This window comes from Shinella sp., from assembly GCF_035998705.1.
GTDB lineage: Bacteria > Pseudomonadota > Alphaproteobacteria > Rhizobiales > Rhizobiaceae > Shinella.
This window is the reverse complement of sequence record NZ_DASYHH010000022.1, coordinates 726306-812500: the sequence shown is the minus strand read 5'-3', so window position 1 is coordinate 812500 and position 86195 is coordinate 726306. Positions and strand designations below refer to the sequence as shown.

General features: G+C 64.2%; 81 protein-coding genes and 1 riboswitch (2 of these 82 cut by a window edge). Of the genes, 45 read left to right on the top strand and 36 right to left on the bottom strand.

Annotation, left to right across the window (positions count from 1 at the left end; genetic code table 11):
- The 9 genes from VGN93_RS20555 to VGN93_RS20515 form a co-directional block, all read right to left on the bottom strand.
- Nucleotides 1–784, bottom strand: the 5' end (the start) of a protein-coding gene (locus tag VGN93_RS20555) for a 3-hydroxyacyl-CoA dehydrogenase NAD-binding domain-containing protein (RefSeq protein ID WP_327508892.1). It extends 1184 nt beyond the left edge of the window; 784 of the gene's 1968 nt are visible here — the first part of the coding sequence; its start codon is at nt 782–784; its stop codon lies off the left edge, out of view.
- Between the two features lie 11 nt (nt 785–795).
- A complete protein-coding gene (locus tag VGN93_RS20550; RefSeq protein ID WP_327508891.1) occupies nt 796–1191 on the bottom strand; it encodes a RidA family protein in 396 nt (131 codons plus the stop codon).
- Complete coding sequence (locus VGN93_RS20545) at nt 1169–1597, bottom strand: thioesterase family protein (protein WP_327508890.1); 429 nt, start codon at nt 1595–1597, stop codon at nt 1169–1171. The genes VGN93_RS20550 and VGN93_RS20545 overlap by 23 nt, the downstream gene beginning before the upstream one ends.
- A gap of 10 nt (nt 1598–1607) precedes the next feature.
- On the bottom strand, nt 1608–2783 hold the full coding sequence (locus VGN93_RS20540) for an acyl-CoA dehydrogenase family protein (RefSeq protein WP_327508889.1): 1176 nt from the start codon (nt 2781–2783) through the stop codon (nt 1608–1610).
- A 2-nt stretch (nt 2784–2785) separates the two neighbouring features.
- Nucleotides 2786–3628 (bottom strand): enoyl-CoA hydratase family protein, encoded by an 843-nt coding sequence (locus VGN93_RS20535; RefSeq protein ID WP_327508888.1) that lies wholly within the window; start codon nt 3626–3628, stop codon nt 2786–2788.
- Between the two features lie 11 nt (nt 3629–3639).
- The gene (locus VGN93_RS20530) at nt 3640–4410 is read right to left on the bottom strand and encodes an SDR family NAD(P)-dependent oxidoreductase (RefSeq protein ID WP_327508887.1); all 771 of its coding nucleotides are present in this window, start codon (nt 4408–4410) and stop codon (nt 3640–3642) included.
- Nucleotides 4407–6728: a bifunctional salicylyl-CoA 5-hydroxylase/oxidoreductase gene (locus VGN93_RS20525; protein WP_327508886.1), complete on the bottom strand. Its 2322-nt coding sequence runs from the start codon at nt 6726–6728 to the stop codon at nt 4407–4409. Before VGN93_RS20525 ends, VGN93_RS20530 begins: the two co-directional genes overlap by 4 nt.
- 203 nt (nt 6729–6931) lie before the next feature.
- Complete coding sequence (locus VGN93_RS20520; RefSeq protein WP_327508885.1) at nt 6932–7456, bottom strand: MarR family winged helix-turn-helix transcriptional regulator; 525 nt, start codon at nt 7454–7456, stop codon at nt 6932–6934.
- 74 nt (nt 7457–7530) lie between these two features.
- Nucleotides 7531–8247, bottom strand: coding sequence for a GntR family transcriptional regulator (locus VGN93_RS20515; protein WP_327508884.1), 717 nt, complete (start codon nt 8245–8247; stop codon nt 7531–7533).
- Nucleotides 8248–8406: 159 nt separating this feature from the next.
- On the opposite strand from VGN93_RS20515, the gene VGN93_RS20510 reads away from it, so the two are divergent.
- Genes VGN93_RS20510 through VGN93_RS20490 form a run of 5 tightly spaced genes read left to right on the top strand, consistent with a single transcriptional unit; the run spans nt 8407 to nt 13403 of the window.
- Nucleotides 8407–9393, top strand: a complete 987-nt coding sequence (locus VGN93_RS20510; RefSeq protein WP_327508883.1) for an ABC transporter substrate-binding protein — start codon at nt 8407–8409, stop codon at nt 9391–9393.
- Nucleotides 9394–9453: 60 nt separating this feature from the next.
- Nucleotides 9454–10233, top strand: a complete 780-nt coding sequence (locus VGN93_RS20505; RefSeq protein WP_327508882.1) for an ABC transporter ATP-binding protein — start codon at nt 9454–9456, stop codon at nt 10231–10233.
- 5 nt (nt 10234–10238) lie between these two features.
- The gene (locus VGN93_RS20500; protein ID WP_327508881.1) at nt 10239–11162 is read left to right on the top strand and encodes an ABC transporter permease; all 924 of its coding nucleotides are present in this window, start codon (nt 10239–10241) and stop codon (nt 11160–11162) included.
- Nucleotides 11163–11171: 9 nt separating this feature from the next.
- Complete coding sequence (gene kynU, locus VGN93_RS20495; RefSeq protein ID WP_327508880.1) at nt 11172–12419, top strand: kynureninase; 1248 nt, start codon at nt 11172–11174, stop codon at nt 12417–12419.
- Between the two features lie 15 nt (nt 12420–12434).
- The gene (locus VGN93_RS20490) at nt 12435–13403 is read left to right on the top strand and encodes a pyridoxal-phosphate dependent enzyme (RefSeq protein WP_327508879.1); all 969 of its coding nucleotides are present in this window, start codon (nt 12435–12437) and stop codon (nt 13401–13403) included.
- 3 nt (nt 13404–13406) lie between these two features.
- Here VGN93_RS20490 and VGN93_RS20485 read toward each other — a convergent pair whose 3' ends face one another.
- The 7 genes from VGN93_RS20485 to VGN93_RS20455 all read right to left on the bottom strand — a co-directional run bounded on the left by VGN93_RS20485 (nt 13407) and on the right by VGN93_RS20455 (nt 20459).
- The gene (locus tag VGN93_RS20485; protein ID WP_327508878.1) at nt 13407–14093 is read right to left on the bottom strand and encodes an ABC transporter ATP-binding protein; all 687 of its coding nucleotides are present in this window, start codon (nt 14091–14093) and stop codon (nt 13407–13409) included.
- Nucleotides 14090–14839 carry an ABC transporter ATP-binding protein gene (locus tag VGN93_RS20480; RefSeq protein WP_327508877.1) on the bottom strand — a complete coding sequence of 250 codons (750 nt, stop codon included), beginning with the start codon at nt 14837–14839 and terminating at the stop codon, nt 14090–14092. Before VGN93_RS20480 ends, VGN93_RS20485 begins: the two co-directional genes overlap by 4 nt.
- On the bottom strand, nt 14832–15803 hold the full coding sequence (locus VGN93_RS20475; protein WP_327508876.1) for a branched-chain amino acid ABC transporter permease: 972 nt from the start codon (nt 15801–15803) through the stop codon (nt 14832–14834). The genes VGN93_RS20480 and VGN93_RS20475 overlap by 8 nt, the downstream gene beginning before the upstream one ends.
- 7 nt (nt 15804–15810) lie before the next feature.
- A complete protein-coding gene (locus tag VGN93_RS20470; RefSeq protein ID WP_327508875.1) occupies nt 15811–16731 on the bottom strand; it encodes a branched-chain amino acid ABC transporter permease in 921 nt (306 codons plus the stop codon).
- 93 nt (nt 16732–16824) lie between these two features.
- Nucleotides 16825–17961, bottom strand: a complete 1137-nt coding sequence (locus tag VGN93_RS20465; protein WP_327508874.1) for an ABC transporter substrate-binding protein — start codon at nt 17959–17961, stop codon at nt 16825–16827.
- A gap of 40 nt (nt 17962–18001) precedes the next feature.
- The gene (gene kynA, locus VGN93_RS20460) at nt 18002–18838 is read right to left on the bottom strand and encodes a tryptophan 2,3-dioxygenase (protein ID WP_327508873.1); all 837 of its coding nucleotides are present in this window, start codon (nt 18836–18838) and stop codon (nt 18002–18004) included.
- Between the two features lies 1 nt (nt 18839).
- On the bottom strand, nt 18840–20459 hold the full coding sequence (locus VGN93_RS20455) for a benzoate-CoA ligase family protein (protein WP_327508872.1): 1620 nt from the start codon (nt 20457–20459) through the stop codon (nt 18840–18842).
- A 309-nt stretch (nt 20460–20768) separates the two neighbouring features.
- Between VGN93_RS20455 and VGN93_RS20450 the strand changes: the two genes are divergently transcribed.
- The 5 genes from VGN93_RS20450 to VGN93_RS20430 all read left to right on the top strand — a co-directional run bounded on the left by VGN93_RS20450 (nt 20769) and on the right by VGN93_RS20430 (nt 25630).
- Entirely contained in the window at nt 20769–21599 is an 831-nt protein-coding gene (locus tag VGN93_RS20450; protein WP_327508871.1) for an alpha/beta hydrolase, read from the top strand.
- A 172-nt stretch (nt 21600–21771) separates the two neighbouring features.
- Nucleotides 21772–22668: a fructose bisphosphate aldolase gene (locus VGN93_RS20445; RefSeq protein WP_327508870.1), complete on the top strand. Its 897-nt coding sequence runs from the start codon at nt 21772–21774 to the stop codon at nt 22666–22668.
- Nucleotides 22669–22939: 271 nt separating this feature from the next.
- The gene (locus VGN93_RS20440; RefSeq protein WP_327508869.1) at nt 22940–23338 is read left to right on the top strand and encodes a VOC family protein; all 399 of its coding nucleotides are present in this window, start codon (nt 22940–22942) and stop codon (nt 23336–23338) included.
- A 131-nt stretch (nt 23339–23469) separates the two neighbouring features.
- On the top strand, nt 23470–24684 hold the full coding sequence (locus tag VGN93_RS20435) for a M24 family metallopeptidase (protein WP_327508922.1): 1215 nt from the start codon (nt 23470–23472) through the stop codon (nt 24682–24684).
- A 70-nt stretch (nt 24685–24754) separates the two neighbouring features.
- Nucleotides 24755–25630 carry a LysR family transcriptional regulator gene (locus tag VGN93_RS20430; RefSeq protein WP_327508868.1) on the top strand — a complete coding sequence of 292 codons (876 nt, stop codon included), beginning with the start codon at nt 24755–24757 and terminating at the stop codon, nt 25628–25630.
- Here VGN93_RS20430 and VGN93_RS20425 read toward each other — a convergent pair whose 3' ends face one another.
- From VGN93_RS20425 to VGN93_RS20405, 5 genes are all read right to left on the bottom strand, one after another.
- Nucleotides 25631–26440 (bottom strand): ABC transporter permease, encoded by an 810-nt coding sequence (locus VGN93_RS20425; RefSeq protein WP_327508867.1) that lies wholly within the window; start codon nt 26438–26440, stop codon nt 25631–25633.
- 5 nt (nt 26441–26445) lie between these two features.
- Nucleotides 26446–27693: an ABC transporter permease gene (locus VGN93_RS20420; RefSeq protein ID WP_327508866.1), complete on the bottom strand. Its 1248-nt coding sequence runs from the start codon at nt 27691–27693 to the stop codon at nt 26446–26448.
- 2 nt (nt 27694–27695) lie between these two features.
- A complete protein-coding gene (locus VGN93_RS20415) occupies nt 27696–28829 on the bottom strand; it encodes an ABC transporter ATP-binding protein (protein ID WP_327508865.1) in 1134 nt (377 codons plus the stop codon).
- Nucleotides 28830–28840: 11 nt separating this feature from the next.
- On the bottom strand, nt 28841–29884 hold the full coding sequence (locus tag VGN93_RS20410; RefSeq protein ID WP_327508864.1) for an ABC transporter substrate-binding protein: 1044 nt from the start codon (nt 29882–29884) through the stop codon (nt 28841–28843).
- Nucleotides 29885–30015: 131 nt separating this feature from the next.
- Nucleotides 30016–30909 carry a LysR family transcriptional regulator gene (locus VGN93_RS20405; protein WP_327508863.1) on the bottom strand — a complete coding sequence of 298 codons (894 nt, stop codon included), beginning with the start codon at nt 30907–30909 and terminating at the stop codon, nt 30016–30018.
- 93 nt (nt 30910–31002) lie between these two features.
- Between VGN93_RS20405 and VGN93_RS20400 the strand changes: the two genes are divergently transcribed.
- Nucleotides 31003–31443 carry a PACE efflux transporter gene (locus VGN93_RS20400; protein ID WP_319320107.1) on the top strand — a complete coding sequence of 147 codons (441 nt, stop codon included), beginning with the start codon at nt 31003–31005 and terminating at the stop codon, nt 31441–31443.
- 4 nt (nt 31444–31447) lie between these two features.
- Here the strand turns inward: VGN93_RS20400 and VGN93_RS20395 are convergent, their stop codons facing one another.
- Nucleotides 31448–31921 (bottom strand): Lrp/AsnC family transcriptional regulator, encoded by a 474-nt coding sequence (locus VGN93_RS20395; protein WP_327508862.1) that lies wholly within the window; start codon nt 31919–31921, stop codon nt 31448–31450.
- A gap of 178 nt (nt 31922–32099) precedes the next feature.
- Here VGN93_RS20395 and putA point away from each other — a divergent pair, with 178 nt between their 5' ends.
- Entirely contained in the window at nt 32100–35786 is a 3687-nt protein-coding gene (gene putA / locus VGN93_RS20390; protein ID WP_327508861.1) for a trifunctional transcriptional regulator/proline dehydrogenase/L-glutamate gamma-semialdehyde dehydrogenase, read from the top strand.
- A 50-nt stretch (nt 35787–35836) separates the two neighbouring features.
- Here the strand turns inward: putA and VGN93_RS20385 are convergent, their stop codons facing one another.
- Nucleotides 35837–36310 carry a hypothetical protein gene (locus tag VGN93_RS20385; protein WP_327508860.1) on the bottom strand — a complete coding sequence of 158 codons (474 nt, stop codon included), beginning with the start codon at nt 36308–36310 and terminating at the stop codon, nt 35837–35839.
- Nucleotides 36311–36532: 222 nt separating this feature from the next.
- On the opposite strand from VGN93_RS20385, the gene VGN93_RS20380 reads away from it, so the two are divergent.
- The 5 genes from VGN93_RS20380 (at nt 36533) to nrdF (ending at nt 42121) form a co-directional block, all read left to right on the top strand.
- A complete protein-coding gene (locus VGN93_RS20380) occupies nt 36533–37774 on the top strand; it encodes an aromatic ring-hydroxylating dioxygenase subunit alpha (RefSeq protein ID WP_327508859.1) in 1242 nt (413 codons plus the stop codon).
- A 98-nt stretch (nt 37775–37872) separates the two neighbouring features.
- Nucleotides 37873–38089: riboswitch (cobalamin riboswitch) on the top strand.
- A gap of 247 nt (nt 38090–38336) precedes the next feature.
- The gene (gene nrdH, locus VGN93_RS20375) at nt 38337–38558 is read left to right on the top strand and encodes a glutaredoxin-like protein NrdH (protein WP_327508858.1); all 222 of its coding nucleotides are present in this window, start codon (nt 38337–38339) and stop codon (nt 38556–38558) included.
- Between the two features lie 22 nt (nt 38559–38580).
- Complete coding sequence (gene nrdI / locus VGN93_RS20370) at nt 38581–38976, top strand: class Ib ribonucleoside-diphosphate reductase assembly flavoprotein NrdI (RefSeq protein WP_327508857.1); 396 nt, start codon at nt 38581–38583, stop codon at nt 38974–38976.
- A complete protein-coding gene (nrdE, locus tag VGN93_RS20365; protein WP_327508921.1) occupies nt 38973–41120 on the top strand; it encodes a class 1b ribonucleoside-diphosphate reductase subunit alpha in 2148 nt (715 codons plus the stop codon). The genes nrdI and nrdE overlap by 4 nt, the downstream gene beginning before the upstream one ends.
- A gap of 14 nt (nt 41121–41134) precedes the next feature.
- Nucleotides 41135–42121, top strand: coding sequence for a class 1b ribonucleoside-diphosphate reductase subunit beta (gene nrdF, locus VGN93_RS20360; RefSeq protein WP_327508856.1), 987 nt, complete (start codon nt 41135–41137; stop codon nt 42119–42121).
- A 3-nt stretch (nt 42122–42124) separates the two neighbouring features.
- Here nrdF and VGN93_RS20355 read toward each other — a convergent pair whose 3' ends face one another.
- The gene (locus VGN93_RS20355; protein WP_327508855.1) at nt 42125–45175 is read right to left on the bottom strand and encodes an aminotransferase class III-fold pyridoxal phosphate-dependent enzyme; all 3051 of its coding nucleotides are present in this window, start codon (nt 45173–45175) and stop codon (nt 42125–42127) included.
- A gap of 126 nt (nt 45176–45301) precedes the next feature.
- On the opposite strand from VGN93_RS20355, the gene VGN93_RS20350 reads away from it, so the two are divergent.
- Nucleotides 45302–45736 carry an Lrp/AsnC family transcriptional regulator gene (locus VGN93_RS20350; protein ID WP_319320085.1) on the top strand — a complete coding sequence of 145 codons (435 nt, stop codon included), beginning with the start codon at nt 45302–45304 and terminating at the stop codon, nt 45734–45736.
- Between the two features lie 3 nt (nt 45737–45739).
- On the opposite strand, the gene VGN93_RS20345 is transcribed toward VGN93_RS20350, so the two are convergent.
- Complete coding sequence (locus tag VGN93_RS20345) at nt 45740–46654, bottom strand: hydrogen peroxide-inducible genes activator (RefSeq protein WP_327508854.1); 915 nt, start codon at nt 46652–46654, stop codon at nt 45740–45742.
- A 151-nt stretch (nt 46655–46805) separates the two neighbouring features.
- Here VGN93_RS20345 and katG point away from each other — a divergent pair, with 151 nt between their 5' ends.
- The 10 genes from katG (at nt 46806) to VGN93_RS20295 (ending at nt 58029) form a co-directional block, all read left to right on the top strand.
- The gene (gene katG / locus VGN93_RS20340) at nt 46806–48989 is read left to right on the top strand and encodes a catalase/peroxidase HPI (protein ID WP_327508853.1); all 2184 of its coding nucleotides are present in this window, start codon (nt 46806–46808) and stop codon (nt 48987–48989) included.
- 131 nt (nt 48990–49120) lie between these two features.
- Complete coding sequence (locus VGN93_RS20335) at nt 49121–49960, top strand: MurR/RpiR family transcriptional regulator (RefSeq protein WP_327508852.1); 840 nt, start codon at nt 49121–49123, stop codon at nt 49958–49960.
- A gap of 96 nt (nt 49961–50056) precedes the next feature.
- The gene (locus VGN93_RS20330) at nt 50057–50731 is read left to right on the top strand and encodes an N-acetylmannosamine-6-phosphate 2-epimerase (protein WP_327508851.1); all 675 of its coding nucleotides are present in this window, start codon (nt 50057–50059) and stop codon (nt 50729–50731) included.
- A gap of 16 nt (nt 50732–50747) precedes the next feature.
- The gene (locus VGN93_RS20325; RefSeq protein WP_327508850.1) at nt 50748–51761 is read left to right on the top strand and encodes a Gfo/Idh/MocA family oxidoreductase; all 1014 of its coding nucleotides are present in this window, start codon (nt 50748–50750) and stop codon (nt 51759–51761) included.
- Between the two features lie 95 nt (nt 51762–51856).
- On the top strand, nt 51857–53149 hold the full coding sequence (locus VGN93_RS20320; protein ID WP_327508849.1) for a sugar ABC transporter substrate-binding protein: 1293 nt from the start codon (nt 51857–51859) through the stop codon (nt 53147–53149).
- A gap of 29 nt (nt 53150–53178) precedes the next feature.
- Nucleotides 53179–54075: a sugar ABC transporter permease gene (locus VGN93_RS20315; protein WP_327508848.1), complete on the top strand. Its 897-nt coding sequence runs from the start codon at nt 53179–53181 to the stop codon at nt 54073–54075.
- Nucleotides 54075–54884: a carbohydrate ABC transporter permease gene (locus tag VGN93_RS20310; protein ID WP_327508847.1), complete on the top strand. Its 810-nt coding sequence runs from the start codon at nt 54075–54077 to the stop codon at nt 54882–54884. The genes VGN93_RS20315 and VGN93_RS20310 overlap by 1 nt, the downstream gene beginning before the upstream one ends.
- A 22-nt stretch (nt 54885–54906) precedes the next feature.
- A complete protein-coding gene (locus tag VGN93_RS20305; RefSeq protein WP_327508846.1) occupies nt 54907–55983 on the top strand; it encodes an ABC transporter ATP-binding protein in 1077 nt (358 codons plus the stop codon).
- Between the two features lie 10 nt (nt 55984–55993).
- A complete protein-coding gene (locus tag VGN93_RS20300) occupies nt 55994–56857 on the top strand; it encodes an ROK family protein (protein WP_327508845.1) in 864 nt (287 codons plus the stop codon).
- Nucleotides 56858–56892: 35 nt separating this feature from the next.
- A complete protein-coding gene (locus VGN93_RS20295) occupies nt 56893–58029 on the top strand; it encodes a GNAT family N-acetyltransferase (protein ID WP_327508844.1) in 1137 nt (378 codons plus the stop codon).
- 1 nt (nt 58030) lies between these two features.
- On the opposite strand, the gene VGN93_RS20290 is transcribed toward VGN93_RS20295, so the two are convergent.
- Nucleotides 58031–59065 carry an AraC family transcriptional regulator gene (locus VGN93_RS20290; protein WP_327508843.1) on the bottom strand — a complete coding sequence of 345 codons (1035 nt, stop codon included), beginning with the start codon at nt 59063–59065 and terminating at the stop codon, nt 58031–58033.
- A gap of 161 nt (nt 59066–59226) precedes the next feature.
- Here VGN93_RS20290 and VGN93_RS20285 point away from each other — a divergent pair, with 161 nt between their 5' ends.
- From VGN93_RS20285 to VGN93_RS20260, 6 genes are all read left to right on the top strand, one after another.
- Entirely contained in the window at nt 59227–60093 is an 867-nt protein-coding gene (locus VGN93_RS20285; RefSeq protein WP_327508842.1) for a sugar phosphate isomerase/epimerase, read from the top strand.
- A 7-nt stretch (nt 60094–60100) separates the two neighbouring features.
- Nucleotides 60101–60949 carry a sugar phosphate isomerase/epimerase family protein gene (locus tag VGN93_RS20280; protein ID WP_327508841.1) on the top strand — a complete coding sequence of 283 codons (849 nt, stop codon included), beginning with the start codon at nt 60101–60103 and terminating at the stop codon, nt 60947–60949.
- Nucleotides 60946–62454: a sugar ABC transporter ATP-binding protein gene (locus VGN93_RS20275; protein WP_327508840.1), complete on the top strand. Its 1509-nt coding sequence runs from the start codon at nt 60946–60948 to the stop codon at nt 62452–62454. Before VGN93_RS20280 ends, VGN93_RS20275 begins: the two co-directional genes overlap by 4 nt.
- Nucleotides 62451–63431 (top strand): ABC transporter permease, encoded by a 981-nt coding sequence (locus VGN93_RS20270; protein ID WP_327508839.1) that lies wholly within the window; start codon nt 62451–62453, stop codon nt 63429–63431. The genes VGN93_RS20275 and VGN93_RS20270 overlap by 4 nt, the downstream gene beginning before the upstream one ends.
- Nucleotides 63428–64426, top strand: a complete 999-nt coding sequence (locus tag VGN93_RS20265; protein ID WP_327508838.1) for an ABC transporter permease — start codon at nt 63428–63430, stop codon at nt 64424–64426. The genes VGN93_RS20270 and VGN93_RS20265 overlap by 4 nt, the downstream gene beginning before the upstream one ends.
- A gap of 63 nt (nt 64427–64489) precedes the next feature.
- The gene (locus tag VGN93_RS20260; protein ID WP_327508837.1) at nt 64490–65614 is read left to right on the top strand and encodes a substrate-binding domain-containing protein; all 1125 of its coding nucleotides are present in this window, start codon (nt 64490–64492) and stop codon (nt 65612–65614) included.
- A gap of 51 nt (nt 65615–65665) precedes the next feature.
- On the opposite strand, the gene VGN93_RS20255 is transcribed toward VGN93_RS20260, so the two are convergent.
- Both VGN93_RS20255 and VGN93_RS20250 read right to left on the bottom strand, forming a co-directional pair.
- Nucleotides 65666–65869 (bottom strand): hypothetical protein, encoded by a 204-nt coding sequence (locus tag VGN93_RS20255; protein WP_327508836.1) that lies wholly within the window; start codon nt 65867–65869, stop codon nt 65666–65668.
- A gap of 68 nt (nt 65870–65937) precedes the next feature.
- Nucleotides 65938–67878 carry a methyl-accepting chemotaxis protein gene (locus VGN93_RS20250; protein ID WP_327508835.1) on the bottom strand — a complete coding sequence of 647 codons (1941 nt, stop codon included), beginning with the start codon at nt 67876–67878 and terminating at the stop codon, nt 65938–65940.
- Between the two features lie 419 nt (nt 67879–68297).
- On the opposite strand from VGN93_RS20250, the gene VGN93_RS20245 reads away from it, so the two are divergent.
- Both VGN93_RS20245 and VGN93_RS20240 read left to right on the top strand, forming a co-directional pair.
- Nucleotides 68298–68492 carry a hypothetical protein gene (locus VGN93_RS20245; RefSeq protein ID WP_319320024.1) on the top strand — a complete coding sequence of 65 codons (195 nt, stop codon included), beginning with the start codon at nt 68298–68300 and terminating at the stop codon, nt 68490–68492.
- Between the two features lie 22 nt (nt 68493–68514).
- Entirely contained in the window at nt 68515–68703 is a 189-nt protein-coding gene (locus VGN93_RS20240) for a DUF6894 family protein (RefSeq protein ID WP_319320021.1), read from the top strand.
- A 10-nt stretch (nt 68704–68713) separates the two neighbouring features.
- On the opposite strand, the gene VGN93_RS20235 is transcribed toward VGN93_RS20240, so the two are convergent.
- A complete protein-coding gene (locus tag VGN93_RS20235; RefSeq protein WP_256119667.1) occupies nt 68714–69418 on the bottom strand; it encodes a GntR family transcriptional regulator in 705 nt (234 codons plus the stop codon).
- Between the two features lie 234 nt (nt 69419–69652).
- Between VGN93_RS20235 and VGN93_RS20230 the strand changes: the two genes are divergently transcribed.
- The 6 genes from VGN93_RS20230 to VGN93_RS20205 all read left to right on the top strand — a co-directional run bounded on the left by VGN93_RS20230 (nt 69653) and on the right by VGN93_RS20205 (nt 75002).
- Nucleotides 69653–70840, top strand: coding sequence for an ABC transporter substrate-binding protein (locus VGN93_RS20230; protein ID WP_414714120.1), 1188 nt, complete (start codon nt 69653–69655; stop codon nt 70838–70840).
- A 96-nt stretch (nt 70841–70936) separates the two neighbouring features.
- On the top strand, nt 70937–71806 hold the full coding sequence (locus VGN93_RS20225; protein ID WP_256119668.1) for a branched-chain amino acid ABC transporter permease: 870 nt from the start codon (nt 70937–70939) through the stop codon (nt 71804–71806).
- Between the two features lie 4 nt (nt 71807–71810).
- On the top strand, nt 71811–72782 hold the full coding sequence (locus VGN93_RS20220) for a branched-chain amino acid ABC transporter permease (RefSeq protein WP_327508834.1): 972 nt from the start codon (nt 71811–71813) through the stop codon (nt 72780–72782).
- Nucleotides 72779–73561, top strand: a complete 783-nt coding sequence (locus tag VGN93_RS20215; protein ID WP_256119670.1) for an ABC transporter ATP-binding protein — start codon at nt 72779–72781, stop codon at nt 73559–73561. Before VGN93_RS20220 ends, VGN93_RS20215 begins: the two co-directional genes overlap by 4 nt.
- Before the next feature lie 12 nt (nt 73562–73573).
- Nucleotides 73574–74287 (top strand): ABC transporter ATP-binding protein, encoded by a 714-nt coding sequence (locus VGN93_RS20210; protein ID WP_422663660.1) that lies wholly within the window; start codon nt 73574–73576, stop codon nt 74285–74287.
- Nucleotide 74288: 1 nt separating this feature from the next.
- Nucleotides 74289–75002: an aspartate/glutamate racemase family protein gene (locus tag VGN93_RS20205; RefSeq protein ID WP_319320007.1), complete on the top strand. Its 714-nt coding sequence runs from the start codon at nt 74289–74291 to the stop codon at nt 75000–75002.
- 63 nt (nt 75003–75065) lie between these two features.
- Here the strand turns inward: VGN93_RS20205 and VGN93_RS20200 are convergent, their stop codons facing one another.
- The 7 genes from VGN93_RS20200 to VGN93_RS20170 all read right to left on the bottom strand — a co-directional run bounded on the left by VGN93_RS20200 (nt 75066) and on the right by VGN93_RS20170 (nt 82223).
- Nucleotides 75066–75524 (bottom strand): RpiB/LacA/LacB family sugar-phosphate isomerase, encoded by a 459-nt coding sequence (locus VGN93_RS20200; RefSeq protein ID WP_256119673.1) that lies wholly within the window; start codon nt 75522–75524, stop codon nt 75066–75068.
- Nucleotides 75525–75537: 13 nt separating this feature from the next.
- A complete protein-coding gene (locus VGN93_RS20195; RefSeq protein ID WP_327508833.1) occupies nt 75538–76296 on the bottom strand; it encodes a triose-phosphate isomerase in 759 nt (252 codons plus the stop codon).
- A complete protein-coding gene (locus tag VGN93_RS20190; protein WP_327508832.1) occupies nt 76293–77066 on the bottom strand; it encodes a DeoR/GlpR family DNA-binding transcription regulator in 774 nt (257 codons plus the stop codon). The genes VGN93_RS20195 and VGN93_RS20190 overlap by 4 nt, the downstream gene beginning before the upstream one ends.
- A gap of 86 nt (nt 77067–77152) precedes the next feature.
- Nucleotides 77153–78097 carry a sugar-binding transcriptional regulator gene (locus VGN93_RS20185; protein ID WP_327508831.1) on the bottom strand — a complete coding sequence of 315 codons (945 nt, stop codon included), beginning with the start codon at nt 78095–78097 and terminating at the stop codon, nt 77153–77155.
- A 72-nt stretch (nt 78098–78169) separates the two neighbouring features.
- Entirely contained in the window at nt 78170–79105 is a 936-nt protein-coding gene (locus VGN93_RS20180) for a sugar phosphate isomerase/epimerase family protein (protein ID WP_327508830.1), read from the bottom strand.
- Nucleotides 79106–79113: 8 nt separating this feature from the next.
- Entirely contained in the window at nt 79114–80625 is a 1512-nt protein-coding gene (locus tag VGN93_RS20175) for a glycerol-3-phosphate dehydrogenase (protein ID WP_327508829.1), read from the bottom strand.
- Nucleotides 80626–80672: 47 nt separating this feature from the next.
- Complete coding sequence (locus VGN93_RS20170) at nt 80673–82223, bottom strand: FGGY-family carbohydrate kinase (protein ID WP_327508828.1); 1551 nt, start codon at nt 82221–82223, stop codon at nt 80673–80675.
- A gap of 789 nt (nt 82224–83012) precedes the next feature.
- On the opposite strand from VGN93_RS20170, the gene VGN93_RS20165 reads away from it, so the two are divergent.
- The 3 genes in view from VGN93_RS20165 to VGN93_RS20155 are tightly spaced (at most 13 nt apart) and all read left to right on the top strand, a layout consistent with a single transcriptional unit that may run on beyond the window.
- A complete protein-coding gene (locus tag VGN93_RS20165) occupies nt 83013–83666 on the top strand; it encodes a DUF2291 domain-containing protein (RefSeq protein ID WP_327508827.1) in 654 nt (217 codons plus the stop codon).
- The gene (locus VGN93_RS20160) at nt 83663–85204 is read left to right on the top strand and encodes a sugar ABC transporter ATP-binding protein (protein WP_327508826.1); all 1542 of its coding nucleotides are present in this window, start codon (nt 83663–83665) and stop codon (nt 85202–85204) included. Before VGN93_RS20165 ends, VGN93_RS20160 begins: the two co-directional genes overlap by 4 nt.
- 13 nt (nt 85205–85217) lie before the next feature.
- Nucleotides 85218–86195: the 5' portion of an ABC transporter permease gene (locus tag VGN93_RS20155; RefSeq protein WP_327508825.1), read on the top strand. It continues 63 nt past the right edge of the window; the window shows 978 of its 1041 coding nt (coding positions 1–978); it begins with the start codon at nt 85218–85220; its stop codon lies off the right edge, out of view.

The following is an 86195-nucleotide window of genomic DNA, read 5'->3' as shown; positions in this document are numbered from 1 at the left end:
CGCGCAAACGCAGGAACGTGGCGCGCTCTTCCGCCAAACCCTGTTCAAGGTCGAGCTGGTTTGCCGACTTGACGAGGCGGACGGCCTCCGCGGGGGCCAGCTGGCCTCGGCTCCTGGCAAGCACCTTTGCCTCAGCTGCGCTGACGGCGGCGGCATCGGCTGCGGGCATCTCGATGCTGCCGGTCCGGCGAAGTGGCCGTCGCGCATTTTCACGCACCGCCGCGATCGCTGCGGCGAGGGGGTCGGCGGCGGCGACATCGACAAGACCCAGCGCGACGGCTTCGCCCGCCTTCACCGCGCGTCCCGTCCCGATGAGGTCGATGGCGGCGATGGGACCGATCAGGCGCGGCAGGCGTTGCGTCCCGCCGGCGCCCGGAACGATGCCGAGTTTCACCTCCGGCAGGCCGAACGAGGCGGTCTCGCCGGCAATGCGGCCATGGCAGGCAAGTGCGACTTCGCAGCCGCCGCCCAGTGCAGCGCCGTTCACGGCACAGATAATTGGTTTTTCGAAGCTTTCGATGCGGTCGATTACCTGCGGAAGCGTCGGCTCGACCATCGGCTGGCCGAACTCCTTGATATCCGCCCCGCCGATGAAGGTGCGGCCGGCGCCAGAAATGACGAGGCCGGCGATCTCCGCCGCAACCGTGGCATGATCCAGCGCTGCGATGAGGCCGGACCGGACATGCGCCGACAGGGCGTTGACGGGCGGATTGTCGATGGCGACGACGAGCACGCCGTCATCAAGACGGGCGGAAACGCTCTCGGAAAAACGCATCTCGGGCATTTCGCAAAGCCTCACGCGGGGATGACGGCCGTGGCCTGAATCTCGATCTTGGCGCGGTCCTCGACAAGGGCCACCACCTGCATGGCCGCCATGGCAGGGTAGTGCCTGCCGATGGTGTCGCGATAGGCCTGGCCGATGCCGCGCAGATTGCCGAGATATTCCTGCTTGTCGGTGAAGTACCAGGTCATCGTCGTGATGTGGTGCGGTTCGGCGCCGCCCGCGGCGAGCACGGTGACGACGTTCTTCAGCGTCTGGTGCACCTGCTCGACGAAATCGTCGGTGTCGAATTCGCAGCGTTCGTTCCAGCCGATCTGGCCGCCGACGAAGAGCGTGCGGCCCGTCGCCGCCACGCCGTTCGCGTAGCCGATGGGCTTTGCCCAGCCTTCAGGTTGCAGGATGGTGTGCATGGGGCATCTCCAGCTGTTGTGTCAGCGCGGCGCGGATATCGTCCGGCCAGGCAAGTGAGGCATTGGTGTCGATCGAGGCGGCGACGATGCGGTGCCTGGCCGTCCACAGCACGGTGTCCCGCGCCGAAACCGTGTGTTCCAGATCGAGCGAGGCGCGGCCGATGGCGCGGACCGCGAGCGCGAAATCCAGCGCGTCGCCCTGAAAGCCGGGACTTACGAAGGTGAGGTCGAGGCGCACTGTCGGCACGCTCATCCGCCGCTCGTCGTTCATCGCCCGCCAGGGGAAGCCGAGCGAGGCGAAGAAGTCCTCCAGCACGCCGACGAGGATGTTGAGGTAGGACGGGAAATAGGCGATCCCCGAAGGGTCGCAATCTCCGAACCGCAGCGGCTTCGTGATCGTGAACATGGGGCCCCCATTATCGTGTAGCGTCCTTCATCAGCTCGCGGCCGATGATGAGCTTTTGAACCTCCGTCGCGCCCTCGTAGATGCGTAGCGCCCGGATCTCGCGATAGAGCCGCTCCGTGATCTCGCCGGTGCGCACGCCGCGGCCGCCGAAAAGCTGGAGCGCCTGGTCGATGACCCATTGTGCATTTTCCGTTGCGGTCATCTTCGCCATCGCGGCTTCGCGCGTCGTCGGCAGCTTCTGCACGTCGCGCTTCCAGGCGGTGCGGCAGGTGAGAAGCGCTGCGGCGTCGATGGCGGTCGCCATTTCACCGAGCGTGCTTTGCGCCGTCGGCAGATCGGAAAGTGTCGCGCCGAACATCTTCCGGCTTTTGGCATGCGCCACCGCCTCATCGAGCGCGCGGCGGGCAAAGCCGGTCGCGGCGGCGGCGACGGAGGGGCGGAAAATGTCGAGCGTGCGCATGGCGATCTTGAAGCCTTCGCCCGGGCTGCCGAGAAGCTGCGTGGCGGGGATGCGGCAGTTTTCGAAGCGGATGCGCGCGAGGGGGTGCGGCGCGATTGTCTCGATGCGCTCGGCAATGGTAAAGCCGGGCGTATCGGCGAAGACGACGAAGGCGGAGATGCCGCGCGTGCCGGGCGCCTCGCCGGTGCGGGCAAAGACCGTGTAGACATCGGCGATGCCGCCGTTGGAAATCCAGGTCTTTTCGCCGTCGAGCACGAAATCGTCGCCGTCGCGCCGGGCGGCGCAGGCCATGGCGGCGACGTCCGATCCCGCATCGGGTTCGGACAGCGCGAAGGCGGATATCCATTCGCCGGCCGCGACCTTGGGCAGGATGTTTTCCTTCAGCGCTTGCGAACCGGACAGGCTGATCGCACCCGTGCCGAGGCCCTGCATGGCGAAGGCGAAGTCGGCGAGCCCGTCGGCATAGGCCAGCGTTTCGCGGACGAGGCAGAGCGCCCGGCTGTCGATCGCCTCGCTCGCACCGCCGAACGTTTTTGGCACGCAGTGGCGCAGGAAGCCTGCGGCGCCGAGCGCCGCGACCAGATGCCGGCAGGCATTGTCGACATTGCCGTGATCGACGCCGTCGAGACCGCCTTCAGCGACGAAGCTGTCGAGGTCTTTCGCAAGCGCGCGGTGGCTCTCGTCGAAGAACGGCCAGTCGAGATGGTCGCGGTTGGGCGCGCGCATGATCAGCTTCCCTGGAAGACGGGCTTCGCCTTGGCGGCAAAGGCTTCGAAGGCCCGCTGGAAGTCGCCCGTCGCCATGCAGATCGCCTGGGCCTGCGCTTCCGCCTCGATCATCTGGTCGATGCCCATTGCCCATTCCTGGTCGAGCATCTTTTTCGTCATCGCATGGGCGAACCAGGGGCCGTCGGCGACGGTGCGGCCGAAGTGCTGTGCTTCGGCCAGCAGCGCGGGACGCTCGTGCAGGGCGTTATAAAAACCCCAGTTCAAGCCCTCCGCCGCGCTCATGACGCGGCCGGTGAAGAGCAGTTCGGCGGCACGGCCCTGGCCGATGATGCGCGGAAGAATGCCACAGGCGCCCATGTCCGCGCCGGCAAGCCCGACGCGGGTGAACAGGAAGGCGGTCTTGGCTTCCGGCGTCGCGACGCGGAAATCGGCGGCCATGGCCAGGATGGCGCCGGCGCCGGCGCAGATGCCGTCGACGGCGGCGATGATCGGTTGCGGGCAGGCGCGCATCTGGCGCACCAGCTCGCCTGTCATGCGGGTGAAGTCGAGAAGGTCCGGCATTTCCATGCGCGTCAGCGGCTCGATGATCTCGAACACGTCCCCGCCGGAGGAAAAGTTGTCCTTCGCGCCGGTCAGCACCACGGCGCGCACGTCGCTGGCGCGCGTCAGCGAGCGGAAGAGATCGCCAAGCTCCTCATAGCTTTCGAAGGTCAGCGGGTTCTTCTTGTCCGGGCGGTTGAGCGTGATCGTCGCGACGCGGCCGCCGGCATCCGTTTCGAACAGGAAGTGTTTTGCCGCGTGGTCCTTGAAGGGGCGCTTCTTGGCCTGCATGGGGTTCGTCATGTCCGATATCCCTAGAGAATTTCGCCGCCGGCGACCGCGATGGCCTGGCCGGTGATTGCGGTGGCCTTTTCCGAGACGAGCCAGGAGACGGTGTGGGCCACCTCGCCGGGCGTCACCAGCCGGCCCTGCGGATTGGCGCGGGCAAGGCTGGCGCGCGCATCCTCGCGCGTGCGGCCGGTCTTCTGGCTGATCGTGTCGAGCGCGCCGTCGATAAGCGGCGTGTCGGTGAAACCGGGGCAGACGGCATTGACGGTGACGTCGGTGCGCGCAAGCTCGAGCGCCAGCGCACGCGTCAGGCCGATGACGCCATGTTTTGACGCGCAATAGGCGGACACATAGGCATAGCCGGTGAGGCCCGCCGTGCTCGCGACATTGACGATCCGGCCGTTTCCGGCCCGTCGTACGGAGGCGAGTGCGGCATGCGTCACCAGATAGACGCCGGTCAGGTTGATGGAAAGGACCCGCTGCCAGAGCGCGAGGTCGGTCTTTTCGAAGGGGGCCGAGGGCGCTTCGCCGGCGCAATTGACGAGGACGGCGATGTCGCCGGCTTCCGCGATGGCGGCCGCGATGCCGCGCTCGGCGGAGGCAGCGTCGCTGACGTCGAATCCGTCGTGGATGAAGGCTTCTCCGCCCGCCGCGCGAATATCGTCCCGCACGGCCTCCAGCGGTGCCCGCCGCCGCCCGGCGAGGCTTACAACATGACCGTCGGCCGCCAAGGCGAGCGCGATCGCCTTGCCGATGCCGCTTCCGGCACCCGTGACGAGAGCGTGCCGCTTGCTCATGGCTTGCCCGCCGTCGTTGCCGCGCGGGCGAGGTTGTTGACATATTGCGCCCGGGCGGAGTGGTATTGTTTCGGCCAGGGCTGCCCCTCGTAACCGATCCTTGCCGCCTCGTGCAGGACGAAGGACGGGTCCGCGAGATGCGGGCGGGCGACGGCGCAGAGGTCCGCCCGGCCGGCCGCAATGATCGAATTGGCATGGTCGGCCTCGGAAATTGCGCCGACGGCGATGGTCGGCACCTGGATTTCGTTGCGGATCTTGTCGGAGAAAGGCGTCTGGAACAGGCGGCCGTAGACCGGCTTTTCCTCCTTCACCACCTGTCCGGAGGAGCAGTCGATCAGGTCGGCGCCGGCCTGCTTGAACAGGCCGGCGAAAATGGCCGCATCCTCCGGCGTGTTGCCGCCCTCGTGCCAGTCATGCGTCGACAGGCGCACCGAGATCGGCTTGTCTTGCGGCCAGACCCTGCGGATGGCGTGGAACACTTCGAGCGGGAAGCGGGCGCGGGCCGCGTGGTCGCCGCCGTAGTCGTCGGTGCGCCGGTTGGTCAGCGGCGACAGGAAGCTCGACAGCAGGTAGCCGTGCGCGGCATGCAGTTCGATGATGTCGAAACCGATGTCGCGGGCCCGTTCCGTGGCCTGCACGAAGTCCCGGATGACACGGTCCATGTCCGCGCGGGTCATTTCGCGCGGCGTTTGCGAATGCGCGAGATAGGGCAGGGCGGAGGCGGAGATCAGCGGCCAGCCTCCTTCGGCAAGCGGCTGGTCGATGCCCTCCCAGGCGAGTTTCGTGGCGCCCTTGCGCCCGGCATGGCCAAGCTGGAGGCCGATCTTGGCCGGCGTCTGGTGGTGGACGAAATCGACGATGCGCTTGAACGCCTGCGCCTGTTCGTCGTTCCACAGGCCGAGGCAGCCGGGCGTGATGCGGGCGTCGGCCGACACGCAGGTCATTTCCGGAAACACGAGCGCGGCACCCCCCATGGCGCGCGCGCCGAGATGCACCATGTGAAAATCGCCCGGCAGCCCGTCCGTCGCCGAATACATCGCCATGGGCGAGACCACGATGCGGTTTCGAAGCGTCAGGCCGCGGATCCTGAAGGGCGTGAACATCGGCGGCGGGACTGCTCCGTTCGCCATGGGTTCGGCGCCCGCCCGTTCGGCGAACCAGCGCTCGAAGCCCTCCAGCCATACCCTGTCGCGCAGGCGAAGATTCTCGTGGCTGATGCGCTGCGAGCGGGTCAGCATCGAATACATGAACTGCTCGGGCTCCAGCGTGTCGGCATAGCGCGTGCCGACGACCTCGAACCATTCCATGGCGTTGCGCGCCGCATTCTGGATGCGCGCGACATCGATGCGGCGCACGTCCTCGTAGGCGGCGAGCACGGCGGGGATGTTTGCCTCGTCATGGCCGAGGCTATCGAACTGCCGGGTCAGCTCGATTGCGTCGTCGATGGCGAGCTTGGTTCCCGAGCCGATGGCGAAATGGGCGGTGTGGGCGCTGTCGCCCATCAGCACGACATTGCTGTTGCCATTGAAATGGCTCCACTTGTCGCAGATCAGCCGCCCGAAATTCAGCCAGGCGGAGCCGCGCAGGTGCCTCGCATTGGTCATGAGGCTGTGGCCGTCGAGGGTTTCTGCAAAAAGCTTTTCGCAGAAGGCGATGGACTGATCCTGGTCCATCTTGTCGAGCCCGTGGGCCTTGAAAACCTCGTCCGTGGTCTCGACGATGAAGGTCGAGGTCGTGTCGTCGAAGCGGTAGATATGCGACTGGAACCAGCCGTGTTCGGTGCGCTGGAAATCGAAGGTGAAGGCGTCGAACAGCTTGTTCGTGCCGAGCCAGATATAGCGGTTCGGCCTGACGACCATGTCGGGCCGGAAGACCGCGGCATATTTGGTGCGGATGCGCGAATTGACGCCATCCGAGGCGATGATCAGGTCCGCGTCGGGAAATTCCTCGTCGCTTTCCACGTCACGCTCGAACAGCAGTTCGACGCCGAGTTCCAGGCAGCGATCCTGCAGGATATTGAGCATCTTGCGACGGCCGATGCCGACGAAGCCATGGCCGGAGGTGCGGATCTTGCGCCCCTTGAACACCAGCTCGATATCGTCCCAATGGTTGAAGGAGACTTCGATTGCCTCCGCCGTCTGCGGGTCCCACTGTCGCATCGACTGCATGGTGGCGTCGGAAAAGACCACGCCCCAGCCGAACGTATCGAAGGCCCGGTTGCGCTCGACGACGGTGACGTGATGGTCCGGGTGCTGGCGCTTCATCAGCAGCGCAAAATAGAGGCCGGCAGGCCCACCGCCGATACAGACAATCCGCATGTCGTTCTCCTCCCGAGGTCCGGCTGCGTCTTCCGCTGCTCGGGATGTCGTTGGCTGCATCCCGGACTGTGAAAAGCAGGGTGGACTCGTTTAAGAGAAATTTCAAGCTTAAAATTGTTTTTGACGCGAAGACGCGGAGGCGTCCAAGCCGAATGCGTGGGCGTGCCGTTTTCAACGGGACGTCGGAAAAGGAAAAGACCGCCTCAGGCGCCCTTTCCAAGGGAGGCGATGATCGAGCGCTTGAGTTTGGCAAGCTCGTCCATCAGCACGCCGCTGTCCGTCGGCGCGAGGCCGGCGAAGAGGTCGGAGATCCAGTCGGCATGATGGGCCGCCATCTTTTCGAATTCGGCGCGGCCAAAGGCGGTCAGCGCGATGACCTGCACGCGCCGGTCCGTCGCGAGCGTCGTGCGGCTGATATGCCCGCTCTCGGTCAGCCGCTCCACCAGCACCGTGATATTGCCGGGCGAGACCATCATGCGCTTGGAGACTTCGCCGAGAACCATGCCGTCCGGCGCGCGTTCGAGCTGCGCCATCAGGTCGAAACGCGGCAGGGTCGAGTCGAACTCCTCCCGCAGTCGCCGCCGGACCTCGCTCTCGACCAGTGTCGAGCAGGTCAGGAGGCGCAGCCAGAGCCGGAGCTCGGCGCGGTGATCGTGCGGCGCTTCGAGGACCTTGGTCTCTCCATCCAGCCAGTCCGGCGAGATGTCGAACTTGTCTTCACCCGTCATTCCAAACACCCGCTTTCATGTCGCCTAGCCTTTTAGAGATGTTTCGCTCTCTTGGACAGGCGCGCGGGGCGCCATTATTTCGATTGATCGTAGACATGGACCGTAATGCCGATGTGCTCGGTCATCAGGGTCTTGGCGCGCTCGACGTTCCGGTCGAGGGCGGCCTCCATCAATTCGGTATGGTGCTCGATGGCCATGGCATCGTGCAGCGCCGCGACCGCCTCCTGATAACCCTCACTCATGCCTTCGGCGGCGCGCAGGGTGGGCGCGAGGCCGAGGAAACGATGATGGCGGCGGAGCTGGTCGGAAATCGTCGCCTGGAAACGGGACAGCCAGGTCGAGCGCGCCGCGCTGATCAACGCCGCGTGGAAGTCCGTGTGCTTCTCGTCCCACTCGTCGATCTCGCTTTCGGCGGCGTTCTCGACGGCGATCCTGCAGCGCGACAGCCGGTAATGCGCGGTGACGACGGCGGATTCCCAGTCGCTGCCGCCGTTCTCGATTGATTCGAGCAGAAGCGGGACCTCGATGACCAGGCGCGCGCGGGTCAGATCCTCCAGCGCCTCGCGCGATACCGGGGCGACGGCAAAACCGCGATTGCTGATCGCGGTGACCAGCCCTTCCGCCTCGAGCCGCGACAGGGCTTCGCGCAGCGGCGTCCAGCCGAGTTCATAGCGGTCGCGCAGCGCGCTCAGCTTCATCGGCGCACCCGGCCGCAGCCGCGTCGTGAGGATGTCGCGTCGCAGCAGCCGGTAGGCCGATTCCGTTTTGGTCGATTGCTCGAGATCTTGCATCAAGTTCCCTTAGCGTCTGCCTGTACTACAGACAAATATATATAGTTTCGCCTCTCGCGCAAAACTATATATATTGTTTGACAAGAAAGCACGCCGTCGCCATGATCCATGCCAAGCCGCTGAGGAACGGCGGCCGCTTATCGTATCTGGGAGGATTTCATGGGCAGGCTTACAAAGACGTGGTTTTCGGGATTGTTCGTTGCCGGTGCGCTCGCATTCGGCGCCGCAACGGCATCCGCCGAGCCGATCCGCATCGGCATCGCAAATTTCGGCGAACATCCGCAGCTCTCCGCATCGATCGCCGGCTTCAAGAAGGCAATGGCTGAAAACGGCTTCGTCGAGGGAACGGACGTCGTCTACTCGGAGAGCCACACCAATTTCGACGCATCGCTGGTGCCGCAGATGATCGCCAAGCTCCAGGCCGAACAGCCGAAACTGATCTATACGATCACCACCCCTGTCTCGCAGATCGCCAAGAAGGCGCTTGCCGGCTCCGGCATTCCGGTCGTCTTTTCCGCCGTCACCGATCCGGTAGCCGCCAAGCTGGTTCCCTCCTGGGAGGCCGGCGACGAGGGCATGACCGGCGCGACGGACCTTCAGGACGTTGCCGCGGTGATGGAATTCACCCACAAGCTTCTGCCGAATGCCAAGCGTTTCGGCGTGCCTTATAACCCCGGCGAGGCGAACGATGCGGCGCTGCTCGACAAGATCAAGGAAGCGGCACCCGCGGCCGGCTTCGAGGTCGTGGATGTCGGCGTCGACAACGTCAACGACATCCAGCAGCGCATCGCCTCCTTCGCCGGCAAGGCCGACGTGATCTATACGCCGGCCTCCAACCTGCTCCAGCCGGCCATCGCCGCCGTCTCCGCCGCCGCGCGCCAGGCGGGCATCCCGATCGTCAATTCCGACGACGGTGCCGTGCGTGACGGTGTCGTTCCGGCGAGCTTTGCCGTGAACTACGAACAGGTCGGCCTTGCCGCCGGCCGCATCGCGGCGGAAATCCTCAAGGGCAAGGACCCCAAGTCCATCGCCCCGTGGCGTCCGGCCTATGAGGATCACAAGCCGTTGATCTCGAAGAAAACGCTCGCCGCTTTCGGCGTCGAACTGCCGGCCTCGCTCGCCGATTGTGGTTGCCTGATCGATTGATCGGGGAACCGGTGGCGGCGCGCCAAGCGCCGTCACCCAACGATAAAGGGGGGGAAGCCAATGCTGGAAATCAGGTCGGCCCGCAAGATGTTCTACAAGGGGCAGGCGGATGAGAAGATCGCGCTCAACGATCTCAGCCTGCGCCTCGAAACGGGAGACTTCGGCGTCGTCATCGGCTCGAACGGTGCCGGCAAGAGCAGCATGCTCAACGCCATTTCCGGGGCGCTCGTCCTCGACAGCGGCAAGATCCTCATCAATGGCGACGACGTGACCGCCATGCCCGTGCACAAGCGCGCCATGCGCCTTGCCCGCGTGTTCCAGGACCCGATGAAGGGCACCGCCGCCTCGATGACGGTGGCGGAGAACATGCTGCTGGCGGAACTGCGGGCCGCCAGGCGGACGCTGCGCCGCGGCCTGAATCCGACACGGCTCGCCACCTACAGGGAGCGGCTTTCGCTGCTCGGGCTTGGCCTCGAAAATCGCCTCGACACGCGGGTGGAATTGCTCTCCGGCGGGCAGCGGCAATCGCTGTCGCTGATCATGGCGGTCGGCGGTTCGCCGGAACTGCTGCTGCTCGACGAACACACGGCAGCACTCGATCCACGCACCGCCGACATCGTCATGCAGGCGACGATCCGCGCCGTCGAGGCCCTGAAGCTGACGACCCTGATGGTGACGCACAATATGCAGCATGCCGTGGATTTCGGAAACCGGGTCATCATGCTCGATGCCGGCCGCGTGCGCCTCGAAATCGCCGGCGGGGAGAAAACCGCGATCACGGTGCCGGACCTGATCGGCCATTTCTCCGTCAAGACCGACCGCATGTTTCTGGCGAGCTGACGACCATGGATCTTCTTCAAAACACCGTTTCGAGCTTCATCGCGCTCGTTCCCGTCACGCTGGCGCAGAGCCTGATCCTCGCCTTCGTCGTGCTGGGGATCATGATCCCCTTCCGCATGCTGAGCTTTCCGGACCTGACCAGCGAAGGCGCGTTCCCGCTCGGCGGCTGCGTCTGCGGCGTGCTGATGGCCGCCGGCATGTCGCCGGTCGCGGCGATCCTCATTGCGCTCCTCGCCGGTTTCGTCGCCGGCTGCTGCACGGCCTTCATCCACCTGCGCTTCCGCATCCATACCCTGCTCGCCGGCATCCTGATGATGACGATGCTCTATTCGATCAACCTGCGCATCATGGGCCGCTCGAACCTCTCGGTCTTCGGCTCGACGACCGTCTTCGACTGGGTGCCCTTCCTGCAACCCGGCTTTCCGGCGAGCAAGATCGTGATGGCAGGGGCCATCGGTCTGCTCGTCTTCGCGCTGCTGTTGCACTATTTCCGCACCGAAAAAGGCACGGCGGTGCGTGCCGTCGGCGCCAATCCGGACATGGCGGAGGCGCAGGGCATCAATGTCTGGCTCGCGACGATCGGCGGCGTCGGGCTTGCCGGCGCGTTTTCCGCGGCCGGCGGTGCGCTGATGGTGCAGTCGCAGGGTTTTGCCGACGTCAATATGGGGCTCGGCATCCTGATCAACGGGCTTGCGGCCCTGATGATCGGCGAGGCGATCGTCGGCAAGAGCAGCGTGCCGCGCCAGCTCGCCGCCCCCTTTGTCGGCGCGATCGTCTACTACCAGCTCGTTTCCTTCTGCCTTGCCGCCGGCATGCCGCCGCCGGACCTGAAGCTGGCGACGGGCCTGTTCGTTTTGGCCATGCTGGCCCTGCCGAGCCTCAAGCGCAGCCGCGGGCCGGCGGCGGCCCGCGAAACCGTTCGTGAATAGGATTCTGTGATGACTGAACTTCCCGATTTCGCTGCAATCGAGGCCATGGATGCGGCCGATGGGCTGCGTTCCCTGCGCGAGCGCTTCATCCTGCCGACGGGGCTCATCTATCTCGACGGCAATTCCTTGGGTGTCGCCTCGCATGCCGCCTTCGCCGAGCTTCAGAAAGCCGCCACCGAGGAATGGGGGCAGGACCTCATCCGCAGCTGGAACACCGCTGGCTGGTTCGACATGCCGCTTGCGCTCGGCGACCGCGTCGGGCGGCTGATCGGGGCCGCTGCCGGCCAGACGGTCGTCTGCGATACGACGTCGATCAACATCTACAAGACCCTTCACGCAGCGATGGCGCTCCGGCCCGACCGGTCGGTTATCGTCAGCGAGGGCGGCAGCTTCCCGACCGATATCTACATGGCCGAGGGCGTGATCTCGACGCGTGCCGGTGCCTCGTTGCGTCTCGAAGGTGTCGATGCGCCTGACATCGGGGACCTGATCGACGGCGATGTCGCGGTCGTTCTTGTCAACCACGTCAACTACAAGTCGGGCGAGTTGCGCGACATGACGGCGCTCACGAAGAAAGCCCACGAGAACGGCGCGCTCGTCATCTGGGACCTCTGCCACACGGCAGGCGCGCTTCCGGTCGATCTCGATGGTGCGAATGTCGATTTCGCCGTCGGCTGCACCTACAAGTACCTGAACGGCGGCCCCGGCGCGCCGGCCTTCATCTATGCCGCCGCACGCCATCACGGCGCCATCAGCCAGCCGCTCAGCGGCTGGTGGGGCCATGCAAGGCCCTTCGCATTCGAAAAGCGTTATGCGGCCGGCGAAGGCATCCGCCGGTTCCTGTGCGGCACGCAGCCGATCCTGTCGCTGCGCGCGCTGAAGGGCGCGCTCGACATCTGGGACGAGGTCGACATCGCGGCGCTGCGCGAAAAAAGTCTCGGCCTCACCGACCTCTTCATCGCGCTCGTCGAGGTGAAATGCGGCGCCTATGGTCTCGAACTGGAAAGCCCGCGCGACCGGGCAAAACGCGGCAGTCAGATCTCGTTCAGCCATCCGAACGCCTATGAGGTCATGCAGGCGCTGATCGCCCGCGGCGTGATCGGCGATTTCCGCGCCCCTTCCACCATGCGCTTCGGCTTCACGCCGCTCTATGTCAGCTATGCCGACGTGTGGCAGGCGGTGGTGATCCTGGAGGACATCCTGCGCACAGGATCATGGCAGGACGCACGCTTCGCCGTGCGTGCCGCCGTCACCTGATCCGGGATTTTCGCCATGACCGCGCCACGTCGTCCGACGCTTGAGGAGATCGCCGAGGCGCGCGCGCGCATCGCGCCGCATCTTGCGCGCACGCCGCTGGTGAAACTCGACCTCGGGCTGCCGGACCGGCAGATCTTCCTGAAGCTGGAGACGCTGTCACCGATCGGCGCCTTCAAGCTGCGCCCGGCGCTGAACGCCGTGTTGTCCCGCGATCCCGCGACGCTTACGGACGGTGTTGCGGTCACCAGTTCCGGCAACATGGCCTATGGCATGGCTTGGGCGGCGCGCCTCATCGGCGTGCCGATGGTGGCCTACATGTATCGCGGCGCGCCGCAGACCAAGATCGACGGTGTGCGGAACCTTGGCGGCGCGGTGCGCTTCGTCAGTGCGCAGACCTGGTGGGACTATATTGTCGGCGCGGACCGGCCGGATGCGCCGGAACTGCTGATCAACCCGGTGACCGACCAGGCGGTGCTCAACGGCAACGGGTCCATCGGCATGGAAATCGTCGAGGACCTGCCCGACGTCGACGTGGTACTGACACCCTATGGTGGCGGCGGCATGACCACGGGGGTCGCCAGCGCCGTCAAGGCCGTTTGCCCGCGGGTGCGCGTCTTCGCGGTCGAAGACGACAATGCCGCCCCGGTCACCGCAGCCCTTGCGGCCGGGAAAATCGTGACGATCGAAACCCGGCCGTCCTTCATCAAGAGCATCGGCGGTCCCTCGCTGGTGCCGCAGCTCTGGCCCGTCGCACGCGACCTGATCGACGGCGCCATCGCCGTCAGCCCCGCCGAGGTAACGGAGGCGATGCGGCTGCTGTTCAGCAAGGCCAAAGTCGTCGCCGAGGGTGCGGGCGCTGCTTCGCTCGCCGCCGCGATCGCGCGGCCTGACCTGACGGGCAAGATCGTCTGCGTGATCTCCGGCGGCAATATCGACGCGGCGGCCTATTCTGTGGCGCTCGCGGGCGGCATTCCGGCCGCCTGAGAATCAGACACCGAGATAACGGTCCTGAAGCTCCGGTGTCAGCGCCGTCGGCGCGCCTTCGAAAACGGTCCTGCCCTTCTCCAGCACGAAGCATCGGTCGGCGACGGGTAGCAGTTCCGACAGCGTCTTGTCGACGACGAGGATCGACTGGCCGCCGGCCTTCAGCTTGCGGATCGCCGACCAGATGTCCTGCCGGATGACCGGTGCGAGACCTTCGGTCGCCTCGTCGAGGATGAGGAGGCGCGGATTGGTCATCAGCGCGCGGCCGATGGCGAGCATCTGCTGTTCGCCGCCGGAGAGTGTTTTGGCATATTGGTCGCGCCGCTCGCCGAGGCGGGGGAAGAGGTCGACGACCCTGTCGAAGGTCCACTCGCTGCCGCGCGCCGTGGCGACCAGGTTCTCCAGGACCGTCAGGTTGGGAAAGCAGCGCCGTCCCTCCGGCACGAGGCCGAGGCCGAGTCTCGCGATGCGGTAGGGTCGCATGCCGAAGATCGCCTTGCCTGCAAAGCTGATGACGCCGGAGCGCGGACGCACGAGGCCGATGATCGAGTTGATCGTCGTCGTCTTGCCCATGCCGTTGCGCCCCATCAGCGCCACCACTTCGCCTTCGCGAATATCGAGATCGACGCCGAACAGCGCCTGCGACGCGCCGTAGAACGTTTCAAGGCCCTTCAGGTCGAGGAGGGTCACGCGGCTTCTCCCAGATAGGCGCGGCGCACTTCGGGATCGCTGCGGATTTCATCAACCGTGCCCGTCGCGACGATGCGGCCGTAGACGAGCACCGATATGCGGTCTGCCAGCGCAAAAACCGCGTCCATGTCGTGTTCCACCAGCAGCATCGGCGCCTCGTGGCGCAAGCCGTCGAGGAACGAGGTCAACTGCTTGGAGCCTTCCGGTCCCATGCCGGCCATGGGTTCGTCGAAGAGGAAGGCTTTTGGCGAAAGGGCGAGCGCGATGGCGATTTCGAGCTGCCGTCTTTCGCCATGGGAGAGTTCCGCCGCCGGCACATGGGCGCGGGCGGCAAGGCCGACGCGCTCCAGCATGGCCATGGCGGGATCGATCAGGCTGCGGTCGCTTGCGACCTGCCGGAAGAACCGGAAGCTGCTGCCCTGCCTGGACTGCACCGCCAGCATGACATTGCGAAGCGCGGAGAATTCCTGCGCGAGCGACGAAATCTGGAAGCTGCGCGCGAGGCCCAGTCGTGCGCGCGCCGCCATGTCGAGCCCGCCGATGTCCTGGCCGAGGAAGCGGATCGTGCCGCTGTCGGCGGCAAGCGAGCCGGCGATCTGGTGGATGAGCGTGCTCTTGCCCGCACCGTTCGGTCCGATCAGGGCGTGGATCTGGCCGGGATAGAGGTCGAGGCTGACCCCGTCCGTGGCCTTCAGCGCATTGAAGGATTTGCGCAAATCGCGGATTTCGAGAATGGGCTCAGGCATGACGAGGCTTTCCCGAGATGAGGCCCAAGAGCCCGCCGCGCGCAAAAAGCACGATGCCGAGCAGGATGAGGCCAAGGAAGAACTGCCAGCGCTCGGTGATGCCGCCGAGTACATATTCGAGGCAGACGAAGATCATCGCGCCGGCGACGGGGCCGAACAGCCGCCCCTTGCCGCCGAGGATGATGAGCACGATCAGTTCGCCCGACATGTGCCAGGAAAACATGGAGGGGCCGACGAAGCGGTTGAGATCGGCATAGAGCGCGCCGGCAAAGCCGGTGATCATCGCGGAGAGCACGAAGGCGACGAGGCGGATGTTGAAGGGCGCAATGCCGACCGCGGCAAGCCGCGTGCCGTTCTGCCGCGCCGCCTGCAGGGCGCTGCCGAAACGCGAGCCCTCGACGAGGCGGAACAACAGCAGCGTTACCATCAGGACGGCAAAGCACACCAGGAAATAGGGCAGGGGCTGCGTGGTGTTGATGCCGGGGAAGGCGTTGCGCACATAAATCGACAGGCCGTCCTCGCCGCCATAGGCCGGCCAGGAGATGGCGAAATAATAGATCATCTGTGCGAAGGCGAGCGTGATCATGATGAAGTAGATGCCGGTGGTGCGCAGGCTGATGATGCCGATCGGCAGCGCGACGAGCCCGGCGATGACCACGGCCGTCAGCCAGATGATCGGCATCGACGTCGTGCCCGGAATGCCGGCCACCAGCGGCTCGGCATTGAAGGCATGCGTCGCCAGGATGCCGGCGACATAGCCGCCGAGGCCGAAGAATGCGGCATGACCGAAGGAAATCAGCCCGCCGAGCCCGAGCGCCAGGTTGAGGCCGGTGGCGGCGAGGGCAAGGACGACGACGCGGGTCGCGAGCGTGACATAGAAGGGTTCGCCGAGCGCTGTCGCGGAGAGCGGCAAGCCGAGCAGGAGGAGGGCGAGCAGCAGGTTGATCGTGGTTTCGCGGGTCATCTTGTCCTCAAGACTGCGCCGCGAACAGGCCGCTCGGCCTGAAGGCGAGGATGAGGGCCATGACGACGTAGATCAGCATAGAGGCCAGGGCCGCGCCGATCGTGGTGGCCTGCGAGGCGGGCATGGTCAGCGCGAGAAGCGAGGGCAGCAGGAAGCGGCCCATCGTGTCGACGACGCCGACGATCACCGCGCCGACAAGCGCGCCCTTGATCGAGCCGATGCCGCCGATGACGATGACGACGAAGGCGAGGATGAGCACGGGTTCGCCCATGCCGACCTGAACCGACTGGAGGGCGCCGACCAGCGCGCCGGCAAAACCCGCCAGCGCGGCGCCGAGCGCAAAGACCACCGTATAGAGCGTGCTGATATCGACGCCGAGCGCCGCGATCATCTCGCGGTCGGATTCGCCGGCGCGAATGCGCATGCCGAGCCGGGTTTTCGAGATGAGAAGATAGAGCCCCGCCGCAACGGCGATGCCGACGGCGATGATCGCCAGGCGGTAGAGCTGGTACTGGCCGCCGCCCGGCAGCGGCACCGCGCCCTGAAGCTGCGGGGGAATGTCCAGATAGAGCGGGAACGAGCCGAAGGCCCAGCGCGCACCTTCCGACAGGATCAGGATCAGCGCGAAGGTGGCAAGCACCTGGTCGAGATGGTCGCGGTCGTAGAGCCGGCGGATGACGGCGACCTCGATGAGGGCGCCGACGCCGGCAGCGGCCGCGAGGCTGGCGATCAGGCCGAGCCAGAAGGAGCCGGTGGCCGCGGCGACCGTGGCGCAGGCGAAGGCGCCGATCATGTAGAGCGAGCCATGCGCCAGGTTGATGAGGCCCATGACGCCGAAGATCAGCGTCAGGCCGGCGGCCATCAGAAACAGCATCACGCCGAGCTGAAGCCCGTTGAGCAATTGTTCGATCAGGAGTGCGGTGAACACGGCGTCGGTCCTGGCTTCAGGTCGGGATCGCATGGGCATCGTCCGGGCGCCGGCATGAAAGCCGGACGCCGGACGATGGCAGGTGCGAGGGCGTTACAGTCCGCACTGTTCGGCGTAGGCGTCCTTGTGGTTTTCGAAGGCGGTCGCAACGACCTTGTTGGTCAGCACGTCGCCATCCTTCACCACCTCGCGCACATAGATGTTCTGGATCGGGTGCTGGTTGGTGTTGAAGGAAAACGCGCCGCGCACGGACTTGAAGTCCGCGGCCTTGAGCGCCGCCTTGAAGGCGTCCTTGTCCTTGGCGCTCGCCTTGGAAAGCGCCGACAGGATCAGGTTTGCCGTATCCCAGCTCTGCGCCGCGTAGATCGACGGCAGGCGGTTATATTCGGTCTTGAAGCTTTCGACGAAGGCCTTGCTGGCCTCGTTGTCGAGGTCCGGCGACCAGCTCGCGGAATTCTTCACGCCGAGCGCCGCGTCGCCGATAGCCGGCAGCACGTCCTGGTCGAAGGAGAAGCTCGGCCCCATGACCGGAATGCCGACGCCCGACTGGGCATATTGTTTCATGAAGGCGATGCCCATGCCGCCGGGCAGGAAGAAATAGACGGAATCGGCGCCGGACGCGCGGATCTGCGCGATTTCGGCCGCATAATCCGTCTGGCCGACCTGGGTATAGACCTCGCCGGCGAGGCTGCCCTTGTAGAAACGCTTGAAGCCGGTCAGCGCATCCTTGCCGGCGGGATAGTTCGGCGCGAGGATGAACGCGTTCTTGTAGTCCGTGTTGGCGTACTGGCCCATCGCCTCGTGGAAATTGTCGTTCTGATAGGCGACGTTGAAGTAGTTCGCATTGCAGTTCGCACCGGCCAGCGCCGAAGGCCCCGCATTCGGCGAAAGGTAGATGACATCCTGCGCCACCGCGTTCGGCACCACGGCCATGGCGAGGTTCGACCAGATGATCCCCGTCATGAGATCGACCTTGTCGCCCTGGATCATCTTTTCGGCGATCTGCACCGCAAATTCCGGCTTCTGGGCATCGTCCTCGATCACCAGTTCCACGTCCTTGTTGCCCGATTGTTTGATCGCGAGCGTGAAGGCGTCGCGCATGTCGATGCCAAGGCCGGCACCGCCGCCCGAAAGCGTGGTGATGACGCCGATCTTCACCGGCTCGGCATAGGCGAGGCCGGATGTCGCGAGCGAGAGGCCGAAGAGGCTTGCTGCCAGGATGCGGTTCATGCTGTTCTCCTCATTATGGTTCGATTTTTATCGTGTTCTATCAAAGATCCGTACGCACATGCCATAATTCGGGGAAGAGCTCCACCTCAAGCATCTTCTTGAGATAAGAAGCACCGGACGTTCCGCCGGTGCCGCGCTTGAAGCCGATGATGCGTTCGACGGTCGTGACGTGGTTGAAGCGCCAGCGCCGGAAATAATCCTCGAAATCGACCAGCTTTTCGGCAAGCTCGTAGAGCATCCAGTAGCGCTCCGGATTGCGGTAGACGGTCTGCCAGGCCGTAAAGACCTTGTCGTTCTCGCTGCGCGTCCCGTGCCAGTCGCTGCGCTGGGCCTCTTCCCCGACATCGAAACCGTTGCGCGCCAGAAGCCTGATCGCTTCGTCATAGAGCGACGGGGCGGCGAGGATCGCCTCCAGCTTCTCCATGATGTCGGGGCGATGGGCGTGCGGGCGCAGCATCGCGATATTGCGGTTGCCGGCGGAAAACTCGATCGCCCGGTACTGCCAGGACTGGAAGCCGGACGATTGCCCGAGCGAATCCCGGAACTCGGTATATTCGCTGGGCGTCATCGTGCGCAGCACGTCCCAGGCATTGTTCAGCTGCTCGAAAATGCGCGCAACCCGCGACAGCATCTTGAAGGCCGGCTCCAGCCGGTCCTCGCGGATCGATCGGATCGCCGAGCTGATCTCATGCAGGGCAAGCTTCATCCAGAGCTCGGAGGTCTGGTGCTGGATGATGAACAGCATCTCGTCATGGGCGCTCGAGAGCGGCGCCTGCGCGGTGAGCACCTTCTCCAGCTTGAGATAGTCGCTGTAGGACATGCGTCCCTCGAACGACATTTGTGCGCCTTCCTTCGAAGGGTCGTAGGGATCGCTCATCTCAATGCTCCGACCGCAAACGGAACCGCTGGATCTTGCCCGTCGCCGTCTTCGGCAAGGCCTCGACGAACTTCACCGAACGCGGATATTTGAACGGCGCGATCGTCGCTTTGACGTGATCCTGCAGGCGCTTGATCGTCGCCTCGTCCGCAAGCACGCCGGCGATCAACACGACATGGGCTTCGACGATCTGGCCGCGCTCGGTATCCGGCGCGCCAACCACCGCGCATTCCGCCACCTCCGGGTGCGAGATCAGCGCCGCCTCGACCTCGGGGCCGGCAATGTTGTAGCCGGCGGTCACGATCATGTCGTCCGAGCGCGCCGCGAAGTGGAAGAAGCCGTCCTCGTCCTGGAAAAAGGCATCGCCGGTGAGGTTCCAGCCGTCGCGGACATAGTCGCGCTGGCGGGCATCGGCCATGTAGCGGCAGCCGGTCGGCCCGCGCACCGCGAGCTTGCCGACCGTGCCGCGCGGCACTTCGCGCATTTCGTCGTCGACGATCCTCGCCTCATAGCCGCCGACCGGCTTTCCGGTGGAGGCGGCCTTGCGGTCCTCGAAGCGGTTGGAAATGAAGATGTGCAGCATTTCGGTCGCGCCGATGCCGTCGAGGATCGGCTTGCCGGTTTTCTCGGTCCATTCCTCGAAGATCGGACCGGGCAGCGTCTCGCCCGCCGAGATCGCGACGCGCAGCGACGACAGGTCCGCCCCGGCATCCATCGCCTTCAACATGGCCCGGTAGGCGGTGGGCGCGGTGAACGAGATCGTCGCCTTGTAGGTCTCGATGATCTCCACCATCAGCGCGGGCGTCGCCTGTTCGAGCAGCGTCGCCGCCGCCCCGAAGCGCAGCGGGAAGATCGCAAGGCCGCCCAGGCCGAAGGTGAAGGCGAGCGGCGGCGAACCGACGAAGACGTCGTCCGGCGTCACGCCGAGGATTTCGCGCGCGTAGCCGTCGGCGATCGCCATCAGGTCGCGGTGGAAGTGCATGGTCGCTTTCGGTACGCCGGTCGTGCCGGAGGTGAAGCCGAGAAGCGCCACGTCGTCGCGGCCGGTCGGCACGGCCTCGAAGCGCACCGGCTTGTCGAGGGCGACCCGGTCGAGTTCGGCGTCGTGGTTCGCGGTGCCGTCGAAGCCGACGACCTGCTTCAGGTGGTGGCTGTCCTTGGCGCAGGCGATCATCTCGTCCATCAGGCGCGTGTCGCACAGCGCAAGGCTGATCTCGGCCTTGTCGACGATCTTGGTGAGTTCGCCTGCGCGCAGCATCGGCATCGTGTTGACGACCACGGCGCCCGCCTTGGTGGCGGCGAGCCAGCAGGCGACCATGGCCGGGTTGTTGGCCGAGCGGATGAGCACCCGGTTGCCCGGCTTCACGCCATAGTTTTCGACCAGTGCATGGGCCAGCCGGTTGGTCCAGTCGGAGAGTTCCTTATAGGTCCGGCGGCGCCCGTTGCCGATCAGCGCGGTGCGGTCGCCGACCCCTTTCGCAACCATCGCATCCGTCAGTTCGACGGCGGCGTTGAGGCGGTCGGGATAGTCGAAGCCGTCGAGCAGGAAATCCGGCCATTCCTGCGGCGGCGGCAGGTTGTCGCGTGTGAACGTGTCGACATGTGCAGTCGGTCCAAGCATGTGGCGGCCATCCCCTGTTCGTGCCGGGCCTGTTGTTCAGGCATTGCCGACATCGGCTAGATTCTTTGCGGTCGCGAGGGTCCGGGCGGCAAGGCGCAGCTTCGCCGAGCCGACGGGCCATGTCGTCGCTGAAACGTCATCGATTGCGATAGGCACAGCGAAGACCTCCACTTCTACGCTGAACATGGCGTAGCATTGCATCAGTCAAAAATTATTTCAAGCCTAAAGTTTTTCGTCGGTGGCATTGCCTTTGGCCGCCGTCCGGGTGATTTCTATCCCGCCGGTCACATCAACGGGAGAGGTGCAACGATGCTGGAATACCGCATTTCGGACTGGGACAACGCCTATGCCAACGGGGTGAACATCCCGCGCGGCGAACGATGGCCCGAGGCGTGGGTGACGCCGGCCGAGACGTTCCGAAGCGTACTGCTATCGGCCGGGCGGGCAAAACTCGATCTTGCTTATGGCGAGCGCCCGCGAAACCGCATGGACCTCTTTTTCCCGGAAGGCCCGACCAGGGGCCTGGTCGTCTTCGTGCATGGCGGATTCTGGCTGCAGCTCGACAAGAGTTTCTGGTCGCATCTGGCCGCAGGCGCCGTGGCCAATGGTTATGCCGTCGCCATGCCGTCCTACACGCTCTGCCCGGAGGTCCGCATCGCGGAGATCGTCAAGGAGGTCGCGGCGGCCATCAGCGAAGCGGCAGGGCTGGTCGATGGATCGCTGATCCTGACCGGGCATTCGGCCGGTGGCCACCTCGCCAGCCGGATGATCACCACGACCGCGCCGCTTGCGTCTCATGTCCAGCAGCGCATCCGCAACGTCGTCTCGATTTCGGGCCTGCACGATCTGCGCCCCCTCCTGTCGACCGCCATGAACGAAAGGCTCGCCATCGACGAAGCGGAGGCACTTGCAGAAAGCCCCGCGCTGCTGCGGCCTATGCGAGACGCCCGCATCACCTGCTGGGTGGGCGGAAGCGAGCGCCAGGAATTCCTGCGCCAGAACGCCTTGCTCGCCAACATCTGGACGGGCTTGGGTGCAACCACCTCCGTGGTCGTCGAGCCGGACAGACACCACTTTACCATTATCGACGGCCTCGCCGACTCGGGACATGCTTTGACGCGAACCCTGCTTTCTGCGTGAGGTTTCTTTACGCGCCAGCCAGCGACATGCGTTCGGTTTGAGCCGGCAAAATCCACGCGCGCCGATTTCGGCAAGGGGTATGAGAACAAGATGTCGTCGGTTATGCTTTAAACAAATTGGCAGAGCAGGGTGGCCGAGCGCACCACGCGCCGGTCCGAAAAGGGGGGGAAGCATGGCTGACGCAAAGATGATGGCGCAGATGTCCGGCAAGGAGGGTTTTATTGCCGCCCTCGACCAGAGCGGCGGTTCCACCCCCGGCGCCTTGCGTCTCTATGGCATTGCCGACACCGATTACAGCGGCGACGAGGCGATGTTCCGCCTGATGCATGAGATGCGCGTGCGCATCATGACGGCACCCGCTTTCTCAGGCGACAAGGTGATCGGCGCCATCCTGTTCGAGAAGACCATGGACGGCGAGGCCAAGGGCAAGCCGGTTCCCTCCTATCTGTGGGAAGACCGCGGCGTCGTGCCCTTCCTCAAGGTCGACAAAGGTCTGGCCGGCGAGGAGAACGGCGTGCAGGTGATGAAGCCGATGCCCGATCTCGACGAATTGCTCGCCCGCGCCGTGAAGAAGGGCATTTTCGGCACCAAGATGCGCTCGGTGATCGCCCATGCCGACAAGGCCGGCATCGCCGCCGTGGTGAAGCAGCAGTTCCAGGTGGGCCGGCAGATCCTCGGCCACGGCCTCGTTCCGATCATCGAGCCGGAAGTCTCCATCAAAAGTCCGACGAAAGAGGAGGCCGAGGCGATCCTGCGCGACGAGATCGCCCGCCAGCTCGACGCCGTGCCGGCAGGCGAACAGGTCATGCTCAAGCTCACCATCCCGACCGTCGCGGATTTCTACAAGCCGTTGATCGCACACAAGGCGGTCGCCCGCGTCGTGGCCCTGTCGGGCGGCTACAGCCGCGCGGATGCCTGCGAAAAGCTCAGCCGCAACCACGGCATGATCGCCAGCTTCTCACGTGCGCTGACGGAAGACCTGCGCCTGCCGATGAGTGATGCCGAGTTCGACGCCAGCCTCGGCAGGACGATCGACGAAATCTACACCGCGAGCGTGGTGAAGGCTTGATCGAGCGACCCAAGGCCGCCGCGGTGCAGGCTGCGGTAGCGGGCAGGCGAGTGGCCGAGAATGCGGCGGAGGTGGCGGCGAAGGCGCTGTCCGAGGCATAGCCGGGCGCGCGTCGATCCTGCGCGCGATCTGAAGAGCCCGGAGCACGGCGCTGAAGGTCAGCACCCATCGTATCGGCCCGCTGGTCATCGTGCGCTAGCGAGAAAACGATGGCATCCGCCGGAAACTCGTGCTGATCTGCCCGGCCAAAACCCCTGCTGCCGGAGCCGGAATGAAGCAAAGCATCGCGCATATCGCCCTCGTCGTCCGCGACTATGACGCGGCCATCGCCTTCTATGTCGAAAAACTCGGCTTCGAGCTGGTCGACGACACCTACCAGCCCGAGCAGGACAAGCGCTGGGTCGTGGTGCGGCCGCGCGGTGGCGAGACGTCGCTGCTCCTGGCGCGGGCGTCTGCCGCTGACCAGGAGGCCTTCATCGGAAACCAGGCGGGCGGACGGGTCTTCCTCTTCCTCTCGACCGACGATTTCTGGCGCGATCATGCGCTCTATACCGAGCGGGGCATCCGCTTCGTGCGCGAGCCGAAGAAGGAGGACTACGGCACGGTCGCGGTCTTTGCGGATCTCTACGGCAATCTCTGGGATCTCATCCAGTTCACCGACGGTCGGTAAGCCCGGCCCTTATGCCCCCATTGGAACTTCTAATTTTCCAGCGGACCCGAAGATTTCTACCCTAGGTCTCGTCAAACGGCGCGGTTGGCCGCGGTCAAGGGAGTCTTCGAATGAACATGTTTGCGAGAGGGATGCCGAACCAGCTTCTGCGGTTGCAGGAGATGCACAATGGCGAGAAGGTGCGGCCGACATTCTCGGCAGGCGAGATGGAGCGCCGGCAGAATGCCATGCGCCGCATTCTCGAGGAGCTGAAGCTCGACGCGGCGATCCTCACCTCCTACCACAATATCTGCTACTTCTCCGATTTCCTCTACTGCTCCTTCGGCCGCCGCTATGCCTTCGTCATCACGCCGCAGAAGGCGACGTCGGTCTCCGCCGGCATCGATGCGGGCCAACCCTTTCGCCGCACCTTCGGCGACAACATCACCTATACGGACTGGCAGCGCGACAATTTCTTCCACGCGCTGCAACAGCTCCTGCCGGGCGCGACGCGCCTCGGCATCGAGTTCGACCAGGTGAGCGTGGATCTACGCCGCCTGCTGGAGGAGGCCTTTCCAGACGTCGAATTCGTCGATATCGCCTCGCCGACCATGTGGCTGCGGACGATCAAGTCCGACGAGGAAATCGCGCTGATCAAGGCGGGCGCGGAAACGGCGGATATCGGCGGAGCCGCGGTTGCCGGCGCCGTGCGCGAAAACGTTCCGGAATATGAGGTGGCGCTGGCCGGCACGCAGGCCATGGTGCGCCACATTGCCAGCCGCTTTCCGCATGCGGAGCTGATGGACAGCTGGGTGTGGTTCCAGTCCGGCATCAACACGGACGGCGCGCACAATCCGGTGACCTCGCGTCGGGTGCAGAAGGGTGACATCCTCTCGCTCAACTGCTTCCCGATGATTGCCGGCTACTACACGGCGCTGGAGCGCACGCTCTTCCTCGATCATGCCAGCGACGAGCACCTGCGCATCTGGGAGATCAATTGCGCCGTGCATCGCCGCGGCCTGGACCTGCTGAAGCCCGGGGCGCGCTGCGGCGATGTCGCAACGGAACTCAACGAGATCTATCGCGAGCATGGCCTGCTTGGCTACCGTTCCTTCGGCTATGGCCATTCCTTCGGCGTGCTCTCGCATTATTACGGCCGCGAGGCGGGCGTGGAACTGCGTGAGGACATCAACACCGTGCTCCAGCCGGGCATGGTCGTCTCGATGGAGCCGATGCTGACCATTCCGGATGGCATGCCGGGTTCGGGCGGCTACCGCGAGCACGACATCCTTGTCATGACCGAAAACGGCAGCGAGAACATCACGGGCTTCCCCTTCGGCCCGGAGCGGAATATCCTCCCCGCCTGACCCGTCCGCGGGACATTTGGAACGGGCCGCTCCATCGGCCCGTTTCCTTTTTGAAGCCGGTGCCGCCCTCTTGAGAAACATTCCGACCGATCTGCTGCGCACTTTCCTCGCGGTCATCGACCTGCGCAGCCATACGCGCGCCGCCGAGCAGCTCGGCCGCACGCAGCCGGCCATCAGCCTGCAGATGAAGAAATTGCAGGAACTGCTCAACGTTCCCCTCTTCGCCAAGGATGCCAGCGCCCAGCCGACCGAGGCAGGCGAACTCGTCGCCAGCTATGCGCGGCAGATGCTGACCCTGAACGACGAGATGGTGCTGCGCCTTTCCAAGCGCGACCAGCACGGCAAGATCCGCCTCGGCATTCCCAACGATTATGCCGACCATTTTTTGCCGAAATTGATGCCGCAGCTTGCCCGCAGCGGCCATGATTTCCGCTTCGAGGTCGTCTGCGACCTCTCGCATGTGCTTTTGCAGGGCCTGCGCAACGGACTCTACGACATCGTTGTGGCGATGACGCCGGATGGGCCGGCGGAGGGTGCCTTCATGACCTGGAAGGAACCGCTCACCTGGGTCGGCGAGACGACGACCTCGATCGTCACCGATGGTAACGCCAATCTGCGCATCGTCTGTTATCCGGAAGGCTGCCTCTATCGCCGCGCCATGCTGACGGCCTTGCAGCGCGATGGCCGCGGCTACGATCTCGTCTATACGAGCCCGAGCCTTGCGGGCCTGGAAGCCGCGGTCGGCTCCGGCTTCGGCAATACGGTTCTTGCCCGGCGCATCGTGCCGCACAAGCTGGCGACGCTCGATGACACGCTGGGCCTGCCGCGGCTCGCCGATGTCGTCGTCGGCATCTATCTGAGTTCGGATCGCAAGCGTTCGCCCGTCGCGGAAAGTTTTGCCGCGCATTTCGCCGATGCGTTTCTCGCGAGCAACCGGGACGCCTGATCAGGCCCGGCGCATCCGGCGGATCATGTTCAATATCACGAAGAGCGCGATCGAGACGGTGGTGAGCAGGCTCGCCGCCGCCATGATCGTCGGGTTGATCTGGTCGCGCATGCCGGAGAACATCTGCACGGGCAGGGTGCGCTGGTCGGCGCCGGTGAGGAACAGCGCGACGATCACCTCGTCGAAGGAGACGGCAAAGGCGAGAAGCGCCCCCGAGACGATGCCGGGCAGGATGAGCGGCAGGGTCACCGCAAAGAACACGCTGACCGGCCCGGCGCCGAGGCTGGCGCCGGCCCGCGTGAGATTGGCATCATAGGTCGAGAGCGCGGAGAGCACGGTGACGACGACGAAGGGGATGGCAAGCGCCGCATGGGCCAGAACGAGGCCGGTGCGCGTATCCGTCAACCCCAGCGAACCGAAGAACATGTAGGCGCCGACGGCGACGATGACGACGGGCATGATCATCGGCGAGATCATCAGCGCCATGACGGCCTTGCGCCACGGAAAGCCCGGACGGCTGATGCCGAGGGCTGCAAGCGTGCCCAGCAGCGTTGCGAGCGCGGTGCTGAACGACGCGGCGATGAGGCTGTTCAGCAGGCTCTGCGTCCAGCGCGGGTTCTCGAAGAAATCCGCATACCAGCGCCAGGAATAATCCTTGATCGGAAAGGTGAAGAACGGGTCCTTCGAGACCGACAAGGGGAAGACGACGAAGAGCGGGCCGATGAGGAAGACCAGCACGGCGAAGGCGAAGGTGACGACGGCGAGGCGGCAGAGCCGTTCGCTGCGGGTTGCGTAAGCGGGAAGCCACATGGGTTCTATCCGAGCTTGATGCGCTCCGCGCCGACGAGGCGCAGGAAGAGCAGGTAGATGGAAAGCGTCATGACGAGGAGCAGGCAGGCGAGGGCCGCCGCCATGCCCCAGTTCAGGTCGCGGTTGATGTAGGTGGCGATGAAGTTCGACAGCATCTGGTCGCGCGGGCCGCCGACGAGTGCGGGCGTGATGTAATAACCGAGCGACAGGATGAAGGTCATCAGGCAGCCGGCCGCGACCCCAGGCAAGGTCTGCGGCGCATAGACCCGCCAGAAAGCCGACAGCGACGGGGCGCCGAGCGAGCGCGCCGCCCGCATCTGCCCTTCCGGGATGGATTTCATGACGCTGAGGATCGGCAGGATGGTGAAGGGTAGCTGGATGTGCGTCATCGCGGTGACGGTGCCGAAGCGGGTCAGCATGAGCTGCAGCTTTTCGGTGGTGAGGCCGAGGCCGAGAAGCAGCTGGTTGATGACGCCGTCCGTCTGCAAGAGCACGACCCAGGCGGTCGTGCGCACCAGAAGCGAGGTCCAGAGCGGCAGCAACACCATCAGGAGCATGAGGCCAGCAATGCGTTCCGGTGCCAGCGAAATGACATAGGCCGTCGGAAAGCCGAGCAGCAGCGTCGCGATCGTCACGAGGCCGGCGATCCACAGTGTGCGGCCGAGAATATCGAGGAACACCGCCTGGTCGTCCGCGACCCGGCCGATGTTACCGGCGCCGTCCTGGCCGAGGTCTACGGCGGTGAGGAGATAATAGGGCGTCACGGGCGTGGCGTTGCGCTTGATGATGGCCCAGATGTCCGTGCCGGCCCAGACGGGATCGAGTGCGGCAAATTGCGGGGCGAGGGCGCCGTCCTCGAAATTGCCGAGATGGCGCACGACGGACATGATGCGGCTGCGCATGCCGGCGCTTTCATAGTTCAGCCGCTTGCCGAGGCTGGCGGCCGTGTTGGCGTCCTTGGCGCGGGCGAGATCGGCGGCCAGCGCCACAAAAGCCTCTTCGCCGGGCGTTGCCTGCTCGTCCCAGCCATCGAGGGCGCGAAGCGTCTCCGGCAGGGTCTCGTGCACTTCCGGATTGTCGATGGCAGTGGTGAGGAAGAGGCCGATCGGCGCGCCGAAGGTGACGAGCAGGAAGAGCAGCGCCGGTAGCGCGAGCGCCAGCGCCCGAAGACGGTTCGGCCGCTCGGCCCGGCGGAGCGCGGCGCCGAGGCTTGGCTGAGAAAACGGTGCGGTGAGGGACAAGGTTTGCGCCATGATTACCTCGCCAGCGTTCTGCAATCGGCGGCGAAACAGGCCATGGTGATGGTGCTGCCCGGCACGATTGCCCCGCCTTCTGCGGCGGGGAGGGAGGCGACGATCTGCGCAGTGCCAAAGGCTTCCAGCGTCAGTCGCACGCGGTCGCCGAGGAAGGTTTTTTCGATGACGCGCGCCGGGATGCGGTTTTCCGCGTCCGGCCTGCCGGTGGCAAGGCCAAGTCGCTCCGGGCGCAGCGAGACGGTCGTGGCTGCGTTCGGTGGGCCGGCTAGTCCCGTCGTCAGAAGCCGCGTGCCGTCCTGCATGCGCACGACGCCAAAACCGTTCTCGGTGCCGGCGAATTCGCAAGGCAACGTGTTGTTGTCGCCGATGAAGCCGGCAACGAAGCGGTTTTCCGGTTGGTTATAAAGCGTGACGGGATCGGAAAGCTGCTGGATGCGGCCCTCGTGGAAGACGGCGATGCGGTCGGACATGGTGAGCGCTTCCGACTGGTCGTGCGTCACATAGACCATGGTGATGCCGAGGCGCTGCTGGATCTTCCGGATCTCGATCTGCATGTGCTCGCGCAACTGCTTGTCGAGCGCGCCGAGCGGTTCGTCCATCAGGATGAGTTTCGGGTTGAACACCATGGCGCGGGCGAGCGCCACGCGCTGCTGCTGGCCGCCGGAAAGCTGCGCCGGCCGGCGCTCGCCGAGGCCGTCGAGCTTGACCATCGCCAGCGCCTCCTCGGTACGCCGCGCCGCCGCCGCACCCTTCACACCGCGATAGCGCAGCGGAAAGCCGACATTATCGCGCACCGTCATGTGCGGGAAGAGGGCGTAGTTCTGGAAGACGAAGCCGATGTCGCGGCGCTCCGGCGGCAGGCGTTCCACCGCCTGGCCTTCGAGCAGGATGCGCCCGCTCGTCGGCTGCTCGAAGCCGCCGAGCATCATCAGCGTCGTCGTCTTGCCGGAGCCGGACGGCCCGAGCATGGTGAGGAATTCGCCGCGCCGCACGGCCAGATTCAGGTCCTCGACGACGAGCGTGCGCCCGTCATAGGTTTTCTGCACGCGCTCGAAGGCGACCATCGTTTCGGCAGAGGTGCGGGATGACGGCTCGTTGCCGAGCCGCCTCCTTTCCAGCGTCGTCGTGTTCATTCGCGCGGCCCTCAGTTGGAAAGCCAAGTGGTGAAACGTTTGCGGATCTCGTCGCCGTGGTCCGCCCAGAAGGCGTTGTCGAGGGTGAGCGAGGTCGTCAGGTTGTCGGTGCTGGTGGGCAGGTTCCTGGCGTCTTCCGGCGCCACTTCGGCCGCCGCCGTCATGCGCACCGGGCCGTAGGGAATGTATTTCGCGATGCCGGCCAGAACCTTCGGCTCGACGGCGAAGCGGATGAAGGCGAGCGAGGCCTCGACGTCCTTGGCACCCTTCGGGATGACCCAGTAGTTCGAGTCGAGGATCTGGTTGTCCCAGACGATGCCGAATTTGCGGCCTTCCTTGTTGGCGTTGAAGATGCGGCCGTTCCAGGCGGTCGTCATCGTCACTTCGCCGGAGGCGAGCAGTTGCGGCGCCTGCGCGCCCGCTTCCCACCAGACGATCTGGTCCTTGATCGTATCGAGCTTGGCGAAGGCGCGGTCGAGGCCGTCCGGCGTGGCGAGCGTCTCGTAGACGGCATCCGGTGCGACGCCGTCGGCGAGCAGCGCGAATTCGAGATTGGTCGCCGGGTTCTTCCAGAGGCCGCGTTTTCCGGGGAAATTGGTGAGGTCGAAGAGGTCGACGAGCTTCGTCGGCTTCTTCGCCAGCTTCTCCTCGTCGAAGGAAAGGATCGTCGCATAGACGATGGTGCCGACGCCGCAATCCGACGTCGTGCCGGCAAGCCATTCGGATTTCGGCCCGACCTTCTCCCAGTCGATCGTCTCGAAAATGCCCTCGTCGCAGCCCTGCAAGAGGGTGGGTGCGTCGACGTCGACCACGTCGATCGTCGTGTTGCCGCTGTCGATCATCGCCTTGATCTTGGCGATCTCGCCGCCGTATTCCTGCTCGGAAACGGCGCGGCCGGTCTCTTCCGCATAGGCGCTGAACACCGCCTTGCGCTGGGCTTCCTGATAGGCGCCGCCGAAGCTCATGACGGAAAGCGGCTCGGCGGCAAAAGCGGCGCCGAGAGCCAGACCATAGGCGAGCGTCGTCGCTGCCAGAAACATGCGTTTGCTGAACATGGAAATTCCTCTCTGGAGACAGATTCTTGATGCCCGTCGCAGCGCCCGTCTTTTCGCGGGCTATGGGGAAAACCTATGCCGCACCTTGCTGCACTGCAAATAAGTAGGTGTCATGCGGACATGAGCGGCACTTATCCCGGCGTGCTGTTGATGCGCGTGGAGGCGAAACGCTCGCGCAGCCATTCGGCGGCAGGCCCGCTCGGTTTCTGCTTGTGCCAGACCATTTCGAGCGCGACCGGCCAGTCCGCGTCGTCGAACTGGAGGGTGGGCGTCACGAGGCCGTCGATGACGGGGGAATTTTCGATGATGTGATCGGGCACCAGCGCCCAACCGATGCCCTGCATGACCATTTGCAGGATCACCCAATGGCTTTCCACCCACCAGACCTCGGCGGCGGTGCGCAGGCGCTGTTTTTCCGGGCCTTCGCTGCGCACGGCGACCATCAGCTGGCGGTGCCGCTTCAGCTCCTCCCAATCGACCGCGGTCGCGGCGAGCGGATGGTTCCTGCCGCAGACCAGTTTCAACGGCACCCAGCCGATCGTGTGGAAGGCAAGTGCTGCCGGCAGGGTCTCCTGTCGCCACATCACGCCGATATCGGCCTTGCCGTCGAGCACCAGCCGGCTGACATCCTCCATCATCGGGAAGAGCAGCTCCAGTTCGACATGGGGAAACCGCACGGCGAACTCCGCAAAGAGCGTGGCCAGCGCCCGCTCCGGATAGAGCTCGTCGATCGCCACGACGAGGCGCTTTTCCACATGGGCCTCGAAACTGGCCGCGACGCCGATCAGGTGCTCGCGGCGGTCGAGGATGACCTTCGCTTCCGCCAGCAGCCGCTCCCCGGCCGCGGTCAGCACGGGATTGCGCGAGGCGCGGCTGAAGAGCTCGACGCCGAGATCGTCCTCCAGGCTCGATACCAGCACGCTGATCGCCGACTGCGCCTTGCGCAGCGCCCGGCCGGCGGCGGAGAAGGAGCCGTGCTCGGCAGAGGCCGCGAAGGCTTCGAGCTGTTCCATGGAAACGGTCATCTATCGCCAATCCAGATAGTAGCTAACTTTGTAATCGGCGATAATGAGATAGAAAGCGCGCAAGTCAACGAAAACAACAAAAGGATGGACATCATGTCCCTGCGCACTTTTCCCGATCGCGTTCGTCACGCGGTGCTTTTCGAGGCGTTCGGCCTTGCGATCTTCGTTCCGGTGTCGGCGATCGTGTTCAACCAGCCGATGGGCCATATGGGCGTCGTCGGCGTCGTGTCGGCGACCATCGCGACGCTGTGGAACTTCGTCTACAATCTCGGCTTCGACCACGCGATGCTGCGGTTCTTCGGCCATACGCGCAAGAGCCTGAAGGCGCGCGTCGTGCATGTGCTGCTGTTCGAGGGCGGCCTGCTTGCCATGCTCATTCCGCCGATCGCCTGGTATCTCGGCATCACCGTGTGGCAGGCGCTGATGATGGACATGGCGATCGTCGGCTTCTACCTGGTCTACACCTTCGTCTATAACGTCGCCTATGACCGGGTCTTCCCGGTGCCGCAGGCCATGCGCGCGCAGCCGGCCTGACGGATCAGCGGCCGCTCTCCTTGACCGATTCCATCGCCACGGAGGTCGAGGTACTTGCCACATTCGGCAGGCTCGAAATCTTCTCGCCCAGCACCTCCCGGTATCTGCGGATATCGGAGGTGCGGATTTTTATCAGGTAGTCGAAGCGGCCGGCGATCATGTGGCACTCCTCGACCTCCTTGATCTTGCGCACCGCCGTGTTGAAGGCGATGAGCGCCGCCTCCTTCGTGTCGGACAGCTTGACCTCGGCGAAGGCGACATGGTCCAGTCCGAGCTTTTTCGGATTGAGCACGGCGCGGAAGCCGTCGATATAACCGTCATGGATCAGGCGTTGCAGGCGCAGCGTACACGGGGTCTTCGAAAGGCCGACGATTTCGGACATTTCCGTGATGGAAATCCGTGCATTTTCAACGACAAGATCGAGGATCTTCCGATCAATAGCGTCGATTTCACTGGAAATTTGCTTTATCTTGGACATTAGAACCACCAAAAGGCGATGAATATAGCATTAATCACCTTATATAGACCTATAATGGTGAGAAAGTCGCATTGCAATGCACTATGTTCCCGGCCAGCGCCACGAGGGTGGAATGCGCCGGCAGGCGATGTATTCTGCGCTTGGATGGAATGGCCGATAGCCCGAGATGGTGATGAACATGGTCCAGTCTGCAAACGAACACAACGCTCCCGCTTTCGCCGCTTTCGCACCGCCCATCCGGGCGCAGAGCGAGCTTCGGCAGCGCATCACCGCCGCCTATCGCATCCCAGAAGTGGACGCCGTGCGGCCGCTTCTCGACCAGGCGACGCTGCCGGATGAGGTGACCGCGCGTATCCGCGAGACGGCCCGCAAGCTGATCGTCGCGCTGCGCGCCAAGCACAAGGGCTCGGGCGTCGAGGGGCTGGTGCATGAATATTCGCTCTCCAGCCAGGAGGGCGTGGCCCTCATGTGCCTGGCCGAAGCGCTGCTGCGCATTCCCGATAACGCCACCCGCGACGCGCTGATCCGTGACAAGATTTCCGAAGGCGATTGGAAGTCGCATATGGGGGGCGGCCGCTCGCTTTTCGTCAATGCCGCGACCTGGGGCCTCGTCGTCACCGGCAAGCTGACCTCGACGGTCAACGACCGCGGCCTTTCCGCCGCGCTGACGCGCCTCATCGCCCGCTGCGGCGAGCCGGTCATCCGTCGCGGCGTCGACATGGCCATGCGCATGATGGGCGAGCAGTTCGTCACCGGCGAGACGATCGACGAGGCGCTGCGCAACTCGCGCACCATGGAGCGCAAGGGTTTCGGCTATTCCTACGACATGCTCGGCGAGGCGGCGACGACGGCCGCCGATGCGGAGCGCTATTACCGCGACTACGAGAACGCCATCCATGCCATCGGCAAGGCATCCGCCGGCCGCGGGATCTATGAAGGCCCCGGCATTTCGATCAAGCTTTCGGCATTGCATCCACGTTACGTGCGGGCGCAGGCCGAGCGTGTGATGGGCGAGCTGCTGCCCAAGGTGAAGGCGCTGGCGGCGATCGCGAAGTCCTACAATATCGGCCTCAACATCGATGCCGAAGAGGCCGACCGGCTGGAGCTTTCGCTCGACCTGCTCGAAGAGCTTTGCCACGATCCTGCTTTGAAGGGCTGGGATGGCGTCGGCTTCGTGGTGCAGGCCTATGGCAAGCGCTGCCCCTTCGTGCTCGATTTCATCATCGATCTCGCCCGCCGCTCCAGCCGCCGCATCATGGTGCGCCTCGTCAAGGGCGCCTATTGGGATGCCGAGATCAAGCGTGCGCAGCTCGATGGCCTGGAGGAATTCCCGGTCTATACGCGCAAGATCCACACGGACGTCTCCTACATCGCCTGCGCGAAAAAGCTGCTGGCGGCGACGGACGCGGTCTTCCCGCAGTTCGCCACGCACAATGCCCAGTCGCTCACCACGATCTACCAGCTTGCCGGCCCGGATTTCCGCGTCGGGCAATATGAGTTCCAGTGCCTGCACGGCATGGGCGAGCCGCTCTATGACGAAGTGGTCGGCGCGGAAAAGCTCAACCGGCCGTGCCGCATCTATGCGCCGGTCGGCACGCATGAGACGCTGCTTGCCTATCTCGTCCGCCGCCTGCTGGAAAACGGCGCGAACTCCTCCTTCGTCAACCGTATCGCCGATCCGGCCATCTCGGTGGACGAACTGATCGCCGATCCCGCCGCCGTCGTTCGCGCCATGCCGGTGCCGGGCGGAAAACACGATCGGATCGCGCTTCCGGCGGAGCTTTACGGCAAGGGCCGGGTGAATTCCGCCGGCCTCGACCTGTCGAACGAGACGGTGCTCGCAACGCTCGCGCAGGACCTTGCCAGGACCGCCACCGTCGAATGGCAGGCCGTGCCGCAGATCGCGGACGGCTCCAGCGATGGCGAGAAGCGGGCGGTGCTCAACCCGGCCGACCAGTCCGATGTCGTCGGGTACGTGACCGAAGCCTCCGGCGAGACCGTCGCGAAGGCCGCGAAACTGGCGCTGGCAGCGGCGGCGGGGTGGGCCGCCGTGCCGCCGCGCGCGCGTGGCGACCGCCTCGACCGCGCCGCCGATCTGATGCAGGCGAAGATCTCGACGCTGATCGGCCTTGCCATCCGCGAGGCCGGCAAATCGGCGGCCAATGCCATTGCCGAAGTGCGCGAGGCGATCGACTTCCTGCGCTATTATGCGGAACAGGCACGCCGCACGCTCGGCGCCGCCCACCAGCCGCTCGGCCCCATCGTCTGCATCAGCCCGTGGAATTTTCCGCTGGCCATCTTCTCCGGCCAGATTGCCGCCGCCCTCGTCGCCGGCAATCCGGTGCTGGCGAAGCCCGCGGAAGAGACGCCGCTGATCGCGGCGGAAGCCGTGCGCATCCTGCACGAGGCCGGCATTCCGGCCGGCGCGCTGCAATTGCTGCCGGGTGATGGCCGCGTGGGCGCCGCCCTCGTCGGTGCGCCGGAGACGGCGGGCGTCATGTTCACCGGTTCGACCGAGGTCGCCCGCCTCATCCAGAAGGAGCTTGCGGGGCGCCTGTCGTCCTCGGGAAAACCCATTCCGCTGATCGCCGAAACCGGCGGGCAGAATGCGATGATCGTCGATTCGTCGGCGCTTGCCGAACAGGTGGTGGCCGACGTCATCGCCTCGGCCTTCGACAGCGCCGGCCAGCGCTGCTCGGCGCTGCGCGTGCTGTGCCTCCAGGAAGACGTCGCCGACCGGACGCTCACCATGCTGAAGGGCGCGTTGGCGGAACTGAAGATCGGCCGCACCGATCGGCTGAACGTCGATACCGGACCGGTCATCACGGCGGAAGCCAAGCAGACGATCGAAGGGCATATCGAGAAGATGCGCGCCCGCGGCCGCAAGGTCGAGCAGGTGGCGCTGCCGGCGGAAGCCGCGCGCGGCACCTTCGTCTCGCCCACCATCATCGAATTGCAGTCGCTTGCCGATCTGGAGCGCGAGGTCTTCGGCCCGGTCCTGCATGTCATCCGCTTCAAGCGCGAAGATGTCGACCGGCTGATCGACGATATCAACGCCACCGGCTACGGCCTGACCTTCGGCCTGCACACGCGTCTCGACGAGACGATCGCCCATGTCACCAGCCGGGTGAAGGCAGGCAATATCTATGTGAACCGCAACATCATCGGCGCCATCGTCGGCGTGCAGCCGTTCGGCGGGCGCGGGCTTTCGGGCACGGGTCCGAAGGCCGGTGGGCCGCTCTATATCGGCCGCCTCGTGCAGACGCCGCCGGTGCCGCCGCAGCACTCGTCCGTGCATCTCCAGCCGGCCGTGACCGACTTCGCGCAGTGGCTGCGCGGCAAGGGCAAGGCCGAACTGGCGGATCGCGTGCGCGATCTCGGCAGCAATTCGGCGCTCGGGCTCGACCTTGAGCTTCCCGGCCCCGTCGGCGAGCGCAACCTCTATTCCCTCCATCCCCGTGGCCGCATCCTTCTCGTGCCGGCGACGGAAGAGGCGCTTCTGTCCCAGCTCGGCGCCGTGCTCGCCACGGGCAACAAGGCGGTCATCGATGCGGCCTCCGGTCTCAAGGCAAGCGTGTCCGACCTGCCGGCCAACCTCGCCGCCCTCATCACCTGGTCGACCGACTGGGCGGCCGATGGTCCCTATGCGGGTGCGCTGATCGAAGGGGATGGCGACAGGGTCGTCGAGGCTGCGCGCCGCATCGCGACGCTGCCGGGTCCGCTCGTCCTGACGCAGGCTGCCTCCACGCAGGAAATCCAGGCGGGCAGCGAAGCCTATTGCCTCAACTGGCTGCTCGAAGAGGTCTCGACCTCGATCAACACCGCCGCCGCCGGCGGCAATGCCAGCCTGATGAGCATCGGCTAAGGCTCTTTTTGAAGCTGCTACCGCCACGAGAGGGCGGTAGCAGCCAAAATCTAGGCCGTCTGCCATGCCTTCAGCACCCGCACGCCTTTCGCCTCCACTCCGGGCCAAAGCTGCAAGAGGTAACGGTCGTCGCCTTCCAGCCCGTCGGTGCTGAGCGTGTCGAGGCCGGCGAGGCTGGCGCGAATGCCGAGCGGCCCCGCCTTCACGGCAAGCCGGGGAGAGTCCATTTCGTTCTCGGTCATGCCGGCCAGCACCAGTTGGCCCGACGGGCAGGTGATGCCCGCCTCGACGACATGCTGGTGGCTGTCGAGATCGAGGTCGGGGCGCTGCTGGTGCCATTCGACGCAGACCGGCACCATCATGTTGCGCACGGTGTGAAGGATGACGGCATGCGGCCCGGCCATGAGGTGGCACGCGATCGTTTCTTCCGTGTAGTCGTCGGGCAGGTCCGCATGCGCCTCGTCGCGCAGGTAAATCTGGAAATAATCGGCGAAGATGTCGCCCTGGTACAGAATCCGAAACATGTGCACCTCTGCCGGCCCGGTGGAATGCGCAGACATATCATAAAGACGGCCGAGGCCCTGTCGAAATTCGCGAAATCTGGCCCATCGGGACGCGACGGGCGCGTGGCGCCCGTGGGGCACTAATCGAATATGTCGATTAATCGTGGCCTTCCGGTCATCTTGCCGGGAGGTTTTATCCTCTGGATACTGCCGCGAGAAAAAGTCATTGAGGGGCCTGCCGGGATGGCACATATCGCCGAAGTCGTAATCGACAGCACTGCCGACCGTATCGACCGCCTCGTTGCAGACCATCGGCCGGGGCACGGCCTCGCCCGCGCGTTCTATCAGGATCCCGACATCTACCAGCGCGACATGGAGCGGGTGTTTCGGCGCCACTGGCACTGTATCGCGCACGAGAGCGTCATTCCCAACATCAACGATTTCGAGGTTTTCCGCATCGATACCGAGCAGGTGATCGTCACCCGCGCGGCGAATGGCTCGATCAATGCGATCCTCAACGTCTGTCGCCATCGCGGGGCGGAAGTCTGCACCAAGCAGAAGGGCAATGCGCGCGTCTTCGTCTGTCCCTATCACGCCTGGACCTATGGCAATGACGGGAGCCTGCGGGCCGCCCGCCTGATGCCCAAGGATTTCAAGCGCGAGGACCATGGGCTGAAGACACTGCATGTGCGCGTCGTCGAAGGCCTGATCTTCATTTCCTTTGCCGATGAGCCGCTCGATTTTTCCGAGGTCGAACGCCTGCTGCATGCGACCTGCGGGCAATATGGCTGGGCGAGCGCGAAGATCGCTCATCGCGAAACCTATCCGGTCGATGCCAACTGGAAGCTCGCCGTCGAAAACTATGTCGAGTGTTACCATTGCGGCCCGGCGCATCCGGAATATTCGCAGACCCATGCGCTGGAACAGCCGCTGCACATGATCGAGGCGTTGAACGCCGCGATGGAGGAGCGCACCTGCGCGCTCGGCATCGAGGTCGGCTCCGGCAACCACTGGCAGACGTCGCGCGAGGGCCGCGAGGCGATCCATGCCTTCCGCTATGCGCTGTATGACGGCGTGCAGAGCGGCAGCGAGGACGGCACGGCGGTCGCACCGCTGATGGGCCGCTTCTCCGATTTCGACGGCGGCGTCACCTCCATCCATCTCGGCGGCACCACCTTCCTCGTCTGTTATCCCGACCATGGCATGATCTACCGCTTCATCCCCAAGACCGCGCAAAGCTGCGAAATGGAGCTGATCTGGCTCGTCGACGGCAAGGCGGAGGAGGGCACGGACTACGACCTGGAAAAGCTCACCTGGCTGTGGAAGGTAACGACGGCGGAAGACAAGGCGATCATCGAGCACACGGCGCGCGGCGTTCAGTCGCACTATTTCGTGCCCGGCCCGATCGCGCCGATGGAACAGAACGAGTTGCGCTATATCGACTGGTATCTGGACGAGATCAGCCGGCCGAACGGCAAGGCCTGAGCCTTGCGCATGCCGGATTTTACGGCATGCGCCTTCCTTGTCCCCAAGCGATATTGCGGACAAGCATCATAGCTGTTGACGAATTTTTTACCTCGCATACTATATCTTGTGTTCGAGGTTCTTCCGATTCGAGAGGGTCGGAAGCTAAGACGGGAATCCGGTGGGGCCATGATGGCCCTGTCAATCCGGAGCTGCCCCCGCAACTGTAAGCGGCGAGCGTTCGTTCGAAAAACCACTGAGGCGCCAATGCCTTGGGAAGGTGAACGGATGCGCCGACCCGCAAGCCAGGAGACCTGCCTCGCGCATGAACGTCCACGGGCGGGGTGTCCGGCAGGCGAACGATGGGTTGCGGAATGATGTCGCCCTGTCGTTTTCCGAGTGCCCCCGCATGAATTCTTCGGGGTGAAGTCCATGTCATACAGTTTCCAGCATATCCGCGCGAGTAGGCGGTAAGTCCGGCCGCGCGTCTGCGGCTGCCTGATTCATGTCCGGTCCACCGAACGGCCATCGGCGGATGGCTGAACGATCCCCTATGCCCAATTGCCAAATTACGAGGAAAACCATGTCCATCACCGTCTACAGCAAGCCTGCCTGCGTCCAGTGCACCGCGACCACCCGCGCGCTCGACCGCCAGGGCATCGATTACAGCGTCGTCGATATTTCCGAGGACAGCGACGCCTTCGCGCTCGTCCAGGGTCTCGGTTACCGGCAGGTTCCGGTGGTGGTTGCCGGCGAGCGGCATTGGGCCGGGTTCCGCCCGGACATGATCAGCGCGCTCGCCTGAGAGCAAAGGTAGGTTTGGGGCGATGGGCGATCTCGTCTATTTTTCCACGCGGTCGGAGAATACCCATCGCTTCGTCGAAAAGCTCGGCCTTCCGGCTTCGCGCATTCCCCTTCGCGCCGACGAGTGCCTGAAGGCCGCAGCGCCCTTCGTGCTCGTCGTGCCGACCTATTGCGGCGAGGACGGGAAAGGCGCCGTTCCCAAGCAGGTGATCCGCTTCCTCAACGATGCGGACAACCGGTCGAACCTTCGCGGCGTGATTGCCGCGGGCAACAGCAATTTCGGCGCGACCTTCGGGATCGCCGGCGACGTGATCTCCGCCAAATGCGGAGTGCCCTATCTCTACCGCTTCGAGCTTCTGGGCACCGCGGAGGATGTCGCCAATGTCAAAGACGGATTGGAACGATTTTGGACACGATGACGCTCGACAAGCCGGCAAAGGCCCCGGAAATCACCGCGCTGGATTACCACGCCCTCAATGCGATGCTGAACCTTTACGACGAGCACGAAAAAATCCAGCTCGACAAGGATCGGCTGGCCGCAAAACAGTATTTCCTCCAGCATGTCAACCAGAACACGGTGTTCTTCCATAACCTCAGGGAAAAACTCGATTATCTGGTGACGGAAGGCTATTACGAGCAGGAGGTGCTGGACCAGTACTCGTTCAACTTCGTGCGCGATCTGTTCGACCACGCCTATGACAAGAAGTTCCGTTTTCCGACCTTCCTCGGCGCCTTCAAATATTACACGTCCTATACGCTGAAGACCTTCGACGGGAAGCGCTACCTGGAGCGCTATGAGGACCGCGTCTGCATGGTGGCGCTGACGCTCGCCCGCGGCAACGAGGCGCTGGCCCGCGACCTCGTCGACGAGATCATTTCCGGCCGCTTCCAGCCCGCGACACCGACCTTCCTCAATGCCGGCAAGAAGCAGCGCGGCGAGCTCGTCTCGTGTTTCCTGCTGCGCATCGAGGACAACATGGAGAGCATCGGCCGCTCGATCAATTCGGCGCTCCAGCTTTCCAAACGCGGCGGCGGCGTGGCGCTGTCGCTGACCAACCTTCGCGAGATGGGCGCGCCGATCAAGCAGATCGAAAACCAGTCCTCCGGCGTCATCCCGGTGATGAAGCTGCTGGAGGATTCCTTCTCCTACGCCAACCAGCTCGGCGCGCGGCAGGGGGCAGGTGCGGTCTATCTCAACGCCCACCACCCGGACATCATGCGCTTCCTCGATACCAAGCGCGAAAATGCCGACGAGAAGATCCGCATCAAGACCCTGTCGCTCGGCGTGGTCATCCCGGACATCACCTTCGAGCTCGCGAAGAACAACGAGGACATGTACCTGTTCTCGCCGCATGACGTGGAACGCGTCTACGGTGTGGCCTTCTCCGAGATCTCGGTGACGGAAAAATACCGCGAGATGGTCGAGGACGCCCGCATCAAGAAGAAGAAGATCAAGGCGCGTGATTTCTTTCAGGTCATCGCCGAAATCCAGTTCGAGAGCGGTTACCCCTACATCATGTTCGAGGACACGGTGAACCGCGCGAACCCGATCGCTGGCCGCATCTCGATGAGCAATCTCTGCTCGGAAATTTTGCAGGTCAGCGAGGCGAGCGAGTTCAACGACGACCTGTCCTATTTGAAGATGGGCAAGGACATTTCCTGCAATCTCGGCTCGCTCAACATCGCCGCCACCATGGATAGCCCGGATTTCGGCCAGACGATCGAGACTTCGATCCGCGCGCTGACGGCCGTCTCCGAGATGAGCCACATCTCCTCGGTTCCCTCCGTCGAGAAGGGCAATGACGACAGCCACGCCATCGGCCTCGGCCAGATGAACCTGCACGGCTACCTCGCCCGCGAGCGCATTTTTTATGGTTCGGAAGAAGGCGTCGATTTCACCAATATCTACTTCTATACGGTGACTTATCACGCCATCCGCGCCTCGAACCGGCTGGCCGTCGAAAAGGGTGTCAGCTTCAAGGGTTTCGAGAATTCGAAATATGCGTCCGGCGACTATTTCGCCAAATATACCGAGGCCGAATGGCTGCCGGCGACCGAAAAGGTGAGGGGCATTTTCGAAAAGGCCGGCGTTCATATCCCGACGCAGGAGGACTGGCGGGAGCTGAAGAAGGCCGTCATGGAAGGGGGGCTCTACAACCAGAACCTCCAGGCCGTGCCGCCGACGGGCTCGATCTCCTATATCAATCATTCGACCTCCTCGATCCATCCGATCGTCTCGAAGATCGAGATCCGCAAGGAAGGCAAGATCGGCCGCGTCTATTATCCAGCTGCCTTCATGACGAACGACAATCTCGACTACTACCAGGATGCCTACGAGATCGGCCCGGAGAAGATCATCGACACCTATGCGGCGGCGACCCAGCATGTCGACCAGGGCCTGTCGCTGACGCTGTTCTTCCGCGATACGGCGACGACGCGCGACATCAACCGGACGCAGATCTACGCCTGGAAGAAGGGCATCAAGACCATCTATTACATCCGCCTTCGCCAGATGGCGCTGTCCGGCACGGAAGTGCAGGGCTGCGTTTCCTGCGCGCTGTGATCTCGGGGAAGACCATGAACATCCAGGTTAAGACCAAAGCGCCGAAGGCCGCTGCCGTGCGCGCCATCAACTGGAACCGCATGGAGGACGACAAGGACCTCGAGGTCTGGAACCGGCTCACCGGCAATTTCTGGCTGCCGGAAAAGGTGCCGCTCTCCAACGACATCCCGTCCTGGGCGACGTTGCGGCCGGAGGAGCAGCAGCTCACCATCCGCGTCTTCACCGGTCTGACCCTGCTCGACACGATCCAGAACGGCGTCGGCTCGGTCAAGCTGATGGAGGATTCGGCGACCCAGCATGAGGAGGCCGTGCTCTCCAACATCTCCTTCATGGAGGCCGTGCACGCGCGCTCCTATTCCTCGATCTTCTCCACCCTTTGCTCGACGCCCGACGTGGACGACGCCTATCGCTGGTCGGAGGAAAACGAGTTCTTGCAGCGGAAATCCGCGCTGATCATGGAGCAGTATGCCTCCACCGATCCGCTGAAGAAGAAGGTCGCCAGCGTTTTCCTCGAAAGTTTTTTGTTCTATTCCGGCTTCTATCTGCCGATGTACTGGTCGAGCCGCGCCAAGCTCACCAACATCGCCGACATGATCCGCCTCATCATTCGCGACGAGGCCGTGCACGGCTACTATATCGGCTACAAGTTCCAGCGTGCTTTGGAGCGTCTTTCGGAGGAGCGCCGGCAGGAGATCAAGGATTTCGCCTTCGACCTGCTGCTGGAGCTCTACGACAACGAGGCGAAATATACCGAGGCGCTTTATGACGGCGTCGGGCTGACCGAGGACGTCAAGAAGTTCCTGCATTACAATGCCAACAAGGCGCTGATGAATCTCGGCTATGAGGCGCTCTTCCCGCCGGAGGCCTGCAAGGTCAATCCCGCCATCCTCTCCGCGCTCTCGCCGAATGCGGACGAGAACCACGACTTCTTCTCCGGCTCCGGCTCGTCCTATGTCATCGGCAAGGCGGTCGCGACAGAGGACGAGGACTGGGATTTCTGATCCTCAGCCGAGCGTTCTCGTGACGTCGGCGAAGGTTTCTTCGAGCACGGCGATCAGATGATCGGCGTCTCGTTTCGAAAAGATCATCGGCGGGCGCATCTTCAGCACGTTGTCATGCGGGCCTTCGGTACCCATCAGCACACCGCGGCGGCGCGCGCCGTTGGAGACGGCGCGTGCGAAATCGGTGGCGGGTGCCTTGGTCCTGCGGTCGCTCACCAGTTCGATGCCGAGGAACAGGCCGAGGCCGCGCACGTCGCCGATCACCTCGTAGCGCTTCTGCATGTCGCGGAAGGCGTCCATCAGATAATTGCCGATGGCGAGCGCGTTGCCGTGCAGATCCTGGCTTTCGATGACGTCGAGCACGGCGAGGCCGACGGCACAGGAAATGGGGTTGCCGCCGAACGTGTTGAAATATTCAATGCCGTTGTTGAAGCTGTCGGTGACCTCTCGTGTGGTCACCACCGCCGCCAGCGGATGGCCGTCGCCGATCGGCTTGCCCATGGTGACGATGTCGGGAACGACACCCTGCGTCTCGAACGCCCACCAATGGCTGCCGACACGACCAAAACCGACCTGCACCTCGTCGGCGATGCACACGCCGCCGGCCTCGCGCACCATGCGGTAGACCTCCTTGAGATAGCCGTCCGGCAGGAAGACCTGGCCGGCGACGCTCGGGATCGATTCCGCGATGAAGAAGCCCGGGGCCTCGCCCTTCGCCCGCATTGCAGCGATCAGTTCGGCGACGCTTTCGGCAAAATGCTTGCCGTGTTCCTCGATCGGCCAGTCCGCCGGCGCATGGTAGCTGTCGGGGATGGTCGCGACATGGATGTGCGGCTTCGGTCCGCTGCCGCCCTTGCGGCGGAACTTGTAGGGGCTGATGTCGATCAGTTCCTGGGTCGTGCCGTGATAGGACCAGTCGAGCACGATGGCGTTTTCACGGCCCGTATGCGCGCGCATCATGCGCAAGGCCAGGCTGTTTGCCTCCGAGCCGCTGTTGACGAAGCCGGCGACGGTCAATTCCTTCGGCAGCGTCGCCGTCAGGCGCTCGGCATAGGCGACGATATTGTCGTGCAGATAGCGGGTGTTGGTGTTGAGCGTGGCGGCCTGTTTCGCCATCGCTTCCACGACGGTCGGGTGGGCATGGCCGATGTGGCAGACATTGTTGAAGCAGTCGAGATAGGCCCGGCCGCTGTCGTCGATCAGCCAGACGCCCTCGCCGCGCACGAACTTGATCGGCTTGTCGTAGGAGATGGAGAGGTTCGGCAGCAGCAGCTCGTGCCGCAGCTTGACGATCTCGTCGTGCGACCGGCCTTGCCGTTGGTAAAACTCCTCGGCGATGCCGGCGAAGGTGCGGGCATCCGGGAAGAGTTCCGCCCAGACATCGAGGTAGCGCGGCTCGCCGACGCCGAGGATTTCGGTGGCGGAGAGGTTGGTGTCGGTGGAAAGCTGGAGGTGCAGGTGCGGCGCCCAGCCGCCGTTTTCCGCCGGTGCACCCATTTCGCCGACGAGGCTGCCGGCATCCAGCCGGTCGCCGGGCTTGAGACGCTGCATGGCCTCGTGCGAGAGGTGGCCCCAAAGCGAGACGAAGGGCGGGCAGCCTTCCGGTTCGTGGCTGAGCGCAATCAGGCAGCCGTAGCCGAGCGGATCCTGTTCGATCTCGACGCTGACGACGGTTGCCGGCAACGGCGTGAAGACTTTCGTGCCGGCGACCATGAAGAGGTCGAGGCCGAGATGATGGGTGCGGCGGGTGTTTTCGACAAAGCGCGAGACGAACATGTCGCCGGCATAGACGGTGCGCGCTTCGCCGAAGGGACCGATGCCGAGCGCGATGCCGTTTTCGCGGCAATGGGCCTCCCAGATCGCCTGCGCCTCGTCCGGCTGTTCGGCGGCCGATTTGACGGTCATCGGGTGCGTCGGGTCGCCATAGGGCACGAGGGCCGCAGGGTAAGTCGCGGCCGGGCGTTCCAGCAGGGGGGCGAGTGATTTGCGGTTTTTCGCGATCCAGTCGGCAACGGCATGCGAGCCGGGCGCCGCTTCGAAGCCGCAGGCCTTGCGCAGGATGGCGGTGGCGAAGCGCGGGTTCATCCGATCGAGCTTACGCAATAGCGTCCAGGCCGGGCGCTCGCTGATGGCGAGGTACGGATTGTCTTCCGTGTGGCTGCGGCGCGAGGCGGAGATCGTCACGGAGGTGACGAGGCGCATGGCGATGAGGTCGTAGAGGAGGTCGATTTCCTCTTCCAGCAGCGGATATTCCGCATGGAAGCCGCCGGCGATGGCGGCGGCCGCGCCGATCGGGTCGGCGTGGTCGAGGCCGGCATAGGCGGCGGCGATCGCCACCTCGGCGATGACAGGCGCATGCAGCGCGTCGCCGAAGTCGATCAGGCCGGAAATGCGGTCATGATCCGCGCTGTCGACCAGCACGTTCCAATCGTTGGCATCATTGTGGATGACGGCGGCACGCAGCGTCGCAAGGCGCGGGGCGAGGGACGCGAAACGCTTGAGGAAGCGTTCCAGCAGAGCCCGGTCATCGGCGGAGGCGACGTGCTGCAGGCGTTCGGCCGAGCGGCCTGCCTTGCGGATGTCCCAGTCGAGATCGCGCAGCGCGCCCGGATGCATGAAACCCTTCAGCGCCGCATCGAAGCGGCCGAGCATGCGGCCGAGCGATTCGAGCGCGGCATCGCTGCGACCCGTTTCGGCGAGCGGCTGGCCGACGACCCAGCCCACCAGCCGGATGCGGTGGTCGATGCCGTGCGGGCTGGTGGTGCGGCCAAGGCTCGTGCCCGAAAGCGTCGGGCGGATATGCGGCACCGGCAGGTCGCCGGCATGCGCGGTCACATGGGCGAGCAGCGCCGTCTGGAAGTCGCTTTCGACCTCCGGCTCGGCGGCGTTGACGATCTTCAGGATGAAGGTTCCGTCCGATGTTTCCACCTTGAAATTCTGGTCGCGCTCGCTGGCAAGCGGCGAGAGCGTGCCGGAAAGCCCGTAGTGCTCGGACAGCAGCCCGGCTGCAGCCTTGATGGAAAAGTCCGGTGTCGTCTTCAGCATGTCGTTCACGGCAATCCTCTTCGTGGCGGCAAGAGTTGCATGGACGGCGACCAGGCGCATCCGGCATTATGCCGGTTGTGCCGGCACTTTGTATGGAATAACCGTCATCTTGTCGGCGGGATTGGAGGAGGGGCCATGCAGGATACGGACGCCATCGACCGAACGATCCTCGGCATCCTGTCGAAGGAGGCGCGCATCCCGATGAAGTCGCTCGCCGGCCGGATCGGGCTTTCGCGCAGTGCGACCACCGAGCGCGTCGGCCGGCTGGAAAAGGCCGGCATCATCCGCGGCTACCGCGCCGATATCGGCCAGCTCGACGACGGGCAGGTGCAGGCCTTCCTGCTCGTCACCTTGAAGCGCACACCCTCCATCGGCGTGCTCGATCGCCTCGCGGGCTTTTCGGCCGTGCGCAAGGTCTCCTCCGTCAGCGGCCAGCTCGATCTCGTGGTGGAGGTCGAGGTCGGCTCGATCAACGCGCTCAACGAATTGCGCAATGAGGTCTCGACCATGGATAATGTCGAGGACCTGACGACCTCCATCGTGCTGCGGCGGGATATCGAACGCAGCTGAGCGTTACAGCGGGCCGCAGCGTTCGCGCATGGCATCGGCCGAGCGGCGCACCACCTCGGAAATCTCCAGTAGTTGTTTGGCAAGCGGCGTCGAATTGCGCCAGATCATGCCGATGGTGCGGGCGGGCCGCGGCGTCTGGAAGCGGGCGATCGAGACCTGCGCCGAGCGGGTTTCCACCGGCACCGCCATTTCCGGGATCAGCGTGATGCCGATGCCGGCGCCGACCATCTGCACGAGCGTCGACAGCGAGCTGCCCTCCATCACCTCGCGCGGCCGCGCCGAGCCGATGCGGCAGAAGGACAGCGCCTGATCACGAAAACAATGGCCTTCCTCCAGCAGCAGCAGGCGCATTTCGCGCAGCTTGTCGGGCTCGGGGGTCGGCTTGCCCTCATCCTCCCGGTGGCGCACCAGCACGAATTCCTCCTCGAACAGCTTGAGTTCGGTGAGCGAGGGTTCCGAGACGGGGAGCGCGACGATCGCCATGTCGAGATCGCCCTGCGACAATTCCTGGATCAGCTTCGCCGTCATCGTCTCGCGCACCTCGATCTGGATGCCGTCGAAGCTTTGGTGCAGGTCGTTTATGATGGCGGGCAAGAGGTAGGGCGCGACGGTGGGGATGATGCCGATGCGCAGGCGCGACAGGAACGGCGTGCGCGAGGCGCGGGCAAGGTCGCCAAGCTCGTCGACGGCGCGCAGGATGCCGCGCACCCGGAGCGCAAAGGTCTGGCCGAAGGCGGTCAGCTTCACCTCGCGGGCGCTGCGCTCGAAGAGGTCGTTGCCGAGTTCCTCCTCCAGTTCCTTGATCTGCATGGACAGTGCCGGTTGGGAAATCGCGCAGGCATCGGCCGCATGGCGGAACCGGCCGTGGCGCGCCAGGGCTTCAAAATAGCGTAGCTGTTTCAGTGTAAGGTTTGCCATAACCTTAGCTTATCGCAGTGATCAGTAAATCCAACTTAAAATTATCAGAGACTTCCGATAAGAAGGTGCCAAGGGGAGGATGCAGATCTCTCCCTCAAGCGTTCGAAAGGCCGTCCCGAGTGGCAGGCCAAGGAAACAACAGGAGAGAATCATGGACCAGAAAACCGACACCGCGGGCAAGTGTCCCGTCGCCCATGCGGCACCCAAGGGCAGATCCAACCGCGACTGGTGGCCGGACCAGCTGGATGTCCAGATCCTGCACCAGCATTCCAATCTTTCCGATCCCCTGGGCAAGGATTTCGACTACGCCGAGGCCTTCAAGACGCTCGACCTCGACGCCGTCAAGCAGGACCTCACGGCCCTGATGACGGATTCGCAGGAATGGTGGCCGGCCGACTTCGGCCATTACGGCGGCCTGTTCATCCGCATGGCCTGGCACTCCGCCGGCACCTACCGCATCACCGACGGCCGCGGCGGCGCCGGCCAGGGCCAGCAGCGTTTCGCGCCGCTCAACTCGTGGCCGGACAACGTCAATCTCGACAAGGCCCGCCGCCTGCTCTGGCCGATCAAGCAGAAATACGGCAACAAGATCTCCTGGGCCGACCTGCTGATCCTCACCGGCAACGTCGCGCTCGAATCCATGGGCTTCAAGACCTTCGGTTTCGCCGGCGGCCGCGCCGATGTCTGGGAGCCGGAAGAGCTTTACTGGGGTCCGGAAGGCACCTGGCTCGGCGACGAGCGCTATAGCGGCGAACGCGAACTGGCCGAGCCGCTCGGCGCCGTGCAGATGGGCCTCATCTACGTCAACCCGGAAGGCCCGAACGGCAATCCCGATCCGCTGGCCTCCGCCCGCGACATCCGCGACACCTTCGCCCGCATGGCGATGAACGACGAAGAGACCGTGGCGCTGATCGCCGGCGGCCACACCTTCGGCAAGACGCACGGCGCCGGCGACGCGTCGTTCGTCGGTATCGACCCGGAAGGCGGCGCACTCGAAGCGCAGGGTCTCGGCTGGAAGAGCACGTTCAATTCGGGCGTCGGCACGGATGCGATCGGCAGCGGCCTCGAAGTCACCTGGACCTCGACGCCGACCAAGTGGAGCAACAACTTCTTCTGGAACCTGTTCGGCTACGAATGGGAACTGGAAAAGAGCCCGGCCGGCGCGCACCAGTGGGTCGCAAAGGGCGCCGGCGCCACGATCCCGGATGCCTTCGATTCCACGAAGAAGCACCTGCCGAAGATGCTGACCTCCGACCTCGCGCTGCGTTTCGACCCGATCTACGAGAAGATCTCGCGCCGGTTCCTTGAAAACCCGGACCAGTTCGCCGATGCCTTCGCGCGTGCCTGGTTCAAGCTGACCCACCGCGACATGGGCCCGAAGGCCCGCTACCTCGGCCCGGAAGTGCCGGCGGAAGACCTGATCTGGCAGGACGTCGTCCCGGCCGTCGATCATCCGCTGGTCGACGACAAGGATGTCGCCGACCTCAAGGCGCGCGTTCTCGCCACCGACCTTTCGCTACAGGAGCTGGTCTCCACCGCCTGGGCATCGGCCTCGACCTTCCGCGGTTCCGACAAGCGCGGCGGCGCCAATGGCGCGCGCATCCGCCTTGCACCGCAGAAGGACTGGGAGGTCAACCAGCCGGCGCAGCTCGCCAAGGTTCTCGGCGTGCTCGAAGGCATCCAGGCGGACTTCAACGCGGCGCAGAGCGGCGGCAAGAAGATCTCGCTTGCCGACCTGATCGTGCTGGCCGGTGCTGCCGGCGTCGAGAAGGCGGCGAAGGCTGGCGGCCATGATGTCGCCGTGCCGTTCACGCCGGGCCGCACGGATGCGTCGGACGCCCAGACCGATGCCGCATCCTTCGCAGCCCTTGAGCCGCGCGCCGATGGCTTCCGCAACTACGTGAACGCCAACCGTCATCAGTTCCTGAAGGCGGAAGAGGCGCTCATCGACCGCGCGCAGCTCCTGACGCTGACGGCGCCGGAGCTGACGGTTCTCGTCGGCGGCCTGCGTGTGCTGAAGGCCGGCGAACCGGAACACGGCGTCTTCACGTCGCGTCCGGAAGCGCTGACGAACGACTTCTTCGTCAACCTGCTCGACATGGGCACCGTCTGGGCGCCCGTCGCCGACAAGAAGGGCGTCTATGAGGGCCGCGACCGCAAGACGAACGAACCCAAGTGGACCGCCACGCGCGTCGACCTGATCTTCGGCTCGCATTCGCAGCTTCGCGCCTTCGCCGAAGTCTACGGTTCGTCCGATGCCAAGGAGAAGTTCGTCAAGGACTTCGTCGCTGCCTGGAACAAGGTGATGAACGCCGACCGCTTCGATCTCGTCTGATCGACGATATTGTTCAGGGCGCGGTTTACCCGCGCCCTGACGACCTGCCCGCCACCGGGCCTGTTTCCTTTCCCCCAGCCGTCGCATATGAATCGGGCGATCCGAAGCTAGGCCTGCTGCAAGGAAACAAGGTGGACGTACATCCTCAACCGCCGCTGATCGCGCGAATCCGCTCGCAGGGGCCTGCCATGACCCGGGCGCTTGAGCGCGTCGCTTCCTTCGTGCTGGCCGATCCGCAATCCGTGCTCTTCAAGAGTATCACGGAGCTTGCCGACGAGGCGCAGTCCTCCGAGGCGAGCGTGATCCGGTTCTGCCGCGAACTCGGCTATCCCGGTTTCCAGAATTTCAAGCTGGCGCTCGCCCATGAGCTTGCCACCCTCCAGCAGACCGCCTCCACCTCAACCCCCGGCGACATGGTGCAGGAACTGGTCGAGACCGCCCGCATCGCGCTCGAGGAGACCGAAAGGATGCTCGACCGGCGGGCCATCGAGGAGGTGTCCTCGCTGCTGCTTTCGGCCCGCCATGTCGAGATTTTCGGCGTCGGGGCATCTGCCATCACGGCGCAATATCTCGAATACAAGCTCGCCCGCCTCGGCATTTCCGCCCATATCGGCCGCGATGCGCATCTCGCCACCATGGCGTCCGCGACCGCCTCGCCCGCGGATCTCTACATCCTCGTTTCCACCTCCGGCTCGACCATCGATACGTTGCGCGTGGCGGAGAATGCCCATGCGCGCGGTGCCCGCATCGTCGGCATCACGCACCGGACGAAGAGCCCGCTGGCGGCGATCTGCAACTTCGTGCTGCTCGCCTCCTCGCCGGAAACGCCGCTGACGGGCGGAGCCTTTCCGTCGAAGATCAGCCAATTGCTGATCGTCGATGCCATCGCCAACACGATCACCAAACTCGATCCGGCACGGCTCGAAACCATCAAGGATACGGCGGAGAGCGTCAGCGACCGCAACATCTGAAGATTTCCTTTGAAGATAATCTTCATATGAAAAAAATTATTGACGGTTTTCGCCAAAGGCCGTAACGTCGCCTCCAGTCAAGGAGATGCGGCGTTTATGGACATTATGGAAACAATGCGGGGCCGGCTTGTCGTGTCCTGCCAGGCGGCGGAAACCAGCCCGCTCCATGCCACGGAGCATATCGTGGCGCTCGCCCGCGCGGCCGTTCTCGGCGGCGCCTCGGGTGTGCGGATCGAGGGCGTGCGCAATGTCCAGGCGGTGCGCGGTGTCACCACCCTGCCGATCATCGGCATCACGAAAATCGCCCAGCCGGGCTCCGACGTCTACATCACGCCTTCGCTCGACGATGTGCGGAACCTTGCCGCCGCGGGCGCCGATGTCATCGCCTTCGATGCGACGGACCGGCCGCGCCCGGTGCCGGTCGTCGACATCGTCGGCGAGATCGTACGGCTGAAGAAGATCAGCATGGCCGATATCAGCACATTGGCGGAGGCCAGGCAGGCGATCGCCGCGGGCGCTGATTTCGTCGGCACCACGCTTTCCGGCTACACGCCCTATACGACCGGCACCACGGCCCCGGACTTCGCGCTGATGCAGGACCTGGCGGCAGCGGGCATCCCCTTCGTCGCGGAGGGGCGGATCTGGGAGCCCGAGCAGGCGCGGCGCGCCCTGGAGCTTGGCGCGGCCTTCGTCGTCGTCGGTTCCGCCATTACCCGACCGGACGAGATTACCAGACGGTTTGCCGACGCCCTTGCCGGCGGTGCGCGTTGAGATTTTGGAGGATGACATGATCAGGACGAAAAAAGTCGCCGTCATCGGTGCCGGTTTCATGGGCTCGATGCACGCCTCGATCTTTTCCAGCGATCCGCGGGCGGAGCTGGTGGCGATCGTCGATCGAGATATTGCCCGGGCGCAGGCGGTGGCGGATGGGCTCGGTGGCGGGGTGCGCGTCTACGGCTCGCATGACGAGCTGCTCGCGGCCGAAGCGCTGGATCTCGTCAGCATCTGCACGCCGGACCATCTCCACCTCGAACCCGCGCTTGCGATCGCCGCCAAGGGCGTCAACCTGTTCATCGAGAAGCCGATTGCCTCGACGCTGGAAGATGGCCGCAAGATCGTCGCGGCCTGCCAGGCGGCCAATGTGAAGCTCGGCGTCGGCTACCTGCTGCGCTTCGACCCGCGCTACTACAAGGCGCGCGAGCTGATCGAGACCGGCAGGATCGGCACGCCGATCCATGTCTATGCCCGCCGCAACAGCGCCCGCACCGAGGGGCCGAAGCGGTATGCCGGCACCCTGCCGCTCGCCATGCACGTCACCGTGCACGACGTGGACATGGTGCTGTGGATGCTGAAGGGCCAGACGCCGGTCACCGCCTATGCACAGCAGACGGAAATCCTGCTCGGCGAGATGGGCACGCAGGACACGATTGCCGGCGTCGTGCGCTTTTCCGGCGGCACGGTGGTGACCTTCGAAAGCGCCTGGTCACTGCCGGCCGGCGCCCGCCACATGATCGATGCGCGCCTCGAAATGATCGGCACGGAAGGTTCCTTCGAGGTGCAGTGCGGCGACAGCGGCCTCTACTTCGCCGACAACCAGGCCTCGCGCGAGATCGACACCCAGCACTGGCCGGAGATCGGCGGCAAGGTTGGCGGCGACCTCCGCCTCCAGCTTTCCGGCGTGCTCGAATGGATCGACGGCGCAGACTGCCAGGTCGCGACCGGCGAGGAGGCGTTGCTGTCGCTCGAACTGACGCAGGCGCTCGTGCGCTCGGCCGATACGGGCGAGGTGCAGCGGTTCTGAACTCCAAAGAAATCCGGGGAGATACAGCGCGGCTAGGCGCTGCGAAGTGCAACTGACGGCTCGGTGACGAGCGCTATCCAAAAAAGGGGAACGACATGAAAAGACGTCATTTTATTGCTCTGACACTTGCACTGTCCTCGTCCGTGGCGGTGTCGGCCTTCGCGCAGGATGCGGACCAGCCCTACAAGGGCACCCGCCTTGCCGTGCTGATGGAAGGTCACCCGACCACCGAGGGCATCCAGGCGCTGCTGCCGGAATTCACCGCGGCGACCGGCATCGAGGTCGAGCTCGAAGTGGTGCCGGAATCCGACATCACCGCCAAGATGCTGCTGGAGTTCTCCTCCGGCTCGGGCCGCTATGACGTGGTCCAGAACAACATCATCTATATTCCGGGCTTCCTGAAGGCCGGCTATATCACGCCGCTCGACGAGCTGGCAACCAAGTTCGCCAAGGACTACGACAAGGCCGATTTCGTGCCCGGCTACCTCAACACCAATATCGTCGACGGCAAGCTTTATGGCCTGCCGGTCTATGGCGAAAGCACCTTCCTGATGTACCGGAAGGACTTGTTCGAAGAATATGGCATTGCTCCTCCCAAGAGCTTTGGCGAGGTGACGGCGGCCGCGAAGACGATCAAGGAAAAATCGAACGGCGCGGTCGCCGGCATCACCATGCGCGGGGCACAGGGCATCCAGAACGTCTATGTCTGGGCCGGCTGGCTGTGGGGTTATGGCGGCGAGTTCATCGGCGCGGACGGCAAGTCTGCGCTCGGCAGCGATGAGGCGGCCGCCTCGCTCGATGCTTTTGCCGGCGTGCTGCGGGATTACGGCCCGGTCGGCGTCGCCAATTTCGGCTGGGAGGAGAACCGCGTGCTCTTCCAGCAGGGCAAGGCCGGCATGACGATGGACGCCACCGTCAACGGCGCCTTCAACGAGGACGCCTCGATATCCTCCGTCGTTGGCAAGGTCGGTTATGTGCCGGTGCCTGTCGAGACCGACAAGCTGAAGGGCGGTTCCTCGTCGCTTGCCGTGCACAGCCTCTATATTTCCGAGGCCTCGCAGCAGAAGGAAGCGGCCTGGCTCTTCGCCTCCTGGGCGACGGCGAAGGAGCAGCAGGTCAAGTCGTTCGGCCTCGCGCCCAATTCCGGCGTGACCTCGCTTGCGGCGCTGAACTCGGAAGAGTTCAACAAGCGCTACGGTGCCTTCAAGGATGCCATGCTCGCCTCGATCAATGCCGGCAATCCGCAATATCTGCCGACCGTCGAGGCCGCCAACGAGGTCATCAACAATGCCGGCATCGCGGTATCGAAGGTGCTCGCCGGCACGGCCACGGCCAAGGATGCGCTCGCCGAGGCGAATGCCGCCAACGACGCGGCCCTCAGCCGTTGATCATCCCGGCCGTGCCCGGTTCGCCGGGCATGGCCAGCCTCACGGAGAGCGGCACCATGAAGGATGCGACCACCTATTTCTACCGTCCGGTCGTCCTGTTTTTCGGCACGGTCTCGGTCATCCTGACCGTTTATGTCGTGTGGCTGACGCTGCACAATATCAGCCTGCTCCGCCCGGGGCAGGAAAGCTTCATCGGCTTCGACAACTATATCCGGCTCTTGTTCGACGGCCGCGCCATCAATGCGCTCGGGCGCACCGTGCTGTTCACGGTCGCCGCGACCGTCATCGAAGTTTCGCTCGGGCTGGCGATCTCGCTGCTGGTGGACCGGGAGTTCCTGGGAAAACGCATCGTGCGCGGCATCCTGCTGGTGCCGATCGTCATGACGCCCGTCGTGGTCGGTCTCACCTGGCGCTTCCTGCTTGATCCGTCGAACGGCATGATGAATTACCTGCTCTCGACCATCGGCCTTGGCCCGGTCGACTGGCTCGGCAATCCGAATGTCGCGCTGTTTTCGCTGCTGATGGCCGATATCTGGCAATGGACGCCCTTCGTCGTGCTGCTCACCATGGCCTCGCTGGAATCGCTGCCGGGCGATCCGCAGAACGCCGCGCGCGTCGATGGTGCGCGGGAATGGCAGGTGCTCTGGTACATCACGCTGCCGGCGCTGAAGCGGGCGCTGATGGTCGCGGCCCTCATCCGGGCGATCGATGCGGTCAAGGCCTTCGACATCTTCTACATCATGACGCGCGGCGGGCCGGCGCTCTCCACGGAGACGCTCAATCTCTACGGCTACATCTCCGCCTTCACCAATTTCGACATCTCCTATTCGCTGACAATCGCCATGGTGCTGACCATTCTCACGAATGTCGCGCTGCTGCTGCTCTACAACCTCGCCTTCAAGGCGCCGAAACAAGGAGAAGCCTGATGCGCCGGATCATCTTCTGGATCGCGCTCGCCATCCTCCTCCTCAGCATGCTCTTCCCGCTCTACTGGGTGGTGGCGACGTCGCTCAAGACCCAGCGCGACGCCTTCGCCATGCCGCCGGTCTGGCTGTTTGCGGCGACCTGGGAGAACTATGCCAAGGTGCTGAACAATGGCGTCTTCATCCGCGCCTTCTTCAACAGCGTGGTAATCTCGTTTTCCGCAAGCCTGATCTCCGTCGGCGTCGGCGCGCTCGTCGCCTATGGCCTGGTGGCGCAGGACGAGGCGACCAAGCGGCAGAACGAGAAATTCATCCTCAGTCTCCGCATCGCGCCGCCGCTGATCTTCATCATCCCGACCTATTTTCTGGCGGCGCAGATGAAGCTGCTCAACAACCACTGGATCGTCATCGGCGTTTATGCCTTCGTCAACATTCCCTTTGCGATCTCGCTGCTGATCACCTTCTTCGAGGATATTCCGCGGGAATTGCGGGATGCGGCGAAGGTCGATGGTGCGCGCGAATTCACTATTTTTCGCGAGATCTTCCTGCCGGTGGCGTTCGGCGGCATCGTCGCCACCTTCATTCTCTGCGTGCTCTTCACCTGGAACGAGTTCTTCATCGCGCTGGTGCTGACGGGCCGCGATACGCAGACCCTGCCGGTCAGCATCACCTCCTTCCTCACCTTCCAGGGCGTGCAATGGGGACCGCTGACGGCGGCGGCGACGCTGGTCATGCTGCCGATGCTGGTTCTGGGAATGCTGGTTCAGGGCAAGGTCGTGCGCGGCATGTCGCTCGGCAGCATCAAGGGATAGAACGATGATGGAAACCAACACAATGACGCGGTCCCTTCTCCTGAAAAGCATCCGCAAATCCTATGGAAGCGTCAGCGTGCTGAAGGGCATCGACATCGAGGTCAACGAGGGCGACTTCGTCGTGCTGCTCGGTCCCTCGGGCTGCGGGAAATCCACCCTGCTGCATGCCATTGCCGGGCTGCACCCGATCGATGGCGGGTTGATCGAGATCGACGGACGGGACGTCACTGCCGTGCCGACGCGCGAGCGCGACATCGCCATGGTGTTCCAGTCCTACGCGCTCTATCCGAACATGACGGTCCGGCAGAACATCGCCTTTCCGCTGCGCATGCGCCGCACAAATGCGGCGGAGATGCAAGGCAAGGTCATGCAGGTGGCAAAACTCCTGCAGATCGAACAGCTGCTCGAGCGCAAGCCGCGCGAACTTTCCGGCGGCCAGCGCCAGCGCGTGGCGATCGGCCGGGCGCTGGTGCGCGACCCGAAAGTCTTTCTCTTCGACGAACCGCTCTCCAATCTCGACGCTACGTTGCGTGTCGAGACGCGGGTGGAGATCAAGCAGTTGCACGAGCGCATCGGCAAGACGATGATCTATGTGACGCACGACCAGATCGAGGCGATGACGCTCGCCACCAAGATCGTCGTGATGCACAAGGGCGAGGTGCAGCAGATCGGCAGCCCCTATGAGATCTACCACCGCCCGGCCAATCTCTTCGTCGCAAAATTCGTCGGCTCGCCCGCCATGCATTTCGTGCCGGGCGCGCTTGTGCACGCCGACGGAAAACCGTCCTTCAGCGACGGGAAGGGTTGGGTCCTGCCGCTTTCCTTGCCGGAGGGCGTCGCGGCAAAAGGCGACGTATTGCTCGGCATCCGGCCGGAACATATCCGGCTTGCGCGGGAGGGATCGCCGGCAATCGAGGCCAAGGTCGAGATGGTGGAATCCACCGGGCCGGAGGACAATGTCACCCTGTCGGTGCACGGCCACTCGCTGGTTGCGCGCATGGAGACCGGCAGCGTCTCGCAGGGTTCCACCGTGCCGGTGACGATCGGGGCCGACAAGGTTTCGCTTTTCGATGCCGCCAGCGGCCGGCTGATCGGCTAGGATAACGCCTATGACGGACGACAGCGCAATCCTCGCCGTGGATATCGGCGGCACGAAAACCCTGGTCGCCCTCGTCGACGCGTCCGGCGTGGTGGATGAGGTCACGGTCGCGACCGCGCGGGAAGATGGCCCCGACCGCTGGCTCGAAGCGGCGTTTTCCGCCGCAAAACCGTGGCAGGGGCGGTTCCACGGTGTCGGTCTTGCCGTCACCGGCTTCGTGCGGAATGGCTGCTGGTCGGCGATGAACCCGGCGACCCTGGGCATTCCGCCGGATTATCCGCTCATCGCCCGGGTCGAGACGCTCGCCTCCTTGCCGGCCATCGCCGTCAACGATGCGCAGGCTGCCGCCTGGGGCGAACATGCTTTTGGCGCCGGACGTGGCGAAGACCTCGTCTTCCTCACCATATCGACCGGCATCGGCGGCGGCATCGTGCTCGGTGGCCAACTGCAAAAGGGCCTCGCCGGGCATTTCGGGCTTACCACCGATGGTGACGACGGCACCTTCCTTGAAGATCGCGCCTCCGGACGCTGGATGGCGGCGGAAGCCCGGCGCCAGGGACATGAGGCCGATGCGCGGCAGGTTTTTGCCTCTGCATTGCGTGGCGAGACATGGGCGATGGACATCGTCGCGGCCTCCGCCCAGCGCGTGGGGCGCCTCTGCCGCAACATCCAGCTGGCGTTCGATCCGCCGCGCATCGTGTTCGGCGGCGGCATCGGGCTGGCGGAGGGGTTCATCGACCGGGTCTCTGCCCTCCGGCCGCCACTCGGCGCCGTTGCGCCCGTGTCAATCTGCCGGGCCGAACTCGGCGTTCGCGCCGGCATTCTCGGGGTCGCGGATCTCGCGCGTAGCACATTTGCGGGGCAGGGCCGCTAAGACGCTCCGCCTCGTCGTCAAAAAGGAGAAACCGGATGTCGGTTCGCAATGCGACCATGACGGACATGGCCTTCATCATGGATGCCTACCGCCTCGCCTTTGCCGTCAACGAAGCGTGGACGCGCAACTATGTGCGCATGACGGGCATCGAGTGCTTCCGTATCCTCGAAAAGGACGGTGTGCCGGCCGCGGTCTGGGCGGTCGTGCCCTGCGGTCACTGGTTCGGCGGGCGAGCCGTGCCAGCGGCCAACATCGCCCATATCGCGATCCAGCCGGAATTTCGCGGCGGGGGGCTCGCCGCAGAGATCATGGCGCTTTCCTGCGACGATGCGCGCAAGGGCGGCGCCTGCCTCGCCAGCCTCTTTGCCTCGACGCGTCCGGTCTACCGCCGCTCCGGTTTCAACCTCGCCGGCCACGAGATGATCTACGAGGCGCAAACCGCGGAATTGTACAAGATCCGGCAGGACATCCGCGTCCGTCGGATCCCGCTCGCCGAGGCGCAGGCCGTTCTCAGCCCCATTTACCAGCGCGCCTGCCGCAACGAGGCCGGCCTGCTCGACCGCCACGACGCGCACTGGAACGCCCGCCTCGACGAAACGACATACATACCGTCCGTCTTCGTCCTGGACGATGACGAAGGCTATGTGGTGATCGAAACGCCCAGTGAAGACGTCCTGGAAATCCGCGATTGGGCGGCGCTGAATGGCGCGGCCGCGCGACAGATCCTGAAATTCATCGGCACGTTCTCGACGGTCTATCGCACGGTGCGCTGGCACGGCGCGCCGCAGGATGCGCTGGTCTTCGCCATGCCGGACAAGGGCTGGTCGCTGGTCCATCAGGAGGAGTTTCTGATGCGTGTGCTGGACCCCGTCGCCGCCCTGAACGCGCGAGGCTATACCTGCGACGATGGTAATTTGACGCTTACGATCGACGGTGCCGAACCGCAGGTTCTGCACCTCGCCCTTCGCGGCGGCAAGACGCGCTGCACGCCCGGTTCTGGCGAGGGACCGTCGCTGTCGATCGAAGCGGCGCAGCTTCCAAGCCTGTTCTCCGGCTTCCGCTCGGCGAGCTTCCTGCACCGCGCGGGTTCTGTCCATGGCGACCCCGAGGCCGTTGTGCTCGCGGACCGCATCTTTGCCGGCCCGCCGCCCTGGGTGGCCGAGCATTTCTGAGTCAGCCGTTCATGTGAACCTGCTGGCGTGGTGTCTCGATCGGGGAAAAGCCGAAGCGCTTCTTGTAGCAGGTCGCAAAATACTGGCTGGAGGAGAAGCCGCAGTCATAGGCGATGTTGGTGACGGTCAGCTGGCCGCTTTCGAGCAGCTGGCGCGCCGCATTCAGCCGCAGCATCTGGAGATAGCGCACCGGCGTCATATTGGTCAGAACCTGGCAGTGCTGGGTGAACTGGGTGCGCGATAAGTTACATTCCGCCGCCATGTTTTCCAGCGTCCAGTCCTCGTCTAGCGCATGTTTCAGCCGCTTCAGGAAGATTTCCACCGTGCGCTTGGAGCTTGCGAGTGCCAGATCCAGCACCGGCGCTTCGCTCTCCAGCATCTGGCGAAATTGCAGCAGCATCATCGAGATCAGCAGGCGCAGGCGCGCTTCGCCGCCGTCGATATCGCGGCTTGCCACCACCTCGTGAATATCCATGAAGGTGCGCGCCACATCGCGTGAGGCGAGGTAGGAGATCTGTTCGTTCCTGGAGAGAAGCTCGCTCAGCCGCTTGCGGTCGCGCTCCGGCCAGCCGATCCAGTCCGGCCAGAGCCAGGTTTCGTGCGGCCGGCGCACGCCCATGTCCATCAGCACCCAGACGATGTGGCTGGCGCCGATCGTCGGATCGCCGAGCGCGTGCAATTGCCAAGGCCGGACGACGAACATCTGGCCTTCGCTGAGCGTGGTCTTGCGGCCATCCATCGTGATGGTGAGCGAGCCGCGGGCGAGATAGGCGATCTTGACGCCCTCGTTGCAATGTTCGCGCAGGCCCCAGTCCTGCGGGATCGTCGCGTCCCAGCCGCCGACGGAGCAGACCTGCGGCAGCGCATGGCCGAGGTCGATGCCCGGATAGCCGCGCCGCGTCCAGGCATTGAGCGAGACCTGCCCGGCAAGCGAGGCCTTCATCAGGTCCTGGCAGTTTCCGGCATAGAGCAGGGCGCCCGGCTCGCGAAAAACCGCCGGCCGGTTGACGGCCTTCTCGTTGTTGCTCTTCACCATCGTCCCCCTCCGGCGATGTTTAAAATTTACCAGTCCTCTATATCGAACGCGGACGCTCCTTTATTGCGCAATGCTGGGACATCATCAAGCGACAAACGGAGGCGCTGATGATTTGCCGTTGAAACTCAACGGCATGGAGGAGAACCAGGGAGGATTTGCCGGTGCGGATTGGTTTCCACACGGACGCGTTCAACTCGGCCTACTGGTCGTTCGAAAAATGCTTGCAGTGGGCGAGCGACAACGATGTGCACTTCATCGAGTGCGGCCTGATCGACGGCGTCAGCTGGATCCACGGCCTCGGCTACCAGCCGCATGTCGCGCTCTACGAGGACCCCGCGCTGCTGCGCCGCAAGATGGATCGTTACGGCGTGCGCTTCTCCCAGGTCGATGCCGCCTACCCGCTTTCCGGCGCGGACGGGCCGCTTCGGGGCGTGCCCTATGTGCTGAAATCGATCGCCTGGGCCGCGCAGGCCGGCAGCCCCTGTGTCGACACCACCGACGGGCTGCATATGCCGGAAGGCTTGAGCGAAGAGGAAGCGATGGCGCTGATGAAGCGCAGCTACGAGACGATCATCGAGGTTGCGGAGGCGCACGAGATCATCGTCAATATCGAGCCGCACGGCTATTTCACGACCCGCCCCGACTTCATGGCGCGCATGCTGGCCTTCGTCGATTCGAAGTGGCTGCGCATGAACATGGACACCGGCAACACCTTCATCGCCGGCCAGGAGCCGACGGAGTTCCTGCCGCGTTTCATCGACAAGGTCAGCCACGTGCACGTCAAGGACGTGTCGCAGTCGCTGGCGGATGCGGTGCGCGGCGGGCAGACCGGCATTGCCGTCAGCCATTGCGCGCTCGGCGACGGCGTCAATGCGCAGAACATCAAGGCCTGCCTCGCCCAGCTGCGCGACCATGGTTATGACGGCGTGCTGAGCCTCGAATGCGAAGGGGCGGCCGGGCCGATGATCGAGAAATCGCTCGCCTGGATCCGCGCCACCTGCCGCGATCTCGGCATCAAGCTGCATTGAGCGCGCCATGAAACTCGGCATCAACCTTCTCTGCCTGACCGATTTCGTCGAGGACAAGCACCTCGACAGCATCGGGCGTCTGTGCGACCTCGGTTATGACGGCGTCGAAGTGCCGGTCCTCAAGGGGGACGTCGGGCACTACGAGCGGCTGGCCCGAGAGTTGGATGGGCTCGGCCTCGCCCGGTCGACCACGTCGATCGTGCCGACGCCGGAGGCCAATCCGGTCAGCTGCGATGCCGAGGTGCGGGCCCGCGGGCTTGCCCATCTCGACTGGGCGCTGGATTGTGCCATTGCGCTGGGTGCCGAAAGCATGGGCGGGCCGTTCCATGCGCCGATCGGCTTCTTCACCGGCGCCGGTGCCAGCGAGGACGAGCTGAAACACGGGGCGGATGCGCATCGGGCACTGGCGGAGCGCGCGGCGGCCAATGGCATGCTTCTGAGCCTCGAGCCGCTCAACCGCTTCGAGACCTATTATCTCAACACGATGGAGCAGGCCCGCGCCTATGTCGACCGCGTCGGACATCCTGCCTTCAAGATCATGTACGACACCTTCCATGCCAATGTGGAGGAGCGGCGGCCGGAGGAGGCGATCCGTTTGATCGGCCCGGACATCGGCGTCTTCCATGTCTCCGAGAACGACCGTGGCATCCCGGGGCGCGGGCACATAGACTTTGCGTCGATGTTCACCGTGCTGAAGGAGATCGGTTATGACGGCTGGTTGACGCTTGAGGCCTTCGGCGCCGGCTTGCCGGCCATCGCGACGGCGACCCGCGTCTGGCGGCCGCTGTTCCCGGATTTCGAGACGCTTTTTTCCGAAAGCGCAACGTTCATTCGCAAGACATGGGCAGCAGCATGAATAGTCCTGCAATCGAGATGCGCGGCATCACCAAGAGTTTTCCCGGTGTGAAGGCGCTGAAGAGCGTCAGTTTTTCGGCCTATCCGGGCGAGGTGCATGCGCTCGCCGGCGAAAACGGTGCCGGCAAATCGACGCTGATGAAAATCCTCTCCGGCGTCTACCGGCTGGATGGCGGCGCGGTGGTCGTCGGCGGCGAGGAGCGGCATTTCGCCCATCCGCTGGAGGCGATCCGCGCCGGCATCGCCGTGATCTACCAGGAATTCTCCCTGCTGCCGGAGCGCACGGTGGCGCAGAACATCTTTCTCGGACGCGAGCCGACGCGGTTTGGCCTGATCGACCACAAGGCGATGAATGCGGAGGCGCGGCGGGTGCTCGCGCTGTTCGGCTCGGCGCACCGGATCGAGCCGGATACGGTCGTGGCCGATCTTGACGTCGCGAGCCAGCAGCTGGTCGAGATCGCCAAGGCCGTGTCGCTCGATGCGAAGGTCATCGTGATGGACGAGCCGACGGCGGCGCTCAACGAGGCGGAATGCGAGGTGTTGTTCGGTCTCGTCGATACGCTGAAGGAACGCGATGTGGCGATCGTCTACATTACCCACCGCATGCGCGAGATCACGCGGCTGGCCGACCGGGTGACCGTGCTGAAGGACGGCGAGACGGCAGCGCGTTTCGACCATGTGCCGGAACCCGATACGATCGTGCGCGCCATGGTCGGCCGCGATATCGGTGATTTTTATGCGGCGCCGGCGACGCCGGAGGAGATCGGCGAGGTCGTGCTGTCCGTGCGCCATGCCGGCAACGAGCGGCTGAAGGACATTTCCTTCGAGCTTCGTACAGGCGAGATCGTCGGTTTTGCCGGGTTGCAGGGGGCAGGGCGCGTGGCGCTAGCCCAGGCTATCTTCGGCTTTGCGCCCTTCACCGAAGGCGAGGTTCTTTTGGCGGGCAAGCCGGCGCGCTTCACCAATCCGCGCGATGCCATCCGTGCCGGCATCGGCCTCTTGCCGGGTGACCGCAAGGCCGAGGGACTGGTGCTGATGCAGTCGGTTGCCGACAATGGTTTGCTGACGGCGCGTGCGCTTTCGGGTCTGGCGAGCAAGGCCGATGCGACGCCGTTCGCCTCCGCCGAAGAGATGGACAAGCTGCTGCACGAGCTCGACGTCAGGGCCGGCAGTTTTTCCCAGGAGATCAAGGCGCTGTCCGGCGGCAACCAGCAGAAGGCGATCGTCGCGCGCTGGCTGGCGCTGGCGCCGCGGCTGCTGATCTTCATCGAGCCGACGCGCGGCATCGACGTCAACGCCAAGGCCGGTATCTATCACCTGATGCGCGATCTCGCGCGCAAGGGCGCGGCGATCATGATGGTGTCTTCCGACCTGCCGGAGGTGCTGGGCGCTGCCGATCGCATCCTCGTGATGCGCGCCGGCGAACTCGTGGCCGCGTTCCCGCGTGGCGTGTCGGAGGCCGATGTCATGCTCGCCGCAACCGGCGAAGAGGCGGTGGCGGCATGAACACGGCGACCCTTACCAAACGTCCTGCCTGGCGCATGGAGCGCTACGCACCGGCTTTGCTGCTTGCCGCAGCGCTCGCCATCTATATCGCGATCGCGCTCAGCCTCGGCCTCACGCGCTTCCTGACGCCGGAAGCGGCGATCTCCATCCTCAATCGCTCCATCGCGCTCGGCATCACCGCCGTCGGCCAGACCTTCGCCATCCTCGTCGGCTCGATCGACCTGTCGGTTGCGCATCTGATCTCGGCGTCCGCGGTCGTCTCCTCGGCGATCATGAACGGCGACCCGGCGATGATGGTGCCGGCTGTCCTCGCCGTGCTGCTGATGGGCGCCGTCGTCGGCACGCTGAACGGGCTGATGATCACCAGGCTGGAGGTCAATCCGCTGATCGCGACGCTCGGCATGGCGCTGATCATCCAGGGCTGCCTCGCCTCCTTCCATGGTCGGTTCGGCGGTTCGGTGCCGGATGCGTTCCAGTATTTCGCCTATGGCGACGTGCTGGGCCTGCCGGTCAGTCTGATCATGCTGATGCTGCTCGTGCTTGCAGCCTGGGCCGTGCTGCGCTTCACCCGCTTCGGCTCGAACGTCTATTCTGTCGGCGGCAATCGCGATACGGCGCGCGCGGCGGGCATCAAGACGACGCGGGTGGTGATGGCGAGCCACATCATCTGCAGCCTGTGTGCCTCGCTTGCCGGCCTCTATCTCGCAAGCCGGCTCAAATCCGGCTCGCCATGGATCGGCAGGGAGGGCGCCTATGATCTGGAATCGATCGCCGTGGTCGTCATCGGCGGGACGATCCTCTCCGGGGGCAAGGGCGGCATCTGGGGCACCGTCGCGGGCGTCATCATCTTCTCGCTGATCGACTCGATCTTCAATCTCACTGGCGTCGATGCTTTCGCCAAGCAGGTGATGCGCGGCATCATCATCGTCGCCGCCGTCGCCTTCTACGCCGTGCGTTCGAAGAGGATAGTGGCATGATCCAGGAAACCGTCGATGCCGCAAAGGCGCCCGTCGCAAGGGGCGGCCGCCTGCCGAAGATCAACCCCGTCTTCTTCGTGCTCGCGGCGCTGCTTGTCGCCATCACGCTGTCGAACCCGAATTTCGTCGAGCCCACGGGCTACATGAATTTCCTGAAGCGGGCCGCGCCGCTGGCGATCCTCGCGGCAGGCCAGATCTACGTCATCGTCTCGGGCGGTTTCGACCTCTCCGTCGGCTCGGTGATCACGCTGACGGTGGTCGGCTCGTCCATGCTGCTCAACAACAATGCCGATGCCACCTGGTGGGTGATCCCGGTCATGTATGCGGTCGGGCTTGCCGTCGGCGTGGTCAACGGGCTCGTCGTCAGCTATCTGCGCGTGCCTTCGCTGATCGCCACGCTCGGCATGATGATCACGCTGAACGGTGCGGCCTTCATGTGGTCGAGCGGTTCGCCGCGCGGCTACCTGCCGGAGACGTTCCGTTTCTTCGGGCGCAGCAATATCCAGGGCATTCCGCTGATCCAGTTCCTGCCGGTGGCGCTCATCGTGCTCGTCGTGGTCGGGATCTGCCTGTTCTGGCTCATGCATCGCACCAATCTCGGGCGTCTGCTGCATGCGATCGGCGACAATCCGCGCGCCGCCCAGATGTCGGGCGTTCCCTTGGAGCGGGTGCGCATCATCGCCTTCGTCATCTCGTCGCTGGGTGCCGTGACGGCCGGCATCCTGCTTGGCGGCTTTGCCGGGGTCTCGACGGATGTCGGCGTCGGTTACGAATTGCAGGCGATCACCGCCTGCGTCATCGGCGGCGCGCAGCTTCTCGGCGGGCGCGGCTCGGTGCCGGCCTCGATTGCCGGCGCGCTGACACTGACGGCGATCTTCACGCTGCTCAACTTCATCGGCTTGCCGAAACCGGTGCGCGACGTGGTGCAGGGCGTGATCCTGATCGTCGCCGTCGTGCTTGCCACCTACCGGCGCAATCGCGCCGGCGGGACCTGAAATTTCGCCGGCCGTCAGGCCGTCGGGAGGAACCTGAACATCATGATCAAATGGGAGTGAGACATGAAAAAACTGCTGACCGCCACCCTTTCGGCTGCCCTCTTTGCCAGCACCGCGCAGGCTCAACAGCTGAACTTCGACGACCCTGCGGAATTCGCCCGGCAGCGCGAGATGCTGACGGCGAAGGCCAATGGCCCGGAGGGGGAGCCATGGGTGCAATATTACGGTGACCAGATGGCCAATACCGCGCAGTACAAGAAGGAAGGTCCCTATACCATCTGCTTTTCCAATGCCGGCGTGAACAATGCCTGGCGCGTGACCGGCTGGACCAACATGCAGGCCGAGGTGAAGCTGCATCCGGAGATCAAGGAGCTCATCCATGTCGATGCCGAAGGCTCCGACGACAAGCAGATCTCCGATATCGACGACCTGATCAACGGCGGCAAGTGCTCGGTGCTGATCGTCTCGCCGAACACCACCGCGGCGCTGACCCCTGCCGTCGAAAAGGCCTGCGCCAAGCTGCCGGTCATCGTCTTCGACCGCGGCGTCAACACCAAGTGCCCGGTGACCTTCATCCATCCGGTCGGCGGCTATGGCTTCGGCATCCAGGCCGGCGAGTTCGTGGCGGCCACCGCACCGGCCGGCGCCAACGTGCTGATGCTGCGCATCGTGCCCGGCGTCGACGTGCTGGAAACCCGCGCCTCGGCCGCCAAGCGGATCTTCAAGGAGAAGGGGCTGAACGTCATCGGCGAGGAGTTCACCGAGGGCGACAATGCCAAGACCAAGTCGATCGTCGAGGACTATCTGCAACGCGGCTCGATCGATGCGATCTGGATGGACGCGGGTGCAACGGCCGTCGCGGCGCTGGAGGCCTTCGAGGATTCCGGCCTGCCGCTGCCGATCATCACCGGCGAAGACCAGCAGGATTTCCTGATGAAATGGAAGGCCGAGGGCTTCAAGGCGATCGCGCCGACCTACCCGACCTACCAGTGGCGCACGCCGATCATCGCGGCCGTCAAGGTGCTGAAGGGTGAGCCGGTGCCGGGTCCGGAATGGGTGATGCCGCAGCCGTCCATCACCGCCGAGACGCTCGACCAGTATGTCAACGACAAGATGCCGCCGCTGCACCACGCGATGTGTGGCTGCGAGAAGCTGCCGGACTACCCGGCAGCCTGGGGCGGCCAGTAACGACATCATCCGGGCCGCAGGAAGCTGCGGCCCGGATCGGCATGTTTCCTGTTAGGATCTGATCTCCACATTTATGTCGTCCATCAGCGCATGCAGGATCACCGCTGCCTTGGCGGCGAGGCGTAGCTTGGCGGACATGTCTGCGATGCGATCGGGATGCCGCTTCGCATAAGCGTGGAGCTGGCCCGCGTCGAGCGCGCTACCCGGCGCTTCGGTGAGCTGTTGGGCGGTGGGGAAGGCGAGGACATTGGACATGGGATCTCCGCTCGTGTCGTAGGTTGACGAGGCATGGGGAGAGCGGGAGGCCACTCTCCCCATGCCGCTCAGAACTCCTCCCACTGATCGCCCTGTGGAGCCTGGGCGAGGGCGGAAGAGCCCGAGAAGGCGCTTGCCACCTTGCGGGCGAGCGTGCGGGCGGGAGAGGCCTTCGCGACGACCGGGTTCATTGCCGTCACCGCGGCGGGCCTGCCCTGGCGATCCTCCAGCTGGAACTGCGCCAGAAGCTGCGAGAGGGTCGAGACATCGGCGGAGAGGCTGTGCGTCGCGGCCGTCGTCTGCTCGACCATCGCCGCGTTCTGCTGCGTGCCCTGGTCCATCGAATTCACCGCCGTGTTGATCTCCTGGAGACCGATCGACTGTTCGCGCGCCGCCTCGACGATGGCCGAAACGTTGTGGTTGATCTCCTGCACTTCCGTGGCGATCGTGCCGAGGGCAGTACCCGTCTCGCGCACCTTCTGCACGCCGGCCTGAACCTGCAGGCTGGAGGCACCGATCAGGTTCTTGATGTCCTTGGCCGCCGCGGCGGACCGCTGCGCCAGTTCGCGAACCTCCTGGGCGACGACGGCAAAGCCCTTGCCGGCTTCGCCGGCACGTGCCGCCTCGACGCCGGCATTCAGCGCCAGGAGATTGGTCTGGAAGGCGATTTCGTCGATCACGCTGATGATGTTGGTGATCTCGCCGGAAGACTTCTCGATGAGCTGCATGGCCTCAATCGCGTCGCCGACGACAAGGCCGGAGCGCTCCGCTCCGGCGCGGGTGCGGGCGACGAGGTTGCCGGCCTCTTCGGCGCGGCGTGCCGAGTCCTTGACGGCGGTGGTGATCTCTTCCAGTGCGGCTGCCGTCTCCTCGACGGAGGCGGCCTGCTGTTCGGTGCGGCGGGCGAGATCGTCGGCGCTTGCCCGCATTTCGTTGGCGCCGGCATTGATGCTGCGGGTGCTCTGCTCGACGCGGCGCAGCGTGGTCTGGAGCTTGACCATCGAATCGTTGAAGTTGCTGCGCAGGCCATCGAGATTGAGGCCGAAGGGCTGCTCGATGCGGTGGGTCATGTCGCCGCCGGAGAGGCGCTCCAGGCCGGTTGCAAGGGCGTCGACGGCGTGCTGGATGGTCGCTGCCTCCTCGGCTTTCTGCTCCTCGCGCTGGCGGCGTTCCTGCTCGGAAAGCCCGCGGTTTGCCTCGGCCTCCTGTTCGAGCCGGATGCGCTCGATGGCATTGTCGCGGAAGACGGCGACGGCCGCAGCCATCTGGCCGACCTCGTCCTTGCGGGCGAGCCCGAAGACCGGCGTCGCCGTCTCACCCTCGGCAAGCGTCAACATGCGCTGGCGTAGCCAATTGACCGGCCGGGTGATGCCGAAGATCGTGATCGCCAGCGAGACTGCAAGCGTGGACAACAACACGACGCCGATCGCGGCGAGGGATACTTCGATCGTGAAATTCGTATCGGAGGATATTTCCGCCGATTGTTCGCTGATGGATACGGTGCTCTTGTCGATGAACTCGGCAAGCGACTTGCGGAGCGCGACGATGGCTATGTCCTCCCGCGCGAGGATCGCACGCGCTTCGTCCTTGTCGTTTCGCGCGCCGTGTTCGACGGCCCTGTCCATTTCCGCAAAAATGGCGCTCAAATTGTCCCTGAACCCCTGAATGTCGGCCGCAGCTTCCGGCAAGCGCTGCTTGGCGGCCTCGAACCGTTCGATGGCCGCTTTCTTGTTGTCGGAATAACTCTGGACCAAGCCCGGCATGTCGGGTGAGTTCGCATCATAGGCGAGGGTCTTGTAGGCCACATAGGCTGCTGTCTGCATGCTCGTATTGGCGCGCGACAGGAAGAGCGTCGCCGCGTTGTCGCTGGTGATGAACGTGCTGTAGCGGTCGTCTGCGTCGTGATACCTCCATGAGAGATAGGCGATGCTGGCGATGGTGATCGCGCTCAGGATGAGGAGCGGGGTCAGCACCTTCGTGATGATCTTGGCGTTTTGCAGGAAAGACATGGTTGCCTCGTGAGGGTGGCGGAAGCCGGGATAATCAATGTCGCCCCTCCACATCGACGACACGGCCTGTGCACAGCCACGCGCAAGATGTCGATAATGCAAACTGATCTGCATTGATCGCGAAGATGCCGTCATGGCATTGAGAGGGATGGGGTGCCTCTAATATTTGCAGGAATAATTAACTTGTAATTAAAATTAGAAATAACCTGCCGAAAACCGAGTTTGTTTTCAGGGGTTTTGCTTGTATTTTTGGGATTGTTGAGAACTAATCAATATTATGAGATAGATTCATCGACTTTTAGCCAGAGTAATTCTATTTTTGCTTGTGCTGTGATGTCTACTCGCGGATTTCGGCGGGAACCGGCGAATAGCCGTGCTGTACGGCGCGTTGCCGAACGGAAGCTGGCCTGGACGGTGTCTTGGCCGATCGCTACGTCTTCAACCAGTCGCTCGGCGCGCTGGAAACGCGGGTGACCGCCTGGTTCGATCCCGCTATCCGCGGGGAGGTTCCGCGCATATTCCAGCGATGGAGAGTTAGCCTCACCGCGGTGATTTTTTATCAATATTGCGGCCAGAGGTTTTGTGCCAAGAGCAGGGAACAGGCTCAAAATTGATGAAACGCAAGTTCTTGCCGGGATGCCCAGGTTCTATTTCCACATATCGGACAATGCCGAGACCCTGCGGGACGAGAAGGGCATCATCCTCGATGATACAGCCGCCGCGGTCGCCTATGCGCGGCGGATCGTGCGGGAAATTGCCCTGACCGAAAAGGTTAGCGTGCTCGTCACCGATGCGGATGGCCGGCGGCTGATGCAGGTCCGCTAAGCGGGCTGCCTCACGCCTTGCCGAAGAGCGCCATGAGGTCGACGGAATCCGTGGTCTTCGCGCCGAGTTCCAGGTGGTTCTGGATGTGCCGCAGGTGGAGTGTCATCATCCACGCCGCCTTTTCCGCATCCCGCGTGTGAAACGCCCCGACGATCGCCGCGTGGTCGTCGTCGCGACAATTGCTGACGCCGGAGCCGAAAAGGCCGATGATCAGCGAGGTGCGGGTCACCAGTTCCTTCATCGTGCGGATGAGGATGGCATTGCCGGCGACCTGCGCCATCAGGGTGTGGAACTGGCCGGAAAGGCGGATCGCATCGTGGCGGCGCCGCTCCTTGTGCGCGACATATTCCATTTCCAGGTGACGTGTCAGCGCGGAAATATCCTCCTCCGAGGCACGGTGGACGGCGAGGCGCGCAATGTTCGGCTCCAGCGCCAGGCGGGCCTCGAAGACCTCGCGCGCCTGCTCGGGCGTCGGCGAGGCGACGAAGGCGCCGCGGTTGGCGTGCAGTTCGACGACCTCGCGGCTGGCGAGCAGCAGCAGGCTGCGCCGGATGCGCATGCGCCCGACGCCAAAGGCGTCGCACAGGGCGGATTCCGACAATTTCGTGCCCGGGGGCAACCGCTGTTCGATGACCGCCTCGAAAATACGCTCGACGATATCGCTCTCGTCGATCTCGTCCGCTTCGAAGGGGGCTCCGCTGCTGAGTTCAACCACTGCCGTTTACCTCGATACGCTCCGCCTGCACTCGCATGATCCATCTAATATGTCGCATTCGGTTCACCAACAAGCCGCGATTTCGTCGACATGCTCAAAATGTCTTGTTCACAACCCCTTGACAGGATCGTTAACAATGCGCGTAATGACCATGCCAAAGGCCGAATGAGGCCGCGCTCAGCGGCCCGCTCGCCAATAGAAAACAGATCAATGGCCCAGAGGAAGTGGAACATCATGCAAAAGCGCACATTCCTGAAATTTTCCGCCCTAGCCGCAGCGACCGTCCTTTCGCTGCCGCTGATGGCTTATGCCCAGAATCCGACCTTGAAGATCGGCTTCGTCGGCGTCACCTCCGGCCCGGCCGCATCCTGGGGCGTCTCCAACCAGCGCTCGATGGAGACCCGGGCGGCCTGGCTGAACGAGCTCGGCGGCGTCAAGATCGGCGACAAGACCTATAGCATCGAGATCGTCCCCTTCGACGATCAGAAGGACCCCAAGCGGGCGATTGCCGGCATGGAAAAGATGGCGCAGGACGGCGTGCACTACGTCGTCGGCCCGAACGTCGATGACGGTGCCGCGGCCGTGCGCCCGGTCGCCGAGCAGAACGGCATCATGTATTTCCCCTATGCCTTCCCGAAGGAACTCTTCACGGCGCCGGCATCGAACGCGATCCTCGGCATGGTGGCGAACTACCAGTCGGGTCCCGCCATCTACAAGTTCCTGAAGGAAAACAAGGGCGTGAAGAAGGTGGCATTCGTTGCCGCCAACGAATCCGACCCGCTCAGCCAGCGTGAATCCGGCATTGCCGCCGCCGAGGCGCTCGGGCTGGAAGTCGTCTCCGGCAACGTGACCTACCAGGTGGACACGACCGACTTCACGCCGGTTCTGCTGCCCGTCATCCAGGCGTCGCCGGACCTGCTGGTGCTTTCCGGCGTGTCGCCGGCCAATGCGCCGCAGCTCATCCGCTCGGCGCGCGAGCTTGGTTATACCGGTCTCATCTCGACGGAAACCGGCCAGGATGCGAGCGTCCTGCAGGAAGGTGCGGGCGAACTCGCGGACGGCTTCATCTCCGTCGGCGGCGCGTCCACGCCGGAGCTTGCCAGCGACGCGATGGTGGAGTTCGTCGAGCGCTATACGAAGATGTTCGGCGAATATAACGACGAGTCGAACACCAAGGTCTATGCACTCGAATACATCCTCGAAACGCTGAAGGCGAACCCCGCGGCAATCGACAATGTCGATGAATTCAAGAAGACGATGGACACGTTCGAAGCCGCAAACCCCTTCATGAAGGGCGACGCCAAGCTGAAATATGTCGGCATGACCTCCTTCGGCCAGAAGCGCCAGGTCTCCGTTCCGCTCGTGGTGAACGAGTACAAGGGCGGCAAGTTCGAGACGCTGTTCGTCGGCCAGGTCGACTGATCCGAGCCTAGGACTTTACAAAGAAACGGGATCCGGACCGCGCGTGCAGTTCCGGCCGGATCCCTCTTTGCCTGAACCTTCCATTGGAGGCTCACGATGGAACAGATAATCGCCAACGGTCTCTACCTCGGGGCGCAATATGCGTTGATCGCCCTTGGTCTGACGCTGATCTTCTCGCTGATGAACGTGCTGAACTTCGCCCACGGGCAGATGTACGTCTTCGGCGGCTTCGTCACCTACACGGTCGTCGTGCAGCTCGGCCTGCCCTTCATTGTCGGTCTCTTCGCCTCGGCGATCGTGCTTGCGGTCATGGGCGCGGCCATTGAGAAATTCCTCTTCGCACCGGTGGTGCGCCGCTCCAAACGCGATGAATCGACCATGCTGCTTGCGGCGGGCATCGCCTTCTTCCTCGATGCCGTCATCCTGCTGTTCTTCGGTGAAAAGCAGCGCGGCGTGCCGAAGATCGTCAACGGCGTGCTCAATCTCGATATGCGCATCATCATGCCCTATGACCGCATCCTGATCGGCGTTCTCGCCATCCTGCTGATCGTGGCCTTCATCGCCTTCATGCACTATTCCCGCACCGGCCGCGCCATGCGCGCACTCGCCCAGGACAAGGTAGCCGCCCAGTTGATGGGCGTGAATGTCTCCCGCTACTCGATGATCGGCTTCGCGCTCGGCGCCATGCTGGCCGGCCTCGTCGGCGGGCTGCTCGTCACCATCACCGGCGTCAATCTGGGCATGGGTGGCCCGACCTCGGTCAAGGCCTTCCTGATGATCATGATCGGCGGCGCAGGCGTGATTTCCGGGGCGATTGCCGGCGGATTCATCCTCGGCATGATGGAGAGCGTCGGCCTTACCGTGCTCTCCGCCTATGGCGACATCACCTACCTCGTCATCTTCGCCTCGTTGATGGTGTTCCTGGCCGTCCGCCCGCAGGGGCTGATGGGCAAGCCGTGGGGTTGAGGCGATGATCGGCAAAAAAATTCTCGGCTTTATCGCCTTCCTCGTCACCGTCTTCGTGCTGGTGCCGCTGTTCATCAGCGCCACCGGACGCTGGGACTTCTTCTACACGCTGACCTCGGTCGCACTTCTCTCCGTCGGTGCCGCCGGCGTCTGGCTCACCTTCTATATCGGCCGCATCAATATCGGCCAGGGTGCCTATGCGCTGGTCGGCGGCTATGTGTCGACCATCCTCGTCACCCAGGCGAACGTCTCCTTCTGGTTGACGCTGCCATTGGCGGGCCTGTTTTGCGCCGTCGTCGCCGTCGCGGTCGGCTTTCCGATCCTCAGGCTCCGCGGCGTCTACTTCGCCATGGTCACGCTGGTTTTGACCGAGGTCGCGCGCCTCACGGCGCTCGCCCTTCCCATCACCAACGGCGCGAAGGGCATCACTTCCATCCCGCTGCCCGGCGAATTGTCGATCTTCGGCCTGACGATCATCCCGGCCTTCGGCACGCTGTCCAATCCGCGCTTCGGCTTCTACATCATGGCCGTGCTCCTGATGATCATCACCTATCTGGTGCTCTGGCGCATCGTGAACTCCCGGCTCGGGCATCTCTGCCGCAGCCTCCAGCAGAACGAGGAACTGTCGGCCTCGATCGGCGTCAACACCGCCTATCTGCGCGTGCTCGCCTATGCGATCTCGTCGTTCTTCGGCGGCATTGCGGGCGCCATGTTCGCCGCCATCGCGCAGTCGATCTATCCATCGTCCTTCGTGGTCGCCGATAGCGTGAACTTCATGCTCTACTGCTTCCTCGGCGGCCTCGGTTATGTCTTCGGCCCGATGCTCGGCACGCTGCTCCTCTATTTCGGCTGGGACCTGCTGTCGATCGCCCGCGAATACCAGCTCCTCATCTACTCCGGCGTCATGATCCTGCTCATGCTGGTCCTGCCGAACGGTGTCTTGAGTCTTCTCGACAAGAAGGAGGGCAGCAGATGACACCCATCCTGCAAATCAAGAACATCACCAAGCGTTATGGCGGCCTCACCGCGGTCAACGACGTTTCCTTCGACGTGAAGGCGGGAGAAATCCTCTCGGTGATCGGCCCGAACGGCGCCGGCAAGTCGACGCTGTTCAAGCTGATCTCCTCCTTCGTGCCGGCGACCTCCGGCGAGGTGCTCTTCAACGGCGGGCGCATCTCCAGCCTCGCGCCCCACAAGGTCGCGCAGATGGGGGTCGTGCGCACCTTTCAGGAAACGACGATCTTCCGCTCCATGACGGTGCGCGAGAACATCATCGTCTCCCATCACCTGCGGTCCAAGGCGAGCCTCTTCGGCTTCTTCCTCGGCACGAAGCAGGCGAAGGAAGACGAGGCGGCCTTCGCCTCCTCGGCAGACGACATTGTCGATTTCCTCGGGCTCCAGGCGATCCGCAACGAACTCGCCTCCAACCTGCCGCAGGGGCACCTGCGCGCGCTCGGCATGGCCATCGGCCTTGCCACCGATCCGAAGGTCATCCTGCTCGACGAACCCTTCGCCGGCATGAACCACGACGAGACGATGAAGATGGTGGGCCTTGTCCGCCGGCTTCGCGACGAGCGTGGCGTCACCGTTCTCCTCGTGGAGCACGACATGCCCGCGGTGATGAAGATCAGCGACCGCATCGTGTGCATCAACTTCGGGCAGAAGATCGCCGAAGGCACGCCCCAGGAAATCCGCGAGAACGAGAAGGTGATCGAAGCCTATCTCGGTTCCGAAGATGCTGCGATCGGGATGTAAGCCATGACCAAGATCTTGAGTGTTGAGAATGTCGAGCTCTACTACGACCACATCTACGCGCTGAAGGGCGTCTCCATCGATGTGGCGGAAGGCGAAACGGTCGCGCTGATCGGCGCGAACGGGGCGGGCAAGTCCTCGATCCTGCGGGCGATCACCGGCCTTCGGGGCATCAAGTCGGGCCAGATCCTCTACCAGGGCGAACGGCTCGACGGCACGTCGGCCGCCGATGTCGTGCGTAAGGGGATCTCCATGGTGCCCGAGGGGCGGCGCGCCTTCCCGCTGATGTCGGTGAAGGACAACCTGCTGATGGGCGCCTTCACCCGCTCGGACAAGGCGGAAATCGAGCAGACGCTGGAAAACGTGCTGACGCGCTTTCCGCGCCTGCGCGAGCGTTATCACCAGCAGGCGAGCACCATGTCGGGCGGCGAGCAGCAGATGATGGTGATCGGCCGGGCGCTGATGGCCCGCCCGAAACTCCTGCTTCTGGACGAACCCTCGCTCGGCATCGCGCCGAAGCTCGTGCAGGACATTGCGCGCGCCATCGTCGCCATCAGCCGCGACGAGAAGGTTTCCATCCTGCTCGTCGAGCAGAACAGCCGCATGGCGCTCTCCATCTCCAACCGCGCCTATGCGCTTTCCACCGGGTCGATCGCGCTGTCGGGCAATTCCAAGGACCTGATGAACGACGACCGCATCAAGGCTGCCTACCTCGGAGGCGAACTCTGACATGAAAATCCTCGTCATCAACCCCAACACGACCGCATCGATGACGGCGCATATCGGGGTGGCGGCGCGCAATGCCGCTTCCCCCGGCACCGAGATCGTCGCCGTCAACCCGGCGCACGGCCCGGTCTCGATCGAGGGCTATTTCGACGAGGCGATGAGCCTCGCCGGACTGCTTTCCACCATCCGCAACAATCCGGATTGCGACGCCGTGGTCATCGCCTGCTTCGACGATACCGGGCTCGATGCGGCGCGCTGCCTCACGGACCGTCCGGTCATCGGCATCGGGGAGGCGGCCTATCACTTCGCCTCGATGATCTCGAACAAGTTTTCCGTCGTGACGACGCTGGCACGCTCGGTGCCCGCGCTGGAGCACAACCTCTCGCGCTACGGCCTTTCGGTCCGCTGTGCGCGCGTGCGCTCTTCCGAAGTGGCGGTGCTGGAATTGGAGCAACCCGGCTCCAATGCGCGTCAAAAAATCAGCGCCGAGATCGGCCTTGCGGTCAGCGAGGACCGGGCCGAGGCCATCGTGCTCGGCTGTGCCGGCATGGCGGGCCTGGCAAACGACCTTGCGCAGGAACACGGCCTGCCGGTGCTCGACGGCGTCACCTGCGCAGTGAAGCTCGCCGAGGCCATGGCCGGCCTCAACATGCGCACATCCCGCCTCGGCGGCTATGCGCCACCGCCGGCCGGCAAGCTCCAGGCGGCTCTCGGTTAGTCAAAACTTACGCGAAGAGCGGAAGGCGATCGGGCGATCGCATTCCGCTTCGTGTGCCGCGGCTTATTTGCCGGCGTTGTATTTTGCGTCGACCTCGTTGATCGCCTGGACGTTGCCGGCCGAGCGGCCGTTTTCGTCGAATGTCTGGGCGAGGTAGGCGTCGGCGATCGCCTTGGCGAGCTCCGTGCCGATGACGCGGGCGCCCATGGTGATGATCTGCGCATTGTTGGAGAGCGCGGCGCGCTCGGCGGAATAGGTGTCGTGCGTCAGCGCGGCGCGGATGCCCGGAACCTTGTTGGCCGAGATGCAGACGCCGATGCCGGTGCCGCAGACGAGGATTGCGCGATCGTATTCGCCGGCGATGACGGCGGAGGCGACGCGGTCGGAGAGGGTGGCGTAGAACGCATCCGGGCCGGCATCGGTGCGCGAGACTTCGTGCACGTCGTGGCGGTCCTTCAGGTGATCGGCGAGAACCTTTGCGAGGCCTTCGCCCGCGCTGTCACCGGCAATAGCGAGTTTCATGGAAAATCTCCTTTCAGATGGTGGCGGCTGAGCGCGCCAGGATGTCGAGATAGCCTTCAACCTTCCAGGCTGATCGGCCGATGAAGAGCCCGTCGATGTTCGGGCAGGCGATCAGTTCCTCGCAGTTCTGCGGGTTGACCGAACCGCCATAGAGGCAGGGAATGCGGCGGCCAAGGATGCTTTCCGCCACCTCGGCGATTTCGGCGTGGCGCGCATCCGCATAGTCGGCGGTTGCCGGAATGCCCCTTTCGCCGATCGCCCAGACGGGTTCGTAGGCGAGCAGGATCTCCGCCTGTTTCTGCGTGCTGTCGAGCCGCGCAAGGGCGCCGCGCACCTGCTGCGCCAGCACCTCGGTTGCATGCCCGCCTTCACGGTCGGCAAGCGTTTCGCCGATGCAGATCAGCGGCACGAGGCCATGGCGCACGGCCGCCTCCGTCTTGAGGCCGACCGTCTCGTCCGTCTCACCAAAGTGTTCGCGGCGCTCGGAATGGCCGAGCTCGACGAGGTCGAGGCCGCAATCCTTCAGCATCACCGGCGAAACCTCGCCGGTCCAGGCGCCTTCATCGGCCCAATGCATGTTCTGCGCACCGACCTTGACGGAGGTGTTTTGGAGCATTGCCTTCACCTCGCGCACGGCGGTGAAGGGCGGGATGACGAAGCGCTGGATGCGCGGGTCGCGATCGCCGTCCGCCGCAGCGAGGCCGTCGGCAAAAAGCTTCGCCTCGGCGAGCGTCTTGTTCATCTTCCAACTGGTGCCAACCCAGAACGTCATGTCGTTGTCTCCTTGGCAATCGTCACCACGGTCTTGCCGCTGCCGAGTTCGGCTGCGGTATCGTGGGGCAGGGGTTTGTCTGAAATGACCGTGTCGAATTCCGCGAGATCGGCCAGCACATGGAGCGCCGTATGGCCGAAGCGGCGGCTGTTGATCAGCAGGCAGGTCTGGCGGCTGGCACTCATCATCGCCCGCTTGGTGCGCACCACCGCCTCGTCCATGTGATAGGCGAGCCGGCCGGAGGCGGCGGGGGCGGAAACGAAGGCGATGTCGGCGCGCAGGCGCGACAGTGCCTCTTCCGTGACGATGCCGAAATAGGCGTTGAATTTTGCCGAATAGACGCCGCCGAGGCCGATCAGCGTGACGCCGGACACGCTCTTCAGGCGCTCCATGATCGCCGCATTGTTCGTTATGAGCGTGATCGGCTTTTTGCCGGCCAGCACGTCGCCGAGCACGGAGGCCATCGAGCCGTCGTTGATCATCACCGTCATGCCGGGCTCGACCAGCTCCGCCGCAGCCTCCGCCAGCGCGCGCTTGACATCGGCCTCCTGCAACTCGCGAAACCGAAAATCGCTCTCGAACTGGGTGCCCGCATCGATCGTCGCGCCGCCGCGTACCTTGCGCAGCACGCCGGCGCGCTCGAGATCATCGAGGTCGCGGTGGATGGTCATCCTGGAGACGCCGAAGCGCACCGCGATGTCGTCGAGTTCGACGGCCCGGCTTTCGACCAGAAGGTTGATGATCTCCTGCCTGCGCTCTTCCCGTTTCACCGCGTTCTCCATCCTCACGCCGTGGGGAGGTCTATAACATCATTCTTCGCATAATATAACACAGATTTTGTGATTTTGTGATTTTCTTACGGCATACCTTGTAACAATGCGTGGGCCGTGCGCTCGTCCGTGATCAGCCCGTAGAGCTTGTTGCTGTGAAGCACGGCGCGGATCGCCTCGGTCTTCACCGGCCCGCCGGCAATCGCGACGATCCTGTCCTTGCCGTTCTCGGAGAAGGATGCCGAAAGCGTTCTTGCGGTCACCGACGTCTGCAGGATACGGCCCCGGTTGTCGAAAAAGTGGCCGAGCAGCTCGCCGACGCCGCCGAGGCTGGCGATCTCCTCCAGTTCGTCCGCCTGCAACATGCCGGATTTCACGAGATGCGCCTGGTTGTCGACGGTGCCGATGCCGACGATCTTGAGATCGGCGCTGCGGGCGAGATCGAACACCTCGCTGACGCCGCGCTGGGAGAGCAGCACCTCGCGGTCCTCCTCCGTGTTGGCGAAGAACGGCACGGGCATGACATAGGCCTGCGTGCCGGTCTTTTCGGCGAGGCGATGCATGACGTCATAGGGATTGGCGGCGTAGTTGCGGGTGAGGCCACCGAGCAGCGAGACGAAGCGCGTGCCGCTCGCGCCGATGCGCGGCAGGTGGCGCACGGCGGCCGAAAGCGTGCGGCCATGGCCGAGGCCGATGACGGACGCCTCGCCGCGCTCGATCTCGCGCCGCAGGAAATTGGCGCCCGCCTGGCCGAGCGTCGTCAGTGCCAGCGGGTCGTCGTCGATATCGGGCGACACCTCGCAATAATCGAGCCCGTAGCGGGTGGAAAGCTCGACCTCTAGGTTGGCGCATTCGGCGATATCGCCATCGATGCTGACCTTCACCACGCCTTCGGCGACCGCGCGCGCGATCAGCCGGTGCGCCTTTACCGAGGGAATCCCTAAGCGCTTCGCAACAGCGGACTGGGTGAACCCGCCGACATAGTGCAGCCAGGCGGCGCGGACGGCGAGGGAGTCTTCATTGTCGGTCATCAGCGATGTCCTGCCTTGCTTTGCAACCGGAAGCGGTTTTCAGGTCCGTCTTGGCAAGTGGCCGTGGGACGGTCAGCCCAGCTTGAGATCGGAAACGCCGGTATCGATATGGGGTGCCCAGAAGGCGATGCTCTCGGCGATCTGCGGGATGACCTCGCGGTCGTTCGGCTCGCGCTCCTTGAAGGAGAGTTCCAGGCAGATCTCGTTGTCGACCGCGCCGCCCTCGGCAAAGGCCTTGAGCAGCGGTTCCGGCTGGATACGGCCGCGGGCATTGAATTCCGCGGTAAACGGCCGGTGGCCGCCCTTGTCCATCAGGCTCTGCTTGATGTGGATGATCGGCGACACCTTCGGCACCGCGCGCGCCCAGGCGTAGGGATCGAAATCGTCGGGATTTTCGGATGTGACGTCGCCATGGTCGATATCGGCCATCATCCACATGGGGATCGCCATGTTGGCGGCGGTCAGCCGGTCCTGGAGCTTTACGCATTCGGCGATGGTTTCGCCGAATTCGCGGCCGATGCTCATCGGCTCCCAGAACACATAGGACAGGCCGGCACCCTTCGCATGCTCGGCGACTTCCGCCCAGCAGTCGATGGCGATCCGGATCAGCTCGTCGCGGCGCGCCGGGTCATCGAAATCCTTGTAGGTGAAGATGGCGAACTGGGTGCCGACGGAGGTGCCGCCGAGATCGCCGATGATGTCGGCAAAGGTCTTGAACCAGTCGACATAATAGCGCCGCACATCGACGTCCGGATGGCCGAAATGGTTGAGGCGGCCATAGGGGCCGGTCATGCCGGAGGTGACGTGCACGCCGGTGCGCTGAAGCGCCCTGTCCATCTGCCGCGTCAGCCGGCGGATCGTGGAAGCGTTCCAGCTCGGATTGATGAATTCATGCGTCAACTGGAGATCGCGCAGGCGCAGGTCGCGCGCGACGGTCTCGATCAGGTCGTCGGGATCGGCGAAGCGGTTGACCAGCGGATTGGTGTTGAGCGAAAGCGTCAGCGGCATGGTCGTCCTCAGGCGGCGGCAAGGCGGGCGGAATGGAACCAGTCGGCGAAGGCCGCACGCTCGGCTTCCGTCAGATGAAGGTAGTGTTTGGTGCGGCGGTAGAGGATGTCCTCGGCCCTCTGCGCCCATTCGGTCGCGACGAGATAGCGGGCTTCCGCCTCATAGAACTGCCCACCGAAATGCCGGCCCAGCCCGTCGAGGCTGGTGGCGCCGGCGACGACATTCTTTGCCCGCGTGCCATAGAGGCGACCGTAGTGATGGACGAGCTTGCGCGGCATCCAGGGATAGGTGTCACGCAGGCTGTTGGCGAAGGTCTCGTAGTCGGCTCCAGGCATGTCGCCGCCGGGAAGCGGCGCCTTTTCCGTCCAGTCGCCGCCCATGTTCGGGAAGATGTGCGAGAGGCGATGCAGGCCCCGTTCGGCAAGCTCGCGGAACGTGGTGATCTTGCCGCCGAAGACGTTGAGCAGCGGCGCGCCGCCGGCCTCATCCAAGTCGAAGACATAGTCGCGGGTGACGGCGGAAGGATTGCCCTTGCCATCGTCGAACAGCGGGCGCACGCCGGAGAAGGAATGCAGCACATCCTGCCGGCGCAGCTTTTCCTTGAAATAGCGGTTCACGGCCTTGAGCAGATAGTCGATTTCCGCCTCGTCGGCGGAGACGTCCTCGGCGCGGCCTTCGTAAGCGATGTCGGTTGTGCCGATCAGCGCCTTGTCGCCCTCATAGGGGTTGATGAAGATGACGCGCTTGTCGTGGTTCTGTACCAGGTAGGCATTGGCACCCGCCCAGAACTTCGGAACGATGATGTGGCTGCCTTTGACGAGGCGCACGTTGCGGCTGGAATTCGAACCGGCGACGCGGTTGATGACGTCGGAGACCCAAGGGCCGGCGCAGTTGACCAGGCATTTGGCCTGGAAGGTCCGCGTTTCGCCGGTCACGCTGTTCTTGGTCGTGACGCTCCAGCCGCCATTCTCGCGGCGGGCGGAAATGGCGGGCGAGCGGGTCAGCACCACGGCGCCCTTTTCCGCCGCACCCAACGCGTTGAGGGTCACGAGGCGGGCGTCATCGACCCAGCAGTCGGAATATTCGAAGCCGCGGGTGTATTGGTCGAGGATCGGTGTGCCTTCGGGGTCGCGGGCCAGGTTCAGCGTGCGGGTGCCGGGCAGCTTCTTGCGGCCGCCGAGATGGTCGTAGAGGAACAGGCCGAGCCGCACCAGCCAGGCCGGGCGATCCTCCGGGCTGTGCGGCAGCACGAAACGCATCGGCCAGATGATGTGCGGCGCGGCGTTGAGCAGCACCTCTCGCTCGATCAGCGCCTCGCGCACCAGCCGGAATTCGTAATATTCGAGATAGCGCAGGCCGCCATGCACCAGCTTGCCGGAGCGCGACGAGGTGCCCTCGGCCAGATCGTCCTTTTCGCAGAGCAGGACGGAGAGGCCGCGGCCCGCCGCATCGCGCGCGATACCGGCGCCGTTGATGCCGCCGCCGATCACGAAGAGGTCAATACGCTCGGGCTCGTTCATAGAATTCTCCTTCGGCACCCCTTGGGAAGGCGCAATCGTCATTCGTGTCAGCGCGCGGCCAGGATGTCCCAGGCAGGTGCGATGCCCCGGCGGACATCCGCATAGGCGGCAAAGAGGCGCGTCATGCGTTCGGTGTCTTCGGGCTTCGGTTTTTCGGCCTCGCCAAGCTCGGGCGTCACCCAGTCGGCAATGCAATCGTCCATCGTGCGGTAGGCGCCGATGGCGACCGCGGCCATCATCGAGGCGCCGGCAGCGCCCGCCTCCTCGCGAAGGCTCATGCGGACGGGCGCGCCAAGGGCGGCGCCGAGCGTGCTGCGCAGTGCTGCCGAGCGGGCCGCACCGCCGCTGACGCGAAGCTCCGGCGGAAGCGCACCCATCGCGGCGTAACAATCGCGCGTCGCCATGCCGAGGCCCTCGACGACGGCGCGCACGATGTCCGGATAGCGGTGGCGGCTGGCAAGGCCGGTGAAGTTGGCGCGTGCGCGGGCATTGACGAAAGGCCCGCGCTCGCCCGCCTCGGAAATATAGGGGTGGTAGAGAATGTTGCCCGGCTTGCTTGCGGCAAACCACGGGTCGACGCGGGCGATCATCTCGTTGAGGCTGACCGTCACGCCGAATTCGCCAAGCAGGTCGGCGCCGAGCTGGAGCAGCCAGTCGAGATTGATCGTGGCACCCATGTTCGTCTGTACCTGGGTGACGACGCCGGGGATGGGCAGTGCGATGACATAGCCGGTGCGCTCGGCGTTCAGCACCACCTCGGAGACGGATTTGGCGAGCAGGTGCACGCCGGTCGAGCCGATGGCGGAGCAGGCGGCGTTGCGGCCTTCGCTGCGCACGCCGGCACCGAGCGCCGTCATGCACATATCGACATAGCCGAGGCAGACCGGCGTGCCGGCCTTGAGGCCGGAGGCGGCTGCGGCTTCCGCCGTCAGCGGGTGGGTGGTTTCCGTGCCTTCGATCACCTCCGGCAGCAGGGCGCGGCGGTGCGTCAGGCCGAGCGCCGCCAGCACGTCGCTGTCGTAACAACGGGTGCGGAAATTGCCGAAGGTGAAGCTCACTTCGGAGGGGTCGGTGGCGCGAATGCCGGTGAGGTTCAGGTAGAGCCAGTCCTTGCAGTGCATCGCCGTTTCGGCGCCGGCCAGCAGTTCCGGAAAATAGCGGTCCATATGGGCGAGCTGCGTGCCCTGCTGGCAGGTGTTGAGGCCGGTGCCGGTCGCCTCGAACCGTGCGCGGTCGGTATCGGTGGCGGCAAGCCGCTCGACGGTCGGTGCCGCGCGGGCATCGAGCCACAGCCAGGCATCGCCGACGGGGCGGTTGCCGGCGCCGACGAGCCAGGTGCCGTCACCCTGGGCGGTCACGGAGATTGCCGCGGTGCGCCCGGCGAGGCCTTCGACCTTGTCCGCGAGGCCGCGCAGAGCGCGCGTGCAATCGAGCCAGGTCTGGTCGAGGGATTGGGTGACGGCGCCGTCGTCGCCGGTCTTATAGCTATTGCGCACGGAGGCGCTGGCGATCTGGCGGCCGGACAGGGTGAAGGCGACGGCCTTCATGACGGAGGTGCCGGCATCGATGCCGACGATCAGGTCTCCAGCCTCAGCCATGACGCGCATCCACGGATGCCGCGACAGCCCGCGTCGCTTCGCCTGACCCGAAACAGAGCATTCAATCCTCCCGATCGTCTCTCACGGCAGTGTGCGTGACCCTTTTCGCCTTCTGAAGGCAGAGGTCGATCCGACCTCGTCAAGGAACTTGCCACGGATCTCCCGGACCCCGAACGGAACATAACACAAAGTTATCGTATGTCTCGAAAAATTTTTCGCACTCAGATTTTTTTTTCAAGTATGATGGATGCCGAAATGGACTGTTGCGGGCGTGAATTTTTGGCCCGGCTCACCGCCACGTTATCAGGCCCCTGTTGCGGTTGAACAGGGTGGACGGTCGTTAATTCCCACTGAACTTTCGTAATATTACAAATAATATCAATATATTATCGAATAACCCCCCTTGTCTCGTTCGATGCGGGAAAGTCTTGTGGGCGGAATGAGGTACCGGAATTCATATGTGTCGGGTGCCGTGCGGCGATGACCAAAATGTGAGTGCTTGGGGCATCTCTGACAAAAATGGCCGATTGACAGCCTGTGTTAAGTTAACATATATATTGGGACATATAACACGTTTATATCGCAACTGCGAAAATGTGTGCAATGCAGCGCAAGGCAGGTGAGGAGATCTGGCCGGCGCCGTTCATGGGGAGGACATCATGACATGTTCTGTTTGGAAGAGAGCGACGCCTGGCGATCCCGCCGCGTGCGCACCGCAAGGCCCGTGCCCGTCACGGGCCCTTTGCCCGCCTGCTCGCTGAAGCTTCCACCATTCCAAGGCCAATCGACATGACCGACACCACGCTCTCCAAGCCGCCGCAGCCCGCGCGAAACTATCGCCTGATCGGCATCGTCGCCGCCGCCGTCGTGCTGGTCGGCGCCATGGCGCTCGATACGACGATCGTGCAGATCGGCTCCGAGCGGGACGTGCAGGTCAAGAAATTCTCGCCGGAAGCCTATGGTGCCGAGCAGTTCCCGATCATCCAGCAGAGCGTCGAGACACGCGCCGTCGATGCGGTCGAGCTGTCGCAGGCGATTGCCGCGGACAAGAAGGCGGCGGGCGAGAAATACGGCGTTGCGACCTCGATTGGCCCGGTCGTGCCGGTCAAGTTCACCGGTGTCGTCGGCGAGCGCAAGGCGAACTACAATGTCGTGGCCGTCGAGGGCCTGCCGGCAGAGCTGACGGTGCGCGTGCAGACCGGCCCGGCGCTGAACGGCACCGACCTTCGCGATGCGACGGGCCAGATCGAATTCGGCCAGTTCACCAACCAGATCGAATACCAGGACGCAGGTTCGGCCATCAACAACGAGGTCAAGAAGGTGGTGCTTGCGGGCATCGACCCGGCGGGCCTCACCGGCAAGACCGTGACCGTCACCGGCGTCTTCAAGCTCGTCAACCCGAAGAGCTGGATCGTCATTCCGGTGAGGCTCGACGTCAAATGAGCGCACTCGACGGTTCCGTTCAAAAGGGTGAAGTGGTGCTCGCCGCGCGCAACGTGGCGAAGGCCTACGGCAACATCCATGCGCTCAAGGGCGTGAACTTCGACATTCGCCGCGGCGAGGTGACGACGCTGTTCGGCGAGAACGGCGCCGGCAAGTCGACGCTGATGAAAATTCTCTCCGGCGTGGTGCAGCCCACCTCCGGCGAGATCGTCCTAGATGGAGAGCCAATCGTTTTCGCGTCATCCTCCCAAGCACGTGATCGCGGTATCTCCATCATCCATCAGGAGCTCAGCCTCGCTCCCAACATGAACGTTCGCGACAACATCTTCATGGGTCGCGAGATCATGACGGCAACGGGCGTGGACTTCGCGGAAGAAGAGCGCCAGACGCGCCTCCTGATGGCTGAATTGGAAGAGGATATCGATCCTCTGACCTCTGTCGAGGACCTACGCCTCGGCCAGCAGCAGATCGTCGAGATCGCGCGCGCCCTTTCGGTCAATTCGCGCATCCTGATCATGGACGAACCGACCTCGGCGCTGTCGGCCACGGAAGTCGAAGTGCTGTTCAAGGTCATCCGGGACCTGACGGGCCGCGGCGTGTCAATCGTCTATATCTCGCATCATCTGGAAGAGGCCTTGCAGATCACCCATCATGCAGTGGTGCTGCGCGACGGTGCGATGACGGCCTATGCCGAGCGCAAGGATATCGATCTCGAATGGATCGTGCGCCACATGGTGGGCGACAATTTCGATCTTGGCTCCCCACCAACCGGCTACGAGAAGGGCGAGGTCGCGCTCTCCATCGAGGGGATCACCGTGCCGGATCCGGCCGGTGCCGGCTATTCGGTGGTCGACGGGCTGTCGCTTTCGGTGCGCACCGGCGAGATCGTCTGCATCTACGGCCTGATGGGCGCGGGGCGCACGGAGTTGCTCGAAGCGGTCGCGGGCCGCCTCAAGGCATCTGCCGGCAAGGTCGTGCTGAAGGGCCGGGACGTTACAGGGCAGTCGATTGCCGGCTGCATTCGCGACGGCCTCGTGCTGGTGCCGGAAGACCGGCAGCGCGACGGCCTCGTGCAGACCATGAGCGTCGGCCGCAACCTGTCGCTTGCCAGCATCGGCGCCTTCACGCGCCGCCTGTTCACCTCCACGTCGCGCGAGGCGGGGCTTATCGGCGAGGCGATCCGCAAGGTGCATATCAAGACCGACGGCGGCGAGGCGCCGATCGGCTCGCTCTCCGGCGGCAACCAGCAGAAGGTGGTCATCGGCAAGATGCTGGCGACCGATCCCGAAGTGATCCTGCTCGACGAGCCGAGCCGCGGCATCGACATCGGCGCCAAGGCAGAGGTGTTCAAGCTGCTTGCCGAGCGCGCGAAGCAGGGGCTTGCCGTCGTCTACACCACCTCCGAGGTCGGCGAGTGCCTGAGCATCGCGCATCGTATCCTCGTCATGCGGCGCGGCCGCATCTCCGCAGAATTCGGTCCTGATGTGACCAAGGAACAGATCATGGCCGCCTCTGGCGAAGCCGTGCATGCCCATTAGGAGCGCTGAAGCAATGTCAGTCACACCTGCAATCGACACAAAGGCGGCGGTTCGCGGCGGCAAGCGCAAGAAGGGCTTTGTCGAGCTTCTGTTCGAAGGCCGCGCCTTCTTCGCCCTCATCGCCATCATCGCGGTCTTCTCGGCCATGTCGCCGAATTACCTGACGGTCAGCAATTTCCTGATCATGGCATCGCATGTGGCGATCTTCGGCCTCTTGGCGATCGGCATGCTGCTCGTCATCCTCAACGGCGGCATCGATCTTTCCGTCGGCTCGACGCTCGGCCTGGCCGGCGTGGTCGCTGGCTTCCTGATGCAGGGCGTCACGATCCCGCAGATCGGCGTGATCCTCTATCCGTCGGTCTGGGTCGTGGTGGTGCTCACCTGCCTGCTCGGCGCCGTCGTGGGTGCGGTCAATGGCGTGCTTATCGCCTACCTTCGCGTGCCGGCTTTCGTCGCGACGCTCGGCGTGCTCTATGTCGCCCGCGGCATCGCGCTGCTGATGACCAACGGCCTTACCTACAACAATCTCGGCGGCCGCCCGGAACTCGGCAATACCGGCTTCGACTGGCTCGGCTTCAACCGGCTGGCCGGCGTGCCGATCGGCGTGCTCGTTCTGCTCGTCTTCGCAATCGTCTGCCATATTCTGCTCGCCCGCACGGCCTTCGGCCGCTGGCTCTATTCGTCCGGTGGCAATGAGCGTGCGGCAGAGCTCTCGGGCGTTCCGGTCAAGGGCGTGAAGATCGCCGTCTATGTACTCTCCGGCGTCTGCGCGGCCGTTGCCGGCCTGGTCCTGTCCTCGCAGTTGACCTCGGCAGGCCCGACGGCCGGCACCACCTATGAACTGACCGCCATTGCTGCCGTCGTCATCGGCGGCGCCGCTTTGACGGGCGGCCGCGGCACCGTGATCGGCACCATGCTCGGCGCCTTCGTTATCGGCTTCCTGTCGGACGGTCTCGTGATCATCGGCGTCTCGGCCTATTGGCAGACGGTT

Excerpts from the sequence above, each read along its gene's own strand:
- VGN93_RS20550 (WP_327508891.1), bottom strand. The coding sequence starts at position 1,191 with ATGCACACCATCCTGCAACCTGAAGGCTGGGCAAAGCCCATCGGCTAC.
- VGN93_RS20545 (WP_327508890.1), bottom strand. The coding sequence starts at position 1,597 with ATGTTCACGATCACGAAGCCGCTGCGGTTCGGAGATTGCGACCCTTCG.
- VGN93_RS20540 (WP_327508889.1), bottom strand. The coding sequence starts at position 2,783 with ATGCGCGCGCCCAACCGCGACCATCTCGACTGGCCGTTCTTCGACGAG.
- VGN93_RS20535 (WP_327508888.1), bottom strand. The coding sequence starts at position 3,628 with ATGACGAACCCCATGCAGGCCAAGAAGCGCCCCTTCAAGGACCACGCG.
- VGN93_RS20530 (WP_327508887.1), bottom strand. The coding sequence starts at position 4,410 with ATGAGCAAGCGGCACGCTCTCGTCACGGGTGCCGGAAGCGGCATCGGC.
- VGN93_RS20525 (WP_327508886.1), bottom strand. The coding sequence starts at position 6,728 with ATGCGGATTGTCTGTATCGGCGGTGGGCCTGCCGGCCTCTATTTTGCG.
- VGN93_RS20520 (WP_327508885.1), bottom strand. The coding sequence starts at position 7,456 with ATGACGGGTGAAGACAAGTTCGACATCTCGCCGGACTGGCTGGATGGA.
- VGN93_RS20515 (WP_327508884.1), bottom strand. The coding sequence starts at position 8,247 with ATGCAAGATCTCGAGCAATCGACCAAAACGGAATCGGCCTACCGGCTG.
- VGN93_RS20510 (WP_327508883.1), top strand. The coding sequence starts at position 8,407 with ATGGGCAGGCTTACAAAGACGTGGTTTTCGGGATTGTTCGTTGCCGGT.
- VGN93_RS20505 (WP_327508882.1), top strand. The coding sequence starts at position 9,454 with ATGCTGGAAATCAGGTCGGCCCGCAAGATGTTCTACAAGGGGCAGGCG.
- VGN93_RS20500 (WP_327508881.1), top strand. The coding sequence starts at position 10,239 with ATGGATCTTCTTCAAAACACCGTTTCGAGCTTCATCGCGCTCGTTCCC.
- kynU (WP_327508880.1), top strand. The coding sequence starts at position 11,172 with ATGACTGAACTTCCCGATTTCGCTGCAATCGAGGCCATGGATGCGGCC.
- VGN93_RS20490 (WP_327508879.1), top strand. The coding sequence starts at position 12,435 with ATGACCGCGCCACGTCGTCCGACGCTTGAGGAGATCGCCGAGGCGCGC.
- VGN93_RS20480 (WP_327508877.1), bottom strand. The coding sequence starts at position 14,839 with ATGCCTGAGCCCATTCTCGAAATCCGCGATTTGCGCAAATCCTTCAAT.
- VGN93_RS20475 (WP_327508876.1), bottom strand. The coding sequence starts at position 15,803 with ATGACCCGCGAAACCACGATCAACCTGCTGCTCGCCCTCCTCCTGCTC.
- VGN93_RS20465 (WP_327508874.1), bottom strand. The coding sequence starts at position 17,961 with ATGAACCGCATCCTGGCAGCAAGCCTCTTCGGCCTCTCGCTCGCGACA.
- kynA (WP_327508873.1), bottom strand. The coding sequence starts at position 18,838 with ATGAGCGATCCCTACGACCCTTCGAAGGAAGGCGCACAAATGTCGTTC.
- VGN93_RS20455 (WP_327508872.1), bottom strand. The coding sequence starts at position 20,459 with ATGCTTGGACCGACTGCACATGTCGACACGTTCACACGCGACAACCTG.
- VGN93_RS20450 (WP_327508871.1), top strand. The coding sequence starts at position 20,769 with ATGCTGGAATACCGCATTTCGGACTGGGACAACGCCTATGCCAACGGG.
- VGN93_RS20445 (WP_327508870.1), top strand. The coding sequence starts at position 21,772 with ATGGCTGACGCAAAGATGATGGCGCAGATGTCCGGCAAGGAGGGTTTT.
- VGN93_RS20440 (WP_327508869.1), top strand. The coding sequence starts at position 22,940 with ATGAAGCAAAGCATCGCGCATATCGCCCTCGTCGTCCGCGACTATGAC.
- VGN93_RS20435 (WP_327508922.1), top strand. The coding sequence starts at position 23,470 with ATGCCGAACCAGCTTCTGCGGTTGCAGGAGATGCACAATGGCGAGAAG.
- VGN93_RS20425 (WP_327508867.1), bottom strand. The coding sequence starts at position 26,440 with ATGTGGCTTCCCGCTTACGCAACCCGCAGCGAACGGCTCTGCCGCCTC.
- VGN93_RS20420 (WP_327508866.1), bottom strand. The coding sequence starts at position 27,693 with ATGGCGCAAACCTTGTCCCTCACCGCACCGTTTTCTCAGCCAAGCCTC.
- VGN93_RS20415 (WP_327508865.1), bottom strand. The coding sequence starts at position 28,829 with ATGAACACGACGACGCTGGAAAGGAGGCGGCTCGGCAACGAGCCGTCA.
- VGN93_RS20410 (WP_327508864.1), bottom strand. The coding sequence starts at position 29,884 with ATGTTCAGCAAACGCATGTTTCTGGCAGCGACGACGCTCGCCTATGGT.
- VGN93_RS20405 (WP_327508863.1), bottom strand. The coding sequence starts at position 30,909 with ATGACCGTTTCCATGGAACAGCTCGAAGCCTTCGCGGCCTCTGCCGAG.
- VGN93_RS20400 (WP_319320107.1), top strand. The coding sequence starts at position 31,003 with ATGTCCCTGCGCACTTTTCCCGATCGCGTTCGTCACGCGGTGCTTTTC.
- VGN93_RS20395 (WP_327508862.1), bottom strand. The coding sequence starts at position 31,921 with ATGTCCAAGATAAAGCAAATTTCCAGTGAAATCGACGCTATTGATCGG.
- putA (WP_327508861.1), top strand. The coding sequence starts at position 32,100 with ATGGTCCAGTCTGCAAACGAACACAACGCTCCCGCTTTCGCCGCTTTC.
- VGN93_RS20385 (WP_327508860.1), bottom strand. The coding sequence starts at position 36,310 with ATGTTTCGGATTCTGTACCAGGGCGACATCTTCGCCGATTATTTCCAG.
- VGN93_RS20380 (WP_327508859.1), top strand. The coding sequence starts at position 36,533 with ATGGCACATATCGCCGAAGTCGTAATCGACAGCACTGCCGACCGTATC.
- nrdH (WP_327508858.1), top strand. The coding sequence starts at position 38,337 with ATGTCCATCACCGTCTACAGCAAGCCTGCCTGCGTCCAGTGCACCGCG.
- nrdI (WP_327508857.1), top strand. The coding sequence starts at position 38,581 with ATGGGCGATCTCGTCTATTTTTCCACGCGGTCGGAGAATACCCATCGC.
- nrdE (WP_327508921.1), top strand. The coding sequence starts at position 38,973 with ATGACGCTCGACAAGCCGGCAAAGGCCCCGGAAATCACCGCGCTGGAT.
- nrdF (WP_327508856.1), top strand. The coding sequence starts at position 41,135 with ATGAACATCCAGGTTAAGACCAAAGCGCCGAAGGCCGCTGCCGTGCGC.
- VGN93_RS20350 (WP_319320085.1), top strand. The coding sequence starts at position 45,302 with ATGCAGGATACGGACGCCATCGACCGAACGATCCTCGGCATCCTGTCG.
- VGN93_RS20345 (WP_327508854.1), bottom strand. The coding sequence starts at position 46,654 with ATGGCAAACCTTACACTGAAACAGCTACGCTATTTTGAAGCCCTGGCG.
- katG (WP_327508853.1), top strand. The coding sequence starts at position 46,806 with ATGGACCAGAAAACCGACACCGCGGGCAAGTGTCCCGTCGCCCATGCG.
- VGN93_RS20330 (WP_327508851.1), top strand. The coding sequence starts at position 50,057 with ATGGACATTATGGAAACAATGCGGGGCCGGCTTGTCGTGTCCTGCCAG.
- VGN93_RS20325 (WP_327508850.1), top strand. The coding sequence starts at position 50,748 with ATGATCAGGACGAAAAAAGTCGCCGTCATCGGTGCCGGTTTCATGGGC.
- VGN93_RS20320 (WP_327508849.1), top strand. The coding sequence starts at position 51,857 with ATGAAAAGACGTCATTTTATTGCTCTGACACTTGCACTGTCCTCGTCC.
- VGN93_RS20315 (WP_327508848.1), top strand. The coding sequence starts at position 53,179 with ATGGCCAGCCTCACGGAGAGCGGCACCATGAAGGATGCGACCACCTAT.
- VGN93_RS20310 (WP_327508847.1), top strand. The coding sequence starts at position 54,075 with ATGCGCCGGATCATCTTCTGGATCGCGCTCGCCATCCTCCTCCTCAGC.
- VGN93_RS20305 (WP_327508846.1), top strand. The coding sequence starts at position 54,907 with ATGACGCGGTCCCTTCTCCTGAAAAGCATCCGCAAATCCTATGGAAGC.
- VGN93_RS20300 (WP_327508845.1), top strand. The coding sequence starts at position 55,994 with ATGACGGACGACAGCGCAATCCTCGCCGTGGATATCGGCGGCACGAAA.
- VGN93_RS20295 (WP_327508844.1), top strand. The coding sequence starts at position 56,893 with ATGTCGGTTCGCAATGCGACCATGACGGACATGGCCTTCATCATGGAT.
- VGN93_RS20290 (WP_327508843.1), bottom strand. The coding sequence starts at position 59,065 with ATGGTGAAGAGCAACAACGAGAAGGCCGTCAACCGGCCGGCGGTTTTT.
- VGN93_RS20280 (WP_327508841.1), top strand. The coding sequence starts at position 60,101 with ATGAAACTCGGCATCAACCTTCTCTGCCTGACCGATTTCGTCGAGGAC.
- VGN93_RS20275 (WP_327508840.1), top strand. The coding sequence starts at position 60,946 with ATGAATAGTCCTGCAATCGAGATGCGCGGCATCACCAAGAGTTTTCCC.
- VGN93_RS20270 (WP_327508839.1), top strand. The coding sequence starts at position 62,451 with ATGAACACGGCGACCCTTACCAAACGTCCTGCCTGGCGCATGGAGCGC.
- VGN93_RS20265 (WP_327508838.1), top strand. The coding sequence starts at position 63,428 with ATGATCCAGGAAACCGTCGATGCCGCAAAGGCGCCCGTCGCAAGGGGC.
- VGN93_RS20260 (WP_327508837.1), top strand. The coding sequence starts at position 64,490 with ATGAAAAAACTGCTGACCGCCACCCTTTCGGCTGCCCTCTTTGCCAGC.
- VGN93_RS20255 (WP_327508836.1), bottom strand. The coding sequence starts at position 65,869 with ATGTCCAATGTCCTCGCCTTCCCCACCGCCCAACAGCTCACCGAAGCG.
- VGN93_RS20250 (WP_327508835.1), bottom strand. The coding sequence starts at position 67,878 with ATGTCTTTCCTGCAAAACGCCAAGATCATCACGAAGGTGCTGACCCCG.
- VGN93_RS20240 (WP_319320021.1), top strand. The coding sequence starts at position 68,515 with ATGCCCAGGTTCTATTTCCACATATCGGACAATGCCGAGACCCTGCGG.
- VGN93_RS20230 (WP_414714120.1), top strand. The coding sequence starts at position 69,653 with ATGCAAAAGCGCACATTCCTGAAATTTTCCGCCCTAGCCGCAGCGACC.
- VGN93_RS20225 (WP_256119668.1), top strand. The coding sequence starts at position 70,937 with ATGGAACAGATAATCGCCAACGGTCTCTACCTCGGGGCGCAATATGCG.
- VGN93_RS20220 (WP_327508834.1), top strand. The coding sequence starts at position 71,811 with ATGATCGGCAAAAAAATTCTCGGCTTTATCGCCTTCCTCGTCACCGTC.
- VGN93_RS20215 (WP_256119670.1), top strand. The coding sequence starts at position 72,779 with ATGACACCCATCCTGCAAATCAAGAACATCACCAAGCGTTATGGCGGC.
- VGN93_RS20205 (WP_319320007.1), top strand. The coding sequence starts at position 74,289 with ATGAAAATCCTCGTCATCAACCCCAACACGACCGCATCGATGACGGCG.
- VGN93_RS20200 (WP_256119673.1), bottom strand. The coding sequence starts at position 75,524 with ATGAAACTCGCTATTGCCGGTGACAGCGCGGGCGAAGGCCTCGCAAAG.
- VGN93_RS20195 (WP_327508833.1), bottom strand. The coding sequence starts at position 76,296 with ATGACGTTCTGGGTTGGCACCAGTTGGAAGATGAACAAGACGCTCGCC.
- VGN93_RS20185 (WP_327508831.1), bottom strand. The coding sequence starts at position 78,097 with ATGACCGACAATGAAGACTCCCTCGCCGTCCGCGCCGCCTGGCTGCAC.
- VGN93_RS20180 (WP_327508830.1), bottom strand. The coding sequence starts at position 79,105 with ATGCCGCTGACGCTTTCGCTCAACACCAATCCGCTGGTCAACCGCTTC.
- VGN93_RS20175 (WP_327508829.1), bottom strand. The coding sequence starts at position 80,625 with ATGAACGAGCCCGAGCGTATTGACCTCTTCGTGATCGGCGGCGGCATC.
- VGN93_RS20170 (WP_327508828.1), bottom strand. The coding sequence starts at position 82,223 with ATGGCTGAGGCTGGAGACCTGATCGTCGGCATCGATGCCGGCACCTCC.
- VGN93_RS20165 (WP_327508827.1), top strand. The coding sequence starts at position 83,013 with ATGACCGACACCACGCTCTCCAAGCCGCCGCAGCCCGCGCGAAACTAT.
- VGN93_RS20160 (WP_327508826.1), top strand. The coding sequence starts at position 83,663 with ATGAGCGCACTCGACGGTTCCGTTCAAAAGGGTGAAGTGGTGCTCGCC.